This is a genomic window from Mesorhizobium sp. ZC-5, assembly GCF_025753855.1.
Lineage (GTDB): Bacteria > Pseudomonadota > Alphaproteobacteria > Rhizobiales > Rhizobiaceae > Neomesorhizobium.
In genome coordinates this window covers 225,955-337,228 of sequence record NZ_JAOWPT010000005.1, presented here as the reverse complement: position 1 = coordinate 337,228, position 111,274 = coordinate 225,955, and the positions used below count along the sequence as shown (strand labels likewise).

Annotated in this window: 116 protein-coding genes (2 of these 116 running past the window's edge); 61 read left to right on the top strand and 55 right to left on the bottom strand. The window is 61.7% G+C overall.

Annotation, left to right across the window (positions count from 1 at the left end; translation table 11 throughout):
* The 4 genes in view from metG to OHD58_RS16695 are tightly spaced (at most 15 nt apart) and all read left to right on the top strand, a layout consistent with a single transcriptional unit that may run on beyond the window.
* Positions 1–1,486, top strand: the 3' portion of a protein-coding gene (metG, locus tag OHD58_RS16710; protein ID WP_263804549.1) for a methionine--tRNA ligase. The gene continues 62 nt to the left of window position 1, outside the view; the window shows 1,486 of its 1,548 coding nt (coding positions 63–1,548); its start codon lies off the left edge, out of view; its stop codon occupies positions 1,484–1,486.
* A gap of 15 nt (positions 1,487–1,501) precedes the next feature.
* Positions 1,502–2,296 (top strand): TatD family hydrolase, encoded by a 795-nt coding sequence (locus OHD58_RS16705; protein ID WP_263804548.1) that lies wholly within the window; start codon positions 1,502–1,504, stop codon positions 2,294–2,296.
* 3 nt (positions 2,297–2,299) lie between these two features.
* On the top strand, positions 2,300–3,118 hold the full coding sequence (locus OHD58_RS16700; RefSeq protein WP_263804547.1) for an MBL fold metallo-hydrolase: 819 nt from the start codon (positions 2,300–2,302) through the stop codon (positions 3,116–3,118).
* 15 nt (positions 3,119–3,133) lie between these two features.
* Entirely contained in the window at positions 3,134–3,604 is a 471-nt protein-coding gene (locus OHD58_RS16695; RefSeq protein ID WP_263804546.1) for a YbaK/EbsC family protein, read from the top strand.
* 130 nt (positions 3,605–3,734) lie between these two features.
* On the opposite strand, the gene OHD58_RS16690 is transcribed toward OHD58_RS16695, so the two are convergent.
* Entirely contained in the window at positions 3,735–5,258 is a 1,524-nt protein-coding gene (locus tag OHD58_RS16690) for a winged helix-turn-helix domain-containing tetratricopeptide repeat protein (RefSeq protein ID WP_263804545.1), read from the bottom strand.
* A gap of 273 nt (positions 5,259–5,531) precedes the next feature.
* Between OHD58_RS16690 and OHD58_RS16685 the strand changes: the two genes are divergently transcribed.
* Positions 5,532–6,182, top strand: a complete 651-nt coding sequence (locus OHD58_RS16685; protein WP_263804544.1) for an MBL fold metallo-hydrolase — start codon at positions 5,532–5,534, stop codon at positions 6,180–6,182.
* A gap of 4 nt (positions 6,183–6,186) precedes the next feature.
* Entirely contained in the window at positions 6,187–6,720 is a 534-nt protein-coding gene (locus OHD58_RS16680) for a dihydrofolate reductase family protein (protein WP_263804543.1), read from the top strand.
* Between the two features lie 63 nt (positions 6,721–6,783).
* Here OHD58_RS16680 and OHD58_RS16675 read toward each other — a convergent pair whose 3' ends face one another.
* The gene (locus OHD58_RS16675) at positions 6,784–7,695 is read right to left on the bottom strand and encodes an agmatinase (protein ID WP_263804542.1); all 912 of its coding nucleotides are present in this window, start codon (positions 7,693–7,695) and stop codon (positions 6,784–6,786) included.
* A gap of 180 nt (positions 7,696–7,875) precedes the next feature.
* Between OHD58_RS16675 and OHD58_RS16670 the strand changes: the two genes are divergently transcribed.
* Both OHD58_RS16670 and OHD58_RS16665 read left to right on the top strand, forming a co-directional pair.
* Complete coding sequence (locus tag OHD58_RS16670; RefSeq protein WP_263804541.1) at positions 7,876–8,127, top strand: DUF1127 domain-containing protein; 252 nt, start codon at positions 7,876–7,878, stop codon at positions 8,125–8,127.
* Positions 8,128–8,139: 12 nt separating this feature from the next.
* Positions 8,140–9,306, top strand: a complete 1,167-nt coding sequence (locus OHD58_RS16665; protein ID WP_263804540.1) for an MFS transporter — start codon at positions 8,140–8,142, stop codon at positions 9,304–9,306.
* A gap of 97 nt (positions 9,307–9,403) precedes the next feature.
* Here the strand turns inward: OHD58_RS16665 and OHD58_RS16660 are convergent, their stop codons facing one another.
* Positions 9,404–9,697, bottom strand: coding sequence for a DUF2934 domain-containing protein (locus OHD58_RS16660; RefSeq protein WP_263804539.1), 294 nt, complete (start codon positions 9,695–9,697; stop codon positions 9,404–9,406).
* Positions 9,698–9,914: 217 nt separating this feature from the next.
* Here OHD58_RS16660 and OHD58_RS16655 point away from each other — a divergent pair, with 217 nt between their 5' ends.
* Positions 9,915–10,319 carry a diacylglycerol kinase gene (locus OHD58_RS16655; protein ID WP_263804538.1) on the top strand — a complete coding sequence of 135 codons (405 nt, stop codon included), beginning with the start codon at positions 9,915–9,917 and terminating at the stop codon, positions 10,317–10,319.
* 162 nt (positions 10,320–10,481) lie between these two features.
* Positions 10,482–10,793, top strand: coding sequence for a hypothetical protein (locus OHD58_RS16650; RefSeq protein ID WP_263804537.1), 312 nt, complete (start codon positions 10,482–10,484; stop codon positions 10,791–10,793).
* On the opposite strand, the gene OHD58_RS16645 is transcribed toward OHD58_RS16650, so the two are convergent.
* Positions 10,774–11,076 carry an XRE family transcriptional regulator gene (locus OHD58_RS16645; RefSeq protein WP_263804536.1) on the bottom strand — a complete coding sequence of 101 codons (303 nt, stop codon included), beginning with the start codon at positions 11,074–11,076 and terminating at the stop codon, positions 10,774–10,776. The genes OHD58_RS16650 and OHD58_RS16645 overlap by 20 nt on opposite strands.
* A gap of 77 nt (positions 11,077–11,153) precedes the next feature.
* Positions 11,154–14,951 carry a methionine synthase gene (gene metH / locus OHD58_RS16640; RefSeq protein ID WP_263804535.1) on the bottom strand — a complete coding sequence of 1,266 codons (3,798 nt, stop codon included), beginning with the start codon at positions 14,949–14,951 and terminating at the stop codon, positions 11,154–11,156.
* A 171-nt stretch (positions 14,952–15,122) separates the two neighbouring features.
* Here metH and mazG point away from each other — a divergent pair, with 171 nt between their 5' ends.
* Both mazG and OHD58_RS16630 read left to right on the top strand, forming a co-directional pair.
* Complete coding sequence (gene mazG, locus OHD58_RS16635) at positions 15,123–15,947, top strand: nucleoside triphosphate pyrophosphohydrolase (protein ID WP_263804534.1); 825 nt, start codon at positions 15,123–15,125, stop codon at positions 15,945–15,947.
* A gap of 160 nt (positions 15,948–16,107) precedes the next feature.
* Positions 16,108–16,947: a hypothetical protein gene (locus tag OHD58_RS16630; RefSeq protein ID WP_263804533.1), complete on the top strand. Its 840-nt coding sequence runs from the start codon at positions 16,108–16,110 to the stop codon at positions 16,945–16,947.
* 132 nt (positions 16,948–17,079) lie between these two features.
* Here the strand turns inward: OHD58_RS16630 and hflX are convergent, their stop codons facing one another.
* From hflX to dusB, 9 genes are all read right to left on the bottom strand, one after another.
* Complete coding sequence (gene hflX, locus OHD58_RS16625; protein WP_412177226.1) at positions 17,080–18,468, bottom strand: GTPase HflX; 1,389 nt, start codon at positions 18,466–18,468, stop codon at positions 17,080–17,082.
* Between the two features lie 3 nt (positions 18,469–18,471).
* The gene (hfq, locus tag OHD58_RS16620; protein ID WP_263804532.1) at positions 18,472–18,720 is read right to left on the bottom strand and encodes an RNA chaperone Hfq; all 249 of its coding nucleotides are present in this window, start codon (positions 18,718–18,720) and stop codon (positions 18,472–18,474) included.
* 148 nt (positions 18,721–18,868) lie between these two features.
* A complete protein-coding gene (locus OHD58_RS16615; protein WP_263804531.1) occupies positions 18,869–19,729 on the bottom strand; it encodes a D-amino-acid transaminase in 861 nt (286 codons plus the stop codon).
* A 74-nt stretch (positions 19,730–19,803) separates the two neighbouring features.
* On the bottom strand, positions 19,804–20,565 hold the full coding sequence (locus OHD58_RS16610; RefSeq protein ID WP_263804530.1) for an MBL fold metallo-hydrolase: 762 nt from the start codon (positions 20,563–20,565) through the stop codon (positions 19,804–19,806).
* An 86-nt stretch (positions 20,566–20,651) separates the two neighbouring features.
* Positions 20,652–22,013 carry a sigma-54-dependent transcriptional regulator gene (locus OHD58_RS16605; RefSeq protein WP_263804529.1) on the bottom strand — a complete coding sequence of 454 codons (1,362 nt, stop codon included), beginning with the start codon at positions 22,011–22,013 and terminating at the stop codon, positions 20,652–20,654.
* Entirely contained in the window at positions 22,003–24,285 is a 2,283-nt protein-coding gene (locus OHD58_RS16600; protein ID WP_263804528.1) for a sensor histidine kinase NtrY-like, read from the bottom strand. The genes OHD58_RS16605 and OHD58_RS16600 overlap by 11 nt, the downstream gene beginning before the upstream one ends.
* Positions 24,286–24,379: 94 nt before the next feature.
* Positions 24,380–25,837, bottom strand: a complete 1,458-nt coding sequence (gene ntrC, locus OHD58_RS16595; protein ID WP_263804527.1) for a nitrogen regulation protein NR(I) — start codon at positions 25,835–25,837, stop codon at positions 24,380–24,382.
* Positions 25,834–26,973 carry a two-component system sensor histidine kinase NtrB gene (locus OHD58_RS16590; RefSeq protein ID WP_263804526.1) on the bottom strand — a complete coding sequence of 380 codons (1,140 nt, stop codon included), beginning with the start codon at positions 26,971–26,973 and terminating at the stop codon, positions 25,834–25,836. The genes ntrC and OHD58_RS16590 overlap by 4 nt, the downstream gene beginning before the upstream one ends.
* Entirely contained in the window at positions 26,970–27,998 is a 1,029-nt protein-coding gene (dusB, locus tag OHD58_RS16585) for a tRNA dihydrouridine synthase DusB (RefSeq protein WP_263804525.1), read from the bottom strand. The genes OHD58_RS16590 and dusB overlap by 4 nt, the downstream gene beginning before the upstream one ends.
* Before the next feature lie 140 nt (positions 27,999–28,138).
* Here dusB and OHD58_RS16580 point away from each other — a divergent pair, with 140 nt between their 5' ends.
* The 3 genes from OHD58_RS16580 to OHD58_RS16570 are packed head-to-tail and all read left to right on the top strand — an operon-like array spanning position 28,139 to position 30,705.
* Positions 28,139–29,359 carry a bifunctional 2-C-methyl-D-erythritol 4-phosphate cytidylyltransferase/2-C-methyl-D-erythritol 2,4-cyclodiphosphate synthase gene (locus OHD58_RS16580; protein WP_263804524.1) on the top strand — a complete coding sequence of 407 codons (1,221 nt, stop codon included), beginning with the start codon at positions 28,139–28,141 and terminating at the stop codon, positions 29,357–29,359.
* On the top strand, positions 29,356–29,844 hold the full coding sequence (locus tag OHD58_RS16575; RefSeq protein ID WP_263804523.1) for a CinA family protein: 489 nt from the start codon (positions 29,356–29,358) through the stop codon (positions 29,842–29,844). Before OHD58_RS16580 ends, OHD58_RS16575 begins: the two co-directional genes overlap by 4 nt.
* Before the next feature lie 51 nt (positions 29,845–29,895).
* Entirely contained in the window at positions 29,896–30,705 is an 810-nt protein-coding gene (locus tag OHD58_RS16570; protein ID WP_263804522.1) for an MBL fold metallo-hydrolase, read from the top strand.
* Between the two features lie 56 nt (positions 30,706–30,761).
* On the opposite strand, the gene OHD58_RS16565 is transcribed toward OHD58_RS16570, so the two are convergent.
* The 15 genes from OHD58_RS16565 to OHD58_RS16495 all read right to left on the bottom strand — a co-directional run bounded on the left by OHD58_RS16565 (position 30,762) and on the right by OHD58_RS16495 (position 44,063).
* Complete coding sequence (locus OHD58_RS16565) at positions 30,762–31,232, bottom strand: type II toxin-antitoxin system RatA family toxin (protein ID WP_263804521.1); 471 nt, start codon at positions 31,230–31,232, stop codon at positions 30,762–30,764.
* Between the two features lie 2 nt (positions 31,233–31,234).
* The gene (locus tag OHD58_RS16560; protein WP_263804520.1) at positions 31,235–31,789 is read right to left on the bottom strand and encodes an AAA family ATPase; all 555 of its coding nucleotides are present in this window, start codon (positions 31,787–31,789) and stop codon (positions 31,235–31,237) included.
* Positions 31,790–31,794: 5 nt separating this feature from the next.
* Entirely contained in the window at positions 31,795–32,760 is a 966-nt protein-coding gene (gene lipA / locus OHD58_RS16555) for a lipoyl synthase (protein WP_263804519.1), read from the bottom strand.
* Positions 32,761–32,767: 7 nt separating this feature from the next.
* Complete coding sequence (locus tag OHD58_RS16550; protein WP_263804518.1) at positions 32,768–33,052, bottom strand: GlsB/YeaQ/YmgE family stress response membrane protein; 285 nt, start codon at positions 33,050–33,052, stop codon at positions 32,768–32,770.
* Positions 33,053–33,134: 82 nt separating this feature from the next.
* Positions 33,135–34,598: a dihydrolipoyl dehydrogenase gene (lpdA, locus tag OHD58_RS16545; protein WP_263804517.1), complete on the bottom strand. Its 1,464-nt coding sequence runs from the start codon at positions 34,596–34,598 to the stop codon at positions 33,135–33,137.
* A gap of 16 nt (positions 34,599–34,614) precedes the next feature.
* Positions 34,615–35,253 (bottom strand): SGNH/GDSL hydrolase family protein, encoded by a 639-nt coding sequence (locus OHD58_RS16540; protein WP_263804516.1) that lies wholly within the window; start codon positions 35,251–35,253, stop codon positions 34,615–34,617.
* Between the two features lie 31 nt (positions 35,254–35,284).
* A complete protein-coding gene (locus OHD58_RS16535) occupies positions 35,285–35,827 on the bottom strand; it encodes an HdeD family acid-resistance protein (RefSeq protein WP_263804515.1) in 543 nt (180 codons plus the stop codon).
* Positions 35,828–35,859: 32 nt separating this feature from the next.
* Positions 35,860–37,308 (bottom strand): pyruvate dehydrogenase complex dihydrolipoamide acetyltransferase, encoded by a 1,449-nt coding sequence (locus OHD58_RS16530; RefSeq protein ID WP_263804514.1) that lies wholly within the window; start codon positions 37,306–37,308, stop codon positions 35,860–35,862.
* A 2-nt stretch (positions 37,309–37,310) separates the two neighbouring features.
* Positions 37,311–37,925, bottom strand: a complete 615-nt coding sequence (locus tag OHD58_RS16525) for a Uma2 family endonuclease (RefSeq protein ID WP_263804513.1) — start codon at positions 37,923–37,925, stop codon at positions 37,311–37,313.
* 77 nt (positions 37,926–38,002) lie between these two features.
* Positions 38,003–39,412, bottom strand: coding sequence for a pyruvate dehydrogenase complex E1 component subunit beta (locus tag OHD58_RS16520; RefSeq protein WP_263804512.1), 1,410 nt, complete (start codon positions 39,410–39,412; stop codon positions 38,003–38,005).
* A 17-nt stretch (positions 39,413–39,429) separates the two neighbouring features.
* A complete protein-coding gene (gene pdhA / locus OHD58_RS16515) occupies positions 39,430–40,473 on the bottom strand; it encodes a pyruvate dehydrogenase (acetyl-transferring) E1 component subunit alpha (protein WP_263804511.1) in 1,044 nt (347 codons plus the stop codon).
* 184 nt (positions 40,474–40,657) lie between these two features.
* Complete coding sequence (locus tag OHD58_RS16510; RefSeq protein ID WP_263804510.1) at positions 40,658–40,984, bottom strand: FtsB family cell division protein; 327 nt, start codon at positions 40,982–40,984, stop codon at positions 40,658–40,660.
* Between the two features lie 129 nt (positions 40,985–41,113).
* The gene (locus OHD58_RS16505; RefSeq protein WP_263804509.1) at positions 41,114–41,554 is read right to left on the bottom strand and encodes a DUF6636 domain-containing protein; all 441 of its coding nucleotides are present in this window, start codon (positions 41,552–41,554) and stop codon (positions 41,114–41,116) included.
* 3 nt (positions 41,555–41,557) lie between these two features.
* Positions 41,558–42,832, bottom strand: coding sequence for a phosphopyruvate hydratase (eno, locus tag OHD58_RS16500; RefSeq protein ID WP_263804508.1), 1,275 nt, complete (start codon positions 42,830–42,832; stop codon positions 41,558–41,560).
* 247 nt (positions 42,833–43,079) lie between these two features.
* The gene (locus OHD58_RS16495) at positions 43,080–44,063 is read right to left on the bottom strand and encodes an isopenicillin N synthase family dioxygenase (RefSeq protein ID WP_263804507.1); all 984 of its coding nucleotides are present in this window, start codon (positions 44,061–44,063) and stop codon (positions 43,080–43,082) included.
* A gap of 175 nt (positions 44,064–44,238) precedes the next feature.
* Between OHD58_RS16495 and OHD58_RS16490 the strand changes: the two genes are divergently transcribed.
* Positions 44,239–44,361: a hypothetical protein gene (locus tag OHD58_RS16490; RefSeq protein ID WP_263804506.1), complete on the top strand. Its 123-nt coding sequence runs from the start codon at positions 44,239–44,241 to the stop codon at positions 44,359–44,361.
* 55 nt (positions 44,362–44,416) lie between these two features.
* Here OHD58_RS16490 and OHD58_RS16485 read toward each other — a convergent pair whose 3' ends face one another.
* Positions 44,417–44,782, bottom strand: coding sequence for a PRC-barrel domain-containing protein (locus tag OHD58_RS16485; RefSeq protein ID WP_263804505.1), 366 nt, complete (start codon positions 44,780–44,782; stop codon positions 44,417–44,419).
* A gap of 97 nt (positions 44,783–44,879) precedes the next feature.
* Complete coding sequence (locus OHD58_RS16480) at positions 44,880–45,083, bottom strand: dodecin family protein (RefSeq protein WP_263804504.1); 204 nt, start codon at positions 45,081–45,083, stop codon at positions 44,880–44,882.
* Positions 45,084–46,024: 941 nt separating this feature from the next.
* Here OHD58_RS16480 and OHD58_RS16475 point away from each other — a divergent pair.
* The 3 genes from OHD58_RS16475 (at position 46,025) to OHD58_RS16465 (ending at position 47,078) form a co-directional block, all read left to right on the top strand.
* Positions 46,025–46,297 carry a DUF1236 domain-containing protein gene (locus OHD58_RS16475; RefSeq protein ID WP_412177234.1) on the top strand — a complete coding sequence of 91 codons (273 nt, stop codon included), beginning with the start codon at positions 46,025–46,027 and terminating at the stop codon, positions 46,295–46,297.
* 146 nt (positions 46,298–46,443) lie between these two features.
* The gene (locus OHD58_RS16470; RefSeq protein WP_263804502.1) at positions 46,444–46,698 is read left to right on the top strand and encodes a hypothetical protein; all 255 of its coding nucleotides are present in this window, start codon (positions 46,444–46,446) and stop codon (positions 46,696–46,698) included.
* A 50-nt stretch (positions 46,699–46,748) separates the two neighbouring features.
* The gene (locus OHD58_RS16465) at positions 46,749–47,078 is read left to right on the top strand and encodes a hypothetical protein (RefSeq protein WP_263804501.1); all 330 of its coding nucleotides are present in this window, start codon (positions 46,749–46,751) and stop codon (positions 47,076–47,078) included.
* An 8-nt stretch (positions 47,079–47,086) separates the two neighbouring features.
* Here OHD58_RS16465 and kdsA read toward each other — a convergent pair whose 3' ends face one another.
* Together kdsA and OHD58_RS16455 are read right to left on the bottom strand one after the other, a co-directional pair.
* Positions 47,087–47,920: a 3-deoxy-8-phosphooctulonate synthase gene (gene kdsA / locus OHD58_RS16460; protein WP_263804500.1), complete on the bottom strand. Its 834-nt coding sequence runs from the start codon at positions 47,918–47,920 to the stop codon at positions 47,087–47,089.
* A complete protein-coding gene (locus OHD58_RS16455; protein ID WP_263804499.1) occupies positions 47,917–48,792 on the bottom strand; it encodes a VOC family protein in 876 nt (291 codons plus the stop codon). The genes kdsA and OHD58_RS16455 overlap by 4 nt, the downstream gene beginning before the upstream one ends.
* A gap of 159 nt (positions 48,793–48,951) precedes the next feature.
* Between OHD58_RS16455 and OHD58_RS16450 the strand changes: the two genes are divergently transcribed.
* The 3 genes from OHD58_RS16450 to OHD58_RS16440 all read left to right on the top strand — a co-directional run bounded on the left by OHD58_RS16450 (position 48,952) and on the right by OHD58_RS16440 (position 52,279).
* A complete protein-coding gene (locus tag OHD58_RS16450; protein ID WP_263804498.1) occupies positions 48,952–49,383 on the top strand; it encodes a hypothetical protein in 432 nt (143 codons plus the stop codon).
* A gap of 766 nt (positions 49,384–50,149) precedes the next feature.
* Complete coding sequence (locus tag OHD58_RS16445) at positions 50,150–51,262, top strand: branched-chain amino acid ABC transporter substrate-binding protein (protein WP_412177233.1); 1,113 nt, start codon at positions 50,150–50,152, stop codon at positions 51,260–51,262.
* 3 nt (positions 51,263–51,265) lie between these two features.
* Positions 51,266–52,279: a P1 family peptidase gene (locus tag OHD58_RS16440; protein WP_263804496.1), complete on the top strand. Its 1,014-nt coding sequence runs from the start codon at positions 51,266–51,268 to the stop codon at positions 52,277–52,279.
* Positions 52,280–52,283: 4 nt separating this feature from the next.
* Here OHD58_RS16440 and OHD58_RS16435 read toward each other — a convergent pair whose 3' ends face one another.
* Positions 52,284–52,538, bottom strand: coding sequence for a DUF2171 domain-containing protein (locus OHD58_RS16435; protein WP_263804495.1), 255 nt, complete (start codon positions 52,536–52,538; stop codon positions 52,284–52,286).
* A gap of 138 nt (positions 52,539–52,676) precedes the next feature.
* On the opposite strand from OHD58_RS16435, the gene OHD58_RS16430 reads away from it, so the two are divergent.
* The 4 genes from OHD58_RS16430 (at position 52,677) to OHD58_RS16415 (ending at position 55,555) form a co-directional block, all read left to right on the top strand.
* The gene (locus OHD58_RS16430) at positions 52,677–53,399 is read left to right on the top strand and encodes a DUF2259 domain-containing protein (protein ID WP_263804494.1); all 723 of its coding nucleotides are present in this window, start codon (positions 52,677–52,679) and stop codon (positions 53,397–53,399) included.
* Between the two features lie 128 nt (positions 53,400–53,527).
* Positions 53,528–53,941, top strand: a complete 414-nt coding sequence (locus OHD58_RS16425; protein WP_263804493.1) for a hypothetical protein — start codon at positions 53,528–53,530, stop codon at positions 53,939–53,941.
* 60 nt (positions 53,942–54,001) lie between these two features.
* The gene (purB, locus tag OHD58_RS16420) at positions 54,002–55,309 is read left to right on the top strand and encodes an adenylosuccinate lyase (protein ID WP_263804492.1); all 1,308 of its coding nucleotides are present in this window, start codon (positions 54,002–54,004) and stop codon (positions 55,307–55,309) included.
* 63 nt (positions 55,310–55,372) lie between these two features.
* Positions 55,373–55,555, top strand: a complete 183-nt coding sequence (locus OHD58_RS16415) for a hypothetical protein (protein ID WP_263804491.1) — start codon at positions 55,373–55,375, stop codon at positions 55,553–55,555.
* Positions 55,556–55,614: 59 nt separating this feature from the next.
* Here the strand turns inward: OHD58_RS16415 and OHD58_RS16410 are convergent, their stop codons facing one another.
* Positions 55,615–56,433 (bottom strand): VOC family protein, encoded by an 819-nt coding sequence (locus tag OHD58_RS16410; protein ID WP_263804490.1) that lies wholly within the window; start codon positions 56,431–56,433, stop codon positions 55,615–55,617.
* A 198-nt stretch (positions 56,434–56,631) separates the two neighbouring features.
* On the opposite strand from OHD58_RS16410, the gene OHD58_RS16405 reads away from it, so the two are divergent.
* Positions 56,632–57,180 carry an RBBP9/YdeN family alpha/beta hydrolase gene (locus tag OHD58_RS16405; protein ID WP_263804696.1) on the top strand — a complete coding sequence of 183 codons (549 nt, stop codon included), beginning with the start codon at positions 56,632–56,634 and terminating at the stop codon, positions 57,178–57,180.
* Here OHD58_RS16405 and OHD58_RS16400 read toward each other — a convergent pair.
* The gene (locus OHD58_RS16400; RefSeq protein WP_263804489.1) at positions 57,177–57,962 is read right to left on the bottom strand and encodes an HpcH/HpaI aldolase family protein; all 786 of its coding nucleotides are present in this window, start codon (positions 57,960–57,962) and stop codon (positions 57,177–57,179) included. The genes OHD58_RS16405 and OHD58_RS16400 overlap by 4 nt on opposite strands.
* Positions 57,963–58,077: 115 nt before the next feature.
* Positions 58,078–58,398: a DUF1476 domain-containing protein gene (locus OHD58_RS16395; RefSeq protein ID WP_263804488.1), complete on the bottom strand. Its 321-nt coding sequence runs from the start codon at positions 58,396–58,398 to the stop codon at positions 58,078–58,080.
* Between the two features lie 266 nt (positions 58,399–58,664).
* Between OHD58_RS16395 and purC the strand changes: the two genes are divergently transcribed.
* The 6 genes from purC (at position 58,665) to OHD58_RS16365 (ending at position 61,785) form a co-directional block, all read left to right on the top strand.
* On the top strand, positions 58,665–59,456 hold the full coding sequence (purC, locus tag OHD58_RS16390) for a phosphoribosylaminoimidazolesuccinocarboxamide synthase (RefSeq protein ID WP_263804487.1): 792 nt from the start codon (positions 58,665–58,667) through the stop codon (positions 59,454–59,456).
* Between the two features lie 31 nt (positions 59,457–59,487).
* Positions 59,488–59,730, top strand: a complete 243-nt coding sequence (gene purS / locus OHD58_RS16385) for a phosphoribosylformylglycinamidine synthase subunit PurS (protein WP_263804486.1) — start codon at positions 59,488–59,490, stop codon at positions 59,728–59,730.
* An 82-nt stretch (positions 59,731–59,812) separates the two neighbouring features.
* Positions 59,813–59,983, top strand: coding sequence for a hypothetical protein (locus OHD58_RS16380; RefSeq protein WP_263804485.1), 171 nt, complete (start codon positions 59,813–59,815; stop codon positions 59,981–59,983).
* A complete protein-coding gene (gene purQ / locus OHD58_RS16375; protein ID WP_263804484.1) occupies positions 59,980–60,648 on the top strand; it encodes a phosphoribosylformylglycinamidine synthase subunit PurQ in 669 nt (222 codons plus the stop codon). Before OHD58_RS16380 ends, purQ begins: the two co-directional genes overlap by 4 nt.
* Positions 60,649–60,682: 34 nt before the next feature.
* The gene (locus tag OHD58_RS16370; RefSeq protein WP_263804483.1) at positions 60,683–61,348 is read left to right on the top strand and encodes a glutathione S-transferase family protein; all 666 of its coding nucleotides are present in this window, start codon (positions 60,683–60,685) and stop codon (positions 61,346–61,348) included.
* Positions 61,345–61,785 carry a hypothetical protein gene (locus tag OHD58_RS16365; RefSeq protein WP_263804482.1) on the top strand — a complete coding sequence of 147 codons (441 nt, stop codon included), beginning with the start codon at positions 61,345–61,347 and terminating at the stop codon, positions 61,783–61,785. Before OHD58_RS16370 ends, OHD58_RS16365 begins: the two co-directional genes overlap by 4 nt.
* Before the next feature lie 269 nt (positions 61,786–62,054).
* Here OHD58_RS16365 and OHD58_RS16360 read toward each other — a convergent pair whose 3' ends face one another.
* Complete coding sequence (locus OHD58_RS16360; protein ID WP_263804481.1) at positions 62,055–62,294, bottom strand: DUF1127 domain-containing protein; 240 nt, start codon at positions 62,292–62,294, stop codon at positions 62,055–62,057.
* A gap of 80 nt (positions 62,295–62,374) precedes the next feature.
* Between OHD58_RS16360 and OHD58_RS16355 the strand changes: the two genes are divergently transcribed.
* The 3 genes from OHD58_RS16355 to OHD58_RS16345 all read left to right on the top strand — a co-directional run bounded on the left by OHD58_RS16355 (position 62,375) and on the right by OHD58_RS16345 (position 66,374).
* Positions 62,375–63,793: a PLP-dependent aminotransferase family protein gene (locus OHD58_RS16355; protein ID WP_263804480.1), complete on the top strand. Its 1,419-nt coding sequence runs from the start codon at positions 62,375–62,377 to the stop codon at positions 63,791–63,793.
* A 107-nt stretch (positions 63,794–63,900) separates the two neighbouring features.
* Entirely contained in the window at positions 63,901–66,141 is a 2,241-nt protein-coding gene (gene purL / locus OHD58_RS16350; protein ID WP_263804479.1) for a phosphoribosylformylglycinamidine synthase subunit PurL, read from the top strand.
* Positions 66,141–66,374 carry a BolA family transcriptional regulator gene (locus OHD58_RS16345; RefSeq protein ID WP_263804478.1) on the top strand — a complete coding sequence of 78 codons (234 nt, stop codon included), beginning with the start codon at positions 66,141–66,143 and terminating at the stop codon, positions 66,372–66,374. Before purL ends, OHD58_RS16345 begins: the two co-directional genes overlap by 1 nt.
* Before the next feature lie 40 nt (positions 66,375–66,414).
* On the opposite strand, the gene OHD58_RS16340 is transcribed toward OHD58_RS16345, so the two are convergent.
* Entirely contained in the window at positions 66,415–66,909 is a 495-nt protein-coding gene (locus tag OHD58_RS16340) for a phosphodiester glycosidase family protein (RefSeq protein WP_263804695.1), read from the bottom strand.
* 436 nt (positions 66,910–67,345) lie between these two features.
* Between OHD58_RS16340 and grxD the strand changes: the two genes are divergently transcribed.
* Positions 67,346–67,681 (top strand): Grx4 family monothiol glutaredoxin, encoded by a 336-nt coding sequence (grxD, locus tag OHD58_RS16335; protein ID WP_263804477.1) that lies wholly within the window; start codon positions 67,346–67,348, stop codon positions 67,679–67,681.
* A 105-nt stretch (positions 67,682–67,786) separates the two neighbouring features.
* Positions 67,787–69,034 carry a multidrug effflux MFS transporter gene (locus tag OHD58_RS16330; protein ID WP_263804476.1) on the top strand — a complete coding sequence of 416 codons (1,248 nt, stop codon included), beginning with the start codon at positions 67,787–67,789 and terminating at the stop codon, positions 69,032–69,034.
* Positions 69,035–69,068: 34 nt separating this feature from the next.
* On the opposite strand, the gene ttcA is transcribed toward OHD58_RS16330, so the two are convergent.
* Entirely contained in the window at positions 69,069–69,971 is a 903-nt protein-coding gene (gene ttcA / locus OHD58_RS16325; RefSeq protein ID WP_263804475.1) for a tRNA 2-thiocytidine(32) synthetase TtcA, read from the bottom strand.
* A gap of 131 nt (positions 69,972–70,102) precedes the next feature.
* Here ttcA and OHD58_RS16320 point away from each other — a divergent pair, with 131 nt between their 5' ends.
* From OHD58_RS16320 to OHD58_RS16300, 5 genes are all read left to right on the top strand, one after another.
* The gene (locus OHD58_RS16320) at positions 70,103–71,137 is read left to right on the top strand and encodes a glycosyltransferase family 2 protein (RefSeq protein WP_263804474.1); all 1,035 of its coding nucleotides are present in this window, start codon (positions 70,103–70,105) and stop codon (positions 71,135–71,137) included.
* Positions 71,134–71,538, top strand: a complete 405-nt coding sequence (locus OHD58_RS16315; RefSeq protein WP_263804473.1) for a GtrA family protein — start codon at positions 71,134–71,136, stop codon at positions 71,536–71,538. Before OHD58_RS16320 ends, OHD58_RS16315 begins: the two co-directional genes overlap by 4 nt.
* A gap of 380 nt (positions 71,539–71,918) precedes the next feature.
* Entirely contained in the window at positions 71,919–73,133 is a 1,215-nt protein-coding gene (locus OHD58_RS16310; RefSeq protein ID WP_263804472.1) for a glycosyltransferase family protein, read from the top strand.
* Between the two features lie 3 nt (positions 73,134–73,136).
* Complete coding sequence (locus OHD58_RS16305) at positions 73,137–74,384, top strand: glycosyltransferase family 4 protein (RefSeq protein ID WP_263804471.1); 1,248 nt, start codon at positions 73,137–73,139, stop codon at positions 74,382–74,384.
* Positions 74,384–75,529 carry a glycosyltransferase family protein gene (locus OHD58_RS16300; protein ID WP_412177225.1) on the top strand — a complete coding sequence of 382 codons (1,146 nt, stop codon included), beginning with the start codon at positions 74,384–74,386 and terminating at the stop codon, positions 75,527–75,529. Before OHD58_RS16305 ends, OHD58_RS16300 begins: the two co-directional genes overlap by 1 nt.
* Here the strand turns inward: OHD58_RS16300 and OHD58_RS16295 are convergent.
* Positions 75,507–76,181 carry a class I SAM-dependent methyltransferase gene (locus OHD58_RS16295; RefSeq protein ID WP_412177224.1) on the bottom strand — a complete coding sequence of 225 codons (675 nt, stop codon included), beginning with the start codon at positions 76,179–76,181 and terminating at the stop codon, positions 75,507–75,509. The genes OHD58_RS16300 and OHD58_RS16295 overlap by 23 nt on opposite strands.
* Between OHD58_RS16295 and OHD58_RS16290 the strand changes: the two genes are divergently transcribed.
* The 4 genes from OHD58_RS16290 to OHD58_RS16275 all read left to right on the top strand — a co-directional run bounded on the left by OHD58_RS16290 (position 76,180) and on the right by OHD58_RS16275 (position 81,018).
* Positions 76,180–76,815, top strand: a complete 636-nt coding sequence (locus OHD58_RS16290) for a hypothetical protein (RefSeq protein ID WP_263804470.1) — start codon at positions 76,180–76,182, stop codon at positions 76,813–76,815. The genes OHD58_RS16295 and OHD58_RS16290 overlap by 2 nt on opposite strands.
* A gap of 17 nt (positions 76,816–76,832) precedes the next feature.
* Positions 76,833–79,547, top strand: coding sequence for an ABC transporter transmembrane domain-containing protein (locus tag OHD58_RS16285; RefSeq protein WP_263804469.1), 2,715 nt, complete (start codon positions 76,833–76,835; stop codon positions 79,545–79,547).
* A 39-nt stretch (positions 79,548–79,586) separates the two neighbouring features.
* Positions 79,587–80,039: a cyclic nucleotide-binding domain-containing protein gene (locus OHD58_RS16280; RefSeq protein WP_263804692.1), complete on the top strand. Its 453-nt coding sequence runs from the start codon at positions 79,587–79,589 to the stop codon at positions 80,037–80,039.
* A 124-nt stretch (positions 80,040–80,163) separates the two neighbouring features.
* Positions 80,164–81,018: an MBL fold metallo-hydrolase gene (locus tag OHD58_RS16275; protein WP_263804468.1), complete on the top strand. Its 855-nt coding sequence runs from the start codon at positions 80,164–80,166 to the stop codon at positions 81,016–81,018.
* Here the strand turns inward: OHD58_RS16275 and OHD58_RS16270 are convergent, their stop codons facing one another.
* A complete protein-coding gene (locus OHD58_RS16270; RefSeq protein WP_263804467.1) occupies positions 81,019–81,783 on the bottom strand; it encodes a polysaccharide deacetylase family protein in 765 nt (254 codons plus the stop codon).
* Positions 81,780–82,859 carry a glycosyltransferase family 4 protein gene (locus OHD58_RS16265; protein WP_263804466.1) on the bottom strand — a complete coding sequence of 360 codons (1,080 nt, stop codon included), beginning with the start codon at positions 82,857–82,859 and terminating at the stop codon, positions 81,780–81,782. The genes OHD58_RS16270 and OHD58_RS16265 overlap by 4 nt, the downstream gene beginning before the upstream one ends.
* A gap of 92 nt (positions 82,860–82,951) precedes the next feature.
* On the opposite strand from OHD58_RS16265, the gene OHD58_RS16260 reads away from it, so the two are divergent.
* From OHD58_RS16260 to OHD58_RS16225, 8 genes are all read left to right on the top strand, one after another.
* Positions 82,952–84,112: a DUF3095 domain-containing protein gene (locus OHD58_RS16260; protein WP_263804465.1), complete on the top strand. Its 1,161-nt coding sequence runs from the start codon at positions 82,952–82,954 to the stop codon at positions 84,110–84,112.
* A 51-nt stretch (positions 84,113–84,163) separates the two neighbouring features.
* Entirely contained in the window at positions 84,164–85,120 is a 957-nt protein-coding gene (locus tag OHD58_RS16255; RefSeq protein WP_263804464.1) for an FkbM family methyltransferase, read from the top strand.
* A complete protein-coding gene (locus tag OHD58_RS16250) occupies positions 85,117–86,460 on the top strand; it encodes an adenylate/guanylate cyclase domain-containing protein (RefSeq protein ID WP_263804463.1) in 1,344 nt (447 codons plus the stop codon). The genes OHD58_RS16255 and OHD58_RS16250 overlap by 4 nt, the downstream gene beginning before the upstream one ends.
* A gap of 17 nt (positions 86,461–86,477) precedes the next feature.
* The gene (locus tag OHD58_RS16245; RefSeq protein WP_263804462.1) at positions 86,478–87,413 is read left to right on the top strand and encodes a polysaccharide lyase; all 936 of its coding nucleotides are present in this window, start codon (positions 86,478–86,480) and stop codon (positions 87,411–87,413) included.
* Between the two features lie 140 nt (positions 87,414–87,553).
* Complete coding sequence (locus OHD58_RS16240; RefSeq protein ID WP_263804461.1) at positions 87,554–89,446, top strand: ABC transporter ATP-binding protein; 1,893 nt, start codon at positions 87,554–87,556, stop codon at positions 89,444–89,446.
* Positions 89,446–91,347, top strand: a complete 1,902-nt coding sequence (locus OHD58_RS16235; protein WP_263804691.1) for an ABC transporter substrate-binding protein — start codon at positions 89,446–89,448, stop codon at positions 91,345–91,347. Before OHD58_RS16240 ends, OHD58_RS16235 begins: the two co-directional genes overlap by 1 nt.
* 2 nt (positions 91,348–91,349) lie before the next feature.
* Positions 91,350–92,348, top strand: coding sequence for an ABC transporter permease (locus tag OHD58_RS16230; RefSeq protein ID WP_263804460.1), 999 nt, complete (start codon positions 91,350–91,352; stop codon positions 92,346–92,348).
* Positions 92,345–93,520, top strand: a complete 1,176-nt coding sequence (locus OHD58_RS16225; RefSeq protein WP_263804459.1) for an ABC transporter permease — start codon at positions 92,345–92,347, stop codon at positions 93,518–93,520. Before OHD58_RS16230 ends, OHD58_RS16225 begins: the two co-directional genes overlap by 4 nt.
* A 113-nt stretch (positions 93,521–93,633) precedes the next feature.
* Here OHD58_RS16225 and OHD58_RS16220 read toward each other — a convergent pair whose 3' ends face one another.
* Positions 93,634–95,013: a UDP-glucose dehydrogenase family protein gene (locus OHD58_RS16220; protein WP_263804458.1), complete on the bottom strand. Its 1,380-nt coding sequence runs from the start codon at positions 95,011–95,013 to the stop codon at positions 93,634–93,636.
* A 176-nt stretch (positions 95,014–95,189) separates the two neighbouring features.
* Here OHD58_RS16220 and OHD58_RS16215 point away from each other — a divergent pair, with 176 nt between their 5' ends.
* Positions 95,190–96,182, top strand: a complete 993-nt coding sequence (locus tag OHD58_RS16215; RefSeq protein ID WP_263804457.1) for an NAD-dependent epimerase/dehydratase family protein — start codon at positions 95,190–95,192, stop codon at positions 96,180–96,182.
* 44 nt (positions 96,183–96,226) lie between these two features.
* Positions 96,227–96,706, top strand: coding sequence for a class I SAM-dependent methyltransferase (locus tag OHD58_RS16210; protein ID WP_263804456.1), 480 nt, complete (start codon positions 96,227–96,229; stop codon positions 96,704–96,706).
* 18 nt (positions 96,707–96,724) lie between these two features.
* Here the strand turns inward: OHD58_RS16210 and OHD58_RS16205 are convergent, their stop codons facing one another.
* The 7 genes from OHD58_RS16205 to OHD58_RS16175 all read right to left on the bottom strand — a co-directional run bounded on the left by OHD58_RS16205 (position 96,725) and on the right by OHD58_RS16175 (position 102,920).
* Entirely contained in the window at positions 96,725–98,251 is a 1,527-nt protein-coding gene (locus tag OHD58_RS16205; protein WP_263804455.1) for a glycosyltransferase family 39 protein, read from the bottom strand.
* 81 nt (positions 98,252–98,332) lie between these two features.
* Entirely contained in the window at positions 98,333–98,950 is a 618-nt protein-coding gene (gene rpsD / locus OHD58_RS16200; protein WP_263804454.1) for a 30S ribosomal protein S4, read from the bottom strand.
* A gap of 221 nt (positions 98,951–99,171) precedes the next feature.
* Positions 99,172–99,867, bottom strand: a complete 696-nt coding sequence (locus tag OHD58_RS16195; RefSeq protein ID WP_263804453.1) for a 2OG-Fe(II) oxygenase — start codon at positions 99,865–99,867, stop codon at positions 99,172–99,174.
* An 86-nt stretch (positions 99,868–99,953) separates the two neighbouring features.
* Positions 99,954–100,142 (bottom strand): DUF3008 family protein, encoded by a 189-nt coding sequence (locus OHD58_RS16190; RefSeq protein ID WP_263804452.1) that lies wholly within the window; start codon positions 100,140–100,142, stop codon positions 99,954–99,956.
* Positions 100,143–100,203: 61 nt separating this feature from the next.
* Positions 100,204–101,025, bottom strand: coding sequence for a glutamate racemase (gene murI, locus OHD58_RS16185; RefSeq protein ID WP_263804451.1), 822 nt, complete (start codon positions 101,023–101,025; stop codon positions 100,204–100,206).
* Entirely contained in the window at positions 101,018–101,875 is an 858-nt protein-coding gene (locus OHD58_RS16180; RefSeq protein ID WP_263804450.1) for an RNA methyltransferase, read from the bottom strand. Before OHD58_RS16180 ends, murI begins: the two co-directional genes overlap by 8 nt.
* 133 nt (positions 101,876–102,008) lie before the next feature.
* Entirely contained in the window at positions 102,009–102,920 is a 912-nt protein-coding gene (locus OHD58_RS16175; RefSeq protein ID WP_263804449.1) for an alpha/beta fold hydrolase, read from the bottom strand.
* A 131-nt stretch (positions 102,921–103,051) separates the two neighbouring features.
* Between OHD58_RS16175 and OHD58_RS16170 the strand changes: the two genes are divergently transcribed.
* Positions 103,052–104,263, top strand: a complete 1,212-nt coding sequence (locus OHD58_RS16170; protein ID WP_263804448.1) for an NADP-dependent isocitrate dehydrogenase — start codon at positions 103,052–103,054, stop codon at positions 104,261–104,263.
* 7 nt (positions 104,264–104,270) lie between these two features.
* Positions 104,271–104,747 (top strand): hypothetical protein, encoded by a 477-nt coding sequence (locus OHD58_RS16165; RefSeq protein WP_263804447.1) that lies wholly within the window; start codon positions 104,271–104,273, stop codon positions 104,745–104,747.
* Between the two features lie 6 nt (positions 104,748–104,753).
* On the opposite strand, the gene OHD58_RS16160 is transcribed toward OHD58_RS16165, so the two are convergent.
* The 3 genes from OHD58_RS16160 to recA all read right to left on the bottom strand — a co-directional run bounded on the left by OHD58_RS16160 (position 104,754) and on the right by recA (position 109,058).
* Positions 104,754–105,104 (bottom strand): hypothetical protein, encoded by a 351-nt coding sequence (locus OHD58_RS16160; RefSeq protein ID WP_263804446.1) that lies wholly within the window; start codon positions 105,102–105,104, stop codon positions 104,754–104,756.
* 14 nt (positions 105,105–105,118) lie between these two features.
* Positions 105,119–107,788, bottom strand: a complete 2,670-nt coding sequence (gene alaS / locus OHD58_RS16155; protein WP_263804445.1) for an alanine--tRNA ligase — start codon at positions 107,786–107,788, stop codon at positions 105,119–105,121.
* Between the two features lie 187 nt (positions 107,789–107,975).
* Positions 107,976–109,058, bottom strand: coding sequence for a recombinase RecA (gene recA / locus OHD58_RS16150; protein ID WP_263804444.1), 1,083 nt, complete (start codon positions 109,056–109,058; stop codon positions 107,976–107,978).
* A 293-nt stretch (positions 109,059–109,351) separates the two neighbouring features.
* Between recA and OHD58_RS16145 the strand changes: the two genes are divergently transcribed.
* Positions 109,352–110,290: a carbohydrate kinase family protein gene (locus tag OHD58_RS16145; protein WP_263804443.1), complete on the top strand. Its 939-nt coding sequence runs from the start codon at positions 109,352–109,354 to the stop codon at positions 110,288–110,290.
* 25 nt (positions 110,291–110,315) lie between these two features.
* On the top strand, positions 110,316–111,242 hold the full coding sequence (locus OHD58_RS16140; protein ID WP_263804442.1) for a pseudouridine-5'-phosphate glycosidase: 927 nt from the start codon (positions 110,316–110,318) through the stop codon (positions 111,240–111,242).
* A gap of 6 nt (positions 111,243–111,248) precedes the next feature.
* Here OHD58_RS16140 and OHD58_RS16135 read toward each other — a convergent pair whose 3' ends face one another.
* Positions 111,249–111,274: the 3' end of an OmpA family protein gene (locus OHD58_RS16135; protein ID WP_263804441.1), read on the bottom strand. It continues 631 nt past the right edge of the window; 26 of the gene's 657 nt are visible here — the last part of the coding sequence; the start codon falls outside the window, past its right edge — the gene reads right to left on this strand; the stop codon is at positions 111,249–111,251.

The following is a 111,274-nucleotide window of genomic DNA, read 5'->3' as shown; positions in this document are numbered from 1 at the left end:
CGGCCACGCTTACAATGTGATCGCGACCGACGCGCTGGCGCGATTCCAGCGGCTTGAGGGCAAGGACGTCTTCTTCCTGTCCGGTACCGACGAGCACGGGTTGAAGATGCAGCAGACGGCAGACCAGGAGGGCGTTACTCCACTTGAGCTGGCCGACCGCAATTCGGCGATCTTCCGCGCGATGGAGGAGGCCGTCGGCAGTTCCAATGACGAGTTCATCCGTACAACCGAAGAACGGCACTACAAGGCCTGCCAGGCGATCTGGAAGCGCATGGCGGCCAATGGCGATATCTATCTCGACCGCTACAGCGGCTGGTACTCGGTGCGCCAAGAGGCCTATTTCGACGAGAAGGAAACCACTGTCGGCGAGGACGGCGTGCGCCGCGAGCCGCTCGGCTCGCCGGTCGAATGGAACGAGGAAGAAACCTATTTCTTCCGGCTCTCGGCCTACCAGGACAAGCTTCTGGCGCTCTACGAAGCCAATCCCGGATTCGTAGAGCCAAGCGAACGCCGCAACGAGGTGATCAGCTTCGTCAAATCCGGCCTGAAGGATCTGTCGATCTCGCGTACCACCTTCAACTGGGGCGTACCGGTGCCGGGTGACGACAAGCACGTCATGTATGTCTGGGTCGATGCGCTGACCAACTACATCACCGCGGCCGGTTTTCCGGATACGAGCGGCGACAAGTGGGATTTCTGGCCGGCGACGCACATCATCGGCAAGGATATTTTGCGCTTCCACGCCGTCTACTGGCCGGCGTTCCTGCTGTCGGCCGGCATCGAGCTGCCCAAGCGGGTTTTCGCGCACGGCTTCCTGTTCAACCGCGGTGAAAAAATGTCGAAGTCGGTCGGCAACGTCGTCGATCCCTTCGCCTTGATCGAAGCTTACGGGCTCGACCAGGTACGCTATTTCTTCCTGCGGGAAGTGCCGTTCGGCCAGGACGGCAGCTACAGCCACGATGCGATCGTCAACCGCACCAATGCCGATCTCGCCAACGATCTCGGCAATCTGGCGCAGCGCTCGCTGTCGATGATCGCCAAGAACTGCAACGGCGTGGTGCCGCAGCGCGGGGCGGAAACGGATGCCGACCGCGCCATTCTCGATCAGGCGAGCGCAGCACTTCCGGCGGCCCGCAAGGCAATGGCTGAGCAGGGCATCCATCACGCGCTGGCGGCGATCTTCGGCGTCGTGGCCGAGGCCAACCGTTATTTCGCCGGCCAGGAACCGTGGGCACTGAAAAAGACCGATCCGGCACGCATGGAGGCCGTGCTCTACGCCACTGCGGAAACGATCCGGCGCGTCGCCATCCTCTGCCAGCCCTATATTCCGGGCTCGGCGGCGAAGCTGCTCGATCTGCTGGCGGTCGCCAGGGACAGCCGCGACTTCGCACATCTCGACGCAGCGCACGCGCTGCGCTCCGGCACGCCGCTGCCGGTGCCGGCGCCGGTATTCCCGCGCTATGTCGAGCCGGCGGAACAGGCATAGGCTCGCTTCGAAACAATGCTTGTCGACAGTCACTGCCACCTGGACTTTCCAGATTTTTCGGATGAGCGCGACGCGGTGGTTGCCCGCGCCGTCGCCGCGGGCGTCCGCCGTATGGTCACCATCTCGACCCGGGTGAAGCGCTTCCCGTCGATCCTTGAAATCGCCGAGAGCCATGCAGAAGTCTATTGTTCGGTCGGTACGCATCCGCACAACGCCGCCGAAGAAACAGACGTCACGACCGAGGAACTGGTCCATCTTTCGCAGCATCCCAAGGTGGTGGCGATCGGCGAAGCGGGTCTCGATTATTTCTACGACCGTGCGCCGCGCGATGCGCAGGCGACGGGTTTTCGCCGTCACATCGCGGCCGCGCGCGAAACCGGGCTGCCGCTCGTCATCCATTCGCGCGACGCCGACGCCGACATGGCGGCGATTCTGGAAGACGAAACGGGGAAGGGGGCCTTCCCCTTCATCCTGCATTGCTTTTCGTCCGGCCGCGGCTTGGCGGAAACCGGCGTGAAGCTTGGCGGCTACGTATCCTTCTCCGGCATCCTGACCTTCAAGAAATCGGACGAATTGCGCAAGATCGCAAGGAACGTGCCGCGCGATCGTCTTCTGGTCGAGACCGACGCGCCTTATCTCGCGCCGCAGCCGTTCCGCGGCAAGCGCAACGAACCGGCCTATGTCGCCTATACCGCCATGGTGCTCGCCGAGACGATCGGCGTCGAGGCTGGCGAACTCTCGGCCATCACCACCGACAATTTTTTCCGGCTGTTCAGGAAGATGCCGCGCCCCAACGGCCGGAGCGGTTGACCGGTGGCCGACCGGCTTCGCTTCACTCTGCTCGGCTGTGGCTCATCGCCAGGCACGCCGCGCATCACCGGCGACTGGGGCAATTGCGATCCCGCCAATCCGAAGAACCGGCGCACACGCGCCGCCGCCATGGCCGAACGCATCGCCGGTGACGGCGCCGTAACGCGGGTCGTCATCGACACCGGACCGGATTTTCGTGAACAGATGCTCAGGGCCGAGGTGACGCGTCTCGATGCGGCGATCTACACGCATCCGCACGCCGACCATATTCATGGCATCGACGATCTGCGCGGCTATGTCATCGAGCAGCGTCGGCTGATGGACATTTTTGCCGACAAGCCGACCCTGGAACGTCTCCAGGAAGCCTTCGGCTACTGTTTCGAGACGCCGCCTGGCAGTTCCTATCCACCGATCCTGCGCGCCAATGTCATCGAGCACGCCGCATCGGTGGTGATAAAAGGAGAGGGGGGTGCCCTCACCTTCGAGCCCTTGCCGCAGATCCATGGCGACATCATCTCGCTCGGCTTTCGCATCGGCGGCCTGGCCTACTGCCCCGACATCAGCGACTTCCCTTCGGCAACCGTCGAGCGGCTCGCCGATCTCGATGTGCTGATCATCGACGCGCTGCAATATCGCACGCATCCGAGCCACATCTCGCTCGCCCAGGCGCTGGAATGGATCGACAGGCTGAAGCCGAAACGCGCCATACTGACCCACATGCACGTGCCGCTGGATTACGAGACGGTGATGAAAGAGACGCCGGACCATGTTGAACCGGGCTACGACGGCATGACCATAGAAATTCCTTTTAAATCAGTATGATGGACGAGAAACTTCATGGCTGGCAGCATTGATCGCGTACAACAGGCAGCGGCCAGCGCCGGGCTCGGCATCGAAATTCGGCGCATGGGTGGATCGACACGAACCGCCGAGGAAGCAGCAGTTCAGTGCGGCTGCACGGTAGCGCAGATCATCAAATCGCTGATTTTCCAGGGAGAATCCAGCGGCAGGCTGTTCCTGTTCCTGGTTTCCGGCACCAACCAACTCGATCTGGCCAAGGCTGCGGACCTGGCCGGCGAAACGCTGAAGCGTGCCGATCCGCGCCACATCCGCGACGAGACCGGCTTCGCCATCGGCGGCGTCGCGCCGATCGGCCATCTGATCGACATTCCCGCATTCGCCGACGAGACGCTGCTGCGCTTCGACATAGTCTGGGCTGCCGCTGGCGCGCATGACGCGGTATTTTCGGCAGAGCCTGCGTCATTGATACAGGCAGCGAAAGCTAAGGCAGTGCCGCTGTCGGCGTGAGGGCAGCATCATCTTCGACGCGGGACGGAACACGAAAGCCCCAGGATTTCCCGCATTTCCACACGCACTTCAGTTCCATAATCTATCTTATGCGACTTTTGTGTGTGTCGCCTCAATTGCCGTCGGCGCCTTACTCCGGCAGTCTGGCCTTGCGAAAACCATCAACGAAATGCTCAAGCGTCGTTGCATCGCGGAATGGCTCCGTCGTGGCCCAGTGGCGTATCGTGAAATCCGGGTTGCCGACGAGGAACAGTTCGACCTCGGCGCGCGCTTCTTCGAGCCGGCCGAGTTGAGCCAGGCTTGCAGCCAGGAAACGGCGTGAGCTTGTCCGATAGGTCTCGTCCCTGCGCAGCGTCTCGATGGCGGCTTCGTATTCTCGATGCGCATATTGCGCCTGGCCGAGCGCCAGATAGTACCAGCTTGCCGGAAACGGGTTCAACCGGAACGCCTTCGCGATATGCTCAAGGCCTTCCTCGATCCGCCCGGCCAGGACCGCGATGTCGGACAATGCCGCCCAGGCGTCGGCCTCGTTCGGGTCGAGTTCGATCGCGTGCTCGAATTCCACATCGGCTAAAGCGAAGCTGCGCTCATAGGCCAGCAGGTAAGCCAGGACCCACCGGCAGCCGGCATCGTTGGGATCGATCGCGACAGCTTTGCGCGCCAGCTCCAGGGCAACGCTGCGGTCGGCTTCGGTCGGTCCGCCGGAATGCACCCATCCCATCCAGTGGTTCATGGCAAGCCAGCGGTAGGCTTCGGCATATTCCGGATCGCGCGCGATCGCGCGCGTCAGCATCAGATGCGCTTCCCGCGCCGCCTGTGGCGTGTCATCCATCAGCCTGCGCGCCCGCACGCAGAGATCGTAGGCCTCGAGATTCTTGGGCCGATTGCGCGGCGGCGGTGCGGTGAGCCGGCCGAGCAACGCCTCGACGATCCTGGTCGTCACCTCGTCCTGGACGGCAAATATATCGTCCAGCCCGCGGTCGAAGCGTTCCGCCCACAAGTGGTCGCCATTCACCGCGTCGACCAGTTGTGCATTGATGCGCACGCGTCCTGCAGCGCGCCGTGCGCTGCCCTCCAGCAGGTAGCGCACGCCAAGCTCCTCGGCGATTTCACGCACATTCATCGCCCTGCCCTTGTAGGCGAAGGCCGAGTTGCGCGCGATGACGAACAGGCCGGAGTTTCTTGACAGGTCGGTGATGAGGTCCTCGGTCAACCCGTCCGCGAAGGCGTCCTGCTCGGGATCGTTGCCGACATTGACGAAGGGCAGTACGGCTATCGATGGTTTGTCGGGCAGCGGCAAAGGTCTTTTTCGCTTCGCGCCATCGAGCTGTTCGACGGCGCCTGAGAAGCGGTAGCCGACGCGTGGAACCGTGGCGATCCATTCACCGCCCCCCTCTTCGCCATCGCCGGCCGGACCAAGCAGCTTTCTGAGCTGCGCGATCTGGACGGTGAGATTGCCCTCCTCGATCGCCCTGCCCGGCCATGCTGCGTCCATCAACTCGGCCTTGGCAAGGATTTCGCCCGGCCGTTCGACGAGCGCCGCAAGCAGCTTCAGCCCGCGGTGGCCAACTGCAACGGGATCGTCGTTCCGGAGGAGCACCCCGGCACCCGGATCAAGCACGAACGGACCAAAGGCAAAGCGCGCTCCCTGCATGCGGCGCATCTATAGCCTAGTTGGACGTTTCTGCGAAAGATTTGGGAGAGCGTGACTACGGGCGCGAAAGCGATAAGATCAGTTGATTTAACTTGCAACTGGTTGCATAATGCAATCAGAATTGCGAATGCGCCGTGTGAGGAAAGGGAGATGGAATGGCCAAGCTCGACGGTTACGTCGACCACATGGCGTTTGCGCCCAAGCCCCACGCTCTTTCGCCACTTCATCGGGGACATGCCCGGCAGCGTGCAAAATGTTGACGGAGATGAAAAGATGAACGCCCCCGCCTCAATCACCATCACGCCAATCCTCGTTGCCGACCTGAGCGTCGAGGGCGAGGTGATGCCGGTCTACGTGCACGTCATCGACCATCCCGATGCACGCATACTGGTCGACACCGGCATGACGGAGCTGCACCCGGCGGTGGTCGCCGCCCTCGATCCCCGCCTCTATCCGCTGAGCAAGCAGGATTTCGACCTCGCCGGCATCGACATCGTCGTCAACACGCACTTGCACGCCGACCATTGCGGCGGCAACCACCTCTTCGCCGGCAAGCCGATCTACGTTCAGCGCCGGGAGTTCGACGACGCCCACAGCAACGAGGACGAATACCCCATTCGCGAGTGGGTCGATGCGCCCGGCGTGCGCTACGTGCCGGTCGACGGCGAATTCGAGCTGCTTCCCGGGCTCCGGCTCTTGCCTGCGCCGGGCCACACGGCCGGCATGCAGGTCGTCGTCGTCGAGACGGGCGGGCGGCCGGTCGTCGTCGGCGGCGACGTGGCGGTCTGGCATGGCGAACTCGATGAGCCGACCAGCGAAGGCCAGTTGCTGGTGTGCGCGCTCGATCCCGAACTGGTCTGGCTCGCGCACGAGCACGAGCCGTGGCGACCCCGCGCCGGTCGAGCGGAATTGGGAGGAGAATGAGAGTATGGCAAAGCTCGTGTTCGGAATGAACCAGTCCCTGGATGGCTACGTCGACCATATGGCGTTGCCAGGCCCTAGCCCGACGCTCTTCCGCCACTTCATCGAGGAGGCCGAGCGGCAGGCGGGCAGCATCTATGGCCGCAAGATCTATGAGCTCATGCGCTATTGGGATGATGACCATACCGACTGGGAGCCGGAGGGAGCGGCCTTTGCGGCAGCGTGGCGCAAGCAGCCCAAATGGGTCGTTTCGCGGACGTTGAAGGAGGTCGGCCCCAATGCGACGCTCGTCGCGGGCAATCTCGAGAGCGCGATCCGCGCACTGAAGGCCGAGCGCGACGGGGAGATCGAAGTCGCCGGCCCGGACCTGGCGGGAAGCCTCACCGAACTTGGCCTGATCGATGAGTATCGAATCTATCTCCACCCCGTCGTGCTTGGTCACGGCAATCCATATTTCGCCGGACCCCGGCCGCCGCTCCGTCTTATGACTCATGATCGGATTGGCGAGGATGTGATCAGGTTGACCTACGTTCCTGCCTGATCACGCAACGCGCCCGACGGACTGCGCCGTTGGGCGCCATCATGCTGCGAGAAGAAGCCGGGTTCAAACCTGCCGGACGATGGTGCCGATCATATTGACGAGAAGGCGCGCCGCGGTCAGGGCTGACAGGCCGTCAATGTCGGCGGGAGGATAAAGCTCGACAAGGTCTGCCCCTGCGATCCTGGCCCGCCTGCCGAGGCCCGCGATCAGGTCGATCACTTGGCCGTAGGTGAGGCCGCCGGGCGTACGCGCCGCCACGCCCGGCATGATGCCGGGATCGAGGCCGTCGCAGTCGAGGGTGACGACGACGCGGGCACCTTCCGGAATATGCCGCAGCGCGGCTTCGACGCCCTCAGCGTGAACCTCGCGGGCGGTCACGAAGTGGCTGCCATAGTGCTGCGCCGCTTCGATTTCGGTGAGGCGTGCGCTGCCGACGCTGCGCAGGCCGACCTGCACCATGCCGGCGACATGCGGCATCTCGCTCGCCCGGCGCATCGGGCTCGAATAGCCGTAGCGCTCGCCATGCAACGCGTCGCGCCAGTCGATATGGGCGTCGACCTGCAGGATCCAGACCGGCCCGTGATCCGCAAAGCCGGCGAGGAAGGGAATGGGCACGGAATCGTCGCCGCCGAGCAGGATCGGTACAGCCTGTAATGCCAGCACCTCGCGCGTCTTCGCCTCGATCCGGGCCCGGTTGCCGGCATTGTCATGCATGGTGGTCGGAATGTCGCCGGCGTCGATGCAGCAGATCGGCTTGCCGTCGAACAGCGGGCCGCCGAGATCGAAATCCCAGTGCTCGACGAGTGCGGCATCGTCCTGGCTCGCAGCGCGGATGGCGTCGGCGGCCAAGGCATAGCCGCTGCTGTCCTTGCCGGGATATGTGCTGCCGTGACCGGCTCCGAAGATCACCGCACGGGGCATGCGGCCATCGGCGAGGCGATCGGGAAAGCCGAGAAAGGGAGGCGAAGCGGTCATTTCTTGATGGTCTTGATGATGGTTCAGCTGAAATTCGGTGTTGAGGGCGCAAGATTAGTCCGTTTGGAAGTTTTTGGAACTATTTGGGAGGGCTTAAGTACGACGCGGTTCGTATCCTGCAGAATTCATCCTCTTTCAGGTCGAAGGGTCTCCGGGCCCTCAAACCGTATGGAGGTTGCCATGAACGACGCCCCTACCCTTGCGTCGGCCCCGCACCAGGCAGCGTGGCCGGGAACGCCCATAAAGCCGGCGGAAGTGTCGCGTCGGCACCTGGCAATCCCGCGAAGCATTATCGCGACCTGGAGCGAGCGGATACGCCTTCGCTGGGATTTTGAGCAAATGTCGAACGCCAATCCGCATCTGATCGACGATATCGGTCTGACGAGACGGCAGGTCGAAGCAGAGATCGCCAAGCCGTTCTGGCAAGCATAAGGCGAATGCTGCATGATTGCCGAAAGCACGACATTGCCGCGAGAAGATCTGGTCCCATGGGCCGCGATGGCGGGCCTCATCGCGACCGTCGCGTTGGGCGCCGTGGCTGCGGGGGTGACCTATCCGCTGCTCTCTTTCATCCTCGAGCGCCAGGGCACGGCGCCTGGCCTGATTGGCCTGTCGGCGGCGATGATGCCGCTGGGCTTCATCGTATCCGCCTACCTCACGCCGGCGCTGGCGCGGCGCGTCGGCGAGGCACGGCTGGCGATCCTGTGTTCCACTCTGGCGGCAGCCACGCTGATCGCGATTGCCTTGACGCAGGACGTCTGGGCCTGGATGCCGCTGCGTTTCCTGCTCGGCTTCTTCACCAAGCCGGGTTACGTGATCAGTGAAACCTGGCTGATCTCGATCACTCCCGCGTCGCGCCGGGGCCGCATCATGGGCCTCTATTCAGCGATCGTTTCGGGCGGCTTCGCCATCGGCCCGCTGTCGCTCGGCCTGGTCGGCACGCAGGGTTGGCCGCCCTTCATCGTCGCCGTCACGGCTCTGCTTCTTTGCGGCCTGATCATGCTTGCGGTCGTTCCGCGCCTGCCAAGGATACCGCATGAAGGCGAGGCAACGTCGGTCGGCGGCTTCTTTACGCTGGCGCCGCTGCTGTTGTTCGCGGTTTTTGCCGCGGCCGCCTTCGAGCAGACCCTGATTTCGCTATTCCCTGTCTATGGCGCCGCGCTCGGCAGTTCCGAAAGCCGCGTCGCTTCGCTGATCGCCTGCTTCATCGCCGGCGATGCCGCGCTTCAGATTTTGCTCGGACGTGCGGCAGACCGGTTCGGCTCGACGCGCATCATGCTGTTCTGTGCCCTGGCCTCGCTGGCCGGCTGCCTGGTTCTGTCGCCGAGCTTCGGTACGTGGCTCGTCTGGCCGCTTGTTTTCGTCTGGGGCGGGGTTTCGTTCGGGATCTACACGATGACGCTGATCCAGCTCGGCAAGCGTTTCACCGGTCAAGCCTTGATCGCCGGTAACGCGGCCTTCGCGTTCGTCTGGGGCATCGGCGGCATTGTCGGCTCGCCCGCGACAGGCCTCACGATGCAACTGATCGGACATCAGGGGCTGCCTTGGTCCCTTGGGCTGCTGTGCTGTCTGCTGGCGGTGCTTCTGATGGCGCAGAGACGGCGGACCTGATCGAGGTTCTTGCCACATGCTGCGTCGATGGCATGGCGTGTCCGCCATTTCGGACCCGATACACCTTGCAGAACCTGCAGACCGCTTTGGGCTCGATTCACGATTTCGATCGTGAAGATGTCCGCTTTGCAGCCGATTTCTTCTGTCCGTCAGGTTTGCTCTCCGTTGCCTGCTTCGGCTTTGCTGCGGCACGGCGTTTGCCAGCCAATTTCTCCAAAGGTGGACTTGTGCCGGTCGCTGCAGCAGCGTCAGCGGGCTTCGCGCCCTCCTCCGCATCAATCTCGTTGGAAGCCTGCTCCCAGTGCTTCTTGTCGTGTCCGTGAGGCCTGCCATCGCGCTCCCAGATCTCGTGGGCACGCTGCCGAACCCGCTCTTCCCTGTCTTCGCTCATCTGGCCCTCCTCTTAGTCCCAAGTAGCAATCTATTTAAAAGCTCGGGATTGCATTGTATCCGCAGAAGCCCCGGCTTCCAATTGTCCTCCACCGCCTATCTGTCCCAGGCTGTCGCTCCGGTCCCCTTGCCCTCCCTTGATGGTGCGCCATTTCGTCGGGAGGCAGAGTTTCTGCGACTGCGCAGACAGCTGCGGGCATGCAATCAAGGGATTTGAAATGCAGCAGGCCATCGTCCGCGTAGTCTGTGCCATCGGCCAGTCCGGCCAGCTTGGCCTCGAAGGCAAATTGCCCTGGGAGGGCAACCGATCGCCGCCCTATGTGGCCGATGTTGCGCGTTTCTTCGACCTCACGAGAGGCCATGTCCTGCTCGCTGGTCCCAAGACGATCGCGAGCGTCCCGAAGTTCGCGCGCGTCGACCGTGAACTTTTCACGGTGCGCTCCAGCATGGATCCGCAGGAGACTCTGGGACGTTTTGCCGGTCGCATCGTGTTTATTGGAGGAGGCCCGCCGGTCTGGAACGCCTACGCACATTTGGTGAGCCACTGGGATGTGACTCGCCTCCCCTATGACGGTCCCGCGGACCGCTGGTTCGACCCCAGGTGGCTTGTCGGCGGATCGTGAGCGTTGACATCAACCGCGTTGCGGCCTGCGAATGCGCCGCGCGCCGCTCCAACCAAACGGTTAACCGCAAGTATAAAGACGACGGTCGGGTTGCTTGCAATTGATCCATTTCGCTGGTTTCATCCAATTGCGGAGGGCGCGTGGCAGTATTGGTAGGCTGACATGGCGACCGATTGGACGAGTATTCTGAAAGAGCGCAGTGAACTTGCTGCGCGAACCGCCCAGGCAATTCCGGATTTCTTGGCGGACCCGCGCCACGGCGTTGAGGATGTGGAGCATCTTTCCCAGGTCCTCGGAAAATGCTCGCAGGATATGAAGCGCCTGAGAAGCCGGCTGCGAAGGGCAAAAGTCGGCTCCGAGGTCCGGGAAACCGCGAATTCTCTGGAAGCCGTTTGGAACGAAATCGGCGAAATGGTTTCGGAGCGTGTCGCAATGCTCCATCAAAGGGATAGCTCTACGGCACTTCGTCAGTAGCGGTCGGGCCGCCTTCATTTTCCAGGGTTGCCAGCCTGCGCGTCACCGACTGGCTGAATTTCAGCCGCACGCCGGCGCCGTCCGCGCCTCGTTCGGGAATGAAGCTTGCTCCCAGCGTCTCCAGAGCCGACTGCAGCGCTTCAACGGTTGCGGCGTCGGGAACATTGATCCGGCGCTCGAAAGCTTCGATCACTGCTTCGTCAACGCTTGCGGCCGTTGCGAGTTTGGATCGCGTGATTTCCACCAGGGCGCGCGCCGCCTTGCACATCGGTCCGGTGATCATTTCGCAAAAGCCCTCGTCATCATCCCCGCAGACTAGTTATCCGGCCTGGGAGAAGCAAACATCACGTGCCGACGCCGTCATGCAGCTTCATCGACAATCCCCGTCGAGACATAGTTCAGGATCGGACCAAGCCAGCGTTCGACCTCGTTGACCGGCATGCCCTTGCGCCTGGCATAATCCTCGACCTGATCGCGCTCGACCTTGGCGACGCCGAAATAATAGCTTTCCGGATGCGCCAGGTAGAGACCGGAAACCGATGAGCCGGGCCACATGGCGTAACTTTCGGTCAGGCTGACGCCGGCGTTCTTTTCCGCCTCCAGCAGCTTGAACAGCGTCACCTTTTCCGTGTGGTCCGGCTGCGCCGGATAACCCGGTGCCGGGCGGATGCCGCCATACGGTTCGCCGATCAGAGCGTCCGGCGCGAAATTCTCATCCGGCGCATAACCCCAGAACTCCTTGCGCACCTTCTCGTGCATGCGCTCGGCGAAGGCTTCCGCAAACCGGTCGGCCAGCGCCTTGACCATGATCGACGAGTAGTCGTCGTTGGCTCGCTCGAAGCGCTCGGCGATCGCCACTTCCTCGATGCCCGCCGTGACGACGAACGCGCCGAGATAGTCCGGCCTGCCGCTGTCTTCCGGGGCCACGAAGTCGGACAGCGCGACGTTTGCCTTGCCGTCACGCTTCGTCAGTTGCTGGCGCAGTGTGAAGAAGGTGGCAAGCTCCCTGCCCCTTGTCTCGTCCGTGTAGAGCTTGATGTCGTCGCCCACCGCATTGGCCGGCCAGAAACCGATCACCGCCTTCGGCGCGAACCATTTCTCGGCGATGACCTGTTTCAGCATCGCTTGCGCGTCCTCGAACAGCGCGCGCGCCGCCGGCCCTTGCGCCTCGTCCTCGAGGATTTTCGGATAGCGTCCCTTCAACTCCCAGGTCTGGAAGAAAGGCGTCCAGTCGATGTAGCGGGCAAGTTCGGCCAGATCCCAGGTTTCGAACACTTTCGTGCCGAGGAACGTCGGCTTCGGCGGCTGGTAGGCTGCCCAGTCGATCCTGTGCGCGTTGGCGCGCGCCTTGGCCAGCGGCAGGCGCTGCTTGTCGGCTTCCGAGCGGGCATGCGCGTCGGCGACCTTCTTGTATTCGCCGCGCACGGTCTCGACATAGCCGCCCTTGGCGTCTTGCGACAGCAGGCTGGAAACCACGCCGACGGCGCGGCTGGCGTCGGTGACATAGACCGTCTGGCCTTGGCTGTAGCGCGGATGGATTTTCACCGCCGTGTGCACGCGGCTGGTCGTGGCGCCGCCGATCAACAGCGGAATGTCGAAACCCTCGCGCTCCATTTCCGATGCGACGTGCACCATCTCGTCGAGTGACGGCGTGATCAGCCCGGAAAGGCCGATGATGTCGACCTTCTGTTCTCTGGCGGTCTGCAGGATCTTGGTCGCCGGCACCATGACGCCCAGATCGATGATCTCGTAATTGTTGCAAGCCAGCACGACGCCGACGATGTTCTTGCCGATGTCGTGAACGTCGCCCTTCACCGTCGCCATCAAAATCTTGCCGGCGCTTTCGCGTTCGCCAGAGCCGCCATTGGCAAGCTTCTCGGCTTCCATGTGCGGCAGCAGCCCGGCCACCGCCTGCTTCATCACGCGCGCCGACTTCACCACCTGCGGCAGGAACATTTTTCCCGCGCCGAACAGGTCGCCGACGACGTTCATGCCGGCCATCAGCGGTCCTTCGATGACATGCAGCGGCCGCTCGGCCGCCAGCCGTGCCTCCTCCGTGTCGGCATCGATGAATTCGGTGATGCCGTTCACCAGCGCGTGGCTGATGCGCTGCTCGACTGGCCATTCGCGCCACTTCAGGTCGCGCTCCTTGGCCTCCTTGCCGGCCGTTCCCTTGAAGCGTTCGGCAAGCTCCAGCATGCGCTCGGTTGCCGTGCCACCGCCCTTGGGCGTGCGGTTGTTGACGACATCCTCGCAAGCCTCGCGCAGCTCCGGATCGATGGATTCATAGACCGCAAGCTGGCCGGCATTGACGATGCCCATGTCCATGCCCGCCTGGATGGCGTGATACAGGAACACCGCATGCATGGCTTCGCGCACCGGCTCGTTGCCACGGAACGAGAAGGAAAGATTGGAGACGCCGCCCGAGATGTGAACATGCGGCAGCGTCTGGATGATTTCCCGCGTCGCCTCGATGAAGTCGACGCCGTAATTGTTGTGCTCGTCGATGCCGGTGGCGATCGCGAAGATGTTCGGGTCGAAGACGATGTCTTCCGGCGGGAACCCGGCCTGCTCGGTCAGCAATTTGTAGGCGCGTGTGCAGATTTCGACCTTGCGGGCCTGCGTGTCCGCCTGCCCCTGCTCGTCGAAGGCCATGACCACGACGGCCGCGCCATAGGCCCGGCATAGCCTGGCGTGGTGCAGGAAAGCCGCCTCGCCTTCCTTCATCGAGATCGAATTCACCAGAGGCTTGCCCTGCACGCATTTCAGCCCGGCCTCGATCACCTCCCACTTGGAGCTGTCGATCATCACCGGCACTTTGGCGATGTCCGGTTCGGCCGCGATAAGGTTCAGGTATTCGACCATCGCCTTCTGCGAATCGATCAGGCCCTCGTCCATGTTGATGTCGATGATCTGGGCGCCGTTCGCCACCTGGTCGCGCGCCACGTCGAGCGCTGCCGCATAATCGCCGGCGGTGACGAGCTTGCGGAACTTCGCGGAGCCGGTGACATTGGTGCGCTCGCCGACATTGACGAACGGGATCTCGTCCGCCAGCGCGAACGGCTCCAGCCCGGAAAGCCGCATCAGCGGCGCGATTTCGGGCACCGCGCGCGGCGGATACTTTTTCACCGCCTCGGCAATGGCGCGGATATGCTCCGGCGTCGAGCCGCAACAGCCGCCGACGATGTTGACCAGCCCTTCCCGCGCGAATTCCTCGATCTGCGCGGCCATGAATTCCGGGCTTTCGTCGTACTGGCCGAATTCGTTGGGCAGGCCCGCATTCGGATAGGCGCAGACGAACGTGTCGGCGACGCTGGAAATCTCATCCAAATGGGCTCGCATGGCATTGGCGCCGAGCGCGCAGTTCAGGCCGATGGTGAACGGGCTGGCGTGGCGAACCGAGTTCCAGAACGCCGTCGGCGTCTGCCCCGAGAGCGTGCGGCCGGAAAGATCGGTAATGGTGCCGGAGATCATCACCGGCAGGAAAATGCCCTTCTCGGCAAAAATCTCGTTGCAGGCAAAGATCGCGGCCTTGGCGTTTAGCGTGTCGAAGATCGTCTCAATCAGGATCAGGTCGGCGCCGCCATCGATCAGGCCGCGCAGCTGTTCGCCATAGGCGATTCGCAAATCATCAAAGGAAACAGCGCGATAGCCGGGGTTGTTGACATCCGGTGAGATCGAGGCGGTGCGGTTCGTCGGCCCGAGCGCGCCAGCGACGAAACGGCGCTTGCCGTCTTCCTGTTCGGCCCGGATCGCCGCACGCCGCACCAGACGCGCTCCGTCACGGTTCAACTCGTAGACCATGTCCTCCATGCCGTAGTCGGCCTGGGCGATGCTGGTGGACGAAAACGTGTTGGTTTCGATGATGTCGGCGCCGGCGATGGCGTATTTGTAGTGGATTTCCTCGATCGCCGCCGGCTGCGAGAGGATCAGCAAATCGTTGTTGCCCTGCTGGTGGCAGTCGCAGCCGACAAACTTGTCGCCGCGGAAATGATCCTCGCCGAAACCGAGCCCCTGGATCTGCGTGCCCATGGCGCCGTCGAGGATGAGGATGCGTTCGCGCGCCGCAGCGGTCAACGCCGCCAGCACTTCGGAACCGTCGCGTTTCGCCGTGACCGCGCCGAACAACTCATCAATGGCCGAATTCGTTTGCGACATGGTTTTTCCTTACAGCGACATTACCACAATGCAATCACATAAGGACATCTTTATGTCAACATGCGAAACCTGTCCGCCCGGCCAAACCGGAGGACTTGCTTGCTGTGGACAAGCCGGCTCTGCCTCGCCCGGCCGGTACCCGTTCGCCTGCCGCCGCGCTAGCATCCGCCAATGAAGCCTTCCAAGGACATTTCCCGCCTGCTTGAGATCATGGCGGCACTCAGGACGCCCGTCACAGGCTGCCCCTGGGATGTCGAGCAGACCTTCGAGACCATCGCGCCCTACACCCTCGAAGAGGCCTATGAAGTCGCCGACGCGATTGCTCGCGGCGATCTTGACGATCTGCGCGACGAGCTCGGCGATCTCCTGCTGCAGGTGGTGTTTCATGCCCGCATGGCCGAGGAACAGGGCGAATTCGGTTTCGGCGATGTGGTCGAGGCGATCACCACCAAGATGATCCGCCGTCATCCGCATGTGTTCGGCGACGATGCCGCACGCAATGCCGGCATGGCCAAGGGCATGTGGAATCGGATCAAGGCGGAGGAGAAGGCCGAGAAACGTGCATCCCGCCTCGCCCGCGGCCTCGATCCGGAAGACCATGGCTCGGGCTATCTGGACAGTGTGCCCGTCGCCCTGCCCGCGCTGACCCGTGCGCTGAAGCTGCAGGAAAAAGCCGCGCAGGTGGGTTTCGACTGGAAGGATGCCAAGCCGATCCTCGACAAGATCGAGGAGGAGATCGGCGAGCTGCGCGAGGCGATGGAAAAGCAGGATCGTCCGGCGATCGAGGACGAATTCGGCGATGTTCTATTCGCCCTGGTCAATTTCGGCCGCCATCTGAAGATCGACGCCGAGACGGCGCTGCGCGGCACCAACGAGAAATTCCGTTCGCGTCTGCACCATGTCGAGCGGGCGCTCGACGCGTCCGGAAGCAGCCTGGAGAAGGCGACACTCGATGAGATGGAAGACCTCTGGCAGCAGGCCAAGGGCAAGCGATAGGCTATCGTGCGTCCTTCGAGGCTCGGCATCGCCCGGGCGACGCACTTCGTCCAATTGGCGAAAGGTGATCGCGATCACGGTGGCCACATAGCTCTAAGTCATAAGCGGCGTTATGCTTATGCTATTCGTCCATTGTTTCGTCTTTGAGGACTTTCGTTTCATGTCTCAAACAAGCGATCAATCGAAGGAGAGTCCGTTCTGGAAACGGGTTATCGACGACTTGCCGGGTTTCACTACAGCGATAGGAACGACCGCGCTCTTTCTCTCCATCCTCTATGAACTCGGATACTTCACCATCGTGGGGTTTGAGCTCCTCACACTGATGGGTCCTCTGGATTACCTTCGTAATGCGATTCTGTGGCTTCCCGCGCCTCTCGCCTTCGGTGCTCTCTACATCATTGCCATACGGCTGTTGGTGTTGCCTTTCGAGAGTTCTCTCAACCGGATGTTTGTTCCGAAACGCGCTCAGAATCTCCAACGGTTTCGCGAAACTCGCATCATCAATATCTTGCCTTGGGTTTTCATCCCGCTCGCACTTTTCATCGCGATTTCATCGCTCAGCGTTGCCTACTTGACCGTTGATTTGTTTGGCTGGGGAGCCGTTTCGGCGGTCGTGCTTTTCCTAACCATCATTTTTCTGGCTGCCATTCTTAGTTTTTTATTGTCCAAGCCGGACAAGCTGCCAATCACCGGCGTCGGCGTTGTTACAGTTCTCGGCACCTTGGTGTTTGGCGCGGTTTTTGTCGTCGGTGCATTCTCGGCAGTGATACAAATGATGGGTTCAGCGAATTATCGTTTGGCTTTCAGCGGCGAAGCAGCATCGTCTCCGCAAGACGGTGTCCTGTTGCGGAGTCTGGAGAAGGGTGTGCTCTTCCTCACTTTGCCCGACAGGACCATCCAATTCTACCGATGGGACACAGTTGCTAACCTGCGTCCGCTTCGCGATCCTTTGGAAGAGCTTTTACCGCGCATTCTAGGCCAGATACCGGCGTCTCATTAGCGTGCAAACTTCCGCTGGGCCGCCGTTATTGTCGGAACGAATAATCTGACAACTGGCCGCTGCAGCGCCAATCCTTGAAAGCTCGCACGATCGTATCGGTGTCGAGAAGACAACAAATCCTGCGACCAGGCCTTATCCCTTCACGCGCAAGCGGCTTTCGATTTCGGAGCGCGCCGCGGCCGTCGCCTTCAGTGAGATCGAAACACTGCCGTCCTCATTGTCGATGCGTTTGACCACGTCGCCGTTGCGGTAAACCCAATCGATCTGGCCGAGCTGACTCGGTGCCAGCGTCACCTCGACGGTTTCGAGATCGCCGGAAACGCGATTCTCGATGATCGCCGCAAGCGCCCCGATGCCTTCGCCTGTAATCGCGGAAATGGCGATAGGCGGCCCCTTCTGCCCGCCGGCCGCTTCGTCGAGCAGCCGTTCGCGGTTGCTGTCGTCGAGCCGATCGATCTTGTTCCAGACTTCGATCACCCGGTCGGCATTCGAGGCATCGACGCCGAGGTCGGCAAGGATCTGCTCCACGTCCTCGGCCTGCGCGGCGGTGTCGGGGTCGGAAATGTCGCGCAGGTGGATGATCAGGTCGGCCTCGACCACTTCTTCCAGCGTCGCCCGGAATGCCGCGACCAGATGCGTCGGCAGGTCGGAAATGAAGCCGACGGTGTCGGAGAGGATGACCGGCGTGCCATGCGGCAGGCGCACGCGCCGCAGCGTCGGGTCGAGGGTGGCGAACAGCATGTCCTCCGCCAGCACCCCTGCCCCCGTCAGCCGGTTGAACAGCGTCGATTTGCCGGCGTTGGTGTAGCCGACGATGGCGACCACTGGAAACGGCACCTTCTTGCGCTTGGCGCGGTGCAGGTCGCGCGTGCGCCGCACCGTCTCCAGTTCGCGTTTCAGCTTGATGATCTTTTCCTGCAACGCGCGCCGATCGGCCTCGATCTGCGTTTCGCCGGGGCCGCCGAGGAAACCGGCGCCGCCGCGCTGCCGCTCCAGGTGGGTCCAGCTGCGCACCAGGCGGCCCTTCTGATAATTCAGGTGCGCGAGATCGACCTGCAGCGTGCCTTCCTTGGTGCGCGCCCGCTCGCCGAAAATCTCGAGGATCAGCCCCGTGCGGTCGAGCACCTTGGCATTCAGCGCCTTTTCAAGATTGCGCTGCTGCACCGGTGTCAGCGGATGGTCGACGACGACCAGTTCCGCCTCCTCTTCTTTCACGATTTCGGCGAATTCCTCGACCTTGCCGGAGCCGAGCAGCGTCGCCGGCTTCGGGTCGGCGATATTGACGATCGCGGTGTGCACGGGATCGAGGTCGATGGCGCGCGCCAGGCCGACCGCCTCCTCGTGGCGCGCCTCGGGCGAGCGCGACAGGCGCGGTCGACCCGAAGAATTCTCCTCGGGACGTTCGCGCGTCAGGATCGGAACGATGATGACGGCGCGGCCGGTCGATCCGCCCGTGGCATGGCCGGAATCGCCGTTGTCCGTCTTGCGCGGTCTATCCGCCGCGCGCACTGCTTTAACCAAAAATCAGGCTTCCCGGGCAGCTTCCTCGCCATCAAACATCTGAACCGGCTGGCTCGGCATGATGGTGGAAATGGCATGCTTGTAGACAAGCTGCGAATGGCCGTCGCGACGCAACAGCACGCAGAAATTGTCGAATGACGTCACCACCCCGGTGAGTTTCACGCCGTTGATGAGAAAGATGGTGAGTGGGTTCTTGCTCTTGCGAACTGAATTCAGGAACAGGTCCTGAAGATTTTGCGATCGTTCCGCCATTTTTCTTTTCTTTCGCCGATCCCCTGGGCAATGCAGCCAGTGCGCCAAAATAATACGCCGCTGTCAAGCACGCAAAGACATATCCTATCGCGGTGACACGACAGGCAAACAAGAGAATTAACCAATGTCTGTTCTGGCGAAGCGGTTATCAGGCTTGGCTTTTTTCCGCAACGTCAAAAAATGCCTGCCGTAGCGTAAGCACAACCGATCCGGGGTGGCCGTTGGCGACCGGCTCACCGTCGATCGCGACCACCGGCATGGCGATTGTGGTCGCAGAACTGATGAAGGCTTCGCGTGCCGCCTTGGCCTCGGCGACGGAAAAGAAGCGCTCCTCGATCTTCAGCCCCAGCTTGGCGGCCACATCGAACAGGGTCGTCCGGGTGATGCCGCGCAGGATGCCGTGCTCGGCAGGCCGGGTGACCAAAGAGCCGTCCTTGGTGACGATCCAGGCGTTCGACGACCCGCCTTCCTTGACGTTGCCGTCGGCATCGACGAACCAGGCCTCCTGGGCACCGGCCTCCTTGGCCTTCTGCTTTGCGAGCACATTGGGCAACAGGCCGACCGACTTGATATCGACCCGGTCCCAGCGGTTCTCCGGCACGGTGATGACGTTGATGCCGGTTTCGGCGCGCTTTGCCGGGCCTGCCGGATCGACCTTCTTGGCGGTCACCACCAGCGAAGGCGGCGTGTCGGCCGGGAAAGCAAAATCGCGCCCGGCAACGCCCCGGGTTACCTGGAAATAGACGAGGCCGTTGACGACACGATTGCGGGCAACCACTTCGCGCAGCACGATTTCCAGTGCTTTTCTGGCCATCGGCCAGGCGATGCCGAGTTCGTTCAGCGACCGGTTCAGCCGGTCGAGATGGCGCTTCATGTCAACGATGTAGCCACGCGCCACCTCGCAGACCTCATAGACGCCGTCGGCGAACTGGTAGCCGCGATCCTCGATATGGACCGCCGCATCGGCGTGAGCGACATAGCGGCCATTGACGTAAGCGATGCGCGGCATTTCTTTCCCCGGAGATTCTTCTGGTCTTCAATATGCCGACTTTCGGGCTTCGGCAGGCGATTACAAACGCGTCGTCACTTGCGCGATGCGGCAAATTCCATCGTCTCGCCGTCGGCCGGGATGCGCAGCCGGTCCCGGGCGATACCCTGCCCGTCGGCGAAAGCGCGCAGTGTCGCGCGATCGACCGTGGCGTGGTCGAGCGCTTCCATATGCGTCGCCACGACGATCGCCTGCTCCGCAGCGCAGACGGTCGCGACCGTCTGCGCGTCGTCCATGACGATCAGCGTGCCGTCCCAGCGCGCGCCGCAGGAATGCGTGAAGATGATCTCGGGCTGGCTCGTGCGAATGGTCTCTTCGACCGGTGGATAGAAAATCGTATCGCCGGTCCAGTAAACGGAAGGCTCCCCTTCGGCCGTCAGGCTGAAACCCATGACCGGCCCCATTTTGTCGAGCACCGCGCCGCTGCCGTGTTCGCCCAGCCTGCGCGTTATTTCGATGCCGCGCCACGACAGCGTGTCGGTTAGCGGCGTCACGTCCCGGAACCCCGCCTCGCGGATATTGTCCTCGTCGCCTGGCTGGCAGATCAGCGGCAGGTCTTTCGGAACCTCCTGCTTGGCGATCGTATCGAAATGGTCGGTGTGCAGGTGGGAAACGATCACCAGTTCGACGCCGTCCAGGATCTCGGCCGTCGAAACCGGCAATTCGGTCATCGGATTGGGCGAGCGGCCGGTGAAGGAAGGCAGGCTGTGGCGCGCCGCGAAATAGGGATCGACGAGGATCGTCGCGCCGCCATAGTTCATCTTCAAGGTGGCATTGCGAATGAGTTGAACGCGCATTTTTTCTCTGTTTGCAATAGGTTAGCGCAATAACTTGCGTCTGGAGGAGCCGCCCGGCCTCCCGGCGGCACTGTCCGAAAAAGCCCCTACACGCCCAGCGATTTGAGTTTCCTGTGCAGGGCGGAACGTTCCATACCAATGAATTCCGCCGTGCGCGAGATGTTGCCGCCGAAACGGTTGATCTGGGCCAACAGATATTCCTTTTCGAACATCTCGCGCGCCTCGCGCAACGGCAGCGCCATGATGTGCTGGTCCGACTGGTTGGGCGCGCGCGGCATGACATCGCCGATCTCCGACGGCAACAAGTCGGCGCTTATCGGGGCTTCGACATCGTCGCCGCGCACCAGGATCATCAGCCGTTCGATGTTGTTGCGCAGCTGGCGCACATTGCCCGGCCAGTTGTGCGCCTGCAGCACCGCCAGCGCGTCGTCGCCGATGCGGCGTGGCTTGATGCCGGCCTGGCGTCCGACCTGGCGCATGAAATGGTCGACCAGGAAGGGAATGTCCTCGCGTCGCTCGGCCAGCCCCGGCACCATCACCGGCACCACGGCGAGGCGGTGATAGAGATCTTCGCGGAAGCGGCCTTCGGCGATCATGCCTTCGAGGTTCTGCGCCGTCGACGAGATGATGCGGACGTCGACCTTCACCCGCTTGGTGCCCCCTACCCGCTCGAACTGCTGGTCGACCAGCACGCGCAGGATCTTCGATTGCGTCTCGCGCGGCATGTCGGCCACTTCGTCGAGATAGAGGATGCCCCGGTGTGCCTCCTCGAGCGCACCGACCTTGCGTTCGCCACCGTTGGATTCGGTACCGAACAATTCGATCTCCATGCGTTCGGGCGTGATCGTGGCGGAGTTCAGGGAAACAAACGGTCCTGTCTTGCGCGCCGACAACGCATGGATGGCGCGCGCCGCGAGTTCCTTGCCCGAACCAGAAGGCCCGATGATCATGACGCGGCTGTTGGTCGGCGCGACGCGCTCGATGGTCTGGCGCAGCTGGTTCATCGCACCCGACATGCCGATGAGATCGAAACTGTCTCCACTGCGCAGCTTGAGGTCGGAGACCTCGCGCTTCAGCTTCGAGGTTTCCAGCGCCCGCTCGGCGATCAGGATGAGGCGATCGGCCTTGAACGGCTTTTCGATGAAATCATAGGCGCCGCGGCGAATCGCCGAAACCGCGGTTTCGATGGTGCCGTGGCCGGAAATCATCACCACCGGCAGCCCCGGATGCATGATCTTGATCTGATCGAGCAGCGCCAGGCCGTCGAGGCGCGAGCCCTGCAGCCAGATGTCGAGGAAGACCAGCCGCGGCACCCGATCCGCGATCGCCGCCAGGGCGCTGTCGCTGTCGTGCGCGGTGCGTGTCTCGTGACCCTCGTCGCTCAAAATTCCGGCGACCAGTTCGCGGATGTCTTCTTCGTCGTCGACGATGAGAATGTCAGAAGCCATTACCGACCTTTTCAGTTGCTCTTTCGCTTGTGGGCCGCGTTTCGGCCCGTGCCTGCGCGGCCGCGGCCGGAAGGACGATCGAGACCATCGCCCCCTGCCCGTCATGGAAATCCGCCGGCGCATCGTGCAGTTCCAGCCTGCCGCCGTGGTCCTCGACGATCTTCTTGACGATAGCGAGGCCAAGGCCGGTGCCTTTTTCGCGCGTCGTCATATAGGGCTCGAGCAGCCGCTGGCGGTTCTCGCGCGGCAAGCCCTTGCCGTTGTCGATGACATCGACGCGGATCATGTTGCCTTCGCGGCTGGCGCGGATGCGGATGGCGCCGGCCCTGCCGGCTTCGCGCCCGGACCCCTCGATCGCCTCCGCCGCGTTCTTGATGATGTTGCCGAAGGCCTGGGCCATCAGCCGGCTGTCGAACGTGCCCATCAGGGCTTCGCTGCCGAATGCCCGTTCGAAGCTGATGTCGGAACGGCTGACCTCGACCAGGAACGACGCCTCGCGCAGGGGTTCGCGCAGGTCGAGCGTCTGCATGTCCGGTTTCGGCATGCGCGCGAACGCCGAGAACTCGTCGACCATGCGGCCGATGTCCTCGACCTGCCGGATGATGGTGTCGGTGCACTGGTCGAACACCTCGCGGTCCTCGGTAATGACCTTGCCGTAGCGGCGGCGGATGCGCTCGGCCGAAAGCTGGATCGGGGTCAGCGGGTTCTTGATTTCATGGGCGATGCGGCGCGCCACGTCGGCCCAGGCCGAGGTGCGCTGCGCCTGGACCAGATCGGTGATGTCATCGATGGTGACGACATAGGATTTGTCCTCGGTCTCAGTCTCCTCCTCCACCGTCACCAGCACGTTGAAGGTGCGTTCGGCGCCCGTCCGGTAGAACGTCACCTGCTCGCGATAGACGGGCCGGCCCGACTTGCGGCCGATTTCAAGCACCCGGCCGACATGCGGGAGAATGGCGGACAGATTCTGGCCGACGGCGACTTTCTCCGAAATCGCCAGCATCGTTTCCGCGGAGCGGTTGACGATGGTGACAACGCCGTTTGAATCGACGCCGATGACGCCGGCGGTGACGCCCGCCAGCACCGCTTCGGAAAACCGCCGGCGGTCGTCGATGACGTCCTTTGCATGCAGCAACTCGTTTCGCTGCGATTTGAGCTGCAGGATCATCTTGTTGAACGTGTCGGCGAGCGAGCCGACATCGCCGTCGGAAATCCTGACCGGCACCGAGACGTCGAGGTTGCCGGTGGAAACCTCGTCGGCCGCGCCGATCAACTGGCGGATCGGCCGTACCAGCCGGTCGGCCACCGCGATGCCCGTCCAGATCGCGGCGAGAACGACGATCAGCGTCAGTCCGAGATAAAGCAGCGCGAAGGCGATCTGCGTCGTCGGCCGCGACGCCTCCAGGCCGCGGTATTCATCGGCATTTGAGCGCACGATCTGGCGCGCCTTTATCACCTCCGGGTCGACCAGGCGGATCGTATAGAGATAGGCATCCGGAATCTGGCGCAGCTTGACGATCGCACCGACGATGTTGCGGCTGCGCGGCTCGATCAGCACCGGTTGTTCTTCGGTCGCCGACTGGATCCATTCGTCGGGTATCTCCGGCATCTCGAAGTCGGCGTTGGTCTGCGCCGCTGCCACCACCGAACCGTCATTGCGCACCAGCGCGGCGTGCGCCAGACCGCGGCCGATCGCCTGCCGCGTGATCAGTTCGCGAAAGCCGGTGCGGTCGAGATTGTAAAGGGAGCGCGCCTCGTCCAGCGTGAATGCCATGGACAGCGTCGTGTTCTGCAAGGTGCGGCCGTTCTCCTGCACATAGGCGTCGGCGATCGACAGCGACTGGCTGATGATGGTCTTGGTGCGTATCTCGAACCAGCGGTCGAGGCCGATATCGAGCGTGATCGAGGCGACGACTGCGACCAGGATGGCCGGGATCGCCGCCACCAGGGAGAACATGGCGACGATGCGCACATGCAGGCGGGAGGCCGCCTTGCCGCGCCGCCGCGCCATCAGGATGCGGTGTGCCTCGCGGCCGATCAGCGCGATCAGCAACAGCACGAACACCGCGTTGATGGCGATGACCGCGAGCGTCGTCCGCTCATCGGGCGCGATATAGGGCTCGGCGCCGCCAAGCAGGACGACGAATGAAAGCGCCGCCGTCAGCATGGCGCCGATGACGGCGATCACTCCGGGCAAGGCCAGGAGACGGCGCGTCTCGGAACTCGATTTTGGAAACAGCGGCCTTGCCGCTGCCTGGATGTCAGTCGTCATTGGTGCTTCTAACAGCCACTGATTCCGTTGCATCTATGCAACGCATTGTGGCGATTATGCAACAAAACTGTGCCGCGGGAAAAACTTTGACGGCTCAGTTCGGCTTTGCACCGCGATAGACGTTGACGCCGAGTTCGCGGATCTTCTTGCGCAGCGTATTGCGGTTCACGCCCAGGAGCTCCGCCGCCTTGATCTGGTTGCCGCGCGTCGCGGTCATCGAGGCGAGGATCAGCGGGTATTCGACCTCGGCCAGGATGCGCTGATAGAGACCCGGCGGCGGCAGATCGCCCTTGAACAGGCCGAAATAGCGCTGCAGATAGTGTTCGACAGCCTGGTTGATCGACAGATCGTCCGGCAACACGCCTCCACCTGTTGGCGGCGGTGCTTCGCCGGTGCGCAATTCCGCGTCGATGATTTCGGCCGAGATTTCGTCCTGCGGGTAGAGCGCCGCCAGCCGGCGGACGAGATTTTCCAGTTCGCGCACGTTGCCCGGCCAGGGGTAGCGCTTCATCAGCTCGACGCCGCCGCTGGAAATACGCTTCGTCTGCAGTCCTTCCTTCTCCACCTGCTTGAAGAAATGGCGCACAAGGTCGGGGATATCCTCGGCCCGCTCGCGCAGCGGCGGTAGCCGCAGCGGCACGACATTGAGGCGATAGAACAGGTCCTCGCGGAAAAGCCCCTGGTTGATCAGCGTGCGCAGATCCTTGTTGGTGGCGGCGACGATGCGCACATCGGTCTTGATCGGCGTGCGGCCACCGACCGTCGTGTATTCGCCCTGCTGCAGCACCCGCAGCAGCCGCGTTTGCGCTTCCATCGGCATATCGCCGATCTCGTCGAGGAACAGCGTGCCGCCCTCGGCCTGCTCGAAGCGCCCGGTGGAGCGGTTCTGGGCGCCGGTGAAAGCGCCCTTTTCGTGGCCGAACAGCTCCGATTCGATCAGGTCGCGCGGGATCGCGGCCATGTTGATGGCCACGAACGGGCCGTTGCGGCGGCGGCCATATTCATGCAGCGCGCGCGCCACCAGTTCCTTGCCGGTACCGGATTCGCCCGAGATCATCACGGTCAGGTCGGTCTGCATCATGCGGGCGAGCATGCGGTAGATGTCCTGCATGGCGCCGGAGCGGCCGACCAGCGGCATCGATTCCGGCTGGTCGTCGCCGCGCGGCTCGGCCGACGGGCGTTTCGGCTCCGCCAGCGCGCGGTTGACGATGGTCAGGAGTTCGGTGAGATCGAACGGCTTCGGCAGATATTCGTAGGCGCCGGTCTCGGACGCCCGGATCGCGGTCATGAAGGTGTTTTGCGCGCTCATCACGATGACCGGCAGTTCCGGCCGCGCCTTCTTGATGCGCGGCAGCATGTCGAAGGCGTTTTCGTCCGGCATCACCACGTCGGTGATGACCAGGTCGCCCTCGCCCGCCGCCACCCAGCGCCACAGCGTCGCCGCGTTCGAGGTGACGCGCACGTCATGCCCGGAGCGCGACAGCGCCTGGTTGAGCACGGTGCGGATTGCCGCATCGTCATCGGCGACCAGAATGTTTCCACGCACGCTCATCGGCCGGATCCCGTCTCGGTGTCACCGGCATAAGGCGCCTCTTTCCAGGCCGGCAGCAGGATGCGGAAAGAGGTGCCGCGCGGCGTCGAATCGCATTCGATGACGCCGCCATGTTCGCCGACGATCTTCGCCACCAGGGCGAGTCCCAGTCCGGAGCCGTTGGGCTTGGTCGTGATGAACGGATCGAACAGGATCGGCAAAATGTCCTCCGGTACGCCCGGACCATTATCGCGGACGGTGAATTCGAGTGGCAGCGACACGCGATCCTGGGTGCCGGGCACCGAAACGCGGATGCCGGGCCTGAAAGCGGTCGAAAGCGTCAATTCGCCCTGCGGGTCGGAACCGATCGCCTCGGCGGCGTTCTTCACCAAGTTCAGGAACACCTGGATCAGCTGGTCGCGATTGGCATAAACCGCAGGCAATGAAGGATCATATTCCTCTATGATCTTGATTCCCTTGGCGAAACCGTTTCTGGCTATCGCCTTCACATGATCCAGAACGACATGGATGTTGACCGGATAACGGTCGATCGGCCGCTCGTCGGAAAACACCTCCATGCGGTCGACCAGCGAGACGATGCGGTCGGTCTCGTCGGTGATCAGCCGGGTCAGCGCCCGATCCTCGTCCGAAACCGCGGTCTCCAGCAGCTGTGCCGCACCGCGAATGCCCGACAGCGGGTTCTTGATCTCGTGCGCCAGCATGGCGGCGAGACCGGTAACCGAGCGGGCCGCGCCGCGATGCGTCATCTGGCGGTCGATCTTGTCGGCCATCGAGCGTTCCTGGAACATCACCACCACCGAACCCGGCAGTTCGGGCACCGGCGCGACATAGATGTCGACGATCTTTTCGATGCCGAGGCGCGGCGAGGAAATGTCGACACGGTATTCGTTGACCGGCGCCTTCCGCTCGCGCACCTGCTCGACAAGCGTCAGCAGCGGGCTGCCGAACGGCACGAACTTCGCCAGCGTGTAGCGCCCGAGCATGGTGGCGCTGGCACGGAAAAAATCTTCCGCATCCGCGTTGGCGAAGGTGATGAAACCTTCCGCGCTGACCATGATCACCGGATGGCGAATCGTGTTGAGCACGATCTGCGCGGCGTCGGCCGGCGGCGGCACTGCTGCCTGTGTCACATTCATGCGACTTCCCTGATGTCCATTGCGGCTTCGCCGGCCAGGAATGCTTCGCGCAGCGCGGCGATTACCTGTTGCGGCTCCAGGCCGGTCATGATCGCCTTGCGCAGGTCTGGAGCGGCGGCTGCCGCGTGACGCTCCAGATACCAGCCGAGATGTTTTCTGGCTTGCCTGAGCCCGCTTTCGACGCCGTAAAGCGCAAGCATCGCATCGTAGTGGTCGATCACATAGCCGGCGATATCCTCGGCGCTGCGAGGAATGCCTTGCGCGGCGCTGCCGCCTGCCGCCTGGGCGATTTCGGCGGCAGCCCATGGCGCGCCATAGCTGGCGCGGCCGACCATCACCGCATCGGCTCCCGATTGTTCCAGCACCAAAGCGGCATCCGCCGCGCTGGTCACGTCGCCATTGGCGACCACCGGTATCGAAACCGCCTGTTTGACCCGCGCGATGGCGCGCCAGTCGGCCTTGCCCTGGTAGAACTGGCAGCGCGTGCGGCCATGCACCGTCACCATCTTCACGCCGGCCTGTTCGGCGCGCCGCGCCAGCAGCGGCGCGTTGAGCGCGCCTTCGTCCCAGCCGAGCCGCATCTTCACCGTCACCGGCACGTCGACGGCGCCAATCACCGCCTCGATGAGCGACAGCGCATGGTCCGGCTCGCGCATCAAGGCGGAGCCGGCATAACCGCCGGTCACCTTCTTCGCCGGGCAGCCCATGTTGATGTCGATGATGTCGGCGCCCTCGCCTGCCGCGATGCGCGCCGCTTCAGCCATGTGATCGGCCTGGCGTCCTGCAAGCTGCACCATGTGGACCGGAATGTCGGGCCGCCGGATGCGGCGCTCGGATTCCAGCCGGCCCTTGGCGAGTTCACCGCTCGCCACCATTTCCGACACGACGAGCCCGGCGCCATGCCTATGCGCACGCATCCGGAACGGCTCGTCGGTGATGCCCGACATCGGAGCCAGAAACACCCGGTTGCGGATTTCGACCGCGCCGAGGTCGAGCGGCAGGCCGAGTTGGGAAAAAGAGGTCATGCACAAAAACCGGGCACTTTCGTCTGCTGCTCATTGCCTAGACAGTTTTGCGCGTTTGTGCAACTGCGAAGGCGCTCAACTTTCGTCAAACCCCCGCTTTGCACTGGCGTTTGCCCTGACCCGCCGCTATGCGTCTCGCCATGGGCGAAACCAAGCAATCCAGCCATTCAGCCGCCAAGGTCGCCGTGGTCATCGTCGCGGCGGGCCGCGGCGAGCGCGCCGGACAGTCCGCCGAAGGCCCCAAGCAATACCGAAGGATCGGCGGCCGAGCCGTGCTTTACCGCACCATCGAGGCCTTTTCCAGCCATCCGTCGATCGGAACCATCGTCGTGGCAATCCATCCCGACGACACGGATCTGTTCGCTGCGATGGGCGAATTCACCCGCGATTTCATTGTCGTGCCCGGCGGGTCGACGCGCCAGGAATCGACGCGGCTTGCCTTGAGCGCGCTTGCCGGCGAAGCGCCCGGCGTCGTGTTGATCCATGACGGCGTGCGGCCTTTCGTCGACGCGGCGTTGATCTACAGGGTGATCGCCGCGATCGATGCCGGCCACGGCGCCCTGCCCGCTCTGCCGGTCTCAGATACGCTGAAGCGCGGTGCTGCCGACGGCACCATCGTCGAAACGGTGCCCCGCGCCGGCCTGCACACCGCCCAGACGCCGCAGGGCTTTCCGTTCGGCCCGATCATGGCCGCGCACGACGCGGCAGCCGCTGCCGGACGCGACGACTTTACCGACGACGCCGCGATCGCCGAATGGAATGGGCTGCCGGTGCGGCTCGTATTGGGCTCGCCGGACAACATGAAACTGACCTGGGCGAAGGATATCGCGATGGCCAACGAGCGGCTTTCCCAACGAAGCGCGTTCCCCGACGTCCGCACCGGCAACGGCTACGATGTGCATTCCTTCGAGCCCGGAGACCATGTCACGCTTTGCGGCGTCGCCATCCCGCACACCAAGAAGCTCAACGGCCATTCGGATGCCGATGTCGGCCTGCATGCGCTGACCGACGCGCTGCTCGCCACCTGCGGCGCCGGCGACATCGGCACGCATTTCCCGCCATCCGATCCGCAATGGAAGGGTGCGGCCTCGCATATCTTCGTGGAACACGCAGCGGGCATCGTGCGTTCGGCTGGCGGCCGTATCGCCAATGCCGACGTCACGCTGATCTGCGAGGCGCCGCGCGTCGGCCCGCATCGTGAAGCCATGACGGAGGCGCTGTCGAAAATGCTCCGAATTGCCAGGGAACGCATATCCATCAAGGCGACCACCAATGAAAAGCTCGGCTTCATCGGCCGCGAGGAAGGCATCGCGGCGATCGCTACGGCAAGTGTCGTCTACCCCGGAGATGTGCCCGAATGAGTGACCTTGGAGAACTGGCTGATCGTTTCCTCAAGGCGTGCGCTGCCCGCAAGATCCTTTCTGCGACGGCGGAATCCTGCACCGGCGGCATGATCATCTCCATACTCACCGACATCCCGGGTTCGTCGTCGATGGTCGATCGCGGTTTCGTCACCTATTCCAACGACGCCAAGATCGAGATGCTCGGGGTCTCCCCGGTCACCCTCGACGCGCATGGCGCGGTGTCGCGCGAAACCGCGCTGGAAATGGCGTCCGGCGCGCTGGCCCGCTCGCATGCCGGCATCGCGCTCTCGGTCACAGGCATTGCCGGCCCTGATGGCGGCTCGGCGGAAAAACCGGTCGGGCTGGTCTGGTTCGGGCTGGCGATGACCGGCCTTCAGCCGATCGCCGAACGTCGTCAGTTCGACAACAAGGGCCGCGATTTTATCCGCCGCGAGACGGTGCGGACGGCGCTGGAGATGGGGCTGAAGGCGCTCGCCGGCTAGTCTTCCGCGGCGTTTTAGAACTGGCGGCAATCTTCTTGATCGGATCGGCAAATGCACCGAATAGCTTCAGGCGGACTTCATTCAACCTATAGCCTTGGTGATCTGCGCATCACTTCGTTGCGCGATGGTTATGTCGACATGCCACTCAGGCGGCTCCGTCAACCCGGCAACAAACCATTTGGCGATGAGTTAAAAGATCAAATTCCGCTATTCGACGGACAACTCAGGCTTTCGGTCAATGCATTCGCAATTGACGATGGAAGCGCGATAACCTTGATCGATACTGGTGCGTCAAATGCTTGGCATCCCACCATGGGCCGCCTTCCCGAGGCGCTGGTTGAAGCTGGCATCGAGGCCGAAAGAGTCCGCACCGTCATGTTCACCCATACTCATCTCGACCATATCCATGGTCTTGTGCTTGCTGACGGTCGAGAGGCTTTTCCCCGGATGACGCGTTTGCTGGTTCCTGAGCAAGAACTTGACCTCTTTCGTGCCGTGGCGCGGCTCGAACGCTTTCACGGCAAGGCGGAATCATTCGAAGCCGGAGAACGTCTCGAGACACATGTTGAAGCTATTGGCGCTCATGGCCATGAAGTGGGTCACAGCTGCTTTCGCGTTTCGAGCAGCGGCGAACGCCTCTTGGTTTGGGGAGACACCGTTCACGTTCCATCGCTTCAGTTCTACCGACCGGAACTGACCTGGGAGTTCGATGAGGATCAGGACCAGGCGCGCGAAAGCCGATTGCGGTTGCTGGCACTCGCATCGGACGACGATTATTTCATCGCGGGCGCACACCTGGACTCGCCCGGCGTTGGTCGCGTCGCCCGGTCGAACGGAAGCTTTCGATTTGAGCCGCTATAGCTACGTCTCGAGATTGAGGCGATGAAGGCGCCAACCCGTTTCAGCATAGCCGCCGCTCATCCGGCTTGGCCGATACTGGGACTGCCATACACCACATCCGCCCTCTTCTCGAACGCGTTGGTGAACATGCGGAAGGCGCGGTCGAACATCGCACCCATCATGGCGCCCAGAATGCGGCTCTTGAACTCGTAGTCGATGAAGAAGTGGATATCGGTGCCGCCGTCGGCGGCCGCATCGAACCGCCATATATTGCTCAGGTAGCGGAAGGGACCGTCGAGATATTTGACGTCGATGGCGTTCTCGTCGGGTTTCAGGTGCACCTGGCTGGTGAACGTCTCGCGGATCGCCTTGTAGCCCACCGTCATGTCCGCGACGAGCACGGTGCGGCCGTCGCGCTCCTTGCGGGAACGCACCGACAGGCCTTCGCAAAGCGGCAGGAACTGCGGGTATTTCTCCACGTCGGCGACCAGCGCGAACATCTCGTGCGGCGGATGGCTGACGTGTTTGACGGTCTCGAACTGCGGCATGATCAGTCCGTATCACGCCTTTCGAGAAGAGCAAGCAGGGCGTCTGCGTCGCCGCGCGAATCGAGAACGAAAACCGGTACATCGGGACCGTACTTCGCCAACCCATCGATGATGTCCCGCGCCTGCTTCTTCTCGAAGTTCCAGATGTAGCGCAGGAATTCGAGGTCGATCTTTTCCGGGCACCCTTCCGTCATCTCGGGACGCGAGCGCCCGGCATAACGTATCCACCGCAAAACGACCCGTGTGAGGCAAAGTAGGCGTGGCAAGCGAATCCAGATAAGAGCCTCGGCACGCGGCAAACGCAAATCGAGCGTGGCATGGCCGGTCCCGTCCATGATCCACCGGTCTTCCTGGACGGCGTCGGCGACCATCGATCGGATTTGTGAGCGCTCGCGCAGCTTCCAACCGGGAAGCCAGAAGAAGGCTCGGTCCATCGAAATGTAAGGCAGGTTCAATTTGGGCGACAACGCCTGCGCCAGGGTGGATTTGCCGCCACCCGAGCAACCGATGACGAGCACCCTGTTCGCCGACGACAGCCGTTCGGCGCAGGCTGTCAAACTGTTCAGGCGATCCGCGAAAGCTGCTTCTCCCGCGCCGCGCGCAGCCGGGCAAAATCCTCGCCGGCGTGATGCGAGGAACGCGTCAGCGGGCTCGAGGCGACAAGCAGGAAACCCTTGGTCCTGCCGATCGTCTCGTAGGATTTGAATTCCTCCGGCGTGACGAATTTCTTCACCGGATGGTGCTTTTTCGACGGCTGCAGATATTGGCCGATCGTCATGAAGTCGACATTGGCCGAACGCAGGTCGTCCATCAGCTGCAGGATCTCGTTCCGTTCCTCGCCAAGGCCGACCATGATGCCCGACTTGGTGAAGATCGACGGGTCGAGCTCCTTCACCCGCTGCAGGAGCCGGATCGAATGGAAATAGCGGGCACCCGGACGCACGGTCAGGTAGTTCGACGGCACCGTCTCCAGATTGTGGTTGAAGACGTCGGGCTTTGCCGCAACGACAATCTCCAGCGCGCCGTCCTTGCGCAGGAAGTCCGGCGTCAGGATCTCGATCGTGGTGGTCGGATTGTGCCTGCGGATCGCGTGGATCACGTCGGCGAAATGCTGCGCGCCGCCATCGGCGAGATCGTCGCGGTCGACCGAGGTGATGACGACGTGGCTGAGCCCCATCTTGGCCACCGCCTTGCCGACGCTCTCCGGCTCGTTCGGGTCGAGCGTGGTCGGGATGCCGGTGGCGACGTTGCAGAAGGCGCAGGCGCGCGTGCAGATCTCGCCCATGATCATGAAGGTGGCGTGCTTCTTCTCCCAGCACTCGCCGATGTTGGGGCAGCCGGCCTCCTCGCACACCGTAACCAGCTTGTGCGACTTCACGATCTCGCGCGTTTCGGCATAGCCCTTGGAAACCGGCGCCCTGACGCGGATCCAGTCGGGCTTGCGCAGCACTTCCTGGTCCGGCCGGTGGGCCTTTTCCGGGTGCCGCAGCCGCGGCGGATTGGCGATCGTGTCGAGCAGCGTTACCATCTTGGTCTCAATTCACTCCGCTCGCCTTGGCGCGCCCGAAAATCCACAGGATCGCGATGGCGCCGACGGCGGCAACAATCAGGTTTCCGAGGAAACCCTGGTAGTTGAAGTCCAACAGGCCGGCCAGCGTGCCGCCGACAAAGGAACCGGCGATGCCGACGAGGATGTTGGTGAACAGGCCGTGGTCACGGTTCATCGCCTTCTCGGCAATGTAGCCGGCCAGGAATCCGATCAGCAGCATGCCGAAAAAGCCGATGCCGGGCATGCCCATGATACCGACGCTCTGTTCCATCGTCCGTCTCCTCGCTCAGCCGCCCACGCCACGCATATAAGTCAGAATCGGCGCGTAAAACAGTCCCGCGCCGGCGCGCCTGTCATGCGTTCAGCGCACGGCCGTAGGCGTCGAGCACGCTTTCCTTCATCGTCTCCGACAGCGTCGGATGCGGGAAGATCGTGTGCATAAGCTCTTCCTCGGTGGTCTCGAGGTTCATCGCCACGACAAAACCCTGGATCAGCTCGGTGACTTCCGCGCCGACCAGATGCGCGCCGAGCAACTGTCCGGTCTTCTTGTCGAAGATCGTCTTCACCATGCCCTGGTCTTCGCCGAGTGCGATCGCCTTGCCGTTGGCGACGTACGGGAAGCGGCCGACACGGATGTCCTTGCCCTCGGCCTTCGCCTTGGCTTCCGTCAGCCCGACCGAAGCAACCTGCGGGTTGCAATAGGTGCAGCCGGGGATCTTCAGCTTGTCCATCGGGTGCACATTGGGCAGGCCGGCAATCTTCTCGACGCAGATCACCGCCTCGTGCTCGGCCTTGTGCGCCAGCATCGGCGGCCCGGCGACATCGCCGATGGCATAGATGCCAGGCACATTGGTCTTGCCGTAGCCGTCGATGACGATAGTGCCGCGGTCGGTTTTCACGCCGAGTTCTTCGAGCCCGATATTCTCGACATTACCCTGCACGCCGACCGCCGAGATCAGCCGGTCGGCGGTGATTTTCTCCACCTTGCCGTCCTTCATCTCGACATGCGCGGTGATCGAATTTGCCGCCTTCTCGACCTTGGTCACCTTGGCGTCGAGGATGATCTTCATCCCCTGCTTCTCGAACTGCTTTTTCGCGAAGGCCGAAATTTCGGCGTCTTCCACCGGCATCACCTGCGGCAGCAGTTCCACCACCGTCACCTCGACGCCCATGATGCGGTAGAACGAGGCGAACTCGATGCCGATGGCGCCCGAACCCATGACCAGCAGCGATTTCGGCATTTCCGGCGGCACCATCGCCTCAAAATAGGTCCAGATCAGCTTGCCGTCCGGCTCGATACCCGGCAGCGCGCGCGGCCGCGCGCCGGTGGCCACGATGATGTGCTTGGCCGTGTAGGTGCCCTCGCCCTTGGTGTTCTTGGGCAGTGGTGCCTGCGGCAGCATCGGCTTCTTCGCCGTCTTCGCCACGACGATCTCGGCCGGCTTGTCGCCCGAGGCTGCCTTGGTCAGCTTCGCCTCGCCCCAGATCACGTCGACCTTGTTCTTCTTCATCAGGAAGCCGACGCCGCCGTTCATGCGCTCGGCGATGCCGCGCGAACGCGCCACCACCGCCTTGATGTCCGGCGCGACGGTGCCTTCGATCTTGAGCCCATAATTCTTGGCGTGGGTGGCAAGATGCATCACTTCCGCCGAACGCAGCAGCGCCTTGGTCGGAATGCAGCCCCAATTGGAGCAGATGCCGGCCAGGTGCTCGCGCTCGACGATCGCCGTCTTCAACCCAAGCTGCGCTGCCCGTATCGCCGCGATGTAGCCGCCGGGGCCCGAACCGATGATGATGACGTCGTAGTTTTCGGCCACAGAACTCTCCTTGAAATCAAAGTTCCAGCATCACGCGTGCCAGCGGCACCAGCGCGGTGCCGATCTTGCGCGTGTTTTCCGCGTCCAAGTGGACGCCGTCGAGCGGCGTCGTTTCGGCAACCGAGCCGGCGTCGAAGAAACCGCATCCCAATTCGTCGGCAAGCTGGCTGTACAGGCCGGCCAGGTGCCGGGACGCTTCGTCACCGCCGGCGAACATGCTGGCGAATTCCGCGTTCTCGGTGCGGCTGACTGGCGGCGGCGAGACCAGCAGCACCTGCGGCGCCTCTGCCTCCAGCGGGTAAGGGTGGTTGCGCACGATGTTGACCAGCCGGCCCATGCCTTGCTTGGCGGCGAGCGGGTTACCGTGGATCCACGGCTTCATGTCGTTGGAGCCGAGCATGATGATGACAAGGTCGAGCGGCGAATGCATGCCGAGCAGCGTCGGCAGGATACGCGTGCCGTTGCGGTCCTCGGTCGCCAGGTCGTCATTGAAGGCTGTGGTGCGGCCGTTCAGCCCCTCGGCGATCACCTGGACGCCCGAGCCCAATCCGGACGCCAGCACGCTCGGCCAGCGGTCGGCCAGCGCATGCCGGCTGGGGCCGACGGCGTGATAGCCCCAGGTCAGTGAATCGCCATAGCAGAGGATGGTTTTCATGAAGCGGTGATCCCGAGACGAAGCGGCCCGCCTAGGCCTTGCGCAGTCCAAGCGCCAGAAGCAGGAAGAGCACGCCGTTGGACAGCAGTTCCACGGCCAGCAGGATGCCGAGCACCGACACGGCCGCGTACGGGAAATTGCTGAGGATCATGACGCCGAGCGCCAGCGAGACGATGCCCGAGGCGAGCACCCAGCCCCATCCGGAAATCGGCCGCAGCGAGAAGGCATAGAGGAGCTTTACCACGCCAGTGACCAGGAACAGCACCGCGACCAGCAGCGTCAGCGAGACCATGCCGGCCAGCGGATTGAAGATCAGCGACAGGCCGACGACGAGGGTGAGGATGCCGAACAGCAGCCCCCACAGGAAACCCGGCCAGCCTGTCACCCGGAACGACTGCAGGATCTGAACCGCGCCGAGCAGGGCAAATACCCAGCCGGCCATGACGGTCGCCGCCAGCGTGGCGGCAAGCGGGTTGAAGAGAGCGAGCACCCCGCCGATCAGCGAAATGACCGCAAGGATCGCCATCCATACCCAGGACGTGCGCAACTTTTCGTTATGTACCGCCGTCGCCATCGTCGTGACCTCCGTTTTGACGAACAGACTTCTTAAACCAGCATTCCCATCGGGTTCTCGATGTAGCGCTTGAAGGCGACCAGCAGTTCGGCCCCGAGGGCGCCGTCCACGGCGCGGTGGTCAGTCGACAGCGTCACCGACATGACGGTGGCTATCTTGATCTCGCCGTTCTTCACCACCGCCCGCTCTTCGCCGGCACCGACCGCCAGGATCGTCGCATGCGGCGGGTTGATGACGGCGGAAAAATCCTTGATGCCGAACATGCCGAGGTTGGACACCGCTGTGGTGCCGCCCTGGTATTCCTCCGGCTTCAGCTTGCGGTTGCGGGCGCGGCTGGCCAGATCCTTCATCTCGTTGGAGATCGCCGACAGCGTCTTCTGGTCCGCTTTGCGAATGATCGGCGTGATCAGCCCGCCGGGGATCGACACGGCGACGCCGACATCGGCGTGCTTGTGCTTCACCATCGCGCTGTCGGTCCAGGAGGCGTTGGCGTCCGGCACCGCCATCAGCGCCATCGCCATCGCCTTGATGACCATGTCGTTGACGGACAGCTTGTAGGCCGGCACGTCGCCCTTGTCGGTCTTCTTCGTCGGCGCCGCCGAATTCAGCTGCGTCCGCAGCGCCAGCAGCGCGTCGAGCTCACAGTCGAGCGTGAGATAAAAATGCGGGATGGTGCTCTTTGCCTCGACCAGCCGCCGCGCGATGGTCTTGCGCATATTGTCGTGCGGAACCAGCTCGTAGGAACCTTCCTCGAACAGCTTCAGCACTTGCTCGTCCGACATCGGTTTCGCGGCCGGCGCTGTCGCAGGTGCTCCAGTTGCGGGAGCCACCTTCGCTTCGGGTGCAGCCTTGGCGCCACCACCGGCGATCGCCGCCTCGACATCGGCCTTGACCACGCGGCCGTGCGGGCCGGTGCCTGTCACCGCCGCGACATCCACGCCGGCATCCTTGGCGATGCGCCGCGCCAGCGGCGAGGCGAAGGTGCGTTCTCCGGATTGGCTGATCTCCCCACCTGTGGGGGAGATGGCCGGCAGGCCAGAGGGGGGCAACGTAGAACCCTGCCCTTCCGTGGATTTGCCGTTGCCCTTCTGTGGAGAGGTTTGCGGGACAGCGCCCCCCTCTGTCGGCTTCGCCGACATCTCCCCCACAGGTGGGGAGATTGGAGCTTCTTTCTGAGTTGCCTCCGCCTTCGCAGGCGCCGCATCGCCACCGGCCTTCGCCGCGGCACTTGCATCCTCGCCCTCGCCTGCCAGCACGGCGATCAGCGCGTTGACCTTGACGCCCTCGGTGCCGGCCGGCACGACGATCTTCGCCACCGTTCCCTCGTCGACAGCTTCGACTTCCATCGTCGCCTTGTCGGTCTCGATCTCGGCGATCACGTCGCCCGGCGCAACCTTGTCACCCTCTTTGACCAGCCACTTGGCGAGATTGCCCTCCTCCATCGTGGGCGAGAGAGCCGGCATGGTGATGTTGATGGGCATGGCTATCTATCTCCGGCGTAGAGGGCTTGCGGGTCTTCGTTGAAGCCGAGCGGCTTGTCCAAGGGCCAAAGGTCGGCGAGCGAGAAGGAAATGGCATCGAAAGGCGGTGCGCTCACTTGGTCATCCGAGCTCCACGCGCCGACCTTGGCCCATCGTCCCTCAACCAGTTCAAAGGCTTCGAGTATCTGCAGGCGCGGATCGATCAGCCAGAAATAGGGCAAGCCCTCCTCCGCGTAGATGCGCATTTTCACGGTGCGATCTCGGATTTCCGTCGAAGCAGAGAGAATTTCACAAACCCAATCCGGGGCAATTTCGAAATAATTTGTCTCAGGGTAAGCGGAGAGGCGTTCACGCCGCCAGCCCGCGATATCCGGCACGAGAATATGCGTCCCGAGTTTCAGTTCTGGTTCGACAAAGAATACCCAGCCCCCCGGCCCACCTCCACCCCATTGGAACGGGTCGGTAAGTTTCGCCGAAATGGCGTTCGCCGCGCCCGAATGGCGTGGCGATGGCCGCGGGTGTGTCCTCAAGACGCCGTCGATGATCTCCGCCACCAGATGCGGCGGCACAGCCTCCAAATCGGCATAGGTCACAGGCTTATTTACCGTTTCGGCCATTGCAGTCGCTCGTCCTGTTGGAGCGTTTGGTCCGATGCAGCACAATTGTCGCCGCTACCGGGCATGCGTCAATCTCCTCAGCGATACGTCACCGCCTTCACCGCCTCGACCACCTCGCCGACATTCGGCAGCGCCAGTTTTTCGAGGTTGGCGGCATAAGGCATCGGCACGTCCTTGCCGGCGATGGTGATCACAGGGGCGTCGAGGAAGTCGAAGGCGCGCTGCGACACCTGGTTGGCGATGAAGTCGCCGACCGAGGATTGCGGATAGCCTTCCTCCACCACCACCAGCCGGTTGGTCTTCTTGACGGAAGCGATCACCGTATCGAGGTCCATCGGCCGGATCGTGCGCAAATCGATGATCTCGGCGTCGATGCCGAGCCCCGCGAGTTCGGCTTCCGCCTTGACCACATAGGTCATGCCGATACCCCAGGAGACGATGGTGACGTCCTTGCCCTTTTTGTGGATGCGCGCCTTGCCGATCGGCAGCACGAAATCGTCGAGCTTCGGCACATCGAAGGAGTGGCCGTAGAGGATCTCGTTCTCGAGGAAGATCACCGGGTTGGGGTCGCGGATCGCCGCCTTGAGCAGGCCCTTGGCGTCGGCCGCGGTATAAGGCTGCACGACCTTGAGACCCGGAATGTGGCTGTACCAGGCGGCATAGTCCTGGCTATGCTGGGCGGCGACGCGGGCTGCCGCACCGTTCGGCCCGCGGAAGACGATCGGCGCCCCCATCTGGCCGCCCGACATGTAGAGCGTCTTGGCCGCCGAATTGATGATCTGGTCGATCGCCTGCATGGCGAAGTTGAAGGTCATGAACTCGACGATCGGGCGCAGGCCGGCCATCGCCGCGCCGACGCCGACGCCGGCAAAGCCATGCTCGGTGATCGGCGTATCGACGACGCGCCGCGCACCGAATTCCTGCAACAGTCCTTGCGTGATCTTGTAGGCGCCCTGATATTCGGCGACCTCCTCACCCATGACGAAGACGTTTTCGTCGCGGCGCATTTCTTCGGCCATGGCGTCGCGCAATGCTTCGCGCACCGTGGTCGAAACCATCTCGGTGCCGGCCGGGATATCCGGATCGGCTGCGATTTCGGCCTTCGGCGCGGCAGCGACCGGTGCTGCGGCAGGCTTGTCGGCCGGCTTTTCCTCCGCCTTCGGCGCTTCGGCCTTCGGAGCGTCCGAACCGAATTTTGCCGGAGGCTCTTCGCCGATGCCTTCGCCGGCCTTGTCCACGTCTTCACCGTCAACCGCCAGCACGGCGATCGGCGTGTTGACCTTCACGCCTTCGGTGCCGGCGGCGATCAGTATCTTGGCCAGAATGCCTTCGTCGACGGCTTCGACTTCCATCGTCGCCTTGTCGGTCTCGATCTCGGCGATCACGTCACCGGCAACGATCTTGTCGCCTTCGTTCTTCAGCCATTTGGAAACGTTGCCTTCCTCCATCGTCGGGGAAAGCGCGGGCATCAGGATTTCGATCGGCATGTTGTTCGCGCCTCCCCTTAGAGTACGATGTCGGTCCAGAGCTCGGAAACATCCGGCTCGGGATCGGTCTGCGCGAATTCGGCGGCGTCGGCGACGATATCGCGAACCTCCTTGTCGATCGCCTTCAAATCATCTTCGCTCGCCCACTTCTTGTCGAGCACGCGCGCCTTCACCTGCTCGATCGGGTCGTGCTCGGAGCGCATCTTCTGCACTTCTTCCTTGCTGCGGTATTTCGCCGGGTCCGACATCGAATGGCCGCGATAGCGGTAGGTCTGCATCTCCAGGATGATCGGACCGTTGCCCGAACGGCACCAGTCGGTCGCCAGGTCGGAGGCCGACTTCACGGCGCGCACGTCCATGCCATCGACCTGGATGCCGGGGATCTTGAAGGAGGCGCCACGGTGCGAGAAATCGGTCTCGGCCGACGACCGCGTCACCGACGTGCCCATGGCGTAGCGGTTGTTCTCGATGATGTAGATGACCGGCAGCTTCCACAGCGAGGCCATGTTGAAGCTTTCGTAGACCTGGCCCTGGTTGGCGGCGCCGTCGCCGAAATAGGTCAGCGAGACATTCTTGTTCTCGCGGTAGCGGTTGGCGAAGGCCAGCCCGGTGCCGAGCGACACCTGGGCGCCGACGATGCCGTGGCCGCCATAAAAGTTCTTCTCCTTGGAGAACATGTGCATGGAGCCGCCCTTGCCCTTGGAGTAGCCCCCCCGGCGTCCGGTCAGCTCGGCCATCACGCCGCGCGGCGTCATCTCCATGGCCAGCATGTGGCCGTGGTCGCGGTAGGCGGTGATCATCTGATCGCCTTCGATCAGCGCCATTTTCATGCCGGTGACGACAGCTTCCTGGCCAATATAGAGGTGGCAGAAGCCGCCGATGAATCCCATGCCGTAGAGCTGGCCGGCCTTTTCCTCGAAACGCCGGATCAGCAGCATGTCGCGATACGCCGCGAGTTCCTGTTCCTTGGTGAAGTCGGCCGGTTTCGGCGCAACGAGGCCACCCTGGCCCTTGGCGTCCGCTTTCGATTTCGCGGACGTCTTCTTTGCGGCAGTCGCCATCAATCACTCCCTGGTGGCTGTCTCTTTTCGGACATTCGGGAGGCGTGCGGCCGTGCCGTCACCTCCCCGGCTGATCGAAAAGCTAGCATGCAAAATGAGTGAGAGCCATGCGGAAAAATGCATGGCTGGCATGCAGCTAAACCGTTCTATTTACAGGAAATAGTTATGATTAACTGGATTTTGATTAATTCGACAGCGGGCGATCACGCATGATGGTGATCTCGTCCGAATGCGAAAAGTTCAGCGCCCTGCGCGCCTGTTCGTCCAGCATGTCCTTTTCCAGCGTGCCATCATGCAGCAGCTGCACGCGGTGCTCGAGTTCGACACGCTCGCCCTTCACCTTGTCGAGCTGGGTCTGCAATTCGGCCATGCGCGCCTCGAATCGGTACTTGGAATAGATGCCGAATTCGCCGTGGTAGGCATGGAAGCCGAAATAGGCGAGAAACGCCGCCGAAATGACCGGAACGATCAGTCGGCCGGTGTTTCTGCGTCGGTGCTGGCGTGTCCACATGGTGCGCAAACCTTTCGCGCTCTATGTCGCCCGATTGTGCTTAATGGACGGTTACGGCTGCCTGTCGCGGCCGACAAAATTGCGCGCACGCGGTATTGCGGTCGATCATCGACCTGCCTGCGGCGTAGTCTAGAACAGCCGCTGCCGCGCCCGCGACAGCTCGAAGCCAGCGCCGCGTTCGTTGATGCAGGTGACGCCGGTTCGCTCCGAACTGCAGGTGATGCCGCCACGCCGGACGCTCTCGCCGTACGGCAACGCCTCATAGTCGCCGGCAATGGTGTCGCCCACGCACAGCCGTTCGCCGCGCCGCGACGAAGCGTCGAGGCCGAAATCGCTGCCCCAGTCCAGTTCGCAGTCCGGCGGTCGCGCAGGTCGTGGATTTGCCGTCTCGCCGACCATGCAGCGAACCGAGGAATCATCGAAGAACAGGCACTGGATGTTGCCGGTCGGCGAGCGGAAGCCTTCCATATCCTGCGCCGACGCGAGGGGCGACTGGAACAGGAGCGAGGCGGCGACCGCAAAACCCCTGCAGAGCTGCTTTGCCAGTCTGTTCCCCGCAACTCCACCCATAATTCAGGTCTTCAGTACGGATTTGCCGGCGTACTGCGCCTGCTTGCCGAGTTCTTCCTCGATGCGGATCAGCTGGTTGTATTTTGCCGTGCGGTCGGAGCGCGACAGCGAGCCGGTCTTGATCTGTCCGCAGTTGGTGGCGACGGCCAGGTCGGAAATGGTCGAGTCTTCCGTCTCGCCCGAGCGATGCGACATCACCGCCGTATAGGCTGCCTTGTGAGCAGTCCCGACGGCGTCCAGCGTCTCGGTCAGCGTGCCGATCTGGTTGACCTTGACCAGGATCGAGTTGGCGACGCCCATCTTGATGCCGTCCTTGAGACGTGCGGTGTTGGTGACGAACAGGTCGTCGCCGACGAGCTGGGTTTTCGTGCCGATCAGGTCGGTAAGGTACTTCCAGCCTTCCCAGTCGTCCTCCGCCATGCCGTCCTCGATCGAGATGATCGGATAGTCGGCGGCGAGCTTGGCGAGATACTTTGCCTGAGCCTTGGGATCGCGGCTCTTCTTCTCGCCCTCGTAGACATAAGCGCCGTCCTTGAAGAACTCGGTCGCGGCACAGTCGAGAGCGATGGCGACGTCCTCACCCGGCTTGTAGCCGGCCTTCTCGATCGAGGCCATGACGAAGTCGAGCGCCGACGGTGCGTTCTTGAGGTTCGGCGCAAAACCGCCCTCGTCACCGACATTGGTGTTGTGGCCGGCGTCCTTCAGGCCCTTCCTCAGCGTGTGGAAGATCTCCGAGCCCCAGCGCACCGCTTCGCGCAGGCTCGGTGCGCCGATCGGCATGATCATGAATTCCTGAAAATCGATCGGGTTGTCGGCATGCGCGCCGCCATTGACGATGTTCATCATCGGCACCGGCAGCACATGCGCGGCGGCCCCACCGACATAGCGGTAGAGCGGCAGGCCGGCTGCTTCCGACGCTGCCTTGGCGACCGCCAGCGAAACGCCCAGGATGGCGTTGGCGCCGAGGCGGCTCTTGTTCGCCGTGCCGTCGAGTTCGATCATCGTCTGGTCGATGTGGATCTGGTTCTCGGCCTCCATGCCGCCGATCGCCTCGAACAGCTCGCCGTTGACCGCCTCGACCGCCTTCTCGACGCCCTTGCCGAGATAGCGCGGACCGCCGTCGCGCAGTTCCATCGCCTCATGCGCGCCGGTCGAAGCGCCGGAAGGCACCGCCGCGCGGCCCATCGAGCCGTCCTCCAGCACCACGTCCACTTCCACGGTCGGGTTGCCGCGGCTGTCGAGAATTTCGCGGCCGACGATATCGATGATTGCGGTCATGTTGGGAAAGCCTCTCGGATTGGAGCGTTTGCAAGAGCCGCGCCCGTCTTAGCCAATGCCGGGCAAAAGGCAATGCGGCGGCTTTGAAAAATTCCGCAGCGTCCGGGATGTGTCGATATTCAGGTCAGGCCGAGCCGAAAATTGCAGATTTCGAGAACCGGAGCGCAGCGTACATTCGGGTACGTGAGCACCGGAAGCGCAGAAAGCCGCCATTCGCAGGCCGGCATCACCTGAATAACGGCACATCCTAGGCGGCGGGCTTCACCGTCGCTTGGAACTTCGACATCAGGTACGGTCCGGAAAGCACTGGCTCGTATCTCGGCGTTTCACCAGGCGCCAGGCAGGTATCGAGGCAGGCGATCTCGGCATGCCAGTTGGGCTGGTGGAAGAAAGCCAGCGACTGGCGGCGCGCCGCACTCCCGTCGGCATTGACGACGCGGTGCAGCGTCGACACCCAGCGGTCGTTGGTCCAGCGCGCCATCAGGTCGCCGATGTTGATGACGAACGCGCCCGGTACCGGCGGCACCTCGCGCCACTCCCCCTCCGGCGTGAAGATTTCCAGCCCGCGCGACCCTTCCTGCGGCAACAGGATGGTCAGGCTGCCGTAGTCGGTATGCGCTCCAGCCCGCAGTTGCCCCGGCTTAGGTGGCACTGACATTTCGGGATAGTTGAGCGCCCTGAGCGCGCTGACCGGCGCGTCGATCGATTTCTGGAAAAAATCCTCCGGCAGATCGAGCGCCACCGCGAACACCCGCATGATGCGCGCCGCCAGATCCTCCATCGCCGCATAATAGGCCTTCCAGGCCTCGACGAACCCATCGGGCTCAACCGGCCAGATCGTCTCGGCGTAGCAGAACGCCAGCGCTTCCGGATCGATCAGCCCGTCCGGCACTTTCAACGGCCCGCCATTAAAACTCTCCTTGAGGTCGGGCGGCGTGTCGACGCCCTTCGATTTCGCCAGCGCCTCGGTGCCGCTGCCGAGATAGCCGTAGGGATAGCCGGGATAAGGCGCCCGCACGCCGTCCTTGGTCTCCTGCGGCAGGTCGAAGAAATCATGCGCTGCGTTCCAGACGCCGTCGATCGTCTCCCGCGGCACCGAATGGCCGCTGATCGCCAGAAAGCCCGTGGCGCGGCAGATTTCATCGACCTCGCTCCCCAGCTTGCGGCGCTCCTCGGGCGCTGCCTTTTCAAAACGCGACAGATCGAACACGGAAAAAGCGGCGGCGGACATCCTGACACTCCGATGAGGGCCGCAGTCTACGTCAGGCTTTCGGGCCGTCGACAGCAAAAGATTCACGTTATCGACAGCCCTTGTCATCATTTGTCATCAACCGCCGGGCCGACGCCAAGATGGTTTTGCGTTATGATTCGCCGCGCTTGGGGTGGAACTTTGAGGGAGTTTCGCCGTGTCTCAATTTGCCGCCATCGTCAGCCTGTTCTTCATCGCCGCGGCGTTCCTGACGTCCTGCAACAATCCGCAACCGACACAAGGCTCCATCGACCTGTCCGTCATCCAGGAGCGCGAGTAGAGTATCCGCCGCAACGAAAAACGGCCCCTCTCGGGGCCGCTTTCATGTCGGTCGATCACCAGTAGGGATCGACCTGGTAGTAGGCATAGGATGCATCCCGCGCCTTCTGGCCGTCATTGCCGGCCAGTTCGTTGATCGAATAGGCGGGCGCTGCCTTAAGCTGCTCCTTGGTGAACGGCACGACATAGCCACCCTTGTTGGGCTCGTAGTCGAGCGCAGACCACGGAATGGCGTGGAACTTCTCGCCGATGCCGAGGAAGCCGCCGAAGCCGATCACCGCGAACATGATGCCGTTGGAGGTCTTCTCCAGCATCACGTCCTCGATGGTTCCGATATGGTCGCCGGCGGCGTTGTAGACTTCGGTGCCGATGACGCGCGAAGCGGCAATGGCGTCTGTATGTCCGGTATGGGTCGTCTTCATATCTGATCTCCTCATTTGTCGTGGCGATGCAGGGACAATGAGGAGGCGCGACGAAGGTTCCGGGAAAAGACGGCCCGATCCGGTTCCCGAAAAAAAATCAATCCGCCAGAATAAACGTCACCTTCATGTTGACCCGGTAGGCGGCGATCTTGCCGTCCTCGACGACGATCTTCTGGTCCTGGATCCAGGCGCCCTCGACGTTCTTCAGCGTCTTCGATGCGCGGGCGATGCCTTTTTCGATGGCATCCTGAAAGCTCTTCTTCGAGGACGCGGTAATCTCGGTGACCCGGGCGACTGACATGGCATTCCCCTGCACTGTGGTTGATCGGGCGCCGAGCCTACAACCGGGCCGAGGTGGCGGCAAGGCAGGGGAGAGATCGACAGCCTCACAACTGCATCACGGCGGTGTCACACTCGATATTGCATTCGAGTCGCCGGGCTCGATGCGTCGTTGATGCATCGTTGTCTTGGGAGGAAGCTATGGATTGCGTGCGAGAAGACGGGGCCGCGTGTAGCGGTACGGGCCGCATGATGGGAATTCGCAACAGAGGCACAAGGACGCGACTTTGCACCTGGCGCCTGACAAAGACAGCAGGCCCGCCAGAGGAGCCTTTGGTTCGGCAGACAAGTGTGCTCGCCACCGAGTGGGCGCCGATCAATTGTTCAATTCAAAATGGGAAACATTACAAACTCGAAATCGTCAGCGAAGAATAGATCCAGCTTTAACTTGGAGGGATGTGTCTTGGCATCGTTTGGCATGACTTTCGAGTGGGGGCCTACAGTCGATTGTGGCGATACCAACTCACCCCCATTAGAGGTATTCAATCTTCCTTCTTCAGCGCACTACGTCAGACTTAAGCTGTACAATCACACCACGGGTGAATTTCGTGGTGCGGGGTTGGCGCAAAAAAACGAAGGCGGCCAATTCGGCTACGGCGACTTTGCTTCAGAAGGATACATTGGTCCATGCAGCCCGCCCTCCAGTGTGTATAGGCTGGAGGTCTATGCGCTCGATCGCGGAGGCGAGATTCAGGGTATAGCAACGGGTACGCTGCGTTTCCCGTAAGCTGGCTGGTAGCGCCCGATCACGCTCGTGCGCTGGCCTACCGACAACACTCACAAAGCAGGGGGAACAACCCCGCTCCCTACGAGTTAAAGACGCGAAGGGACTTTGATCGGAGGAGATTTCCGATGAAAGTTATCGACGTTAAAACTGTTCTTTCGCCCGCGATTGCCGGCTTGATGATGTGCACCGGCGTGGCCGTGGCAACGGCACAGGACGTCATCATCGCGCCGGAGCAGGACACCATCATCCGCGAGTACGTGCAGAAGAAGCCGCTTGCGTCCATTTCGGTCCCGGGCGTCGAGTTGAACATCGGCTCGACCCTGCCGGAAACCGTCGAGGTCCACAGGTTCGAGGACGTTCCCGACGTTAAGTACGAATACGTCGTCGTCGACAACAGGACCGTGCTTGTTGAACCCGGCACGCGCAGGATCGTGAAGATTTACGACTGAACGAACGCCCGCCGCCTTTCTCCGGACTGGCGGCGGGCTTTATCCTATCCGGCAACCACAGGCCGAACACTCTCCGTGACGCTCATCGGCAAGTTGTCGTCACAATTGTATGAATCATCCGTCTGCCAGCGTGACGGAGAGGATTCTTGGACCCAAAATATCTCGGATTGTCGCTCCTGCGGGCCGTGGTCATGTTCGCCCTGTTCGTCGGAAGCTGGCTGCTTGCTTACGTGATCGGCCAGCTCCTGGCCGGCGCGGGATTGATCCCGTGCCGCGACGCCGCCGAATGCGAACTGATGGTCGGGATCCAGGTGATGCCATTGGGCGGCACAGCACTTTATGTCCTGTTTCTCGTAGTCTGGTCGCTTGCCGCCCGGCACCACCGCACGACGCAGCCCTGATTTTTCAGGCACCCGACCGCCACAGGTCCCCCACGATGAAAGGAGGAGTTATGCGGATCATCCCAGCCATCTTCTCACTGGCATTTCCGCTCGTCCTGGCACAGCCCGCGATCGGCCAGGAAAAGCGCTTCGCGGATGCGACCGAGACCAATGAACAGCTGATGGACCTCTACGAACAGGCCGGCGATATCTGCCTGCGCAACCCGAGCCGCGACGTCCGGATATCCGTCGCCTGCATGTCGATGACGGTCTACGGCCTTGCGCTGAATGAACGAGGCTGGTGCTACGGCAAGCATCACGAAGCCAATGCCGTCAAAGAGTGGCACGAATGCCAGGACGATTCGGATCACTTTTCCGAAGAAAGCCTGTCCAGGTTCTGAGCGGCACCCTACCCCTTGGCGATGCGGTCGAACGCCATCAGCCGCTCCAGCAGTTCCGGCATGTCCTTAAGCGGCACCATATTCGGCCCGTCGGACGAGGTCGAATTGTCGGGGTCCTGGTGCGTCTCGATGAACACGCCGGCGACACCGACCGCAACCGCGGCGCGCGCCAGCGTCTGCACGAAGCGCCGCTCGCCGCCAGACGAGGCACCCCGCCCGCCCGGCTGCTGCACCGAATGGGTGGCATCGAAAATCACCGGCGCGCCGATCTCGGCCATGATCGGCAGCGCCCGCATGTCAGAAACCAGCGTGTTGTAGCCAAAGGAGGCGCCGCGCTCGGTCACCAGCACGTTGGCATTGCCGGAATCCGTCACCTTGGCGACGACGTTCTTCATGTCCCACGGCGCCAGGAACTGGCCTTTCTTCACATTGATGATTTTTCCCGTCTTTGCCGCTGCCACCAGAAGATCGGTCTGGCGCGAAAGAAAGGCCGGTATCTGCAGGATATCGACATGCGGCGCGACCAGCGCGCACTGCTCCTCGCTGTGGATGTCGGTCAGCACCGGAAGTCCGAACTCCTTTCGCAGATCGTCGAACACCGGCAGCGCCGCGTCGAGACCGGCGCCGCGCGTCGCCGAAAGCGAGGTGCGGTTCGCCTTGTCGTAGCTGGTCTTGTAGACCAGCCCGATGTCGAGTTTCTGGCACAGTTCCTTCAGCGCGCCGGCCATGTCGAAGGCATGCTGGCGCGATTCCAGCTGGCACGGCCCTGCGATCAGCGCCAGCGGCGCGTCATTGGCGAAACGGACATTGCCGGCGGCAACGGTGTGGTTCGGCTTGCTCATGTCGTGGCCTCGAAAACGAAGGTGGCGCCTTGCCCGGCCGCGGGCGGCACAAGAATTTTCCGGTCGCGCCTCTCGTAGGAGATCGCATTCGCCTTGAAAAGCTTTTCCGCCGCCACGAGATCGGCAACGCCGAAAATCACCCCGGCCAGCTGCAACCCGTTGCCCGCCGACGCCGCGATGCCGTAGCGGGATTCTGCCGTCGCGGCGTCGACGACAAGGACGGTGCCGTTGCCCGCTTCGATCGCGAAGCCTGAAGCGGCGTCGCCGGTCGCCTCGGCGCCGGTGAGTCGGAGCAGGAAATCGCGATGTTCCAACGGCGCGCCGGCAACCGCCAAGACGCCCGTGAGACTGGAAACCCCGTTGGCGTGGCGCTCAAGCGCGCTCCTGTCGACTTTCGGTGCGTTCACCCGCTCGCAGGCGAAGAAGAAGGCATCCGGCGACGTGGCCTCAGCCGCAAAGGCGAGCCTGAACGAAGCCGTGTCGGCCTTGCCCTGCGCATCGACGAAAGGCCGCGAGAATTCGAGCATCTTTCCGGCCGAAATGTCGCCGGCGCGAAAGCGGCTGTCTTCAGCTCCGGCGTTTGCCGTACCGAAGACCAGCGCCGAAAAGCCCTCGTCACCTTGCCGATCGCGAAAAGCCCGGTCCCGCGCGACGAACACATTGCCGTCCCGGGCCGCGGCGTCGGCCACGCTCCGGTCGCCGATCGCCAGCGGCTCGAGAAATGTGCCGCCCTTCACGTAGACGCAGCAGTTCGCCGTTCCGAACGGATGGATGCCATTCGGCGCAACGGTGAAACCGAGTGCGCTGAGCCGGGCCAGTGCAACGTCGAGATCGGCAACGGGCAGCACAAGATGGTCGAGGGGAAGCGTCATGCCCCGCATGTGGCCCAAAGCAACGCGTGGTTCAAGACCGCCTGCTCATCGAGGTGCTCCGGTGAAGAAGCCTCGCCCGCTTCCGGGGATGCGGGTGCAGCAATGAATTGCGTGGCGGTGCTTCGGCAGGTAACTTTGCCGTCCAGAAGGAGTGAAGGGATGGACTATCGAACCGCTACCCCAGGCGATCTTGCTGAAATCTTTAGGGATTTGGCCATTCGCATGGCTGACCAATATGCGACCGCCGGCTTGAACATCGACGAGGTGAAGGATGAATTCATGATGTGTCTGAGGGAAGGACGCGGTCACACGCTGCTGCAGGACGGTCGGCCGGCCGCCATCATCGCCTGGCGTGAAGTCGACGGTGCCGCGCAGACTGCTTTCGCGGCCCATGAAAGTTTCTTCTCCAGATCGACCGTTCGTTTCTGCAAGAAGCACATCAGACGTATCCAGGCCCTGTGCGGAAATCCTCCGATCCACTCATACAGTTGGTCGGATCGCCCGGAAGTCGTGAAGTGGTTCCGTGTCCTGGGTTTTGAAGAACTGGAACGTGCAAACGGTTACGTTGTCTTCGAACTCGACCCTGCGTAACGCTTGCGCCGCCATACCGCGCCCGTTGCCGCGAGGCAGGCGCAGGCCGCGCCGTTCACCTCCCCCTTGAGGGAAGGTCGGCGGCCAAGGGCCGCCGGGTGGGGGTTCTCGGCAGTACTCCAGCAGAAACTGCCCGCAAGGGTGTGAATAGATTCACCCCGTTTCAGGCCCTTTCCATATCCACCAAAGATTCTTTTCCATGATTTCAATGGCTTGTACGATTTCTACAAAATTCGTCTGTCCACACCCTTCGCCGCCTCCCGCATAATGACCGTGTTGTTCTTTGTGGGGGTCTGGGTGGCCACCGGGTTGACCAGGGAGAACAGCGGCGTCGGGACTGGCCTCGCTCCGGATTGGCGAGGTTGGAGGTCATGCTCCAAGGTCTCGGCCCTCGACGTACGGTGAGCCTACGGCCTTCGGGCACAGGGCGAGCTGGGCGGGGCAGCAACGCCGGCGGTGCGCGTCTTTCGGGCATCGTTACTGAAAACAGCGCTGTCGGTCCGTCCGGCAGGCGCGCACCGCCTCCCCCACACTTTTACACGGGAGGCACGACAGCCTCCCAATGGCCAGGGCGGATTTCCGCAGCGTGGCAACGGAGAAGTTTGTGCCGGGGACAGTTTTATTACTTTCTTCCGCGGAAGGGAGCCGTCTTGGAGATTTTCGAGCAGGCGGAAAAAGTAAACTGTCCCCTGCGCTTCCAGGGCGTGGTGACGGCGAAACTCGCATGTTGCACCCTGCCCCGCCACACTTTACCAGTTGGCGCGACATGGCGAAGCGCAGCACAAAGACAACGTCGCGAACGGCCGCACCGGGGTGCCGGGTCATCGCTTCCGGCCTGCTTGTGCTGGCGACGCTGCTGGCGCCCGTCCCCGCCGGCGCGGCCGAGTTGGCGATCGGAGTCACGGCACCCCTCAGCGGCACTTCGGCGCTGCTTGGCGGACAGGTTCATGCCGGCGCCACGGCGGCCGCCGAAACGCTGGCTGCCCGCCTCGAAATCGCCGACGACGCCTGCACGGCCGAAGGGGGTGCCGCCGCTGCCCGGCAGTTTGTCGCCGCCAAAGTGAAAATCGTCGTCGGCTTTCTCTGCACAGAGACGCTGGAAGCGGCGATGCCCGTGCTGAAGGACGCCGGAATTCCCGTCATCACCATCGGCGTGCGCACCGACAGCATCACCGATCGACGCGACAAGACCGGCTGGCCGGTGTTCCGGCTCGGGCCTCGTGCCGACGGCGAGCAGAAGGCGGCGGGCGAAATCATCCCGGCGCTGTGGCAAAAGGAACTGTTCGCCCTGATCGACGACGGCACCATCTACGGCCGCGAACTCGCCGAGAGCGTGCGCGCCGCGGCGGAAACGCGCGCGCTGAAGCCGGTTTTCGTCGACACGTTCCGCCCCGAGCTCGACAACCAGGTCGGCCTTGCCGGCCGGCTGCGCAAGGCCGGCGCGACCCACGTCTTTGTCGGCGGCGACCGCGACGACGTCGCCATACTCGGCCGCGACGCCAAGGGCCTCGGCATGGAATTGACCGCGGCGGGCGGCGAAGCATTGCGCGCGGCGGTCGGCGACGTGCCGTTGCAGCCGGGCACGCTGATGATCGGCCTTCCGGAGCCGGCGGCATCCGCATCGCCGAAGGTGCTTGCCGCGCTCAAGCAACGCGAGATCGTCGCTGAAGGCTACGTGCTGCCGGCCTATGCGGCGGTGGAGATCGCTGTCGCGGCACTTGCCGGCGAAAGTTCCAGTCAGCCGGTGCTCGACGTCCTGGGCGCGCGCGAGTTCCAGACCGCGCTCGGAAAAATCCGCTTCGACGCCAAGGGCGATCTTGCCGAAAATCCCTATCGCTTGTTCCGCTACGACGGGATCAAGTTCGCCGAGGTGAAATAGAAAATGCCATTCCGTCCGGGACCGCGCAATCTGATCACCGACGTCGCCGGCTTGCGCGTCGGCAATGCCGACGACGCGAAGCTCAAATCCGGCGTCACCGTGGTCGTCTGCGAGGAACCGTCCGTCGCCGGCGTACAGGTTCTCGGCGGCGCGCCCGGCACCCGCGAGACCGACCTGCTCGAGCCGCACAATTCGGTCCAGGCGATCGACGCGCTGGTTCTGTCCGGCGGCTCCGCTTTCGGCCTCGATGCCGCTTCCGGCGTGCAGGCGGCGCTGCGCGAAAGAGGCGTCGGTTTCGAAGTGCGTGGCCTGCACATCCCGCTCGTCCCTGCGGCCATCCTGTTCGATCTTGCAAACGGCGGCAACAAGGACTGGGGCCGCTATCCGCCCTATCGCGAGCTGGGCTATGAAGCCGCGCAGACCGCGGCACACGACTTCGCCATCGGCACGGCGGGCGCCGGGACCGGCGCGCTTTCCGCCGGACTGAAAGGCGGCCTCGGTTCAGCCTCCACTAAACTCGACAGCGGCATCACCGTCGGCGCGCTGGTTGCGGCAAACCCGACAGGCACGGTCACCATCGGCCGCACCCGCAATTTCTGGGCGGCGCCGTTCGAAGTCGGCGACGAATTCGGCGGCCTCGGCCTTCCCTCGCCGTTCCCGGCCGATGCACAGGATATGTCGATCAAATATCGCGACCTGATGCGGGCCGGTGCAAACACCACCATCGCCGTCATTGCCACCGATGCGGTTTTGACCAAGGCTGCGGCCAAGCGGCTGGCCATCGCCGCCCACGACGGTTTCGTCCGCGCCATCTGGCCTACGCACACGCCGGTCGACGGTGATCTCGTCTTCGGGCTCGCGACCGGCAGGAGCGGCATCACGCCTTCTCCGGACACAACGGTCGACCTCTACGCAGCGGCCGGTGCCACCATGGCGCGTGCCATCGCCCGCGCCGTTTATGCTGCAACGCCTGCGGAAGGGGATCTGCTGCCGGTCTGGTCGGAGCGAGCGGGATGATGCTTCAGGTCGGGTCGGATTTTTCTTCCTCGAACATGACGGCGACATCCGAATTCGCCGACAGGCGGACCTTGTCGCCCTCGACCTCGGCGACCAGGCTGGCGGGAATGTAGTGATGGTGACCTCTGTGAGCCCCCTCACCGCTGTCTCTCTTGGTCAGCTTGATCCGGTCGCCCTCCATCCTGTCGACCGTCCCGAGATGAACGCCATCGGCACCGATCACTTCCATATGTTCACGAATCTTGCTGACGTCGCTCATGGCATTGCTCCTTTGAAGCCCTCCGCCACAACGGATAACACACGGTTTGGATGCATCGCGCATCGTTTGTCGCATGGCGCGACGCACGTGCCTTATCGTGATAGGTGACGGTGGATCATGATGCGCGAAGGGAAACCGATGAGAATCCTGTTTTTCATGACCCTGCTTGCGCAGGTTCTTTTCCTTTCGTCGGCGCGGGCCGGCGATGTCGCCGAACTCGAAATCCTCGGCTTCACCAAGGATGGCGGCGTCTTTGCCTTCGAGGAGTTCGGCATCCAGGACGGTTCGGGATTTCCTTACGCCAACCGCTATTACATCGACACCGCCACCGACAAGTTCCTGCCCGGCACGCCGATCCGGGTGCGGCTAGACGACGAGAACGCCTCCCTGGATTCGGTCCGCAAGCAGGCGCGCGACAAGGGCGAGGCGATCGTCGCACAAGCCGAACTCGATCGCGGCATAATGGCGGGGTTCAACCCGGTTACCGAATTGTCCGCGGATCCTTTTCGCATGGTCGTCAATCCCCGGCCCGTCTTCTACCCCATCGACAGTCCATTGGAGTTTCGCCTCGACGAGATCCCCTTGAACAATTTGCCGGGCATGGAAGTCTGCAACAGCCAGGGCGAGATCAAGGGATTCAGGCTGCTGAGGATCGAGGCGGTGGATGGCGGCCAGACCAGGCTGCTGCATGAGGACAAATCCATCCCGCAAAGCCGCGGCTGCCCACACGGCTACGCCATTGGCGGCGTGCAGACCTTTGCGATGGACGGCCTGTCGACCTTCGCCGTACTGATCTCGGTCCGGCAATATGGTTTTGAGGGACCTGACCATCGGTGGATCGCGGTGACGGGACGCCTGTGAAGCTGTCGGCTACAAAACCGGCCGAGGCAGCCAGACCTGCATTGGGGCGAGGCTTCGGCGCGCGCTTCGCACGGTCCTTGCCAAGCAGCGCCGAAATATTTGCAGGCGGCATCATATGGGCCATCGCAATGGCAACCAGCGCCACCGTTGGAATTCTGCTGCTGGACTGGGAAACCTCGGCAAAAATCGAAACAGTCGCCGTGCTCTATGGGCTCGGCGGCGCCTTGTCTTTTCCGGTCGGCCTGTTCGTGGCGCGCCTGCTTGCGTTGGGCCGATCGGCGGAAGTGGCCTTCGCCGCGGCGTTTCTCTCTCTCGCAACAGCCACAGTCGCGATCACCGGCCTGATCTTCGCTTTCGACTACCGCACCTACTATGCCGAATGGCATGCGGACACCGGCTCGATCACCTGGGTGTTCCAGCTTGTCTTCACCACGCTGGCGGCACTGTACCAATTCGCCGTACTCGGCGTGCGCCTGTTGTTTCCCATCGGCTTCGTCGCATTGTTCGCCGCCAGCATCTGGTTTGCGAGAATGCCGCGTTGAGCATTGTGCCCGCCTCTGTTAGGACGCCCTCATTCCGCTTCCTTCGAAACAGGACCTGACATGATCCCGCGCTATTCGCGGCCGGAAATGGTCGCTATCTGGTCTCCCGAGACGAAATTCCGCATCTGGTTCGAGATCGAGGCGCATGCCTGCGACGCGCTGGCCGAAATCGGCGTCATCCCGAAGGACGCGGCCAAAACCATCTGGGAAAAAGGCGGCGCGGCCACTTTCGATGTCGATCGGATCGACGAGATCGAAGCCGTCACCAAACACGACGTCATCGCCTTCCTGACCCATCTGGCGGAATTCGTCGGCCCCGACGCGCGCTTCATCCATCAGGGCATGACCTCGTCCGACGTGCTCGACACCTGCCTCAGTGTCCAGCTGGTGCGCGCGACGGACATCCTGCTCGCCGATCTCGACGGGCTGCTTGCGGCGCTGAAGAAACGCGCCTTCGAACACAAGGATACCGTCACCATCGGCCGCAGCCATGGCATCCATGCCGAACCAACGACGTTCGGCGTCAAGCTGGCGCTGGCCTATGCCGAATTCTCGCGTTGCCGCGAGCGGCTTGTGCATGCACGCGACGAGATTGCCACCTGCGCCATTTCGGGCGCTGTCGGAACCTTCGCCAACATCGATCCGCGCGTCGAGGAGCATGTCGCGGCAAAGCTCGGACTGAAGCCGGAGCCGGTGTCGACGCAAATTATCCCGCGCGACCGTCACGCCATGTATTTCGCCACGCTCGGCGTCGTCGCGTCGTCGGTCGAGCGGCTGGCGACCGAAATCCGGCATCTGCAGCGCACCGAGGTGCTGGAGGCCGAGGAATATTTCGCGCCGGGCCAGAAAGGCTCGTCGGCGATGCCGCACAAGCGCAACCCGGTGCTGACGGAAAATCTTACCGGGCTTGCCCGCATGGTCCGCGCCTTCGCCGTGCCGGCGATGGAGAACGTCGTGCTCTGGCACGAGCGCGACATTTCGCACTCGTCGGTCGAGCGCATGATCGCCCCGGATGCGACCATCACGCTCGATTTCGCGTTGGCGCGGCTGACGGGCGTCGTGGAAAAGCTGCTCGTCTACCCTGACAACATGCTGAAGAACATGAACAAGTTCCGCGGCCTCATCCATTCGCAGCGGGTTCTGCTGGCGCTCACCCAGGCCGGCGTGAGCCGCGAGGATTCCTACCGGCTGGTGCAACGAAATGCCATGAAAGTCTGGGAGCAAGGCGCTGATTTCCTTGAGGAACTGCTCGCCGACAAGGACGTACGCGCTGCTCTATCCGAAGCGGATATCCGCGAGAAATTCGACCTCGGCTACCACACCAAGCACGTCGACACGATCTTCAGGCGGGTTTTCGGCGAAGTCTAAGCTGCGGAACCTCGCCGCGCTGTCCGCGTTGTTGCCCGGGACTTGCATCATGGAGTGCAACAAATGGCGGACAACGACATGATTGTGGTGAATGGCGGCGGCAGCAGGGCGGGATGGTTTCTCGCCGGTGCGTTCGCCGCTGCGGCCATCGTCGCGGGCTTTCTCTATGCGGACGGTTATTTTGACCGCTCGACCGGTATCGAACTCAAGGTCGATACGTCGAAAATCGAAATCCCGCCGGAATAGTTCTGAGAGTTCCAGTCGCAAAAAGCCCGCGCTTCCCTGCCGCGGGCTTTTTGTTGTGTTCAGGCAGAAGCCTTCTTCGGCACGGTGCGGATCACCGTCCCCCAGGAATCCTGCACTTCTGCGGCCTTCTCGGCCAGCGACGATTGCATCTCGACCCAGGCAAGACCGGTACGGGCATCGTCACGAATACCGGCGCCGCGGCTGCGCCAGGAATTGGCACCGATATGGTGGTGATAACCGCCGGACGCGAGAAACGCCGCATCGGCGCCGTATTTCGCCATGGTCTCGAAGCCGAATTGCGCGTGCCACCATTGTTCAGCGGTAATCGGGTCGCCGACCCGCAGATGCACGTGACCGATGATGCTGTTATCCGGGGCGCCCTGCCAGCCCGCATCGCCCGCCGGCACTTCGCCGACGAGGTCGGGGATATCGAGCTTGTTCGTCGCCATGGCGATGGAGCCGCCATCTCGCGCCCAGCTTTCCTTCGGCCGGTCGGCATAGATTTCGATACCGTTGCCTTCCGGATCGGTCAGGTAGAGCGCTTCGCTCACCAGATGGTCCGAGGCTCCTTCGATCGGAATACGCTTCTCGATCGCATGTTTCACCCAGCGGCCCAGGTCGGCGCGGGTCGGCAAAAGGAATGCCGTGTGAAACAGCCCGGCGCTGCGCGGATCGTCCGGGCGTGCCGATGGGTCGCCCTCGATGTGCAGCAATGGCCGTTCGCCGGTTCCGAGCACGATCGACCCATTCGAGCGCGACAGTTCAGCCAATCCGACGACGTCGCGGTAATATTCGGCAAGCGCCTCGGCGTTCCTGGCCTTCAATCCGACCTGCGCCACGCTGATCGGCGTTGTCGCGGCAAACGGCAATTCACTCATGGACGACTCCGTTGGCGGCATGCGCGGGCTGTTCTTACGGAACCAGCCCGGCCGCGTTGTTTCGACATCTGACGTTTAGATCGGCCTGCGGAAAACAAAGCGCAAGCATCGAAACAGAGAACACGCTGTTCAACGGGAGCACCGGATCGCCGTGGATGGACGGTTGCATGAAGCAGCGACCGTGGCTACATGCGCGCCATGAAGGTCAAGGACGCAGATATCCTCATCGTTCCCGGCTACACCAACTCCGGCCCCGAACACTGGCAGACGCGCTGGCAGTCGAAATTGTCGACGGCGCGCCGCGTCGAACAGGCGGAATGGTCGAAACCGGTGCGCGAGGACTGGACCACCAACATCGTCGAGGCGGTCAATGCCGCGGAGCGTCCGGTCGTCCTCGTGGCGCACTCGCTCGGCGTTCCGGCAATGATCCACGGCATTCCTGAGTTCAGAACGTCGGTCGCGGGCGCGTTTCTGGTGGCGCCGCCGGACGTCGCAAATCCGGATATCCGGCCGCGTCACCTGATGACGTTCGGGCCTTATCCCCGGGATCCGCTGCCGTTTCCATCGATCACCATCGCCAGCCGTAACGATCCTTACTGCGCCTTCGAGGTGGCGGAGGATATCGCCGCCGCCTGGGGATCAAAGTTCATTGACGCCGGCGAGGCCGGGCACCTCAACGCGGAAGCAGGTTTTGGTCCCTGGCCGGAAGGCTCGATGACGTTCGCGCAGTTCCTGTCGCGACTTTAAGTTCCGGCTTTCGGCTTCAGCGACGCCCGGGCCGCCTCGATCAGGCTCTTCGCGCCGGTCGCGACAAGCTTGTGCTCCGACGCGATCGCCTGGAAATGGTAACCCATCTCGGCATAGCGCCCGGCAATATCCATGTCGTTGACGTACATGGCCGCGACCTTACCTGCCGCAAGCGTGCGCTTGGCTATATTCGCGACGGTTTCCATCATGTCCTCGAGCAGCGGATTGATCTCCGTGCCCTTTGTCCAAGCGATAGAAAAATCAGCCGGCCCAAGGAAAATCCCGTCTATACCCGGCGTATCGAGGATGCCGTCCAGCGAATCGAGCGCCTGACGCGTTTCCACCATGGCGAAGGCAACCGTCCTGCTGTTCGATTCGCGCAGCCAGTCCTGCATATCCTTGGCGCTGTTGCGCGGGAACGCATAGGTCGGTCCCCAGGAGCGCTCGCCGACCGGCGGATACTTCATGGCTGCCGCAAAGGCGCGCGCATCAGCAACCGAATTCACCATCGGGGCAATCACCGCCTCGGCGCCGAAATCAAGCGCGCGGCTCGCCATGTCGAAGCGTCCGACAGGTATCCTGACAACAGCGTGCTTCCCGGCCCTGAGCACAGGAACCAGCCCCCGAAGCACGCTGTCTTCGTGGTGGCCGCCATGCTGCATATCGAGCGTGACGGCATCGAACCCCTGGCCGGCCAGTATTTCGACGGTCAACGCATCGGGCACGCCCGACCAGGCGCTGAACAGAGTTTCGCCGGCATCAAGGCGTGCAAACAGGGACATCGGGCAAAATCCTGAAATCGAAGATAAGCCATTCAAACAGAAGCCGTTGGAACGGCAAGAAAAAACCGCCCGTATTGCGGGCGGTTCGGTAGGCTTCGATTGTACCAGTACCCAATCAGCCGTTTTTGACCTGCTCCACAGCCTGGGCCAGCAATTCTTCCATGGTGCGGCGAATCTGATGATCGGATTGCGCGACACCTGCAGCGTCGAAATCCTTGCGTACCTTGCGGAACACGTCGTCGTCGCCCGCTTCCTCAAAGTCGGAAACCACGACTTCCTTCGCATAGGCGTCGGCGTCAGCACCACTCTTGCCCAGCTTTTCTGCCGCCCAGAGGCCAAGCAGCTTGTTGCGGCGGGCAAAGGCCTTGAACTTCAGTTCCTCATCGAAGGCGAACTTGCGCTCGAATCCCTCTTCACGGTCTTTCATGTTGCTCATGGCTTCCTCCGGTGGTCGCCGAACTTCTCGGCATCAATATGGGCTCCCCTGCACAAACCAAAAGGCTGCCGCCCGGTCAATACGCGCAGTGAATTGTGCGGCGCGGCATTTCGGCCTGAAACGGTTGACGGCAGAGAATTGCGCATTGAGCAATCGTCCTTATTGCGGTAGACACCGCGCGTGAGAACCTCCGCCGCATTGCACTGCCGCGCAAGAAAAGGGACCGGTTGCTTGCCGCCTGCCCTTGAAACCAGAGAAAACAATCGATGAACCGTCGCCGCCGCATCTACGAAGGCAAGGCCAAGATCCTCTATGAGGGACCCGAGCCTGGCACCCTGATCCAGTTCTTCAAGGATGATGCCACTGCCTTCAACAAAAAGAAGCATGAAGTCGTCGACGGCAAAGGCGTGCTCAACAACCGTATTTCCGAGCACCTCTTCACCCATCTGAACCGGATGGGTATCCCGACCCATTTCATCCGCCGGCTCAACATGCGCGAGCAGCTGATCAAGGAAGTCGAGATCATCCCCCTCGAGGTGGTGGTGCGCAACATTGCAGCCGGTTCGCTGGCCAAGCGCCTCGGAATCGAGGAAGGCACCGTTCTGCCGCGCTCGATCATCGAATTTTACTACAAGGCCGACGCGCTCGACGATCCGATGGTTTCGGAAGAGCACATCACGGCATTCGGTTGGGCGAGCCCGCAGGAGATCGACGACGTGATGGCACTCGCCATTCGCGTCAACGACTTCCTCTCCGGCCTGTTCCTCGGCGTCGGCATCCAGCTCGTCGACTTCAAGATCGAGTGCGGCCGGCTGTTCGAAGGCGACATGATGCGCATCGTGGTTGCCGACGAGATTTCGCCGGATTCATGCCGGCTGTGGGACGTTGCGACCCAGGACAAACTCGACAAGGATCGCTTCCGCCGCGACATGGGCGGGCTTGTCGAAGCCTATCAGGAAGTTGCACGCCGGCTCGGCATCATGAATGAGAACGAGCCGCCGCGCCCGACCGGCCCGGTGCTGGTTTCTTCCGACAGCGGCAAGGGCAAGCCACATTAAAACAGCCACGAATTCAACAGGAACAGCCAACTTGATCAAGGCCCGCATCACCGTCACCCTGAAGAACGGCGTGCTCGACCCGCAGGGCAAGGCAATCGAACATGCGCTCGGCGGACTTGGTTTTGCCGGCATCGGCTCGGTCCGCCAGGGCAAGGTGTTCGATATAGAAGTCGACGGTTCCGATCGCGCCAAGGCGGAAACCGAGCTGAAAGCCATGTGCGACAAGCTTCTGGCGAACACCGTGATTGAGAATTATAGTGTAGCGATTATCTGAGGTTGTGCCGGGCACGATGCCGGAAGTCACGAACGAATTGATGTACGAACTGCTGAAGAAGGTCCATGGCGATCTTTCGGAGATGAAATTCGATCTTCAGGAACTGAAGAGGCGAATGACAGGCACTGAAGAAGCTTTGGCCGGCGTGAACCGCAGGCTCGACCGCCACGACGAACGCCTCGACCGCATTGAACGCCGCCTCGATCTGCGTGAACTTGCCGAACCTCAAAGGCCATTCGATTCAAAATCATGAAATCAGCCGTCGTCCTGCTCCCCGGCCTTAACCGCGACCGCGACATGATCGCGGCGTTGACCAAGATTTCCGGAATTCCGCCGGTCACCGTCTGGCAGACGGATACCGAAATTCCCGATGTGGACCTGATCGTCATCCCGGGCGGCTTCTCCTACGGAGATTATCTGCGCTGCGGCGCCATCGCCGCCCGCATGCCGGTGATGAAGGCGATTGCCGAAAAGGCCGACAAAGGCGTCCAGGTTATGGGCGTCTGCAATGGCTTCCAGATTCTGGTCGAAGCAGGGCTGCTGCCCGGCGCGCTGATGCGCAACGACCACCTGAAATTCGTCTGCCGCGAAGTGAAGCTGCGCGTTGAAAACACCAACACCTCCTTCACCAGGAAATATGCGCCGGGCCAGATCATCCGCTGCCCGGTCGCCCATCATGACGGCAATTACTTCGCGGATCCGGAAACGCTTGCCCGTCTCGAAGGCAACGGCCAGGTTGTCTTCCGCTACGCCGAGGGCAGCAATCCGAACGGCGCCATAGACGACATCGCAGGCATCATCAACGAGCGCGGCAATGTTCTCGGCCTGATGCCGCATCCGGAAAACCTGATCGAACCGGCACATGGCGGCATTGATGGCCGCGCCCTGTTCGAAAGCGCGCTCGGTATTGCTGCTTGAGCGAAAAATCATTGCTCCAACAGAAGGTTAGGCCATGAAGCTCTATTCACGGCCGTTGTCTCCCTATTCCTCGGTCGTGCGCGGTGTCGCCTACATCAAGGACGTGCCGCTGAAGATCATGACGCCGCCACCCGGTTTTCCTATCCCGGAAGAATTTCGCCGGATTTCACCGCTCAACCGCATTCCGGTGCTGATTACAGCCTCGGGCGTGACCATCGTCGAATCATCCGTCATCGTTGAATATCTGGAAGAACGGTTTCCCGAACCGCCGCTGTTGCCAGCCGACCCCAAGGACAAGGCACTGGTGCGCATGTTCACCCGGATCGCCGATCTGGATGTCCTCGCCCCGACGATGAAGCTGTTCGAACTCTATTCGGCGGCGGCGCGCGACAATGAATCCATCGAGGTGTATTTCGGCAAACTGCGCCACGGTCTGCGTGCCGCCGAAGCGCGCATGGCATTCGGACCATACGCTTTGGGCGACCAGCTTACGCTTGCCGACGCCTGGCTGACGCCGATCCGCTTCATCTTCAACAATTTTCGGCTGATGACCGGGCGAACCGATCTGCTGGACGCCTACCCGAAATTCAATGCCTACGAATCCATCGCGACGCAGCACCCGGCGCTGTCACGCGTCTGGGGCGAAATGGCCGACGGGCTGAAGGTTTTTCTTTCCGAATTCAGGACGGAACGTACATGACAATCGCCGCCATCGCCGATGCGTTCCTCAGCAATGCCCGTGTCGCCGTCCTTCTCGTGGCAGTAGCCGCCACGGCGGCGGGTTGCCAGTCGGGCAACAAAGCCGACAGCGCCGCGCCATCCGGCAAGAGCGCAGCGTTGCTCACCATGGAGCAGGTCGCGATTGCCGCGCACAAATGCTGGTTCGCCAGCAAGGACAAGGCATTCCGCCCTTACCGGTTCGCCAATGAACTCAATTCCATGAGCAGCCAGCCCCGCTTCCTGCTTGTGCCGGCAAAAAACTTCGGCGGACTGCCGGCACTGGTCGTCCAGGCTCGCGGCAACTCCAGCCAGGTCGAAATATTCGGGCCTCTGCTCTCCGACCCGCTCGGCGATCGCATTTCCACCGACATCAACCGCTGGCGCTCGGGCAACACGAGCTGCAGCGCGACCGCCTGACGCTAGGGTAGGCACCGACGTTCTGGTTATCGCCTGCTCAATGATCTCAATCGATCTGTCGCGATGGACCGCCTCGGCAGTCCGAGTTCCGACACCTGTTCGTCGGTAAGCTCCATGATCCCGCGGCGCGTGAGCTGCTTGTTCGGCAGCCTGTTCCACCAGTTTTGCAGGGTCGCTGGAATACCAACTATGTGGGCCAGCACTCCATCTCCGCGCGATTTTTCGTATCTGCCCATAGTTACTCCCAATCAGAAAGCGTTTGCCGCACTTCAATCGAAGATGGACCGGATGCCTTCGCGGTAAGCATCGGCACGCGTGATGCCGATGTCCTTCAACTGAGAGTCAGTGAGGTCAAGAAGCATATGCCGGCTGCGCCGCTTTTCGAGCAGCCTCTCCATCCCGCTGAACAACGCAGCGATGCGAGCCAGAAGCTTCCTCTCTCGCGGGTTCTTCTGCACCCCAGCGCGGGAGGCCGCACCTACAGAGGAAATTGTGTCTATTGCACTCATCGTCTTCTCCATGGAGACATTTTGCTGGTGCAATCATATGACTTGACTCGGAAATTGCATCAATATACCGAATTGTCACTATGACAAATTGGCTTCCAGATCTTCGCGAAGGCTCCGGCCCGCTCTACCTGCGGCTGGCGAACCGTATCGAAGACGACATCGGTTCAGGTGCTCTCCCATCGGGCGCCAAGCTACCGCCTCAACGCAACCTCGCGTTCGACATAGGGGTCACCATCGGCACGGTTGGCCGCGCCTATGCACTGGCGCGCGAGCGGGGATTGGTGAGTGGCGAAGTAGGACGCGGGACGTACATCCTCGCACGCGACGGACAGGTCGATGCGGAGGCGCAACCATCGGGTACCCGCCTGTCTGGTGCCTATAACATCGCCCCCTCGCCCGTCGGGAAATTGCGGATGGACAGCACCGCGGCACCGGATGTCGGTCAGGCGGCAGTCATCGAGAGGCTGAGCAGCCGCATCGCCCGCGAACATCCCGGCGAAATCGCCACATATACGCGCACCTGGCGCACATCGTGGATGGAAGCCGGCAGCCGCTGGCTTTCGAGCGGTGACTGGACGCCGGATCCGGCGTCGGTGGTGCCGACGCTCGGCGGACACGCGGCCCTCATCGCGATCATCGCGGCGGTGACCAACCCAGGCGACAAGGTCGCATTCGAACAGCTCACCTTCTCGTCCATCGCCAGAAGCACCAATCTCATCGGGCGGCGCAGCATAACAATCGATTCAGCCAGCGGTACAATCGACCCGGAGAGCTTCGAACGCCTTTGCGCCCAGCAGCACCCGAAAGTCGCTTTCCTGATGCCGACGATCCACAATCCGACGCTGACCATCATTCCGGAACAGGAGCGACGCGACATTGTCTCGATAGCGCGCAAGTACAATGTCTGGCTGATCGAAGACAACATCTACGGCAGCCTGCTCGATCACGGCCCTACCCCGCTGGCCGAACTTGCACCGGAACGCACCTTTCACGTCGGCAGCCTGTCAAAAACCGTGGCTGCTGGCGTACGTGGCGGCTGGGTCTCCTGCCCCGCCAATCTGGCCTCGCGCATCACCACATCGCATAAGATGGTCACCGGCGGCATGCCGTTCCTGCTTGCCGATTTGTCGGCCCGACTTGTCCTTTCCGGAGAAGCTGCCGCGATACGCACCAGGGTGAAGGCGGAGATTGCGATGCGCGAGGCGCTAGCGCGCCAGCATTTTGCCGGTCTCGATTTCACCTCGAATCCGGACATCCCTTTCCTGTGGATGAAATTGCCCGAACCCTGGCTGTCCGGCAATTTCAAGAAGGCAGGCGAGAACGAAGGCGTTTTGATCGAGGACGAGGACGAGTTCAAGTCAGGCCGCTCGGAACGCGCATTTCATCGCATTCGTGTCGCTTTTTCGGTGCCCGGGACGATGGCCGAAGTTGAAAGCGGCCTCATGGCGATCTGCCGCCTGCTCGACAGCGGTGGCATCGGTCACGATCCCTACACGTGACGTATTCGGCGGCGCCGAGGGTGTTTTTCCGTCTTTTGCCGGTGTAAACGGCGGCTTCTTGCGCTAAGTGAGCGCGAGCAGAACGCCAACGGAATCGACAGCCGCCGATGACCATTTCCAACTCCATTCCGATAACTCCCGATCTGATCGCGTCGCACGGCCTGAAGCCCGACGAATATCAGCGCATCCTCGATCTGATCGGGCGTGAACCGACATTCACCGAACTCGGCATCTTCTCGGCGATGTGGAACGAGCACTGCTCGTACAAATCGTCGAAGAAATGGCTGCGCACGCTGCCGACGACCGGGCCACAGGTCATCCAGGGGCCGGGTGAAAACGCCGGCGTGGTGGACATCGGCGACGGCGATTGCGTGGTATTCAAAATGGAGAGCCACAACCACCCCTCCTACATCGAGCCGTATCAGGGTGCCGCGACCGGCGTCGGCGGTATCCTGCGCGACGTCTTCACCATGGGCGCGCGGCCGGTAGCGGCGATGAACGCGCTACGCTTCGGCGCTCCGGATCATCCGAAAACCCGCCATCTCGTTGCCGGCGTTGTCGCCGGCGTCGGCGGTTACGGCAATTCGTTCGGCGTACCGACCGTCGGCGGCGAGGTGAATTTCGACGCCCGCTACAACGGCAACATTCTGGTCAACGCATTTGCCGCAGGCCTAGCGAAGAGCAACGCCATTTTCCTGTCGCAAGCCAAGGGCGTTGGCCTGCCCGTTGTCTATCTCGGCGCCAAGACGGGCCGCGACGGCGTCGGCGGCGCAACCATGGCTTCCGCCGAGTTCGACGACAAGATCGACGAGAAACGGCCGACCGTGCAGGTCGGTGATCCGTTCACCGAAAAATGCCTGCTCGAAGCCTGCCTCGAACTGATGGCGTCGGGAGCGGTGATCGCCATCCAGGACATGGGTGCTGCCGGCCTTACCTGCTCGGCGGTCGAGATGGGCGCCAAAGGCGATCTCGGCATCGAACTCGACCTCGACAAGGTGCCGGTGCGTGAAGAGCGCATGTCGGCCTACGAGATGATGCTTTCGGAAAGCCAGGAACGCATGCTGATGGTGCTGCGTCCCGAAAAGGAGGCCGAAGCAGAGGCAATTTTCAAGAAATGGGGGCTCGATTTCGCGATCGTCGGCAAAACCACCGACGATCTGCGGTTCCGCATCCTCCATCAGGGCGATGAAGTGGCCAATCTGCCGATCAAGGATCTGGGCGACCAGGCACCGGAATATGACCGGCCATGGGTCGAACCCAAGAAGCCTGTCCCGCTAGCCGCGTCGGACGTTCCGCAGGCCGATATCGCCGACGCCTTGCTGAAAATGCTCGGCGGGCCGGATCTCTCCAGCCGCCGCTGGGTGTGGGAACAATACGACACGCTGATCCAGGGCAACTCGTTGCAGATTCCGGGCGGAGACGCAGGCGTGGTGCGGGTCGACGGCCATGCGACCAAAGCGCTCGCCTTCTCCTCCGACGTCACGCCGCGCTACTGCGAGGCCGATCCTTACGAAGGCGGCAAGCAGGCGGTCGCGGAATGCTGGCGCAACCTGACCGCCACCGGCGCGGAACCGCTGGCAGCCACCGACAACCTCAATTTCGGCAATCCGGAGCGACCCGAGATCATGGGGCAGTTGGTCGGCGCGGTGAAAGGCATCGGCGAAGCCTGTCGGGCGCTCGGTTTCCCGATCGTCTCGGGCAACGTTTCGCTCTACAACGAAACCAACGGCCAGGGCATCCTGCCCACCCCGACCATCGGCGGCGTCGGCCTGATCCGTGACTGGTCGAAAATGGCGCGCCTCGGCTTTGCCGGCGAAGGCGAGATCATTCTGCTGTTCGGCGCACCGGACTGGTGGGGCACGCATCTCGGGCAATCGATCTTTATGCGCGACATCCATGGCCGTGCCGACGGCCCGCCACCACCGGTCGACCTGGCGCATGAGAAGAAGGTCGGCGATTTCGTCCGCGGCTTGATCCAAGAGGGAACCGCTACGGCGGTGCACGACGTTTCCGACGGCGGATTGGCCGTTGCCCTTGCCGAAATGGCGATGGCTTCCGGAATCGGCGCCAAGGTCAACCAGTTGGAATCCGGCGACCCGATCCCGCAATTCTTTGGCGAGGATCAGGGGCGCTACGTCGTCACCGTCAAGGATTTCCCGGATCTCGAGGATTTTGCGCGGTTCATGGCCCGCATCAAGGAAGCCGAAATCTTCGCGCCCTGGATAGGCACCACCGGCGGCAGTGAATTGAAACTCGGCAATGCGCGTGCGATAGCTATTTCCGAATTGAGGGCCGCCCACGAATCCTGGTTCCCTCGTTTCATGGGAACTGACGGAGAAATCTTTTAATGGCGATGGATGCCCACGATATAGAAAAGCTCATCAAGGAAGGCATTCCCGACGCCAAGGTCACGATTCGGGACCTCGCCGGCGACGGCGACCATTATGCCGCGGAAGTCGTGGCGGAAAGCTTTCGCGGCAAGACGCGTGTCCAGCAGCACCAGATGGTCTACGACGCCTTGAAAGGCAACATGGGCGGCGTGCTGCACGCGCTCGCGCTCCAGACGAGCGCGCCAGAGTAGTCCCCCCGTATCGTCTGTTGGTGGTCTCGCCGAGACCAGCTCAAGGTTTTGCCGAAACGGCGATGATGGGACCGGCGGGAAATTCGCCGCCGATGACCATCTTCCTGCCGTTTGAAAGGGCGGAGATCGCGCCGTCGAAGAACAGCGCATTGCGGCAGCCCAGCGCATCGCGAAACAACCGGGCGAAGCTGCCAAGGCTCACTTCGGAGCGGGAAATCGCCAGCACCACGGTATGCGCGTCACGCACCCCGACGCCATTGCGGATGAATCGTGATGTGCCGTTTTGCTCGAAGCGGGGGTGAATATGACCATCGATGACCAGCATTGGGCCCGATTGGGTCGCCAGTCGAACTTCCGGCTTCGTCGCTGCGAAAGCCGTCGTTTCAATAACGCCCGCGCTTCCGTCGTTGCCGATGAAAAAGACGCCGTTGGGCTTCAGGAAAAAATTGCCCTCACCGTCGGCGAGGTTCAACGGCGATTGCAGACGGCCATCGCTGACGTAGAGACCGACAGGCGTCAGATCCTCATGGTACATGCCCGCGTTCATGGCCAGCATGATTGGCGTGTCGCGCTTGGCGACTGCTGCGTCGAATGCCGGCAGCGAACCGAACGGCTTTCCGTCGATATCCCTCAGGAACAGGTCGACGCGATCGGAAGCTGTATCGACTTCGCACACGACATAAGCCACCGCTTCGAAATCAAGCTCGCGACATTGTGATGGCAATTCGGGAGCCGGTCCGTCTGCCGTATTCGGTGGCAATGTGAGCCACCAAACGCCCCCCGCAGCCGCCATCGACAGGCCAACAAGTGCCAAAGTCCAATTTGATCGACTCAAACCCACCGACATCCTTGCCTGTTATCACCTATGGAACGTGGTACCGCGAACCGGCATGTCTTGTTTCGGGTCGCCATTGGGTTTATTTGAATGTCATGTTCCCGACCTGACTCCCACAGGCGCGAAAGGATTTCACGTGAGCGGTATCAACGACTACATCGACAGCGAAGTGAAGAGCCAGGACGTAGTGCTCTTCATGAAGGGCACGCCCGGCTTTCCGCAATGCGGCTTTTCCGGCCAGGTTGTACAGATTCTCGATTATCTCGGCGTCGACTACAAGGGTGTGAACGTGCTCACCTCCAACGAGCTGCGCCAGGGCATCAAGGAATATTCCAACTGGCCGACGATCCCGCAATTGTATGTTAAGGGCGAGTTCGTTGGCGGCTGCGACATCATCCGCGAGATGTTCCAGGCTGGCGAGCTTAAAACCCTCCTCGCCGAAAAGGGTATCGCCGCCAAGGTCGATTCCTGATTAGCCAACAGAAACAATAGATTCCGGAGATTTCCGGAGTCGTTTTTCGAACAATGCGCCGGCTCGCCGGCGCGTTTTGTTTTAGCAATAGCCGCGAGCAATGTGATGGATCAGCAGAAAGCCCCGGAGGCAACGGTACCGTTGCTGCCAATTCCACGCTGGGAATTCATCGCGCTGACCGCGGCGCTGATGGCGCTCAACGCTTTGGCCATCGACATCATGCTGCCGGGGCTCCAGCAGATCGGCGCCAGCCTGGGGGTCGAGAACGAAAACCATCGCCAGTACGTGATCACCGCCTACATTTCGGGTTTTGGCCTGGCGCAGCTCGCCTATGGACCGATCTCCGATCGATTCGGCCGCCGCACGCCGTTGCTGGCCGGTCTGGCAATCTATGTGATTGCTGCGTTTGCAGCATCCTATGCGCCCAGTTTCACCACGCTGCTGATGCTTCGCTTCGTGCAGGGCATCGGCGCGGCAGCAACTCGCGTCATCGCCGTGTCAATCATTCGCGACGTTTTCGGCGGCCGCGCGATGGCGGAAATCATGTCACTGGTCTTCATGGTCTTCATGGTGATTCCGGTGATCGCGCCGGGCATCGGCCAACTCGTGATGCTGTTTTCCGAATGGCACATGATCTTCACCTTCATGGCAGCCATCGCGCTTGCCGTCACCGTCTGGACGGCGATGCGGCTGCCCGAAACCCTTCACCCGGAGTACCGGCGGCCATTCACCCTTGGCTCGATCCTCGGCGGCTTCCGCATCGTGCTGACCAACCGGGTATCGCTCTGCTACACGCTGGCAACGATGATCGTGTTCGGCGCGCTGTTCGGCTTCATCAACTCGGCGCAGCAGATCTATGTCGGCATCTATAGACTGGGTGTGTGGTTTCCGGTCATTTTCGCGGTGGTCGCGGGCATGATGGCGCTGTCTTCCTTCGCCAACTCGCAGCTTGTGGGCCGGTTCGGTATGCGGCGGCTTTCACACGGCGCGCTGATCGGCTTCATGACGGTAACCTGCATTCTTTTCGCAGTGTCGCTGCTTGGACCGGTGCCACTGCCGGTGTTTCTCGGCCTTTTCACGCTGGCCATGCTGCAATTCGGCTGGATCGGCTCCAATTTCAACTCGATTGCCATGGAGCCGCTCGGCCACGTCGCCGGCACGGCTTCTTCCGTCATCGGCTTTCTGCAGACCATCGGCGGCGGGATAATCGGCGCCAGCATCGGCCAGGCCTTCGATGGCACGGTCACACCGCTCGCCGCCGGCTTCTGCACGGTTTCTGTGCTGGGCCTTGTGATCGTGCTGATTGCCGAGCGGGGGAAACTTTTCCAGCCGCACAGCAAGCCCCTGCCCTGAGTTCGGAGCTGGCGGGTTCCGTCAGCCTTGCCGGTCAGGGCGCCCGCCGTACTTCGGCGGGCTGGGCCTGCAGGGCATTCAGCCCGGCAAAGTCGAAGAGGTTTCGATCGAGAAGCTGCGATGCGCGCACATTCGCCATTGCACGGATCATCGTGTCCTTCCGGCCGGGCATGCGCCGCTCGATGTCTTCCAGCATGGCCTTCATGGCGTTGCGCTGCAATCCCTCCTGGCTGCCGCAGAGATCGCAGGGAATGATCGGAAACCGCATGATCTCGGCGAATTTGGCCAGGTCCGCCTCGGCGCAATAGCTAAGCGGCCGGAGGACCATCACGTCGCCATCGTCATTGAGGAGCTTGGCAGGCATCGCCGAAAGCCGGCCGCCGTGGAAGAGGTTCATGAAGAACGTCTCGAGGATGTCTTCACGGTGATGTCCGAGCACCAGCGACGAACAGCCCTCCTCCCGCGCGATGCGGTAAAGATGGCCGCGGCGCAACCGCGAGCATAACGAACAATAGGTCTTGCCTTCCGCAATCTTGTCGACGACCACCGAATAGGTGTCCTGATATTCGATCCGGTGGGCGATGCCGTGTTTGTCCAGGAAATCCGGCAGGACATGTTTCGGGAAATTCGGCTGACCCTGGTCGAGATTGCAGACCAGCAGATCGACTGGCAAAAGCCCTCGCCACTTGAGGTCGAGCAGGATCGCCAGCAGACCATAGGAATCCTTGCCGCCCGACAGCGCTACCAGCCAGCGGTCGCCGGGCTGCAGCATAGCGAAGTCGTCGATCGCCTGGCGCGTCAGTCTCAGCAGGCGCTTGCGCAGCTTGCTGGGCTCGACCGAGACGGGGAAATCGCGAAACAGCGAGAAATCCGCACCTTCGGAGGCCGCGTGCTCGGCCAGCGGTTCGAATGCCGGCGCTGGTGACTGAATATTCATCTCGACCTCGTTCCGCTCGATGACGGAAGCATTCCCATATCGTGTTCGCCGCCTACGTGATGCTTGTCACGGCGAGCGACATACCGCTAATAGCCTATCCGAGCTTCGGATGAACCGTTTGAGGTTGGCATTTGCGCGAAAATTTGAAGATTTCGGTCATCGTCCCCGTCGTCAACGAACAGGACACGATCGCGCTGTTCGTAGAGACCTGCGTGCCGATGCTGGAATCCGTGTGCCGCGACCAGCTCAAAACCGGCAGCTACGAAATCATCTTCATCGACGACGGCAGCATCGACGCCACGCGGCTTGCCATCATTGCCGCCGCAAAAGCCAACCCTTCGATCAAGCTTGTCCGCTTCTCGAGGAATTTCGGCAAGGAAGCGGCTCTCGCGGCCGGCTTCCGGCACGCGACCGGCGATGCCGTCATTCCGATGGATGTCGATCTCCAGGATCCGCCGGACGTGGTGCCGCGCATGGTGGAGAAGTGGCTTGAAGGCGCCGAGATCGTCAACGCGATCCGGCGTCGCCGCGATACCGACACCGCGGTCAAGCGATTCACGGCGCGGCTGTTCTACAAACTCTACAACAAGATCGCCGACATCCCGATCAAGGCCGACGTCGGCGATTTCCGCTTGCTCGACCGCGCCGTCGTCGAGGCCCTGAACGAGCTTTCGGAAGGTTCGCGATTCACCAAGGCGCTCTATTCCTGGGTCGGATACCGCAACGTCGACATCGAATATGACCGGGCGGGCCGTTCTGGCGGCGACAGCAAATGGCCTTATCGCCGGCTGATACGCTTTGCACTGGACGGGTTGATCGGCTCGACGACCGCGCCGTTGCGTGTCTGGAGTTATCTCGGCCTGCTGATCGGCTTTGGTGCCTTTGTCTATGCCGCTGTCGTCATTGTCAAAACGGCGGTGTTTGGCGTCGATGTCCCTGGTTATGCTTCGACACTCGTCACCGTGCTGCTTCTCGGCGGGCTGAACCTGCTGTCGCTCGGCATCATGGGCGAATACATCGGCCGCATGTCGCAAGAAGTGCGCAACCGGCCCCTTTATGTCGTCCGCGAGACGCATGGACTGGGGGATGATGACCAAACCGCCCGGCAGCCGGCAAGGATCGCCCCGGCCAAACCTGCTCGCCCCGCATCAGTGAAACGCAAATGACCGATGGGCCGGCAGGGCGGCCGCTCGTCTCGAAAATGCTGCGCTTCGGGGTTGTCGGCATCGCCAACAGTCTCATCGACCTGGCGATCTTTTCGGCGCTGTTGTGGTTCGCAGTCACGCCGCTGCTCGCGAACCTCCTGGCATGGTTGGGGGCCGTCTGCTTTTCGTATGTCGCCAATTCGCGATGGTCGTTCGAGCGCGCGGGGAACCTGGGCAATCGCCGGTCCGTTTTCCGATTCTTCGTGCTGGGCGCCATCATCACGCTCGGCGTTTCGAGCGGCGCCATCGTTGCGCTGGGTGGGCTGATCGGTGTCTTGCCGGCAAAGATTGTCGGGCTCATCGTGGCGGCGGTGGCCAACTTTCTCGCCGCCCGCTGGTCCATCGAGGATCGCCTCCTCTGAGATCACATTCATTGCGGGCAGCTTTCGTAGGCAACATCGTTCAAGGAACTAGTCTAGGCAGCCAGCCAGCCGTGGGCTAAGGTCGCCAGCTTGCACAGCAGAGGCGTCTCCGACGTGGCGCCCGTAGATCAAGGAAGCCTTGCTGCATGACGACCGGGATGGCGCCGTATTTCGGATCCGGGACATCAAGGATGAAGCGCAACGTACGAAGCCGGCCGGTGAATAACGCCGGGTCGCCCGGTCCGCGATGCTGACATAACGATGTTTTCTTTCCATGCAAAATCGCGTTCGAAACGGTGGGCTTTTCTATTGTCTGAATGTATGGCTTCCAGCCCGATTCCAGGCTCAGGCCCGGCGCTGAAACTGAGGTTGATCTGGCCATGATGCGGCGCTTCGAACATGCCCGAATCCTGATGTACAGCCACGATACGTTCGGGCTAGGTCATTTGCGGCGCTGCCGGACCATCGCCCACTCGCTGGTCGAGGATTATCGCGGGCTCAATATCCTCATCATTTCCGGCGCGACGATCGCCGGTGCGTTCGACTACCGGGCGCGCGTCGACTTCGTCAAAATTCCCAGCGTCATCAAACTGCGCAACGGTGAATACACGTCGCTCGAACGGCATATCGATGTGCACGAGACTTTGAAGATGCGCCAATCGATCATCCGCCACACCGCGGAAACCTTCCAGCCGGACATCTTCATCGTCGACAAGGAGCCGCTCGGTTTGCGGGGAGAAGCCGAGGAAACCCTCTCCTACTTGAAGACCCGCGGAACGACGCTGGTCCTCGGCCTGCGCGAAGTCATGGATGCGCCCCATCTGCTCGAGGAAGAGTGGAAAAGGAGCGACGTGATGCGCAAGATGGGCTCCTTCTACGACATGATATGGGCCTACGGACCGCCCGAATTCTATGATCCGCTGACCGGGCTCGATGTACCGGCATCCGTCCGCGCGAAGATGAAGTTCGTGGGTTTCCTGCAGCGAAGCCTTCCGCACGACGAGACGCCAGGGCACCGCCCGCAAGGCGACTACATACTGGTGACAACCGGCGGCGGCGGCGATGGCGCCGACCTGATCCACAACGTGATCCACGCCTATCAGCAGGATCCGGAATTGCAGCACAAGGCGCTGGTCGTACTTGGGCCCTATATGCCGGCAAAGAAGCGCAACAAGCTGATCAAGAAGGGCGCGCAGATACCCCAGATCGAGATCATCGAATTCGATAACCGGATGGAAGACCTGATCGCCGGCGCTAAGGCGGTCGTGGCGATGGGCGGCTACAACACCTATTGCGAGATACTCTCATTCGACAAGCCGGCGCTGATCGTGCCGCGCGTAAAGCCGCGCGAGGAACAACTGATCCGGGCCCGCCGCGCCGCCGAACTCGGGCTTGTCGAGATGCTGCTGCCGGAGGAGGCGGAAGACGCGCCGCGCTTTGCCGAGGCCCTGAAGGCTCTCCCGGACCGGCCCCGCCCTTCGCAGAGCAATCCGGAGCTGCGGCTGGAAGGTCTGGCAAACATTTCCGAAATCGTCGGCGACTGGCTGGATCAGCGCGCGCATCCCCATCTCTCCGTTGTTGACGGCAAGAGCTGAAGCTTGCCCGAGCGCCGCAAGATCGTCGTTGTGCTGAAGGGTTATCCGCGTCTGTCGGAGACCTTCATCGCGCAGGAACTGCTGGGGCTGGAGCGGGCGGGCATGGAGCTGGTGCTCGTTGCGCTGAGAAGGCCGACCGACGGTAAGCGCCATCCCGTGCACGACGAGATCAAGGCGAACGTGCATTACCTCCCTGAATATTTGCATGACGAGCCTTTTCGCGTTGCCCGCTCGTTGTTTGCCGTTCTGCCGCGGAGCAGCTTCTGGCCAGCGCTGCGGAGCTTTGCGGCGGATCTTCGGCGCGATCCGACACGCAACCGAATCCGCCGCTTCGGCCAGGCTTTGGTGCTCGCTGCGGAGTGGCCCGAGAACGGTGAATGGCTTCATGCGCATTTTGCGCATACGCCCGCCTCGGTGACCCGTTATGCCAGCCTGCTTCGCCGCCTTCCCTGGACCTGTTCGGCACACGCCAAGGACATCTGGACGTCGCAGGACTGGGATCTGGCCGACAAGCTTTCGTCGGTGCGCTGGATGGTGACCTGCACGCGGACCGGCTACGAACACCTGAAAAGCCTGGCGAAGGACACGTCCCGAGTGCAGCTGAGCTATCACGGCCTCGACCTCGCTCGTTTCGGCAGTTTCGACAGCGCGCGGGCGCCGCGCGACGGCTCGACCGAAGCCGACCCGGTGCGCGTGCTAAGTGTCGGGCGGGCTGTGGAAAAGAAGGGCTACGATCTACTGTTGAAGGCCCTCGCCCTTTTGCCCCCGGATCTTAATTGGCGCTTCGAACATATCGGGGGCGGCGAGCAACTCGCTCGACTCAAGGCGCTGGCAGACGGTCTCGGGATCGCCTCGCGCATCTCCTGGAAAGGCGCACTGGCGCAGGAGGACGTGCTGGAGCATTACCGGCAGTCGGACATTTTCGCGCTGGCGTGCCGGATTGCGACCGACGGCGATCGCGACGGCCTGCCGAATGTGCTGGTGGAAGCTGCGAGCCAGAAACTGGCCTGCATATCGACCGACGTCTCCGGCGTGCCGGAATTGTTGACGGACGAAGAGAATGGGATGGTTGTCGCTCCCGAGAACCCGCAGGCCTTGGCACAAGCACTTGAACGCGCGATGCGCGACCCGGCGCTGCGAAAGCGCCTCGGCGATGCCGCCGAGCAACGCGTACGCGGCCATTTCGATCACAATTCCAGCATCGGCCAACTGAAGGCTCTGTTCGAGCAGGAGTGGCGGGCGGTTTCGTGATGCAGCCGCGCGTCTTCTTCTATGTCCAGCATCTGCTCGGTATCGGTCATCTGGCGCGGGCGAGCCGTATCGCGGCTGCTCTTGTCGAGGACGGCTTTGACGTTCTCTTGGTGATCGGCGGAACGCCGGTGGCCGGTTTTCCGGGGTCGGGCGTGAAAACCCTGAAACTGCCGCCGATCACGGCTGGCGATCACGGATTTTCGGGCCTTGCGGATTTGCAAGGACAACCTGTCGACGACACCTTCAAGAAACAACGCCAGCAAATCTTGCTGCAGGCATTCGAGGACTTCAGGCCCGATATCGTCATTGTGGAGGCTTTCCCATTCGGACGCCGCCAGATGCGGTTCGAACTTCTTCCGCTGCTGGAAACAATTGCGAACCGAACTCCCAAACCGTTGGTAGTGACCTCTGCGCGCGATATCCTTCAGGAACGCACCAAGGTCGGGCGCAACGAGGAAACCGTCGACCTCATCAAACGTTATTTCGATCTGGTGATGGTTCATGGCGATCCGGCATTCGCCACGATCGAACAGACGTTTCCGCTGGCCCGTACCTTCGAAGCCAAGGTCGCTTACACGGGCCTTGTCGCCGCCCCGCCGCCGCAACTGACCGGCGAGCGCTTTGACATTCTTGTCTCCGCAGGGGGCGGTGCGGCTGGCAGCGCCCTCGCCGCTTCGACGATAGCCGCGGCAAAAAATAGCGACCTGAAGTGGTGCCTCATCACCGGTCCCAATTTGCCGGAACCGGAGTTCCGGGCAGCCGTTGCCGGAGCACCGAAGGGCCTATCCGTCTTCAGGTTCCGCGAGGACTTCGCCAGTTTGCTGACGGGTGTTCGCCTATCGGTTTCGCAGGCCGGCTACAATACGGTATGCGACGTGCTGCGCGCCGGCTGCCGCTCGCTGCTCGTTCCCTTTTCGGCCGGCGGGGAAACCGAGCAGACGGCGCGCGCCGAGCGGCTCGAAGCTCTGGGGCTGGCTACGATTTTAACTGAGGACGCCCTGACGCCGACTGGGCTATCGACGGCCATTGAACGCGCGTTCGCGGCCCCCAATCCCGGCCGGCATGCACTGGACCTCGATGGGGCAAGGAAATCGGCCCAGTTGCTCCGCCGGAAGCTGGAACTCAGACCGTCCCGATCAGCATGAACCGGGTATATTTCTTCATCGGCAGTTCGCCGGAGAACCGCAACTCGCTCAGCCCGGCCATCTCCTCGAAGGCCCCCACCGAAGCCACGCAATTGATGTGTGTCGGTTCACTGAAATAATCATTCGATTGCAGCAGCACCTGCGTGCCGCGCGGCAGAAGATCGAGCCAGCCGCGAACGTTCGCGATGTGCTCGCAGCTGGTGTTGACCACCAGGTCGGGCCTGACGGCCGCGTAGTCCAGTGCATACATGTCAGCCGTCACCGCCTGAAAGCGCTCTCCCGCCGGTCGATTCAGCGTTCGGGCAACGGCTGCAACGGACGGGTCTATATCGAAGCTGTCGATCGCATCGATATCGAGCCGCGTGTCGTCGAACAGCATCGCGGCGAGAACGCCATACCACCCGCCGAGGATCCAGATTCGTCCAAAACGCGCACCGCTGCTTTCGAGCAGCTTGTCGCGCGCCCACATCTTGCAGGCGACCTGCTTGTGGTTGAAGGCATTGGCGATATCCGCTTGAGGATGCTTCGCGATGATACGGGCAAGGCCTGCGATCAGCGGGTTGGATGTGTAGGCGGCTATTCCGCGCGTGAGGTCGAAAGCGTGCTCGCGCCAATCGGCGCCCGGGTATTCCGGCTGGGTGGCGTCCATCATGGGCGTGTTGTATGTTGAGAATCTTGGCAACACAACGCAATCTGACCCGATGGACATGAAGACTTTCGAAGCTGCCTCGCCCTCGGCGAGTGCTGGAGAAGGCCTGGCGCACCTGTCGGGCGCCGCAGCCCCCATACGTCAAGTGATCGCCGCCCATTTCGTGCGCGACTGTGCGCATATCGTCGAAATCGGCGGACACCTGACCCCGATCACCGGCTTTCTCACGCACGCGCCTCAATCGGTCCTGTCGGTCGATCCGAAGACAACCGCCTACGAGGCGGACGAACTCAACGGTCATCGCTGCCGCGTGCGTCACATTCCGCGAAAATTCCAGGAAATCAGCTATGACTACCCCCCGCGAAGCTACGCGCTGGTTCTGCTTGGTTATTCGCTGAAACCATTCGGCAGGCGCGAGCCACTGGGCCAGTTGCTCTTTTCGCTGATCGATAACGCCAAAACGATCGTTATCGATTACGCGCCCGATCTCGAACGCGCTGCCTCGCAGGTGCCGGAGATTGTCAGCCGACCAACTGTTTCTGTACATTGCAGTTTCGAGCTTGTTCTTGACGACGCCGCCATTGCCGGTTCGCCTTATGCGAAAAGGCGTTTCTTCGTCCTGCATTCCAAAGGTTGATTGGTCCGCGGCAGCCCATGATAGAAAGCCTCGTTCGCTATATCTGGACGCACACCTGGAGACAGCAGCTCTGGATTCTGACGATCGTCGCGCTGTCGATGATCCCGTATTTCATGTCCTTCGATCTGCCCAAGCTGATCGTGAACGGACCGATCCAGGGCGACGGCTTCGAAACGCCGGGCGCCACTCAGACGTTCATGGATATCAGTTTCAATCTGCCGGTTGTCGGAAATATCCAGCTTTTCTCCGGCTTCCAACTCGACCGCGAAGAGACACTCTTCGCCTTGAGCATGGTTTTCCTCCTGCTCGTCGTCATCAACGGGCTCTTCAAATTCTACATCAATACCTACAAGGGCCGTCTCGGCGAACGGATGTTACGGCGCATCCGTTTCGAACTTGTCGACCGGGTCCTGCGCTTTCCGCCCTACCAGTTCAAACGGGTGAAATCCGCGGAAGTCGCCACGATGGTGAAGGACGAGGTGGAGCCGCTGGGCGGCTTCATCGGCGATGCCTTCGTCCAGCCCGCGTTGCTTGGCGGCCAGGCGCTGACGGCGCTCGTCTTCATCATCATCCAGAACTACTGGCTGGGCTTGATCGCTGCCGTGATCGTGGGAATCCAACTCGTCCTTATTCCAAAAATGCGCAAGCGGCTGATCCGGCTCGGTCGTGAGAGACAGCTGACTGCGCGCGAACTGTCGGGCCGGGTGGGTGAAATCGTCGACGGTATCGGCACGATCCATATCCATGACACATCCAACTACGAGCGCGCCGACATCGCCTCCAGGCTCGGTCGTATTTTCAAGATTCGCTACGACCTTTACCAATGGAAATTCCTCGTAAAATTCATCAATAATTTCCTCGCTCAGGTGACGCCCTTCCTGTTCTACCTGATCGGTGGTTATCTTGCGCTGCGCGGCCGCCTCGACGTTGGACAGCTCGTCGCGGTGATCGCCGCCTACAAGGATTTGCCAGGTCCGATGAAGGAATTGATCGATTGGGACCAGGCGCGCCAGGATGTCCAGGTCAAATATGCGCAAGTCTATGAGCAGTTCGCCATCGACCGCCTGGTAGATCCCAAAATTCAGACGATGACGGTAGATCCGGTCGGCCCGCTCAGCGGCGCGCTAGGAGCCGTCAACCTGTCGCTCATCGACGATAGCGGCGCGCTGCTACTTGAACGTGTTTCCTTCCAGATCAAACCTGGCGAGACGGTCGCGATCATCACCACGGCCAATGGCGGCGGCGAAGCGCTGGCGGAGGCATTTGCACGGCTGAACTGGCCCGAAAGTGGAAAAGTGGTCGCCGGTGACGCCGACCTGCTCGAATTGCCGGAATCGATTACCGGACGCCGGATGTCCTATGCCTCGTCCGACGCCTACCTTTCGCAAGGAACCCTGCGCGACAATTTATTGTACGGGTTGAAACATGTTCCGCTGACCAGCGTGACATATGAAGGCGAGAAGGCGAAAAAGCACAGTTGGGATCTCGATGAGGCAAAACGATCCGGCAATCCGGATTTTGATCTCAACAGCGACTGGGTGGATTACGGCGCGGCGGGTGCCACAGGTCCGAACGACCTTTTCGGCGTCATCCGCCATATGCTCGACGCCGTGGTTCTCTCCCGCGATATTCTGGATCTTGGCCTGCGCACGACCGCCGACCTGCAGCGCCACCAGCAACTGGTCGAACGCATCGTGGAATTGCGCAATGCGTTGCGGGTGCGACTGGAAAAGGAAAAGCTGACGGACCTAGTCGTCCCGTTCGAACCCGGCGCCTACAACCGCGAAGCGACGATCGGCGAGAACCTCTTGTTCGGAGCGGCGACAGGCTCGGCGCTGGCTGGAAAGGCACTCGCGGCCAACCCGTACTTCCTGTCGGTACTCAAGGCTGACGGGCTGGATCAAGTCCTCTACGGCATGGGCCTTGAGATTGCCGAGCAGGCAATCGAACTGTTCAGCGATCTGCCGCCGGATCACCCTTTCTTCCAGCAGCTTGCCTTCATGACGGCCGAGGAGATTCCGACCTATCAGTCGCTTCTGCAAAAGCTGAAGGGCAAGCCGTATGAAAGTGTTGCGGAAGCCGACCGTGCGCAAATCATCACCTTGAGTTTCGCCTATATCGAGCCCCGCCACCGTTTCGGTCTGCTGAGCGACGATCTGATGGCGAAGATCATCGCTGCGCGCGAAAGTTTCTACGAGAACCTGCCGGAAGACCTGCAAGGCGCGATCGAACCCTACGATCCCATGCGCTATACGGTGGCGGCAAATGTCATGGACAATGTGCTGTTCGGCAGGATAGCCAACAGCCATCCGGAAGGGCCTGAACGCATCCGGGCGATCGTCTACGAGATTCTGGATGAACTCGGTCTCTATGACGATGTCCTCGATGTCGGGCTGGGCTTCAACGTCGGGGTCGGCGGCAGGCGCCTCACCGGCGCGCAGCGCCAGAAACTCGACGTGGCGCGCGCGCTGCTCAAACGCGCGGACTTCCTTATCCTGAACCGCCCGCTTTCCGCGCTGGACCAGCGTTTGCAGGATCAGATCCTGCGCAACGTGCTGGAGGAAGCACGACGTGACGGCCGCGCACCTGCGATCATCTGGGTGCTGACCAACCCGGCGATGGCGAAGCTGTTCGATCGGGTTATCGTCTTCGATGCCGGCGAATTGGTAGAAGACGGAACCCACGAGACACTTTTGGCAAGAAACGGTATCTTTAAGGGACTACTGTCATAGTGATCCCTTAAATAAGACCAGGGGACGAGGTTTGCGATGATGCTTCTCAAGGATGAAGTGGGAATGCTCCGGCGGGTTCCGCTGTTCTCGGGCGTCGAGCCGGCGAAACTCAAGCTTCTCGCTTTCACGTCGGACCGCGTCAGCTACAGCGAAGGCCAAATCCTCTTCAATCAGGGCGATGAGGGTGACGCGGCCTATGTCATCCTGTCGGGAACAGCGGACATCCTGGTGGACTCCGATACCGGCCAGATCAAGGTTGCGGAACTTGAGCCCAATTCGATCGTCGGCGAAATCGCCATTCTTTGCGATGTATCGCGTACCGCAACGGTAAGGGCAGCCGAGCCGCTCGAGGCGCTGCGGATACGCAAGGATCATTTCCTGAGGCTCCTGAAGGAGTTTCCTGAAATGACCATCGAGATCGTCCGCGTTCTGGCCGACAGGCTCAGCCACACAACGGCCGAACTCGCCGATGCCCGGAACAATAAACACTAGCCGGAGCCGGTTAGCCGATATGCCAATCCCGAGGCGGTTGAAAAACACGCCAAATACGTGTCTCGTCTAAATGCGGCAGGATGGCTACGATAGTGGCCCGATGGGGACGCCGCGAAGAGGCATGATGGACGAAGAGGCATTCCGGGTCCGTTTTTGGGGAGTACGCGGCAGTCTGCCCGTCTCGGGTCCTCAATTCATCCGTTATGGCGGCAACACCGCATGCGTCGAAGTGCAATGCGGGAGGCATACGCTCTTTTTCGACGCCGGCTCGGGGATACGCCCTGCCGGCGAGGCGTTGATGGCTGCTGCCATCAACGATTTCGACATATTCTTCACCCACTGCCACTACGATCATATTGTTGGGTTGCCATTCTTCTTTCCATTCTACGATCCGAAGATCCGGGTCAGGCTTTGGTCCGGGCACCTGGCCGGCCGCATGACGACATGGGAGATGCTGAGCGAATTCATGCGCCCCCCATGGTTTCCCGTGCGGCTGGAAATCTGCAAGGCGAACCTCGACTGCAAGGATTTTGTTTCCGGCGACATCCTTCGCCCACGCGAAGGCATTGCGATACGGACAGCCAGCCTCAATCATCCCGGGGGCTGCATCGGCTATCGTGTCGAATGGGGTGGGCGGGCAATCGCGGTAATCACGGATACGGAACACGAGCCCGGCAAGCTCGATCCGGCAATCCTGGGCCTGATCGAAGGCGCCGAACTCGTCGTCTACGACTGCACCTACGTCGAAGAGGAAATGCAGCGCTATCGCGGTTACGGCCATTCGACCTGGCAACAAGGCGTCAAGCTTTGCAAGGCGGCCGGAGCAAAGCGCCTAGCGCTGTTTCACCACGATCCGGCGCGCACGGATGCCCAGATCGAGGCGATCGAGCAGGAGGCGGCCCAGGCGTTTTCCGGCGCTTTTGCGGCGCGTGACGGCCAAGTCCTGGACTTCGTGCGTCAAACCGTGAAACAGCGCTGATCAGCGCGCAGCTTCCTCTCCAGTGGCGATCAATTCGCGAATGGAACGCCATCCGCAGGCACGGTGACCCGCGGTGAGTTCGAAAAGATCCTCCAGAAACACCCACGCCGCTTCGTCATGCACAAGGTGGTGCGTGAGAATGCCAACCGCATCGCCACCCTCAAAGGCCTGAGCGAGTTGCGCTGCAATGTCACGAGCAATCAAACCATGGTCGCGACAACCGCGTGTGCCGTGCCAATCCATCAGGTCGACATTGCTGTTGATCGTGCGGATGGCGGCGGGCTTTGCCGGGCCGAAGACGGACAGCGCCGTAAAGCCGAGCGGCATGAGATCGGGCAGCAAGTCCGGGTGGATTCTGTTCCATGGAGGCACCAGCAGCGGGACCATCCGCGGACCGTGGAGATTGGTGATGTGGAACAGCCCTCGCCCCAGATCATCGCGCACCATCCCACGTTCACGATGCCGGCCGAGTTCCTGCTTCTTCTCTTCGTCAGGCGCATGGTTCTCATGCGACCATCCGTGAACGGCAACCGTCACCTGCGATGCGCCGGCGAGCCTGATTGCGAGAGCTTTTCCGGTGAATGCTGGAATCACGGCAAGTGTGGCCGGAACGCCAAACTTTTCGGTCAGCCCGAGCAGGCGGTCGAGCGGCTCGGTGGGTTCGACCGCGTCGTCATCGCGTAGCCAGAACTCCGCTGTGCGGCCGGCATCTTCCCAGCGTGCAAGTTCCATAGTCAGCGGCAGCCACGCCGCATCTCTGTTCATTGTGGCGGCGCCATCGGAAGGATTCCGTCTAGGCGCGATGCAGCCGCGTCAAGCGACCTTTCTTCCAGAACGAAGCGCCGCGCCGCATCGCCCATCGCCTGCCTTTCACCGCGGTCGGTCAGCAGTCGCGCAACAGCCGATGCATAGGCGTCGATATTGCCGGGGGCTGTCAGAATACCGGTCTCGCCGTCGCGTACGACTTCCGGCACACCGGCGGTGTCCTGCGCGACGACGGGCAGTCCGGCCGCTTGGGCTTCAAGGTATGCAAGACCGTAGGCTTCGCCGCAACCTGGCCAGACGTAGATGCCGCCGCCGGCAAGGAAGCCTGGAATTTCGTCGGGCTCCTTCTTGCCCAGCCATTCAATGCGTTCGGCTGGCAAGCCGGCGAACTCCTCTATCGCCTCGGCACGGCAAGGCCCGTCGCCGACGACCGAGAGGGTCCATGACCTGTCGTCCAGCCGCTCGAGCGCCCGCGCCAGCATTCCGTAGCTGGCGAGCTTGTCGCCCGGGCGCATCATCGCCACCACGACAAGCCTCGGTGAGTTCGGCCCGGCAATGAAAGCCGTTGTGTCGATGAAGGGCGACAGCATTGCGAAACGCGCATCCGGTGCGATTGACGCCAGCCCGTCACGGTCCCGGCGCGTGAAGCAGATGTTGAGAGAGGCGCTTTTCACCGCATCCGCGACCAAAACCTGGGTGTCAGACCATGCATCCACATTGCGGCGGGCGGAATAGGATGCCTCCACCGTCACATAGGGGATGGCAAGAACCTTGGCCATGCTTGGGCCAATGAAGTCGGGCGCCTTGTAGTAGGGATGGTAGCTCAGCCAGAGATCCGGCTTTCCGCCCTTCTCCCAGCGAGCTGTCAGCCTGGAGATCTCCATGTCTGCCTGATGCGCGATGGCCGCGTAGTGTTCGGGCCCGGACTTCGTTGCGAAGCTGCGCAGTTCCGAAACCACGGACACTTCGTTACCAGCGCGCTCCAACGCTTTGATCAGCAGCCGCGCCATCTGGCGATCTCCCGACGGAACGGGATGATTGGGCGATTTCATTGGCGCATAGAAGGCAATTCGCATCGCGGCGAGCCTTCCACCGAAAATTCGCACAAGTCAATTTCGGCCATATTCAACTGACCAACGCCGAGGGGAAATGTGTTAATTGTACTGGGATGGACAAGATTGCCGCTCCCGACGCGTTTTTCGATACCTTGCCGATCTTCGCGAAGTTCGAGGGCGTTGCGGATGTAGAGAACTATCGGCCACTGCCAGACGATTGGGCACTTGCAACGGCGGACATCGTTGGGTCCACCCAGGCGATCGAAGCCGGTGGCTACAAATCGGTGAACATGGCCGGGGCAAGTGTCATCTCCTGCCTCCTCAACACACTCGGCCGCCGCGACCTGCCTTTTGTTTTCGGTGGAGACGGCGCCATGGTGGCTTTCCCGACCGCCATGCAGAACAAGACGCGAGACGCTCTGGCCGCCGTCCAGGCGTGGGTGGCCGACGAACTGGGGCTGACGTTGCGGGCGGCGATTGTTCCGATGACGGACATTCGAGCAAAAGGCTTGGACGTTCGCGTCGCGCGCTTCCAGGCGTCCGACGAGGTTTTTTATGCCATGTTCGCCGGCGGCGGCTCGAGCTGGGCCGAAGCCGAGATGAAGGCTGGACGCTATCGTATCGACCCGGCACCGACCGGAACCAGGCCGGACCTCACCGGTCTTTCATGCCGCTGGAATCCGATCGAAGCCCAAAATGGCGAGATCGTATCGATCATAGCGGCTCCCAGTGGTTCCGACAGCCAGCGGGCCTTCCGGCATCTGGTCGCGGATATCGTCGCTATCGCCGGCGAGCAGGAGCGCGCAGGACATCCGGTGCCGCTCGACGGCCCCGGTTACAGCTTCCCACCCAAGGGGCTCGCCATCGAAGCGGCCGCCATCGCTCCGAAAGGACGCCGGCTATGGCCGAAAGCTTTCATCCTGGGACAGATGGCTTTGACCACGATCTCCGACAAGCTTGGCTGGACGATCGGCAGTTTCGACCCGAAACGCTATAAAAACGATGTTGCTCAGAACTCGGATTTCCGGAAATTCGACGATGGTCTGAAGATGACCATAGACGTTGACGCCATGATCTTCGAAAAGATCGAAAACCGTTTGAAGGCCGCCGAAGCGGCAGGTGTCTGCGTATATGGCATTCACCGGCAAGATTCAGCTTTGATGACCTGCATCGTGGCGTCCCCGTTGCAGCGCGACCACGTTCACTTTGTCGATGGCGCTGCCGGTGGTTATGCCATGGCCGCCGCCAGCATGAAGGCCAAGAAGGCCGCTTAACCCTACCCCTTCTTGCAGGAAATCGGATTAAGCCATATCTGCCATAAGGACGTGCGTATTGCCGATGGGATTCGCCTTTTCGGTGCGCCGCGTCCTGTCGGCAAGAAAAGCAGTTATCTGATTGCCCCTCAGTCACTTCATCATCGCCTCCCGGAAGCGTCGTTGCCTGACGCGGCGACCGCTGAAGTCCGGCGGAGCACGACGGCCGGGAAACCTGCCATGAGAACAGTAGACATCAGCTACGCAGGACGCACCGTCAGGCTTGCGAACCTTCCCGAATATGAAAAATTCTATCGCAAACTTTCCGGCGGACGCTGGGAAACAGGCACTTTTCAGACACTTGCACGGAATCTCGACCGCGACACGGTTTGTGTGGATATCGGCGCGTGGATCGGCGTGACTCCAATGTGGTCGGCCCAAGTCGCCAAAGCAGTGATCGCGGTCGAACCCGACCCGAAATGCGTCGGCATCCTGAGGAAAATCGCGGCTGACGCTCCGAATGTCACCGTCCTTGAAGGCGCATTGGCCGTTGACCGCAGCGTCGCCATCAACGCAGTCGAAGGTTTCGGCAGTTCGGAGACTAGCGTACTCGACATCGGCGACGGAGAATGCACCACGGTACGCGGAATAAGCATGGACGAGATCATGAGCCATGCGGATGGCCAAGAGGTCTTCGTCAAGATCGACATCGAAGGATACGAATTCGCAATTGCCGATGAGATCGCAAAATTACGCAACTATCGCGTTCGGGGGCTCCAGATCGCGGTCCATCCGCAGCTTTACGAAAAAACCCTGAAGGGCAGCCGTCTGTCGCGACGGCTCCGGGTTGCCTGGGCCACCTGGCAATTTGGGCAGTTGTTCAACGGCTTCCTTCCCGCCCCTCGATTCGCTAAGTTCGGCAGCCTTGCGGGCTACGTCATCAAGGGGGTTTTGTTTCGCCGCGTACCAAAGGGAGCAGACCTCGTATTCGAACGGCATCCCGTTCGATCCGAACCTGAAACGCCATGAAAGCAGTGCAAGCCGAAGTTTCCACCATTCTCATGGACAGGGTCGGTGACTGGCTGATGAAGTCTTCGCTCTCCGGTGACAATCTGGAGGTCATGGTTCGCGGCTTCTGCGAGCGGCTTGCGGCCGCTGGTTTGCCGCTCGTACGCGTGCATCTGAGCTTCTCGATGCTGCATCCCCTCTATGATGCTCTTGGCTTCACCTGGGAGCGTGGGCGCGGCATGGAGGTCGAGGGTTTTCGCAAGAAAGCAGGGCTTTCGTCGGACCGCTTCCTGAACAGCCCATACTACCATCTGCTTTCCAACAATCTGGAATATATCCGCCGCCGGATCGATCCATCGAGACCGTCGGAGTTTCCGATTTTCGACGACCTCAAACTTCTGGGCGTCACCGACTACATGGCTTTCGTGCAGTCTTTCGGCGACAATTCGAACCAAGGCATGATCGGATCGTGGTCGACCGACAACCCGTCAGGGTTCACCGACGACATGATCGAGGCGCTGCTGCGGGTCCAGAGCAACCTCGCCGTGGCCACGAAAATGGCGGTGCTGAACAAGCTGGCGGACAATATGCTGACGACCTATCTCGGCGGCGACGCGGGTAAACGCGTGCTCAACGGCCAGATCAAACGCGGCGAAGGCGATACGATCCGGGCCGCACTGGTGATGGCAGACATGCGCGGCTCGACCAAGCTGGCGGAGACGTCTGGCCGTGAAGCCTATATCGACACGCTGAACCAGTTCTTCGACGCGATCGCCGCGCCGTTCAACAGGGCGGGAGGGCAGATTCTGAGCTTTCTCGGTGACGGCTTCCTGGCGGTCTATCCCTGCGAAAGGCACCAGGTGCCGTCCCAGATAGCATGCCAGGCTGCGTTGAGCGCAGCCTTCAAGGCAACGGCCAGGATGTCTGAACTCAACAGCCAGAGACGTCAGAAAGGCCTCGGTGAGATCGGCTTCGGTATCGGCCTGCACGTCGGCAACGTGATGTTCGGCAATGTGGGGCTGACCGACCGCCTGACATTTTCGGCCTTCGGATCGGCTGTGAACGAGGTCCAGCGGCTCCAGCTTCTGACCAAGAAATACCCGCAACGGCTCATCGCAAGCAAGGATTTCGCGGCCTATTGCGGCGGCGGATGGGTGACCCTGGGCAAGGAAAAACTCGCCGGGGTCCGGCAAAAACTGACGATTCTGTCGCCGGATGCCTCGGATGTGGGAACGATCGACGATGACGGCAGCCTGGAAGGCAGCTACGATCGGATGTCAGATGCGGAACAGGTGATCCTTCTGCATCGCGACACCAGGAGAATTCAACTGCCCACCGAAAACCCAAAGAAAATCCAATGAGAAGCGAGAGCATCCGAATGGCCGGTTTGGCTGCGGCGGTCTGTCTATGTGGTCCGGCGGGAGCCGGAGACTCGCAAGTCCTCGTCGACGGGTTCGACGGCCCCGGTTTTTCCGAAAGCGGTGGCCTCTACTACAAGGAAAATTTCGAGCAAAGTGCCGGCATCGTCGAATTCCAGAAGGATGTCGTGCGGAACGGCGGCGGTGCCCTCAAGCTCAGCGTGAAGCCGCTCTGCGCCACGTCCAGCACGTCCTGCAGCGAACGCGCTGAAATCTGGGAAAAAACGGCCTTGCGCGTCCCCTACGATCAAGGCGTCTGGTACGGTTTCGCGGTCAAGTTCGCCGATCCGATACCCACTGACGACCACCGTTATCTCATCGCTCAATGGAAGCGGGAAATCGACCCGGGTGCCGATGGCGATTTCAGTCCGTTCCTCGCGCTGCGGCTGAGGCAGGGAAAACTGTTTGCCACGGTCGAAACCAACTATGTCGCGCCGACGGCCACATCTGTCAGCACCGCTGCCGCACCATGCACCGCCGGAACGCCGGTCTGGTACAGGCCGGAAACCAACCAGATGCGCGCGCTGGTCGCCACCGACGGCAACTGGACACCTGACGATGGCAGCCTTTTCGATGCCTGCACGGATGCAATCACCGTCACCGACCATGGCAACAAGCTGCCTGCCCCGAATACCGGATGGATCGATTTTGCGATCTTCACGAAACCTGGTCCGGACGGATCAGGCCTTATCGAACTCTTCGCAAACGGCAAACCGGTCGTGACGGTCAAGGGTCACATCGGACATGCCGATCCAGGCTTAGGCAAGAACCAGTACTTCAAGTTCGGCCCATACCGGGCAGCGCATACGACCGACTGGACCCTTTACTACGATGATTTCAGGCGATCGCCGAACTGCTCCGACGTTCTACAGAACGGCCTCTGTTCCGCCAAATAGTGCGGATAGAGCACGCCGACTTCATTTTCGTGCTTGCTAAATAAGACGGTCTAGGCAGGCTCGCGGGTGTGCGATAGTCTGTTGCTGACCCCGCAGATTTCGCGCGTGGCGAAACTCCCCGGGGCGGGGAATGGGTAGGGATGAATTCTGGCACTGATCTGTTGAGAATTGAAGATCTTGGCATTTCCTTTGCCATCGTTGGCGGGCCGATTCACGCCGTAAAACATGCAAATTTGCGGATCCTGCCCGGCAAGGTGACCGCGCTGGTTGGCGAGTCCGGCTCAGGAAAGTCGGTTATCAGCCAGGCGGTGATGGGAATATTGCCGAGGACCGCGAAAGTACGTGGACGTATCCTGTTTTCCGACCCGGCCACGCCCGGCAAGACGGCCGACATCCTGCAGATGCCGCGCGACGGGAAAGAGATCAGGTCGCTGCGAGGCCGACGTATCGGAAAAATATTCCAGGAGCCGATGACGTCGCTTTCTCCGCTGCACACGATCGGCAATCAGATCAGCGAAGTGTTGCAGATCCATACGGATATGTCCGAACCCGAACGGCGGGAACGCACCGTCGAAATGCTTGGACTGGTCGGCTTTCCCGATCCGCAGCGGGCCTACGACAAATACTCCTTCGAACTTTCCGGTGGGCTGCGCCAGCGCGCGATGATTGCGATGGCACTGATATGCCGCCCGGCGCTGCTCATCGCCGACGAGCCGACGACGGCGCTCGACGTGACAATCCAGGCGCAAATCCTGCAACTGCTCCGCGACCTCCAGTCCAAGCTGAACATGGCAATGCTGCTGATCACTCACGATCTCGGGGTGGTGGCAAACGTTGCTGACGAGGTGGTCGTCATCTACCACGGCGAAATCGTCGAAGCCGGTCCCGTGGAGGCGATATTCAGGAGGCCCAGCCATCCCTACCTGAAGGGGCTGATGGCCGCCGTTCCGCATTTCGACATGAAGCCGGGTGAAAGACTGAAAGCGCTCCGCGAAGTGCCGGTGAATGTCGAGAGCCTGCTCGGCAAACGACACGCCCCTGCAGCAACCGCGCCGGACGTTATTTTGTCGGTCAGGGGGCTGACCAAGACTTTCACCACGCGCAAATCCGGTTGGTTCGGTAGCGGGCAGAAACACGAGGTTCGCGCCGTCGACGGTGTCAGTTTTGATATTCGCCGCGGCGAATGCCTGGGACTGGTCGGCGAAAGCGGTTGCGGCAAGACCACGGTCAGCAAGATTCTGATGCGGGCGCTGACGCCGGACTCGGGCTCCGTCATCTATAATGGTCCTGACGGGCCGGTTGACGTCCTGGCTGCCGAGGGCAGCGCCCTGCGCGCGCTTCGCACTAAAATCCAGATGGTTTTCCAGGACCCGGTCTCATCGCTGTCGCCGCGTATGACGATCCAGAATATCCTGAGCGAACCGCTGGAAATCCATGATCGCGGCGATGCCCGTTCCAGGCTCGAGACCGTCAAATCCCTCATGCAGGCAATCGGCCTCGACAAGCGTTTCATCAGCCGCTATCCGCACAGCTTCTCCGGCGGCCAGCGACAGCGTATCGGTATCGCGAGAGCCTTGGCTCTCGGCCCGGATCTCATCATTTGCGATGAGCCGGTATCGGCGCTCGACGTCTCGGTCCAAGCCCAGATATTGAACCTTCTCAAGGACTTGCAGAAGGACTTGGGACTGACTTATCTTTTCATATCGCACAATCTGGCGGTGGTGGACTACATGGCCGATCGTATCGCCGTCATGTGCGGTGGTCGCATTGTCGAACTCGCGCCCCGCGAGATCCTGCTGCGGAAACCCGTTCATCCCTATACGCGCTCGCTGCTTGCCGCAGTGCCGTTCGCCGATCTCGACCGGCCGCTCGACTTCAAGACGCTTCAAGCCAGCGGAGCATCCGACACACACGCCTGGGGTCCGCAATTCCGCGACGACGGCGGCGAAGACGCTATGCACCCCGCCGATCTCGGCGGCGGCCATTTCGTGCTCGCAAGGCGCAATGTCGACGCCAGGGAGCTACGGCCATGATGATGAACAGGCGGACGGCCATCGGCGTCATCGCATCGGTCCTGGCGCCCGTTTCGGCACGCGCGACAGGCCTCGAACCGAGCTTCCTGCAGCCACAGCTCGACGAAAAGAAACTGCCGCCGCTCGCCGAACGCCTGCCGAAAGCGCCGCGTGTCGTGAATGTCGCCGCGATGGGTAGGGAACCAGGCGCATACGGCGGCTTCATACGCACCCTGATCGGCAGCCAGAAAGATATCCGGCTGATGACCATCTACGGCTATGCCCGCCTGGTCGGCTACGACGACAGGCTTCGTTTCCAACCGGATATCCTGGAAAGCTTCGAGGCGGTCGAGGACCGCGTTTATACCTTCAAGATTCGCGAAGGTCACAAATGGTCCGACGGCAGCCCGCTGACGCCGGAGGATTTCCGTTACTGCTTCGAAGATGTGTTGCAGAACGAAGACCTGTCTTCCGGCGGCCTGGCGGCCGCGTTGCTGGTCGACGGAAAAGGTCCGCGTTTCGAGGTCGTCGACGACCTGACGGTGCGCTATTCCTGGGATGTGCCGAACCCCGATTTTTTGCCCAGCCTTGCGCATGCCCAGCCGCTCAGCCTTGTGCTGCCCGCCGCCTACATGAAGCAATTCCACAAAAAGTATCAGGATCCGGACCGCCTCGCAGCCTTGATGAAGAAGAACAAGCAGAAGAAGTGGACCGGGCTGCACATCCGCATGTCGCGTCAGTACCGGCCGGAAAATCCCGAGCTGCCGACGCTGGACCCGTGGCGGAACACCACCAAGCCGCCGGCCGAACAATTCGTCTTCGAGCGCAATCCGTTCTTCCACCGCATCGACGAAAACGGGCGGCAATTGCCCTATATCGACAAGTTCGTCCTGAACGTCAGTTCCTCGTCGATCATCCCGGCTAAGGCCGGTTCTGGGGAAAGCGACCTACAGGCCATCGGCCTGAGCTTCTCCGACTACGCGTTTCTGAAGGATGCCGAGAAGCGCTATCCGGTGAAGGTCACTCTCTGGAAACGCACGCAAGGGTCGCAATTTGCCCTGTTGCCCAACCTGAACACCGCCGACGAAGCCTGGCGCAAGCTGCTTCAGGACGTGCGTATGCGGCGGGCACTGTCGCTGGCGATCAACCGCGAAGAGATCAACAAAGCGGTATTTTACGGCCTCGGCACGGAAAGCGCCGACACAGTATTGCCGGAAAGCCCGCTCTATCAGCCGGGTTTCGCCGAGGCCTGGGCCGGCTTCGACCCTGCCCAAGCCAACAGGCTGCTCGATGAGGTCGGGCTTAAGCAGCGCGGCGACGACGGCATCCGGATTCTCCCTGACGGCCGCACCGCGCAGATCGTCGTCGAAACGGCGGGAGAAAGCACCCTCGAGACCGACATGCTGGAACTGATCGCCGACCATTGGCGCGAGGTCGGGATCGCGTTGTTCATCCGCACCTCGCAGCGCGACGTTTTCCGCAGCCGAGCGCTTGGCGGAGAAATCATGATGTCGTTGTGGTACGGGATCGACAACGGCGTACCGACCGCCGACATGAATCCGGGCCAGTTCGCTCCGACCGCCGACGACCAGTTGCAATGGCCGCTCTGGGGCGCCCACTATATCTCCCACGGTCAGGTCGGCGAGCCGCCCGACCTGCCGGAAGCCGCCGAACTGGTGCGGCTGGTGAAAAAGTGGCGGCACTCGGCCGGGCTATCAGACCGCAGCAAGATCTGGACAACAATGCTCGCGCTCTACACCGACCAGGTGTTTTCCATCGGCCTCGTCAACGCCACCTTGCAGCCGGTGCTTTACTCCTCGCGCCTGCGGAACTTTCCGGGGGAAGGCCTCTACGGCTTTGATCCTACGTCGTATTTCGGAGTTTACATGCCGGATACATTCTGGCTCGCGGACGAGGCCTGAGCGTGCTGCGCTACATCCTCTGGCGCATCGCCGTCATGGTTCCGACATTGCTGATCATCTCCGCGCTGGTGTTCACCATCATCGAATTGCCGCCCGGCGATTATTTCGAAAGTTACGCAGCCGAAATGCGGGCGCAGGGCGAAGGCGTCGACATGGACCAGCTCGAGGCATTGCGGGCCGAATACGGTTTCGACAAGCCGCCGATCGTCCGCTATTTCTATTGGGTCACGGGCATGCTCCAGGGCGACTTCGGCTACTCGTTCGAGTATCAGTTGCCGGTCAGTGACGTCATCGGCGACCGCATGTGGCTGACCGTCTTGGTGTCGTTCGTTACCATCGTCTTCACCTGGCTTATCGCCTTTCCGATCGGCATGTACTCCGCCACCCACCAGTACAGCTGGGGTGACTACGGATTGACGTTTCTCGGCCTTCTTGGCATCGCCATCCCGAACTTCATGCTGGCGCTCATCCTCATGTATTTCGCCAATATCTGGTTCGGAACCTCCATCGGCCATCTGATGGACCAGAAATTTCTCGGCGAACCGATGAGCTGGGACAAGGCCAAGTCGATCCTCGAACATTTGTGGATCCCGGTCATCATCGTCGGCACGGCAGGCACGGCGGGCATGATCCGCCGGTTGCGGGCCAATCTGCTCGACGAGTTGCAGAAACAATACGTCATGACGGCGCGCGCCAAGGGACTTCATCCCTTCCGTACCTTGGTGAAGTATCCGCTTCGCATGGCGTTGAATTTCTTCATGTCGGATATCGGCTCCATTCTGCCGGCCATCATTTCCGGCGCCGAGATCACCGCGATTGTCCTTTCGCTGGAAACGACCGGACCAATGCTGATCAAGGCGCTGCAGAGCCAGGATATGTATCTCGCAGGATCGTTTTTGATGTTCCTCGCCTTTTTGACCGTGATCGGCGTGCTGATTTCGGATCTGGCGCTGGCGGCTCTCGATCCGCGAATCAGGTTGCAAGGCGGCAGCACCAAATGAATTCACCACTGCCTTCACCGGGCGCCGAACTCGCCCACTACGTTTCGACCGCGCCGTTCGATCCGTACTCGGTCGAGGCGATGACCGACGAACAGTCGCGCGTCTATCAGGCGTCGCAGCTCAAATTGATGTGGTGGAAATTTCGACGGCACAAATTGGCCGTCGCGTCCGGCATTTTCCTTGCCTCGCTCTACGCGATGATTTTGGTCTGCGAGTTCCTGGCGCCGTATAACCTGCATACAAGGAACATGGATTTCATCTACACGCCGCCGCAACGCGTGCATTTCTTCCACGATGGCCAGTTTGTCGGGCCGTTCGTCTATGGCCGGCAGATGCGGCTGGACATGGACACGCTCAAGCGGGAATACACCGACGACAAGAACGAAGTGCAGCCGCTCCGCTTCTTCTGCCGGGGCGACGCCTACAAGTTCTGGGGGCTGTTCGAAAGCAATCTGCATCTGGTCTGCCCAGCGCCGAACGGCCAGTTTTTCCTTCTCGGCACAGACCGGCTCGGGCGCGATGTCCTGTCGCGCATCATCTACGGCGCGCGTATTTCACTCACCATCGGGCTCTTTGGCATAGCATTCAGCTTCGTGCTCGGCATCGTCATCGGCGGGCTGGCCGGCTATCACGGCGGCATATTCGACCTGGTGGTTCAGCGCATCATCGAGGTGTTGCAATCCATACCGAGTATTCCGTTATGGATGGCGCTGGCAGCGATCATGCCGGTGACCTGGAGTCCCATCCTGATTTACTTCGGGATCACCATGATCCTGGGACTGCTCGACTGGACCGGGCTGGCGCGTGCGGTTCGGTCGAAACTTCTCGCCTTGCGCGAAGAGGACTATGTGCTCGCCGCCCAACTCATGGGTGCGAAGAGCAGTCGCATCATCGGCCGACATCTGGTTCCCGGCTTCATGTCGCATTTGATCGCCACCGCAACCATCGCGATTCCAGGAATGATCCTTGGAGAAACAGCGCTGAGCTTTCTCGGGCTTGGCCTGAGACCACCGATCACCAGTTGGGGCATCCTGCTAACCGAAGCGCGTGGTGTCAGCGTGATCGCCTTCTATCCATGGCTGCTGTTTCCAATGATACCCGTCATTCTGGTCATCCTGGCGTTCAATTTCCTGGGTGACGGCCTGCGCGACGCCGCCGATCCCTATCGGTAGCCGCAGCGCCTAATGCATGTCGCCCGAAAGTGACCTCGGTTTCGGGATAACGACATGCATCAAATCAAAGAATCTGAAGCGTGGCCGCCGAATCCTATTCGGCGCGACACGCTTTAGGCTACTTCGCGCTTCGACGATACGGGCTGTGTCGCGCCGTTTTGGCGGATCGAGTCGCCACGGCCGATCGCATAGTAGAGCAGCCCGTGCTGACGCAGTTGCTCGGGGTCGTAGAGATTGCGGCCGTCGACAACCACCGGATTGAGCAGGTTCGTCTTCAGCCAGGCGAAATCGGCCACCCGGAACTGCTTCCATTCGGTGCAGATCGCCAGCGCATCCGCACCGGCAGCTGCCTCCTGCGGACTGGATGCAAGCAGGAAATCCGGCCGTTCGCCATAGTGGTGGCGGGCTTCTGCCATTGCCTCCGGATCGAAGGCCCGCACCTTGGCCCCGGCATCCCAAAGCGCCTCCATCAGAACCCGGCTCGGCGCCTCCCGCATGTCGTCGGTGTTCGGTTTGAACGCCAATCCCCAGATCGCGATCGTCCGGCCTGCCAGATTGCCGTCAAAAGCCTGTGAAAGCTTTTGAAACATCACACTCTTTTGCGCGTTGTTGACGCGCTCGACCGCCTGCAGCATATCGGCCTGCAACCCTGCGTCATTGGCGATGCTGGCCAGCGCACGCACGTCCTTGGGAAAGCAGGAGCCGCCATAACCACATCCCGGATAGATGAACTGGTAACCGATGCGGGGATCCGAGCCGATACCCTTGCGTACTTCCTCGATATCCGCACCGAGCCGTTCCGCGATATTGGCGATCTCGTTCATGAAGCTGATCTTGGTGGCCAACATGGCGTTGGCGGCATATTTGGTCAGCTCGGCCGAGCGCACATCCATGTACATCAGCTTGTCATGGTTGCGGTTATAGGGCGCGTAACAATCATAAAGCGTCTTGCGGACAAGTTCGGACTCGGTGCCGATGATGATCCGGGCCGGTTTCGTGAAATCCTCGACCGCACTGCCCTCTTTCAGGAATTCCGGGTTCGAGCACACCTCGAATTCATGACTAACCGCGCGCGCTGCCATCGCCTGAGCGATTGCCGTTCTGACCCTGTCACCCGTGCCGACCGGAACCGTCGACTTTCCGACGACAATCTTGGGGCCGTCGATATGGTCGCCGATAGTCCGTGCCACGTCGAGCACGTGGCTAAGGTCCGCGGAGCCATCCCCATTTGGCGGCGTGCCTACGGCGATGAATATCAGGTTGGCAAACCGGACGCCTGCCGACCCATCGGTGGAAAACGTCAATCGGCCGGCCGCGGCGTTGCGGACGACGAGTTCTTTCAGCCCTGGTTCGAAAATCGGAACTTCGCCGCACTTCAGCGTCGCTATCCTTTTATCGTCGATATCGATGCACAAGACATCGTGTCCGACGTCGGCAAAACAGGCGGCTGTGACCAGACCAACATAGCCGGTTCCGAAGATCGTCAATCGCATAAAGAAATTCCCTGAGTGTCCGGTAACCGGCGCCTCGACGGAGGTGGACCCATCTCCAAAGCCCGGCAGGTCATTGCAAAGTTCGTCGTTCAATCTTATCCGTCGCTCTAGATAGACGCGGCGCGGGGGATTTGCCACACCGCCCAAAAACGTGGTGTGACCGCGCGGGGGAGACGATGAAGGTTCTTTTGACCGGAGCGGCTGGTTTCATCGGCTACCACACCGCCCATCGGTTGCTTGAGCGTGGCGATCATGTCCAGGGCATCGACAGCCTGAACGACTATTACCCCGTCAGCCTCAAGCACGATCGCCTCGCATTGCTTGGCTCGCAGCCAGGCTTCCAGTTCCAGCAACTCGATGCCGCGCGGCGCGATCTGTTCGAAACAATCGGCGAGCATGTTGCTGACGCCGATGCGATCGTGCATCTCGCCGCGCAGGCAGGCGTTCGTTACTCAGTCAAAAACCCCTTTGCCTATGTCGATTCGAATGTCACCGGACAGGTGGCGATTTTCGAACTGGCAGCGAGGCTGCCGAAGCGGCCGCCTGTGGTCTATGCCAGTTCATCATCCGTCTATGGTGCCAGCGAAACCGTGCCGTTTTCGGAAACCGCACGCGCCGATAGCCCGGTTTCGGTCTACGCGGCCACCAAACGAGCAGCAGAGCTGCTCGCACATGCCTATGGCGATCTCCATGGCATCCATTCCACCGGATTGCGGTTTTTCACCGTCTACGGCCGCTACGGCCGGCCGGACATGGCGCCGTGGCTGTTCACCGACGCCATCCTGAAAGGCAACCCGATCTCGGTCTTCAACCACGGCGAAATGCAGCGCGATTTCACGCATATCAGCGACATCGTCAATGGTGTTGTCGCGGCGGTCGACCGCATTACCGGCGATCCCGCCGGCACGGAACCGATCTACAATCTTGGCAACAATTCTCCGACCATGCTGCTCGACTTCATCGCGGCGATCGAGAAGGCTGTCAGGCGCCCAGCAATCATGGAGATGAGGCCGAAGCCTTCCGGAGACGTACTGCGCACCTTTGCTGACATCTCGCTCGCTGAACGGGATCTGGGGTTCAAACCGAAGACCAGCCTCGAAGACGGTATCGCCGACTTTGTCGATTGGTTCAGGAATTATCCCGGCCTGAACCTTGGCAGCGCCTCCTAGCCAGCAATTCAGCCTTATTCTTCAAACAGCCAGGTTCTTCGCATATGAGCCGTCTCGACAGTTTTATCCGCCGGATCACCGCCCAGCGGGATATCCTCGACCACATATCGGCGGAAGTCGCCCAGATAGACGGAGCCGTAGTCGAGCTTGGTCTCGGCAACGGAAGAACCTACGATCACCTGCGGGAGCGCCTGCCAGGACGCCGCATCATTGCTTTCGACCGCGCCCTCGCCGCGCACCGTAAATCGACCCCCGGTCCGGAAGATCTCGTCCTCGGGGAGATTCGCGAGACCGCTGCGGCAATGGTCGGCATGCGAGCGGCACTGGTCCATGCCGACATCGGCACCGGCTATGCCGAAAAGGACGCCATGACCCTAACCTGGCTTCCCGGACTGACCGCACAATTGCTTCGTTCGGGGGGGATTGCGGCCAGCGGCTTGCCCCTCGACCATCCGGAACTTGTGCCTCTTGTCCTGCCCGCTTCCGTCACCGAGGATCGGTATTTCCTCTATCGGCGCAAATGATCGCGGTAGCGACCGGCACTAGCTCTCCGGATAACGCATCAGCAGCGTAGCATTCCAAACCGGCGACGCATTCGCACCGGCCACCGCTGGCACTTCCAGATTTCGCTCCACATCGACGCGTCCGAACAGTTCCATCGTTTTTGCACGGCACTCTTCAATAGGCGACACGGCGCAAATATAGGCACCGCCCTTTTTCCGGGTGTCGTCTTCCGTCACCCAGGGCGTGAATTCCAGAGACGACTGCTGGATCGCGTAAGGCCGATCGGGTGCGTAGAACGACACCGCATTGGCAACCATATTGTCCCCGGCAACGATAGGCAGCGGCTTGCCGGTAGCATTGCGCCACTGCGCCTGGACGGTCTCGGCAATCGCATCGAGAGGCGTAGCGCTGTTGCCCCGCGCCTGCTGCAATGACCGTTCCTTGATCCAGGGCGCCAGCGTCAGCAGGCTTGCCGCATAGATCGCCATCATGATCGGCACGACGAATTTCTGGCGTGCCGCGAGGTTGGCCGGCAACAGCGTGACCAGGAAAAACGGAAGGAAAACAAAGAACGGTATTGCCCAGAGCGACGAGACTTGCGCGTTCAGCGCCAGGCCGAGTGCGATAGTCAGCAGAGGCGCAAGCACGGTTACGGAAATAAGCGCCCTGCCCTGAGGCGTCTGGCCAAGTGCACGCCATTGGCTCAAGGCAAAGAGCGGCTGCGCGTCACCAGGAGAGCGGTGAGGGATCAAAAGCAGGAACACAGGCAACGCGTACAAAACCGCCGCCGCCGGAAAGCGCAGCGCATAGGAAATGGCGTCCGACCAGTTGCCGGAGCCCTGTTGCGACGCGTAGCGAACCGTCACGAAATCGTTTTTGATCATCCACATAAGGTGCGGAGCCAGCGCAAGCGCGCCCGCCAGCACGGTAAGCCACGGCAGCCGCGTGGAAAGAAGCGGCCTCACCTGCCGGTCAAGAAGTCCATGTGCGGCGATCGCCATCAACAACACGATCGAATGGTATTTCGCCAGGATCGCCAATGCTGCGAAAAGCCCCAGCAAAACCGCATCAAGCGCGGAGCGCCGCTCGATCAGTCTCAGATAGAAGAGGAATGTCAACGCCCACAGAGGCAGCATTGCCGACGTGGCATTGTAATTCTGGGCCAGAAACGTCAGCGGCGGCAGAAAAAAGGCGGAAGCCACTAGGAGTATCTGCTGATCACGATTGAAGAACCGCGTCGAAATCCGCCACATCGCCCATATCGCGATCGCGACGCTTGTTGTCGAAAGCAGATAGTAGAAGGCGTTGGCTCGAGGAAAGACTAGGAACCATAGCGCCGACGTCCAGGCGAAGAATGGCGGGTGCTTGTAATAGCCCAGCTGCCAGCCTATGCCCCAGGCGAAGTTCTCGACCATGTCGCCATGGGTATCGAGATTGTAGCTGCTCAGTGTAGCCTGCAGCGTCCAGAAGGCGACGTAGATGACGATGATCAGCGAAACCGCCAGGCTGGCAGTTTCGTGGCGGCCATCGGACGCCGGATTGCCGGGCGATTGGCGGCTGTCCATAGTCTGCCTTCTACTCGCGTCGTAGAGGAAGCGGCCGAAAGCCGCTCCCCAGCATTTCATCCGGAAAGACCCGGAGAACGATCAGCGCGAATAGAACTCGACGACCAGATTCGGCTCCATCTGCACGGCGAACGGCACGTCGGAGAGGCCGGGAACGCGGGCGAAGGTGGCGGACATCTTGTTGTGGTCGGCTTCGATGTAGTCGGGCACGTCGCGCTCGGCGAGTTGCACCGATTCGAGAACGATTACCAGCTGCTTCGACTTCTCGCGGACTTCGACAACATCGCCCGGCTTGCAGCGAAACGAACCGATGTTGACACGACGGCCGTTGACGTTGACGTGGCCGTGATTGACGAACTGGCGCGCGGCAAAGATCGTCGGAACGAACTTGGCGCGATAGACGACCGCATCGAGACGCGACTCCAGCAGACCGATGAGGTTCTCGGAGGTATCGCCCTTGCGGCGGTTTGCCTCTTCATAAACCTTGCGGAACTGCTTTTCGGAAACGTCGCCGTAGTGGCCCTTCAGCTTCTGCTTGGCGCGCAGCTGCAGACCGAAGTCGGAAAGCTTGCCCTTGCGGCGCTGACCATGTTGGCCAGGACCATATTCGCGCTTGTTGACTGGGGACTTCGGACGACCCCAGATGTTTTCGCCAAGACGGCGATCAAGTTTGTATTTCGCGGATTCGCGCTTGCTCATCGCATTCCCTTTCAAACAAATACACCCGGAACCTCATGTTTCGAGTGAAGGAAACGCGCCCTCCTCTGGCTTCCGTTTTCGAAGCCTGACAGGATTTTCCACGCACGCTTTGCGGCAAAATCCACGGGACACGTCAAATGAAACACCGGGCATTGCGGCCCGGCGTTGGCGGCTAACTAGGCGAAAGCTTCCGGAATGTCAACGCCGTGGCGAAAGCCAGCTCATGCAGCGTCGTGGAAGATGATGCCTGCCGTATAGCGTTCGCCGGAACGCACCCGGCTTACACCGTGCCGCATCTTGACGCGATAGTCGCCGCGCGTCCCGGCCTTGGGCCGGTCGTTGACCGCAAACAGCGCGCCATGTCCCATGCGTAGCGGCACCACCTCAGCACGCGATTGCATGCGTGGCCGTTGTTCGGTCAGAACAAATTCGCCGCCTCCAAATTCCTTTTCCGGATCGCTCAGCAGGATCACCAACTGGATCGGAAACAGGTGCTTTCCATAGACGTCCTGATGCAGACAATTATAGTCACCCGGTCCGTATTTGAGCAGCAGCGGGGTTGGCTTTTTCTGGCCGTCGGCATGGCATTCGCTCAAAAATGCATCCAGCGTTTCAGGATACTGGCGGTCAAGCCTCATACGCCGGTTCCAGATGTTGCCGAGCGGCGCCAAATGTTCATAGAACGCACTCCTAAGCTCGGTGATCTGCCGCGGCAGCGGATCGGCGAAATATTTGTACTCGCCGGCGCCGAAACCATGCCGTTGCATGATGATGTGGCTGCGGAAGTGACCTTCTCCGTCGTAGAGCGCCCGCAGCGCCCAGCATTCTTCGGCACTGAGTAACTGGCCTGTCGTCGCGACGCCGAATTCGTCCAGATTGTGCCGGATGGCATCCCAGTCGATTTGCAGTGATTTCATCGGTTCGGTCCTCGTTTCTTGAGGACACTAACCACCCTTCCTATCACCGGCATTCCGTTTCTTGCGCAATGGAGACGGGCGAAGGATCAGTCCTTCGACTTCTTCTCCGGCAGCCCTTTGCGTTTGGTTTCGGCGAACTCCTCGAGCTGTTTCTCGCTCATGGATTCGTACATCCCTTTCGACGCACCCTTGAGTTCACTCTTCTTGGTATCGCCGCGTTTTGCCGACAGCGCCGCACCAGCGGCTTTCTGCTGGGCTTTCGATTTGGCTGGCATCGCCAGGGCCTCCTTGTTCCGACCAAAGCCAAACGCAAAGCAGCAAGCCCGGTTCCGCCAATCAAGTGCGGATTTCGATGCCTTTCGCCACCTGCAAACCAAATCCCTGCATCAGCCGCGCAATGGCGAAATCGACCTTGCCGGACGTGAAGACCGCGATATCTCCCGCGCGCAGCACCGCGGCCTTGTTATCGCCACCGCCGTTTTCATCTAGCAGCGACTTCACCCGCCGCGCGATCGCTTCCGCCGGGTCGAGCCAATCCACCGGCCACGGTGCCGTCTTGCGCATGCGATTGACCAGAAGCGGGTAATGGGTGCAGGCGAGCACGACAATGTCGGTGCGCTTCCCGTCCTGCTCCATGAAGCACGGCGCAATCTCGGCGCGCACCGCTTCCTCGTCGACGAATCCGTCGCGCATGTAGGTTTCCGCCAGCCTGGCAAGCTGGGTGCTGCCGACGAGGCGGACATGGCACTTCGATGCCCAGGCAGTGATCAGGTCGCGTGTATACTGGCGTTTCACCGTGCCGGGCGTCGCCAGCACCGAGACGAGACCGGAGCGCGTCCTTTCCGCAGCCGGTTTTATCGCCGGTACAGTGCCGACGAACGGCACCTCAGGATAAGCCTGGCGGAGGTCAGTCAGTGCAAGAGTGGAAGCCGTGTTGCAGGGAATGACGGCGATTTCAGGCTGGTGTTCACGGAGCAGCCCGCCGAATAGCTCGATCAGCCGCGCCCGCAGCCCGTCCTCTTCCCAATCGCCGTAGGGAAACGCCGCGTCGTCCGCGATGTAGACGAAGCGGCGATCGGGCATCAGGACACGCGCCTCCCGCATCACAGTGAGGCCGCCGATGCCGGAATCGAACATGAGGATCGGTTTTTCAGTCATTTTCCCCGCCCGTCGCCTTCGTCGAGGAAGACGGCCGTTTTCCCGACTTCGCCGACTGATCGGCCTCGGCCTTGCGTTCCGGATAACCGGCGCCGCGAGGCTGTTTCGGTGAAAAATAATCAAGCGACGTGACAACCCCCCGCAACAGCTTGATCTCGGCCGTGGCAAATCCCGCCCGCGTCAGCACCGCGCGCAGATTGTCCAACATTTTTGGCTTTTTTGCCGCGGGCCGGAAGTAACCGCGCGCATCAAGAGCTTCTTCGAGATGCGACATCAGGCCGATCAGTTGTTCTTTCGGCGCCGGCTCGATTTGCGGTCCGGTAAAGGCCGTGTCCGTTTCGGCTTCCAGGCCCGACTTCATCCACTCGTAGGACATCAGGAGGACCGCCTGCGCAATATTGAGCGAGGCAAAGGCCGGATTGACGGGGAAGGTGACGATCTCGTCGGCCAGGCCCACCTCTTCATTGCTCAGGCCAAAACGCTCGCGGCCAAAAAGGATGCCGGTCGCCTGCCCCGATATAGCCTTCCCCCTCAACATGCGGCCCGCCTCGACCGGTCCGCGGACAGCCTTGAAACCGTCACGCTCCCGTGCCGTGGTGGCAAAAACGAAAGCAAGGTCAGCGATTGCCGCCTCCAGCGTCTCAAACACCACCACATTATCGATGACATGATCCGCCTTGCTCGCTGCCGCCCGCGCCTTGTCGCTTGGCCAGCCGTCGCGCGGATTGACCAGCCGCAAGCGGGAAAGCCCGAAATTCGCCATGGCACGCGCGACCATGCCGATATTCTCGCCGAGTTGCGGTTCGACAAGGATGACGGCCGGCCCTTCGGAGACCGGGTTCTTGTCCATGGTCGTTCCTGTCATATCAGTCTGGCGCCTTCGATCGTGGCTTTCGCGCGTCCGTGACATATTCGGCTGTGAAAATGAAGCTTTGGCAAAGAAACTGAACCGACGGGAACGAACAGGTCGCCTTCGATCCGGCTCATGCTCTGCCGAGGAACAGCCGGATCGCGCCGGCAACTTCAGCCGGCTTCTCGTGCAGGATCCAGTGGCCAGCCCCGGCAAACTTGCGGATCGTCAAATCCCGCGCATAGCGATCCAACCCTTCAAGACATACAGGCCGCAACGCCTCATCCGCCTCTCCCCAAACAACCAGATGCGGCATGCGCACGGCCATTGCCTCGTCCGGCAATGAAAGCACAAAAGAATCGCCGGGCTGCTCCCCGGGCAATGGCACGGCGATCGGTGACGCACGGTACCAATTGAGCATCGCGGTCATCGCGCCTGGTTCGCTCCAAGCCCTTAGGTAGTCGGCTCTGATTTCTTCCGTCATCCAATCGGTCCGCGAAAAACCAGAGATCATTTTGCGGGTTCGCCGGAACCCGTCCTCCGACATCAGTGTATCCGCATCGGGCGCCCGCAGCCGGTTGATGTACTGGCTCGCCCTGCGCTGGGCTTCATCCTCGAAGATCGCGCGCTGGAAACAGGCCGGGTGCACACCATTGGCAATAATCAGGTGGCTTAGCCGCCCTGGATGGGCGAAGGCATAGGCATAGGCGATCGACGCACCCCAGTCGTGCCCGGCCAGCACAAAGGGTTTTTCGGGCGAAAGACGATCGGCAAGTCCGGCAAGGTCGGCAACCATGTGGCGGGCACGGTAAGCGTCGACACCTTGCGGCTTCGACGACAGGTTAAAGCCGCGCTGGTCAGGTGCAACGAGGTGATAACGGTCCGCGAGTGCGGTCATGACCTCGCGCCACGCCGCCCAGTATTCGGGGAACCCGTGCAGACAGATTATCAATGGATTCTCGGGGTTTCCGGCGGCGGCATAGTGCAGTTCGACACCATCGGCCGCATGAAATCCGAAGCGAATCCCGCCGCTGTCATCCGACATCATTTCTTCCCGAAAAATGCATTGCCGCCATGGCTTTGCCTCTACGGCACACAGTGCTATAGGGGCCGCGACTCCTGATGCAAACCTCCCGGGACGGTCCGTCCCGCACCCCACGAAACGAGGCATTTCTCATGGCAAAGATCAAGGTGGAAAATCCGGTCGTCGAGCTCGACGGCGATGAGATGACGCGGATTATCTGGCAGTTCATCAAGGAGAAACTGATCCACCCTTATCTCGATATCGACCTCAAATATTACGACCTCGGTGTCGAGCACCGTGACGCAACCAGCGATCAGGTGACCATCGATGCCGCCAACGCGATCAAGAAATACGGCGTCGGCGTCAAATGCGCGACGATCACGCCGGACGAGCAGCGCGTCGAGGAGTTCTCACTGAAGAAAATGTGGAAGTCGCCGAACGGCACCATCCGCAACATTCTCGGCGGCACCATCTTCCGCGAGCCCATCATCATGAAGAACGTGCCCCGGCTGGTGCCGGGCTGGACCAAGCCGATCATCGTCGGGCGCCATGCCTTCGGCGACCAGTACAAGGCGACCGACTTCCTGTTTCCCGGAAAAGGCAAGCTGTCGATCAAGTTTGTCGGCGACGACGGCAAGACGATCGAGCACGAGGTGTTCGATGCGCCGTCCTCCGGCGTCGCCATGGCGATGTACAACCTCGATGAATCGATCCGCGAATTCGCCCGCGCCTCGTTGAACTACGGACTGCTGCGCGGCTATCCGGTCTATCTGTCAACCAAGAACACCATTCTCAAGGCCTATGACGGCCGCTTCAAGGACATCTTCCAGGAAGTCTACGAAAAGGAATTCGAGGCGCAGTTCAAGGACAAGAAGATCTGGTACGAGCACCGCCTGATCGACGACATGGTCGCGTCGAGCCTGAAATGGTCGGGCGGCTACGTCTGGGCCTGCAAGAACTACGACGGCGACGTGCAGTCGGATACGGTTGCGCAAGGGTTCGGCTCGCTGGGCCTGATGACCTCAGTGCTGATGACGCCGGACGGCAAAACCGTGGAAGCCGAGGCCGCGCACGGCACCGTGACGCGTCACTACCGCCAGCACCAGAAGGGCGAGGAAACGTCGACCAACTCGATCGCCTCGATCTTTGCCTGGACCCGCGGGCTGGCCCATCGCGCCAAGCTCGACGGCAATGCCGAGCTCAAGAAATTCGCCGACACGCTGGAAAAGGTCTGCATCCAGACGGTCGAGAGCGGCTACATGACCAAGGATCTTGCCTTGCTGATCGGCGCCGACCAGCCCTGGCTCTCGACCACCGGCTTCCTCGACAAGATCGACGAGAACCTGCAGGCCACGATGGCGTAAGGATGGCATGACGGACGACGAGACAGACCAGCCCGCCGCTTCCGAAACGAAGGTTCCGGAAGCGGAACTCGTCGACCGGCGGGCTCACGAACTGCTGCTCGAGGCTTATGCGAACGGCAGCGTAGCGCTTTTTTCCGATCCGGACCCGGAACGGCTTTCCATCGACAAAAAGGCCGGCAACCGACTGGTCGCAGTGCGGCTCGCCTTCTATCCGGACGAGGCGCGGGATCACCTCTCGCCGACCAATTCTGGACGCTATTGGGCGCTGAATGGTGGTTACATGGCCTTCCTGAAGGAAGACCCGCCGACGGGCGGCGGCGGCACGCGCGGCCGCAATCCCGAGATGGAAGCCCTGCGCTTCACCTACATGAAGCTCAGGCTGAATACCTTCTGGCTTTCATTCGGCCTGTCGATCGCCGGCTTCGTCATCTCGCTGATCTCGATCGCGATTGCATTCTATTTCGGCGACCGCTTTCCACGATAGGCGCGTCTACTCGTTGCGCCAACTGTAGACCGTCAGGTCGCCAAGCCCCTCGCCTGTCGTGGTAATGGCGAGGATATTGCCCCGCGCATTGCGAAAGCGGAACGCGCAAAAGCCCATACCGGTACCGGAACAGGCCTCCGTCTCCGGGTAGGCGCCGCAGATTTCGACGCGCGTACCGCAACGCTGTTCGGCGGACTGGGCAGGCTCCTGCGGCGATGGCGACCAGCCGGCCGAAAGGAGTGTCAGCCGCGCTTGCACATAAGGCATGTCCTTTTTCAGCGCTGAATTGTCGGCACCGGCTGCCTGCAGGACAGACACCGCAAGAGCCAGGACAACGAACCCGCAAAGCGTGCGCATTGTTGCGTCTTCCGTCAGGCCGCCTGCATCGCCGCCTTGACCGCGGCGATCGCGTCCCCGGCTTTCGAGGCATCGGGACCGCCGGCCTGCGCCATGTCCGGCCTGCCGCCGCCACCCTGGCCGCCAAGCGCCGTCGCGGCAACGCGAACGAGATCGACGGCGCTGAAGCGGTCTGTCAGATCGTCGGTAACCGCAACGACGACACTCGCCTTATTGTCCTCGCCAGCGCCTACGAACACGACGACACCCGAGCCAAGCGATTTCTTGCCGTCATCCGCCAACGGCTTGAGATCCTTTGGCGAAACACCGGAGACGCTTCTGCCGAGAAAACCCACTCCGGCAACTGTTTCATTCTCGCTGCCAGCGATCGAGCCGGCAGCACCGCCACCGAGCGCCAGCTTCTTGCGCGCATCGGTCAGTTCGCGCTCCAGCTTCCTGCGCTCGTCCACCAGCGCCTCGACGCGGGCCAGCGCATCGGCAGGCGAAACCTTAAGCGCCGAAGCGATGGCCTTCAGGCGGCGATCCTGCTCGTCAAGGTGGCGCCGGGCGGCATCGCCGGTCAACGCCTCGATGCGGCGCACACCGGCTGCAACCGCGCTGTCCGACACGATGCGCACCAGACCGATATCGCCGGTCGACCTGACATGCGTACCGCCGCAAAGCTCGACCGAATAGGGCCGGTTCGCCTTGTCTCCATGCAGGCCGGTGCCCATCGATACGACGCGCACCTCGTCGCCATATTTCTCGCCGAACAGCGCCATAGCGCCCTCAGCGCGCGCATCGTCGACGCTCATCAGCCGCGTCGTGACGGGGCTGTTCTGCACCACGATCTCATTGGTCATGCGCTCGACCTGCTCAAGTTCCTCCGGCGTGATCGTCTTGTTGTGCGAGATGTCGAAACGCAGCCGTTCCGGCGCTACCAGCGAACCCTTCTGCGCGACATGCGTGCCAAGTACTTCCCGCAACGCCTCGTGGATAAGATGCGTGGCCGAGTGGTTGGAGCGGATACGCGTGCGGCGGGCATGGTCGACCTCCATCTCGACAGCCGCGCCCGGCTTCACCGTGCCCTTGGTCACCTTGCCGAAATGCACGAACAGGCCGTCACCCCGCTTCTGGGTATCGGTGATCTCGACGGCAAACCCCTCGCCGGCGAACCTGCCGGTATCGCCCATCTGGCCGCCGGACTCGCCGTAGAACGGCGTCTGGTTGACGACGATGGCAACCAGCTCGCCCGCACCGGCCTGCGCGATCTCCTTGCCGTCGCGCACCAGCGTCAGCACCATGCCTTCGGCTTTCTCGGTGTCGTAGCCCAAAAACTCGGTGGCGCCGGTCTTTTCCTTGATACCGAACCAAATCGTCTCAGTGGCGGCCTCGCCGGAACCGGCCCAGCTCTTGCGCGCCTCGGCCTTCTGCCGCTGCATCGCGTCGTTGAAGCCATCGAGATTGACCGAAATGTTGCGCTGGCGCAGCGCATCCTGCGTCAGATCGAGCGGGAAGCCGTAGGTATCGTAGAGTTTGAACGCGGTCTCGCCGTCCAGCATGTCGCCGGCGCCGAGCTTTTCCGTCGCCTCGCCAAGCAAGCCGAGGCCACGAACAAGGGTCTTGCGAAAGCGGGTTTCCTCAAGCTTGAGCGTCTCGGTGATCAATGCTTCGCCGCGCACGAGTTCCGGATACGCCTGGCCCATTTCGCGCAGTAGTCCGGGCACCAGCTTCCACATCAGGGGCTCGCTGGCGCCGAGGAGCTGTGCGTGGCGCATGGCGCGGCGCATGATGCGGCGCAACACGTAGCCGCGGCCCTCGTTCGAGGGCAGCACGCCGTCGGCCACCAGGAAGGACGCGGAACGCAAATGATCGGCGATGACGCGGAAGGACCCGATGTTCTCCCCATCGGGACCACGCCCGAGAGCGGACGCCGTCGCGTCGATCAAATGCCGGAACAGGTCGGTTTCGAAGACGCTCTCCACCCCCTGCAGGATCGAGGCCATGCGCTCCAGCCCCATGCCGGTGTCGATCGACGGGCGCGGCAGATCGATGCGCTCTTCCTTGGTCACCTGTTCATATTGCATGAAGACCAGGTTCCAGAACTCGAGGAAGCGGTCGCCGTCCTCCTCCGGGCTGCCGGGCGGGCCGCCCCAGATATGTTCACCGCGGTCGATGAAGATTTCAGAACACGGACCACAGGGACCGGTATCGCCCATCGCCCAGAAATTGTCCGAAGTCGGGATTCTGATGATGCGGTCGTCGGAGAAGCCGGCGATCTTTTTCCAGTAGCCCGCTGCCTCGTCGTCGGTGTGGTAGACGGTGACCAGCAGCTTGTCCTTCGGCAGCCCAAAATCCCTGGTGATCAGATTCCAGGCAAGCTCGATGGCGCGCTGCTTGAAATAGTCGCCGAAGGAAAAATTGCCGAGCATCTCGAAGAATGTGAGATGACGCGCGGTATAACCGACATTGTCGAGGTCATTGTGCTTGCCGCCGGCGCGCACGCATTTCTGTGAGGTCGAAGCACGCGCGTAGGGCCGCTTCTCCAGGCCGGTGAACACGTTCTTGAATTGCACCATGCCGGCATTGGTGAACATCAACGTCGGGTCGTTGCGCGGCACGAGCGGGCTCGAGGCAACGATCTCGTGGCCGTTCTTCTTGAAATAGTCCAGAAATGCCGACCGTATCTCGTTGACGCCACTCATGCTTCTGCCTTTGTGAAAACTCCGCCGTAAACCCCGCGCGGAAAATGGACATGGCCTTTTATCGTCAGCACCTTGCCCTGTCCAGAAACACCGGGCAGCTCAAACATCCATCGTCAGCGGGAACTGGACCCCTCAAAACAAAACCGCCGGCATAAAGCCGGCGGTCGTTGCCTGAGAAGAAAATCGATCACATCTCGGCTGCATCGTCCTCGATCTCACCACCGCCGTTCTCCAGGAATTTTTCGGCGATCAGACCGGCATTCTGGCGCAACGCCAGTTCGATTTCACGCGCCAGTTCAGGATTGTCGCGCAGGAACAGTTTGGCATTCTCGCGGCCCTGGCCGAGGCGTTGCGAGTTGTAGGAGAACCAGGCGCCCGACTTCTCGACCACCCCCGCCTTGACGCCGAGATCGACGAGTTCACCCGTCTTGGAAACACCTTCGCCGTACATGATGTCGAATTCGACCACCTTGAAGGGCGGCGCCAGCTTGTTCTTGACCACCTTGACACGGGTCTGGTTGCCCACGACTTCTTCGCGGTCCTTGACCGAACCGATGCGGCGAATGTCGAGACGCACCGAGGCGTAGAACTTCAGCGCATTGCCGCCGGTCGTGGTTTCAGGCGAACCGAACATGACGCCGATCTTCATGCGGATCTGGTTGATGAAGATGACCATCGTGTTGGAGCGCGAAATGGAAGCGGTGAGCTTGCGCAGCGCCTGGCTCATCAGGCGAGCTTGCAGGCCGGGCAAGGAATCGCCCATCTCGCCCTCGATTTCGGCGCGCGGCGTCAACGCCGCGACCGAATCGACGACCAGCACATCGATGGCACCGGAACGGACCAGCGTATCGCAAATCTCCAGAGCCTGCTCGCCGGTGTCCGGCTGCGAGATCAGCAGATTTTCCAGATCGACGCCGAGCTTGCGCGCATAGACCGGATCGAGTGCATGTTCGGCATCGACGAAGGCGCAGATGCCGCCCTTCTTCTGAGCTTCGGCGACTGTATGCAGGGCCAGAGTGGTCTTGCCCGAGCTTTCCGGCCCGTAAATTTCAATGATGCGGCCTCGCGGCAGGCCACCAACGCCGAGCGCTATGTCGAGACCGAGCGAGCCGGTGGAAACCGTGCCGATCTCCACCACCTGCTCATTGGCCCCGAGCCGCATGATCGAGCCCTTGCCGAAGGCGCGTTCGATCTGCGAAAGCGCGGCGTCGAGCGCCTTTGTCTTGTCCACTGAATTGTCCTCTACCAGCCGCAATGAATTCTGAGCCATGATACATCACCCCGTGGTCGTCAATAGTCCGGACAATCCGGTGTCTCCGGAATTTTGTACCTGTTTTGTTCTTATTTTGCAAGAGGCAACAACTAACTGTTTTCGTTGGATAATCCAATTTTGTTCTTTTTTTGTATCATGCCGATGCAGCGGGATGTATCATCCGCTTCGGGGTTCTACCCTGCTCCAAGATGTCCAGAAACACGTTCGGTGCCGAATCGGCGGCGGCGATTGCCGGGGCCTAAGCCAACACATATGGTCCGGCTGGTTCAGTGCACCGGGCTTCTTCCTTCATGGATTCCAATCACCTTCTGGCAGTTGGCGGCGCCCATATCGACCGGCGCGGGCAGGTTTCAGGCAACTATGTGCCGGGCACCTCCAACCCGGGCGTGCTGGCCGAGGAGGTCGGCGGCGTGGTGTTCAACGCGCTGCGTAATGCGGTGAAGCGCGGCATCACCGCTTCGCTGCTCTCGGTGCGAGGCGGCGACGCCGCTGGCGACAATGTCGCCCGCGCCATAGCCCATGCGGGAATCGAGGATCTCTCCGTGGTTTTCCTCGATCGCTCGACGCCGAGCTACACCGCGCTGCTCGACCGCGACGGCGAACTGATCGCGGGCCTGGCGGACATGGGTCTTTATGAGCTCGCCTTCGCCAAACAGCTTGGCCGTTCCAAGGTGCGTGAAGCGGTTGCCGCCGCCCGCGCCATCCTGTGCGATGCCAATCTGCCGGAGGCCGCACTTGCAAAACTTGGAGTTGTCGCGTCCGGAAAACTGATGTTCGCTATCGCCATCTCTCCGGCCAAGGTGACAAGAATGGCGGGCATGTTGAAACACCTCGCCTTGCTGTTCATGAACCAACGCGAGGCGGCGAGCCTTTGCGGCATCGATGGCGCCGGCATCACAGAGACGATAGACAACCTGCGCGGCAAGGGTTTGGCGAGTGGCGTCATCACCGCGGGAAGAGAAGCGGTAATCGGCTTCGATGCTGACGGAGCTTTCTCGATCCAGCCGCCGCCGGCGAGGAAGGTCGCTGACGTCACCGGAGCCGGAGACGCACTCGCCGGAGCGACCATAGCAGCGATGATAAAGGGCCATGGCCTGCGCGACGCTCTGCGTGAAGGGCTGGCAGCCGCGATGCTGACCGTGGAAAGTCCCATGGCGGTGGCGGATTTCTCCGCACGGGAATTCGCCGCAGCCCTTGCCCTTGTGCCGCACGCCGTAGAAATGGCATGAGCACGGCGGCCTTCCGGAGACCGAAATGACGCCCGAAACCGCCCGCCCCTTTACCGATGTGCACGCGCCGGTCGCCGAAGCGCTCGCAGCCGGCAAGCCCGTCGTCGCACTGGAAAGCACCATCATCACGCACGGCATGCCCTACCCGAACAATGCCGCGATGGCGAAAAATGTGGAAAAGATCATTCGCGACGGCGGTGCGGTACCTGCCACGATCGCGGTGATGGACGGCCGGCTGAAGATCGGTCTGTCGGATGAGGAGCGTGAGGCTTTGGCGAAAACCAGCGGCGCCATGAAACTGTCGCGCGCCGATCTCGGCTTTGCGGTGGCGGAAAAACGCACTGGTGGCACCACGGTTGCCGCGACAATGATCGCCGCGGCAATCGCCGGCATCAAGGTATTCGCCACCGGCGGCATCGGCGGAGTGCACAAAGGCGCCGAAAAAAGCTTCGACATCTCGGCCGACCTCGACGAACTGGCACGCACGCCGGTGATCGTCGTTTCGGCCGGCGCCAAGGCTATCCTCGACATCGAGAAGACGCTGGAAGTGCTGGAGACGCGCGGCGTGCCGGTGGTCGCCTACGGTTCCGACGTGATGCCCGCCTTCTGGTCGCGAACCTCACCCTACAAAGCGCCGCTGAGGCTGGATGATGCGGCGGCGATCGCCGGCTTTTTCCAGACCCGCGCCGCACTCGGGCTTGGCGGCGGCATGCTGGTCGCCAACCCGGTGCGGGAGAAAGACGAAATACCGGCCTCGGTGATGGCCGGCTATATCGCCGCGGCCCAGGAAGCCTGCGAGAAAGAACGCATCTCCGGCAAGGAGGTCACGCCGTTCCTGCTCGGCAAGCTGCTCGAAATCACCGACGGCACCAGCCTGAAGACCAACATCGCGCTGGTCGAGAACAATGCCCGGCTGGCGGCGAAGATCGCCGCCGCCCTGGCGCGCGACTGACGCCGGTCAGGTCAGCGGCGAAAGCTGAATCT

What these genes read in the sequence shown, in the direction of transcription:
- OHD58_RS16465 (WP_263804501.1), top strand. Translation starts at nt 46,749, where the DNA reads ATGCGGATCATCCCAGCCATCTTCTCACTGGCATTTCCGCTCGTCCTG.
- OHD58_RS16285 (WP_263804469.1), top strand. Translation starts at nt 76,833, where the DNA reads ATGATAGAAAGCCTCGTTCGCTATATCTGGACGCACACCTGGAGACAG.
- OHD58_RS16690 (WP_263804545.1), bottom strand. Translation starts at nt 5,258, where the DNA reads ATGCAGGGAGCGCGCTTTGCCTTTGGTCCGTTCGTGCTTGATCCGGGT.
- OHD58_RS16675 (WP_263804542.1), bottom strand. Translation starts at nt 7,695, where the DNA reads ATGACCGCTTCGCCTCCCTTTCTCGGCTTTCCCGATCGCCTCGCCGAT.
- OHD58_RS16455 (WP_263804499.1), bottom strand. Translation starts at nt 48,792, where the DNA reads ATGACGCTTCCCCTCGACCATCTTGTGCTGCCCGTTGCCGATCTCGAC.
- OHD58_RS16175 (WP_263804449.1), bottom strand. Translation starts at nt 102,920, where the DNA reads ATGTCGGATGACAGCGGCGGGATTCGCTTCGGATTTCATGCGGCCGAT.
- OHD58_RS16250 (WP_263804463.1), top strand. Translation starts at nt 85,117, where the DNA reads ATGAAAGCAGTGCAAGCCGAAGTTTCCACCATTCTCATGGACAGGGTC.
- OHD58_RS16140 (WP_263804442.1), top strand. Translation starts at nt 110,316, where the DNA reads ATGACGCCCGAAACCGCCCGCCCCTTTACCGATGTGCACGCGCCGGTC.
- recA (WP_263804444.1), bottom strand. Translation starts at nt 109,058, where the DNA reads ATGGCTCAGAATTCATTGCGGCTGGTAGAGGACAATTCAGTGGACAAG.
- ntrC (WP_263804527.1), bottom strand. Translation starts at nt 25,837, where the DNA reads ATGAGCGTGCGTGGAAACATTCTGGTCGCCGATGACGATGCGGCAATC.
- OHD58_RS16535 (WP_263804515.1), bottom strand. Translation starts at nt 35,827, where the DNA reads ATGGCGACGGCGGTACATAACGAAAAGTTGCGCACGTCCTGGGTATGG.
- eno (WP_263804508.1), bottom strand. Translation starts at nt 42,832, where the DNA reads ATGACCGCAATCATCGATATCGTCGGCCGCGAAATTCTCGACAGCCGC.
- OHD58_RS16510 (WP_263804510.1), bottom strand. Translation starts at nt 40,984, where the DNA reads ATGTGGACACGCCAGCACCGACGCAGAAACACCGGCCGACTGATCGTT.
- metH (WP_263804535.1), bottom strand. Translation starts at nt 14,951, where the DNA reads ATGTCGCAAACGAATTCGGCCATTGATGAGTTGTTCGGCGCGGTCACG.
- alaS (WP_263804445.1), bottom strand. Translation starts at nt 107,788, where the DNA reads ATGAGTGGCGTCAACGAGATACGGTCGGCATTTCTGGACTATTTCAAG.
- OHD58_RS16485 (WP_263804505.1), bottom strand. Translation starts at nt 44,782, where the DNA reads ATGAAGACGACCCATACCGGACATACAGACGCCATTGCCGCTTCGCGC.
- OHD58_RS16215 (WP_263804457.1), top strand. Translation starts at nt 95,190, where the DNA reads ATGAAGGTTCTTTTGACCGGAGCGGCTGGTTTCATCGGCTACCACACC.
- OHD58_RS16415 (WP_263804491.1), top strand. Translation starts at nt 55,373, where the DNA reads ATGGCGGACAACGACATGATTGTGGTGAATGGCGGCGGCAGCAGGGCG.
- OHD58_RS16205 (WP_263804455.1), bottom strand. Translation starts at nt 98,251, where the DNA reads ATGGACAGCCGCCAATCGCCCGGCAATCCGGCGTCCGATGGCCGCCAC.
- purB (WP_263804492.1), top strand. Translation starts at nt 54,002, where the DNA reads ATGATCCCGCGCTATTCGCGGCCGGAAATGGTCGCTATCTGGTCTCCC.
- OHD58_RS16505 (WP_263804509.1), bottom strand. Translation starts at nt 41,554, where the DNA reads ATGGGTGGAGTTGCGGGGAACAGACTGGCAAAGCAGCTCTGCAGGGGT.
- OHD58_RS16580 (WP_263804524.1), top strand. Translation starts at nt 28,139, where the DNA reads ATGGGCGAAACCAAGCAATCCAGCCATTCAGCCGCCAAGGTCGCCGTG.
- OHD58_RS16310 (WP_263804472.1), top strand. Translation starts at nt 71,919, where the DNA reads ATGATGCGGCGCTTCGAACATGCCCGAATCCTGATGTACAGCCACGAT.
- mazG (WP_263804534.1), top strand. Translation starts at nt 15,123, where the DNA reads ATGAAGCCTTCCAAGGACATTTCCCGCCTGCTTGAGATCATGGCGGCA.
- dusB (WP_263804525.1), bottom strand. Translation starts at nt 27,998, where the DNA reads ATGACCTCTTTTTCCCAACTCGGCCTGCCGCTCGACCTCGGCGCGGTC.
- OHD58_RS16430 (WP_263804494.1), top strand. Translation starts at nt 52,677, where the DNA reads ATGAGAATCCTGTTTTTCATGACCCTGCTTGCGCAGGTTCTTTTCCTT.
- OHD58_RS16345 (WP_263804478.1), top strand. Translation starts at nt 66,141, where the DNA reads ATGGCGATGGATGCCCACGATATAGAAAAGCTCATCAAGGAAGGCATT.
- OHD58_RS16370 (WP_263804483.1), top strand. Translation starts at nt 60,683, where the DNA reads ATGAAGCTCTATTCACGGCCGTTGTCTCCCTATTCCTCGGTCGTGCGC.
- OHD58_RS16590 (WP_263804526.1), bottom strand. Translation starts at nt 26,973, where the DNA reads ATGAATGTGACACAGGCAGCAGTGCCGCCGCCGGCCGACGCCGCGCAG.
- OHD58_RS16405 (WP_263804696.1), top strand. Translation starts at nt 56,632, where the DNA reads ATGAAGGTCAAGGACGCAGATATCCTCATCGTTCCCGGCTACACCAAC.
- purQ (WP_263804484.1), top strand. Translation starts at nt 59,980, where the DNA reads ATGAAATCAGCCGTCGTCCTGCTCCCCGGCCTTAACCGCGACCGCGAC.
- OHD58_RS16600 (WP_263804528.1), bottom strand. Translation starts at nt 24,285, where the DNA reads ATGACGACTGACATCCAGGCAGCGGCAAGGCCGCTGTTTCCAAAATCG.
- OHD58_RS16520 (WP_263804512.1), bottom strand. Translation starts at nt 39,412, where the DNA reads ATGCCGATCGAAATCCTGATGCCCGCGCTTTCCCCGACGATGGAGGAA.
- OHD58_RS16630 (WP_263804533.1), top strand. Translation starts at nt 16,108, where the DNA reads ATGTCTCAAACAAGCGATCAATCGAAGGAGAGTCCGTTCTGGAAACGG.
- ttcA (WP_263804475.1), bottom strand. Translation starts at nt 69,971, where the DNA reads ATGAATATTCAGTCACCAGCGCCGGCATTCGAACCGCTGGCCGAGCAC.
- OHD58_RS16425 (WP_263804493.1), top strand. Translation starts at nt 53,528, where the DNA reads ATGGCAACCAGCGCCACCGTTGGAATTCTGCTGCTGGACTGGGAAACC.
- OHD58_RS16605 (WP_263804529.1), bottom strand. Translation starts at nt 22,013, where the DNA reads ATGGCTTCTGACATTCTCATCGTCGACGACGAAGAAGACATCCGCGAA.
- OHD58_RS16525 (WP_263804513.1), bottom strand. Translation starts at nt 37,925, where the DNA reads ATGGCCGAAACGGTAAATAAGCCTGTGACCTATGCCGATTTGGAGGCT.
- OHD58_RS16565 (WP_263804521.1), bottom strand. Translation starts at nt 31,232, where the DNA reads ATGCCGCAGTTCGAGACCGTCAAACACGTCAGCCATCCGCCGCACGAG.
- OHD58_RS16315 (WP_263804473.1), top strand. Translation starts at nt 71,134, where the DNA reads ATGACCGATGGGCCGGCAGGGCGGCCGCTCGTCTCGAAAATGCTGCGC.
- OHD58_RS16610 (WP_263804530.1), bottom strand. Translation starts at nt 20,565, where the DNA reads ATGCGCGTTCAACTCATTCGCAATGCCACCTTGAAGATGAACTATGGC.
- OHD58_RS16530 (WP_263804514.1), bottom strand. Translation starts at nt 37,308, where the DNA reads ATGCCCATCAACATCACCATGCCGGCTCTCTCGCCCACGATGGAGGAG.
- hfq (WP_263804532.1), bottom strand. Translation starts at nt 18,720, where the DNA reads ATGGCGGAACGATCGCAAAATCTTCAGGACCTGTTCCTGAATTCAGTT.
- OHD58_RS16670 (WP_263804541.1), top strand. Translation starts at nt 7,876, where the DNA reads ATGAACGACGCCCCTACCCTTGCGTCGGCCCCGCACCAGGCAGCGTGG.
- OHD58_RS16660 (WP_263804539.1), bottom strand. Translation starts at nt 9,697, where the DNA reads ATGAGCGAAGACAGGGAAGAGCGGGTTCGGCAGCGTGCCCACGAGATC.
- pdhA (WP_263804511.1), bottom strand. Translation starts at nt 40,473, where the DNA reads ATGGCGACTGCCGCAAAGAAGACGTCCGCGAAATCGAAAGCGGACGCC.
- OHD58_RS16280 (WP_263804692.1), top strand. Translation starts at nt 79,587, where the DNA reads ATGCTTCTCAAGGATGAAGTGGGAATGCTCCGGCGGGTTCCGCTGTTC.
- OHD58_RS16575 (WP_263804523.1), top strand. Translation starts at nt 29,356, where the DNA reads ATGAGTGACCTTGGAGAACTGGCTGATCGTTTCCTCAAGGCGTGCGCT.
- purL (WP_263804479.1), top strand. Translation starts at nt 63,901, where the DNA reads ATGACCATTTCCAACTCCATTCCGATAACTCCCGATCTGATCGCGTCG.
- OHD58_RS16160 (WP_263804446.1), bottom strand. Translation starts at nt 105,104, where the DNA reads ATGCGCACGCTTTGCGGGTTCGTTGTCCTGGCTCTTGCGGTGTCTGTC.
- OHD58_RS16440 (WP_263804496.1), top strand. Translation starts at nt 51,266, where the DNA reads ATGCCATTCCGTCCGGGACCGCGCAATCTGATCACCGACGTCGCCGGC.
- purC (WP_263804487.1), top strand. Translation starts at nt 58,665, where the DNA reads ATGAACCGTCGCCGCCGCATCTACGAAGGCAAGGCCAAGATCCTCTAT.
- OHD58_RS16355 (WP_263804480.1), top strand. Translation starts at nt 62,375, where the DNA reads ATGACAAATTGGCTTCCAGATCTTCGCGAAGGCTCCGGCCCGCTCTAC.
- OHD58_RS16195 (WP_263804453.1), bottom strand. Translation starts at nt 99,867, where the DNA reads ATGAAATCACTGCAAATCGACTGGGATGCCATCCGGCACAATCTGGAC.
- OHD58_RS16475 (WP_412177234.1), top strand. Translation starts at nt 46,025, where the DNA reads ATGATGTGCACCGGCGTGGCCGTGGCAACGGCACAGGACGTCATCATC.
- OHD58_RS16365 (WP_263804482.1), top strand. Translation starts at nt 61,345, where the DNA reads ATGACAATCGCCGCCATCGCCGATGCGTTCCTCAGCAATGCCCGTGTC.
- OHD58_RS16550 (WP_263804518.1), bottom strand. Translation starts at nt 33,052, where the DNA reads ATGGAACAGAGCGTCGGTATCATGGGCATGCCCGGCATCGGCTTTTTC.
- OHD58_RS16240 (WP_263804461.1), top strand. Translation starts at nt 87,554, where the DNA reads ATGAATTCTGGCACTGATCTGTTGAGAATTGAAGATCTTGGCATTTCC.
- OHD58_RS16380 (WP_263804485.1), top strand. Translation starts at nt 59,813, where the DNA reads ATGAAATTCGATCTTCAGGAACTGAAGAGGCGAATGACAGGCACTGAA.
- OHD58_RS16685 (WP_263804544.1), top strand. Translation starts at nt 5,532, where the DNA reads ATGAACGCCCCCGCCTCAATCACCATCACGCCAATCCTCGTTGCCGAC.
- OHD58_RS16220 (WP_263804458.1), bottom strand. Translation starts at nt 95,013, where the DNA reads ATGCGATTGACGATCTTCGGAACCGGCTATGTTGGTCTGGTCACAGCC.
- OHD58_RS16615 (WP_263804531.1), bottom strand. Translation starts at nt 19,729, where the DNA reads ATGCCGCGCATCGCTTACGTCAATGGCCGCTATGTCGCTCACGCCGAT.
- OHD58_RS16665 (WP_263804540.1), top strand. Translation starts at nt 8,140, where the DNA reads ATGATTGCCGAAAGCACGACATTGCCGCGAGAAGATCTGGTCCCATGG.
- kdsA (WP_263804500.1), bottom strand. Translation starts at nt 47,920, where the DNA reads ATGAGCAAGCCGAACCACACCGTTGCCGCCGGCAATGTCCGTTTCGCC.
- OHD58_RS16360 (WP_263804481.1), bottom strand. Translation starts at nt 62,294, where the DNA reads ATGAGTGCAATAGACACAATTTCCTCTGTAGGTGCGGCCTCCCGCGCT.
- OHD58_RS16275 (WP_263804468.1), top strand. Translation starts at nt 80,164, where the DNA reads ATGGACGAAGAGGCATTCCGGGTCCGTTTTTGGGGAGTACGCGGCAGT.
- OHD58_RS16290 (WP_263804470.1), top strand. Translation starts at nt 76,180, where the DNA reads ATGGGCGTGTTGTATGTTGAGAATCTTGGCAACACAACGCAATCTGAC.
- OHD58_RS16680 (WP_263804543.1), top strand. Translation starts at nt 6,187, where the DNA reads ATGGCAAAGCTCGTGTTCGGAATGAACCAGTCCCTGGATGGCTACGTC.
- OHD58_RS16340 (WP_263804695.1), bottom strand. Translation starts at nt 66,909, where the DNA reads ATGTACCATGAGGATCTGACGCCTGTCGGTCTCTACGTCAGCGATGGC.
- OHD58_RS16170 (WP_263804448.1), top strand. Translation starts at nt 103,052, where the DNA reads ATGGCAAAGATCAAGGTGGAAAATCCGGTCGTCGAGCTCGACGGCGAT.
- OHD58_RS16495 (WP_263804507.1), bottom strand. Translation starts at nt 44,063, where the DNA reads ATGTCCGCCGCCGCTTTTTCCGTGTTCGATCTGTCGCGTTTTGAAAAG.
- OHD58_RS16650 (WP_263804537.1), top strand. Translation starts at nt 10,482, where the DNA reads ATGGCGACCGATTGGACGAGTATTCTGAAAGAGCGCAGTGAACTTGCT.
- OHD58_RS16435 (WP_263804495.1), bottom strand. Translation starts at nt 52,538, where the DNA reads ATGAGCGACGTCAGCAAGATTCGTGAACATATGGAAGTGATCGGTGCC.
- OHD58_RS16705 (WP_263804548.1), top strand. Translation starts at nt 1,502, where the DNA reads ATGCTTGTCGACAGTCACTGCCACCTGGACTTTCCAGATTTTTCGGAT.
- OHD58_RS16540 (WP_263804516.1), bottom strand. Translation starts at nt 35,253, where the DNA reads ATGAAAACCATCCTCTGCTATGGCGATTCACTGACCTGGGGCTATCAC.
- OHD58_RS16330 (WP_263804476.1), top strand. Translation starts at nt 67,787, where the DNA reads ATGGATCAGCAGAAAGCCCCGGAGGCAACGGTACCGTTGCTGCCAATT.
- OHD58_RS16655 (WP_263804538.1), top strand. Translation starts at nt 9,915, where the DNA reads ATGCAGCAGGCCATCGTCCGCGTAGTCTGTGCCATCGGCCAGTCCGGC.
- OHD58_RS16445 (WP_412177233.1), top strand. Translation starts at nt 50,150, where the DNA reads ATGGCGAAGCGCAGCACAAAGACAACGTCGCGAACGGCCGCACCGGGG.
- OHD58_RS16265 (WP_263804466.1), bottom strand. Translation starts at nt 82,859, where the DNA reads ATGCGAATTGCCTTCTATGCGCCAATGAAATCGCCCAATCATCCCGTT.
- OHD58_RS16260 (WP_263804465.1), top strand. Translation starts at nt 82,952, where the DNA reads ATGGACAAGATTGCCGCTCCCGACGCGTTTTTCGATACCTTGCCGATC.
- OHD58_RS16270 (WP_263804467.1), bottom strand. Translation starts at nt 81,783, where the DNA reads ATGAACAGAGATGCGGCGTGGCTGCCGCTGACTATGGAACTTGCACGC.
- OHD58_RS16400 (WP_263804489.1), bottom strand. Translation starts at nt 57,962, where the DNA reads ATGTCCCTGTTTGCACGCCTTGATGCCGGCGAAACTCTGTTCAGCGCC.
- OHD58_RS16695 (WP_263804546.1), top strand. Translation starts at nt 3,134, where the DNA reads ATGGCTGGCAGCATTGATCGCGTACAACAGGCAGCGGCCAGCGCCGGG.
- OHD58_RS16410 (WP_263804490.1), bottom strand. Translation starts at nt 56,433, where the DNA reads ATGAGTGAATTGCCGTTTGCCGCGACAACGCCGATCAGCGTGGCGCAG.
- OHD58_RS16225 (WP_263804459.1), top strand. Translation starts at nt 92,345, where the DNA reads ATGAATTCACCACTGCCTTCACCGGGCGCCGAACTCGCCCACTACGTT.
- murI (WP_263804451.1), bottom strand. Translation starts at nt 101,025, where the DNA reads ATGACTGAAAAACCGATCCTCATGTTCGATTCCGGCATCGGCGGCCTC.
- OHD58_RS16235 (WP_263804691.1), top strand. Translation starts at nt 89,446, where the DNA reads ATGATGAACAGGCGGACGGCCATCGGCGTCATCGCATCGGTCCTGGCG.
- OHD58_RS16190 (WP_263804452.1), bottom strand. Translation starts at nt 100,142, where the DNA reads ATGCCAGCCAAATCGAAAGCCCAGCAGAAAGCCGCTGGTGCGGCGCTG.
- OHD58_RS16450 (WP_263804498.1), top strand. Translation starts at nt 48,952, where the DNA reads ATGGACTATCGAACCGCTACCCCAGGCGATCTTGCTGAAATCTTTAGG.
- rpsD (WP_263804454.1), bottom strand. Translation starts at nt 98,950, where the DNA reads ATGAGCAAGCGCGAATCCGCGAAATACAAACTTGATCGCCGTCTTGGC.
- OHD58_RS16145 (WP_263804443.1), top strand. Translation starts at nt 109,352, where the DNA reads ATGGATTCCAATCACCTTCTGGCAGTTGGCGGCGCCCATATCGACCGG.
- OHD58_RS16245 (WP_263804462.1), top strand. Translation starts at nt 86,478, where the DNA reads ATGGCCGGTTTGGCTGCGGCGGTCTGTCTATGTGGTCCGGCGGGAGCC.
- OHD58_RS16570 (WP_263804522.1), top strand. Translation starts at nt 29,896, where the DNA reads ATGCACCGAATAGCTTCAGGCGGACTTCATTCAACCTATAGCCTTGGT.
- OHD58_RS16210 (WP_263804456.1), top strand. Translation starts at nt 96,227, where the DNA reads ATGAGCCGTCTCGACAGTTTTATCCGCCGGATCACCGCCCAGCGGGAT.
- lipA (WP_263804519.1), bottom strand. Translation starts at nt 32,760, where the DNA reads ATGGTAACGCTGCTCGACACGATCGCCAATCCGCCGCGGCTGCGGCAC.
- OHD58_RS16645 (WP_263804536.1), bottom strand. Translation starts at nt 11,076, where the DNA reads ATGATCACCGGACCGATGTGCAAGGCGGCGCGCGCCCTGGTGGAAATC.
- OHD58_RS16180 (WP_263804450.1), bottom strand. Translation starts at nt 101,875, where the DNA reads ATGGACAAGAACCCGGTCTCCGAAGGGCCGGCCGTCATCCTTGTCGAA.
- OHD58_RS16395 (WP_263804488.1), bottom strand. Translation starts at nt 58,398, where the DNA reads ATGAGCAACATGAAAGACCGTGAAGAGGGATTCGAGCGCAAGTTCGCC.
- OHD58_RS16295 (WP_412177224.1), bottom strand. Translation starts at nt 76,181, where the DNA reads ATGATGGACGCCACCCAGCCGGAATACCCGGGCGCCGATTGGCGCGAG.
- OHD58_RS16300 (WP_412177225.1), top strand. Translation starts at nt 74,384, where the DNA reads ATGCAGCCGCGCGTCTTCTTCTATGTCCAGCATCTGCTCGGTATCGGT.
- OHD58_RS16165 (WP_263804447.1), top strand. Translation starts at nt 104,271, where the DNA reads ATGACGGACGACGAGACAGACCAGCCCGCCGCTTCCGAAACGAAGGTT.
- OHD58_RS16480 (WP_263804504.1), bottom strand. Translation starts at nt 45,083, where the DNA reads ATGTCAGTCGCCCGGGTCACCGAGATTACCGCGTCCTCGAAGAAGAGC.